The sequence below is a fragment of the Acidobacteriota bacterium genome (assembly GCA_016716435.1).
In the GTDB taxonomy this organism is placed as follows: Bacteria; Acidobacteriota; Blastocatellia; order Pyrinomonadales; family Pyrinomonadaceae; genus OLB17.
This window is the reverse complement of record JADJWI010000007.1, coordinates 1-115343: the sequence shown is the minus strand read 5'-3', so window position 1 is coordinate 115343 and position 115343 is coordinate 1. Positions and strand designations below refer to the sequence as shown.

Below are 115343 nucleotides of genomic sequence, written 5' to 3'. Positions count from 1 at the left end.
CTCCGACATCGGCTCGATGAACGCGATGAATCCGAAGTATGTTCTCTTCAGTTCCTCGATGATCTTTGCTTTATCCATTTCGGTTTCGCGATCTCTACCAGCGATGGTACGCCGGATGGCCTTCCTTTACAGCGACGAAGACGCCGCGGCATGTATCGCAGACCTTGCCGCTGGCGATCAGCTCGGCCTCGACGGTTGCCCGGTCATCGGTCGATTCTACGACACGGGCACGAAGCGTTATCGGCCCATCGACCGGCGTCGGCCGCAGAAGCTTGACATGAAACTCCGCCGTAACGGTACACGGCGCCACGTCCTCGCCGGTCTTTTTCATCAGGTGAACTGCCGCCGCCCAATTTGAATGGCAGTCAAGAAGGGCGCCGATTATGCCGCCGTTCAGCACACCCGGAAACGCCTGATGGTGCGGCTCGGCGTACCACTCGGCAACCAACTCGTCGCCCTCCTCAAAACTCCTGATGTGGAGCCCCTTTTCGTTCGCCGGGCCGCAGCCGAAGCAGATCCCGCCCGGCGAATATGTCTCCTGTATGGATCTTTCACTGTGCATAACTCGGCGGAAGTTTAGCACAGCCACGGCTGCGGAGTAAGGAACGCTTCACTATGGAAGTCGATCGTCGTCGATTGGCGCTTTGCCCTTGAAGGGAAAGATCAGCGAAGCGATTATCGATATCGCGATGGTCGATAGAATGATCCCGAGCGACCACGTTATCGGGAATTTGCCGCCGAAGGCATCATTGAGCCAGACCATCTTTAGCCCGACGAAGATCAGCACGATCGAGAGCCCGTACTTGAGCAGATAGAACTTGGTAACCGCTCCCGCAAGCATAAAATACATCGCCCTTAGGCCGAGTATCGCAAAGATGTTCGAGGTAAAGACGATCATCGGCTCGGAGGTGATCGCAAAGATCGCCGGGACGGAATCGACCGCAAAAATGATGTCCGTCATCTCAAGGAAAAGCAGTGCGATGAAGAGCGGCGTCGCGGCCCAGCGGCCGTTCTCGCGGACAAAGAAGTGCTTGCCGTGGAGCTTCGGCGTGACCGGCATTACCCGTTTGAAAAGCTTGATCACCAGGTTCTTTTCCGGGTCGATCTCCTTCTCGGGCCCAAACATCATCTTCACTCCGGTGAGGATAAGAAAACCGCCGAAGATGTAGATGATCCAGTGGAACTGCATCAGCCACGAACCGGCACCGATGAAGATCGCCCGGAACACAAGCGCTCCGATGATGCCATAGAAAAGTACACGGTGCTGATACTTCAGCGGGACGGCAAAAAACGCAAAGACGATGACGAAAACGAAGATGTTATCGACCGAAAGCGATTTCTCGATGATGTACCCGGTAAGAAATTCGAGCGAGACGTTCCAAGCGGCAAGGTCCGGAACGAAGCCCGGGATCGCCATCAGCCGCTCGTCCTGTGGAAACTTCCAGAGAGTGTAGCGATAGAGAAGAAAATTAAAGAAAAGTGCCAGCGAGATCCAGACAACACTCCAAGCCGACGCCTCTTTGAAAGAGACCTCATGCTCCTTTCGGTGAAAAACACCGAGGTCGAGAGCAAGCATCAAAAGAACAAAACCGGTGAATGCAAGATAAAACCACCAGTACTCAGCGATAGGAAATAGACTCATACGTGATCCACAATAACCAGATTCGAATATACATCCGCAAAGAAAAAACCTCACGCGGACATCAAACGTGTGACGTCGCGCAAGGTCTTGATACTTTGCCTTCGGGCCGGAGCATTTCTGCTCGTATTGACGACCTGAAGGACCACTTGAGGGCAATCTACTCCCCTTGCAAAATTGTCAGGTTGAACAGTATCGAAACATGACTTACTTGTCAAGATTCGCCGAGCTTGAATTAACGCCGCAGCCTCGTGTAGATTCAATCGAAGCCTCACGCACCAACTGGCGGCTCGCGAAAGCCTATGCTCACCCTCATTGCTGTCGTTTTCATCGCCTGGCTTGTGTTCGGTTATTTCGGCTACGGCCGCTGGATCGCCCGGCAGTTCGTGCTCGATGATGCCCGCGTAACGCCGGCCAACCGGCTTGAGGACGGGCAGGACTTCGTGCCTATTTCGCCGTTCTACCTTTTCGGCCAGCATTTTTCCGCCATCGCCGCCGCTGGCCCGATAGCCGGTCCGATCATCGCCGGGATGGCGTTCGGCTGGCTGCCGTGTCTGATCTGGATCGCGTTCGGCGTTGTGCTGATCGGTGCCGTTCACGATTTTTCGGCACTAACTTCCTCAGTTCGACACGGCGCCGGTAGCATTGCGGAGATCACTCGCGACAATCTTGGCGGAGCCGCAGGCCGGGCGATGATGTTGTTTATCTGGCTCGCACTCGTTTACGTTATCGTCGCTTTCACGGACATCACGGCCGGCACATTCGTCTCCGGAGACGAAGCGCTTGCGGGCTCTACCGCGTTCAATCCCGGCGGAGCCGTTGCATTCGCTTCGGTCGCTTATCTTTGCCTCTCGATCCTTCTCGGCTTGGTCGAACGCTATCTCAAGCCGCCGCTCTGGCTCGCGACCATTATCTTCGTCCCGGCAACGTTCGGCGTTGCCTATCTCGGGACGATGTTTTCGAACGTCTTCGCCTTTGGCCATCAGACGTGGGGGATGATCATTCTACTTTATTGCATCGCCGCGTCGCTTGTGCCGGTCTGGGCGTTGCTCCAGCCGCGTGGTTATCTCGGCGGGTTTGTACTTTACTCGGCGATCGCACTCGGCATCATTGGCATCTTTTTCGGCGGTTACACGATCCAGCAACCGGCATTCAAGTCGTTCGACGTCGGCGGCATGACCGGAATGCTCTTCCCGTTTCTCTTTGTCACCATCGCCTGCGGTGCCTGCTCGGGCTTCCACGGCCTGGTCTGCTCGGGGACGACCTCAAAACAGCTCGATAAGGAATCGCACGCCCGGCCGATCGGTTACGGGGCAATGCTCGCCGAGGGCTTCGTTGCTTTCATGGCACTGGTCGTTGTGATGATCGCCGGGAATGAACTGCTCTACGGGCCGGACGGCAAGGCATTCGCCGCCGGGAAGATCTACGGCAACGGCATTGGCGAGTTCCTGTCGCTGCTGATCGGCAAGGAGAATCTGCCTTTCGCCATCACATTCGGGGCGATGGCGTTCTCGACCTTCGTCTTCGATACGCTCGATGTCGGTATGCGGCTTGGGCGATATTTGGTGCAGGAATTGATCGGCATTCCCGGCCGGCTCGGTGCCGTTATCGGCACGCTCGCGACGGTCGCGCTTCCCTTCGTTCTTCTTTTCTACGCAAAGCCGGGCTCGTGGGTGGAGTTTTGGACGCTTTTCGGAGCGTCGAACCAGCTCCTGGCGGCTCTAACCCTGCTCTCGATAACCGCGTGGCTCTACAAAGCACGCAAGCGGATCGCGTTCACCTTGCTGCCGATGCTTTTTGTGCTCGCTATAACGCTATGGGCACTCGCCATGCTCGTCATCGGAAACTTCCAGGCCTCGACCGGTTTCGACATCAAGCTAATAAACGGCATCGCGTCGCTTGTCCTTATCGGGCTTGCGATCTTTCTTGTGATAACAGCGTTCGTGAAACTCAGAAGCGAGGGCCGTACGCCGCCCGACCTCGAACCCGAGGCCGCAGTTTGACATTTTCACAACTGCGGTTTCGCGTTAAAAGATGATATGCTCCCGCACGCTACGGAGGACGCATGACCAGCATCACAGAGATCGCACCAGATATATTTCGCATCAACACCTTCATTCCCGAGGCGAACCTCGGTTTCAGCCAGTTCCTTGTCCGCGATGAGGAACCGCTTCTCTTTCACACCGGAATGCGGGCTTTGTTCCCGCTTGTCCGTGAAGCGGTCGCTTCGCTGATCGATCCGGCAAAGCTTCGATGGATCGGATTCAGCCATTTTGAGGCCGATGAATGCGGTTCGCTCAACGAATGGCAGGCGATCGCACCGCAGGCGACGGCCGTCTGCAGCATGGTCGGGAAAATGGTCAGCGTGGATGATTTCTCGCATGTGAACCCGGCGAAGGGGATGATCGACGGCGAAGAATTCTCTACGGGCTCGCACACGTTCCGGTTCATTTCGACGCCGCACGTTCCTCACAATTGGGAGGCCGGGTTGCTTTTTGAGACGACGTCCGGCGTACTCTTCGCTTCGGATGTTCTGCACCAGAACGGCGACGTTCCGGCTCTGACCTCGGACAGCGTTATCGACCGCGTCAGGCAGTCGATGCTCGAGATGCAGGCTAGCCCGCTTGCCGATTACTTGCCCTACACGCCTAAAACCGAAGCAACACTTAAACGTGTCGCGGACCTAAAGCCGCGGACGATCGCTTCGATGCACGGTTCGATCTACTCGGGCGACGGCGAGCAGGCGATACTTGAATATTCGGAGGTTCTGAAAGAGGTTTTCGGGCCCCAGGACTAGCGGCGTTCGACCGGAACTTCATCGAGCGTTCTGGTTGTGTGCTCGGTAACGCTGGCGGGGCGGTTAAACTCCTCGAGCGGGTTAGTGGACTTAGGCGGAAGCTGAACAAGCGGCTGCGGGTCGTCGAGCGTATGAGCCTTGATCCGTGGTTCCGAACCGATCTTTCGGTCGATCACCTTCGCGAGCTGACGCCCGACCATAAAGAGAACGGCGAAGAGAGTTGCGAGATAGGCGAGTACGAACGCGAAAACGGCTTCGGTTTTATCGACCTTATCCAACAGGATCGCCGTAAAGCCGACAAGCACTCCAAAACCGACGACCGCGATGGCGATCAGCGCTGATAGGAGTCCGCTAAAGATCGATTTCTCTTCGTCCTTCTCTTTCTCTTTGCGCAATTGAGCCCCGCAGCCATTACAGAAATTCAGGCTGTTGTCGATCTTTTTCCCGCACCGTTCGCAGTACATAGTTTACGTTTTGAGCGGCCCGATCTTTTCCTCAAGCCAGTTGGTCAGGTCGTCCACCGATTCGATGTGCACCGGCTTCCCGGTCCAGGCACGGGCGGCGAAGATGATCAGCATGATCGTCGTAACGATCGTGAAGACAAAACTGCCGATGGCGGCAAGATCAGTTACATTCTCGATAAAACCGAGAATGGTCGTAACGATCAACATACCGACATGCGCCGCCAGGCCCTGTGCGGCATGGAACCGAACCTTCGTCTCTTCTTTCGGGATCACTAAAAGCAAGATCAGCCCGGCGATCAGTCCGACCGAAAACGGCACATAAGGCAAACCGATAAGCCATTTTTCGGGAAGCCCGGTTCGCTCTTCCTTCCGGCTTGATGCACGATTGAGGTCCATCGCCGGAGCCGAATAAACGGCCGCGGGTGCGGCGCCGCCCTGAAATGAATAGGCGTTGAACTCGGCCTCACCAAATCGGCGCGTCTCATCCTCCGTAACGCTAGCCGGAGCTGTCGGAAATTCGGCCGTCTTGTACGGGCTTTGCGGAGCCGTGTAGCCGCCGACGTCTGCGGTCGCAGCAGCTTTTGCCTTTTCCGGAAAGTCCGGATCGAGCGGATTTGTATCAAATTTTTTAGGCATCCTCGCCTCTACTTTACGATAACTTCCGTCCCTTTGTTCAGATTATCTGCGGACCGCAACCGAACTGCCGCGGCCAAAATGCAAAGACACGGGAGAACCCTTAAGCTTCCCCGTGCCCTTATAAAACCCGCCGTACCGGATCAGCCGATGAACATATCCTCTTCGACATAAACCCGGTCGATGCGTTTTGGGGCCGGTGCGAAAAGCACCTCAAGCGCCTTGCGGACGCCCGCCATTACGGCCGCTAACTCCCTTGCCGGCTCAACTATCTTTGCCTGCACGAAATCGGTCGTATCGGTGACCTGCCGCTGCGTCCGGTCGATGGTCTGGCTGACCAATTCCACCTTGTCGCGAGCGACGATCGCCGTTGAGCCAACGAGTTGCTTAAGGTCGGAAACCTCATCCTTGATGAGTTCAGTTGACTCGGCGAGGTATTTAGTAGCCGTCGAAAGATTTTCCGAAACCTCGGTCAGGTGGACGGACATTACCTTCCCCTGGTCGCTCATTGTGTTGACCTTCGCGATGAGCGGTTCGACCCGTTCCTCGATCCGGTTAACGGTGGCGATCACCTTTCGAACGATCAAGGCGATGGCGATCGTTGAGACCGCCATCACAATAAAACAGACCGCTATGATGATCGAGGCGACCATCATCCAAAATTGCGGTTCATTTACATTCATAGAACCTGTTTAGCTTTTCTCTCCGTCCTTTACCGGATAGCTCGGACGGCCTTCTGCGATCGCCTTTGCTTCGGTCTTCCGCTTTTCGGCGATGTAGGCTTCTTTGCCTGCTTCAACCGCCGCGGAGAACGGATTTGCCGTACGGGCCGCTGCCGCGCGTGCCTTTTCGGCTACATCCTCAGCCTTTTCCTGTGCTGTATGGAGAAATTCGCCCGCTTTCTCGCGCGAAACCTCGTAATACTCCTCGGCGGTTTCCTGAAGGTGGTGCGCCGCCTCGCGGCCCTTGTCGAGGCCCTTACGGGTCACATCGGCGATGTCTCCGCGGAGTTCAACACCCGTCTTCGGAGCAAAAAGCAGAGCAATTATCGCCCCGATGCCGCCGCCAATAAGCAAATAAGTCAATTTTGTGCTGACGTTCGCCTCTTCCCTATCGTATTCGTTTCTCATATGTAACTCCTTATCGCTGTAAACGCGATCAATAAATAGCCTTTGATATCAGGGACTTTTAAGTATAACAAAAACATAAAGTTAGCACAACGGAATTTTTTGCGGCCGGCAGGAATATTTGCAGTTTTTACGTGCTATCGGCGTAATCGGAATGCACCCGGTTTTGCCATTTGATACACTTTTCGTTTCGGTTTTATATGGAACTCGGCTCTATAAGAAATTTCTCGATAATCGCCCACATCGACCACGGCAAATCGACCTTGGCCGACCGCATTTTGCAGTTGACCGGTGCGGTTTCCGAGCGTGATATGGAGGCGCAACTTCTCGACGACATGGACCTCGAGCGGGAGCGCGGCATCACCATCAAGGCCCACGCCGTCCGGCTCGATTACACGGCTCGCGACGGTAAGCAGTATTTGCTCAACCTGATCGACACGCCGGGCCACGTTGACTTCTCGTATGAGGTTTCGCGGTCGCTTTCGGCCTGCGAAGGCGCTCTGCTGGTCGTCGATGCCTCGCAGGGCGTCGAGGCTCAAACGCTGGCGAACACGTACCTCGCGATCCAGAACGATCTTGAGCTTATCCCCGTACTCAACAAGATCGATCTGCCCTCGGCCGAACCCGACCGCATAAAGGAACAGATCGAGAACATTATCGGGCTCGATGCAAGCGAGGCTGTTCTTACCTCAGCAAAAACAGGCGTCGGGGTCGACGAGGTTCTAGAGGCAATAATTGCGAAGATCCCGCCTCCGAAAGGCGACCGAAACGCACCGCTCAAGGCACTGATCTTCGATAGCTGGTACGACAGCTATCGAGGCGTTATCGTGCTTTTTCGCATAATTGACGGGACGATAAAGAAGGGGACGAAGATCAAGTTTTTCAATACCGGCCGCGAGTATTTGGTCGAGATGGTCGGTGTAAACCGGCCGAAAGCGACGCCGATCGGCGAGCTCGGACCCGGCGAGGTTGGCTTCCTTACGGCATCGATCAAAACGGTCGCGGACGTACAGATCGGCGATACGATAACCGAATCCGCACGCCCGGTCGATACGCCGTTTCCGGGGTTTCAGGAAGTAAAGCCGATGGTCTTTGCCGGGCTTTACCCGACGGATTCCGTCCAGTACGAAGACCTCCGCGATGCAATGGAGAAGCTCCGGCTCAACGACGCCTCGTTCTTCTTCGAGCCCGAATCTTCGACCGCACTCGGCTTTGGCTTTCGGTGCGGATTTCTCGGCCTGCTGCACATGGAGATCATCCAGGAGCGGCTCGAGCGTGAGTTCAACCTCGATCTGATCACTACGGCTCCGGGCGTACGCTACCGCGTGACGACGACCGACGGCGCGGTCGCCGAGATCGATTCGCCCGCGAAGATGCCCGAAACGGGCCGCATTTCGAAGATCGAAGAACCGTTCATCGAGGCGACGATCCTGACGAACGACGAATTTCTCGGCGGCATTCTCCCGCTGCTCGACGAAAAACGCGGCATCCAGATCAAGTTTGAATACGTAACGTCCAACCGCGTGATGCTCGTTTATGAGCTTCCGCTCAATGAGATCGTGCTTGATTTTTACGACCGTTTGAAGTCAGTCTCAAAGGGCTACGCGTCGCTCGATTACCATCTGTCCGGCTATCAGGAATCGAAGCTGGTGAAGCTCGACATTCTGGTCTCGGGCGAACCGGTCGATGCCCTTTCCGTAATTCTTCACACGGAAACCGCCGCCGCGAAAGGCCGCCTGCTGGCGTCGAAGATGAAGGAACTAATCCCGAGGCAGATGTTTGAGGTCGCGATCCAAGCCGCCATCGGCAACAAGGTGATCGCCCGCGAGACCGTAAAAGCCATGGGCAAAAACGTCATCGCCAAATGCTACGGCGGCGACATCTCGCGCAAACGCAAGCTGCTCGAAAAGCAAAAAGAAGGCAAAAAGCGAATGAAAAAAGTCGGCCGAGTTGAGATCCCGCAAGAGGCCTTCCTAGCAGTTCTAAAGGTCAACGAGAGCTGAGCGGCAGCGTGCGAGCTTTCGAGATCATTCCAATGATCGGGCGTTTCTTACAAAGACTAAAACATTTACGCCGCTGGCAGTGGCTTGTGCTGGCGGCGTTCGTTTTTGCCGCAGCGTTCACGACTTTCTACGCCTATCGCACTTATCAACGTGCGGCCTTCTGGAGCGAACATCGCGACGATCCGATCAGCGGCTGGATGCGGGTCGGATTTGTCGCAAACTCGTATGACGTCCCGCTTCCCGTCCTCAACCGCGCGATCGGCCTTCCGCCTGAGGCTCTCGACCCGCGGCCGCTCAGCAAGATCGCCAGTGATGAGGGCCGCCCATTCGACGAGCTCAAGGCCGACCTTGAAAAGGCGATCGGGGATTTTCGCTCGAAAACCCCACCTCCACCTGGAGATGGCCGGTGACCGACCAACTCCTCGCATGGTTCGTGTTGTATGGACTTCCGGTGTGCTTCATTATTCTTGGAGCGTCGTCCTTCGGCATACCAATGCCGGTCAAATTGCTGATGCTCGTTGTCGGTGCACTTGTCCAACAAGGCGAACTGGAATTCTGGCAAGCAATGCTCGTCGGGAGCTCCGGTGCCATTGCGGGCGATCAGATCGGCTATTTCGTTGGACATTTCGGCGGGCGAACCGTGATCGAAAAGATAACACTGCGGTTCGGAGGCGAAAAGATCCTGGCCAGGGCCGAGCGGTTTCAGGACCGGTGGGGAATCAGCGCGATATTTTTCAGCCGCTGGCTGATCACACCGATAGGGCCCTGGCTCAATCTGATAAGCGGCTCCACCCGTTATTCGTGGATCTGGTTCACCACTGTCGGAGCATTGGGCGAAACACTTTGGGTGTTCCTTTATGTCCTTTTGGGGATGTATTTCGCCGACCGTATTCAGGCAACCGCCGACTTTCTCACAAGCCTCGGATGGGTGATCTTCGGCCTATTCGCTTTGTCCGTTCTTGGGTGGAAGGTGTTTCAGTTTTTCCGCAATGGAAAAGGCCATCTGACTGAAACGTCTGCATGATCGCTCCGCAGAATGGCATTTATTTTGCTTTCGAAGTTTTTTGACGGCTACGCCTCGGGGTCCCATTCGGTGCCGGGGACGCGGCCGAGGAGTTGCAGGGTTCGGCCTTCGCCTTCGTAGAATGCCCGGATAAGCCAGCCGAGCCCGTCGCCGGAACGTTTGGCCCATTGCTGATCGTAAAAATAGTACTCGTCGTCCTTTGCCCGGATCTCGCCCTTGCCGTAGGTTTTCTCGGCCCATTTCCTGAGGTCAAAGGCCTTATCGAACGAGATATACATTGAGTAAACGACCGCCTCCGCCGGAATATCAGAGATCTTTAGCCGCTTTACGGTTGCCTCGTATTCGTCCCCGTTTTCCCCTTTCTTTTTGACCGTTTCTTCCGTATGGATCGCCTCAAGCTGCTCGGGCGTCAGCCCATGGACCCGTACGCGGAGGCCCGTGACGCTGCCTTTGGCAAAGGGGATCACCAACTCGAGATAGCTGTAGCGATAGTCCGACTCCGCCTTCGCGAGATCGATCGCTTTAGCGAAGTCTTTAAGCGGCATGCCCAAATAGACCTTGCCAAGTTCGGCCGGGATAAAGGCCTTTTGGGACGCATAGGTGTATGCGGGCTTCGACTGGCCAATGGCGGCACCAGCGGCCGCGAGCAGACCGATAGTTGCGAGGATATAGTTTATCTTTTTCATTGAGCGATCATGGGGTAAAGATCGAAATTCGATTCTCCAAAATACTACCCCAAGATCGCCAACCTGCAAAGAAAGCTGATCGCCCGGTTACTCCGTTTCGCGACGATAGCAGGTTTCGCCCTGACCGTCCGAAAGACACATCTGCTCCTTGCCGTATTCGTCCTCCGAAATGCGAAATTCAAATGACTTCCGCGTCGGTGTTTTTGTCTGTTGGCGGTTGCCGCTTGCCGCACACGAGTTGGTGTTTTTCCAGAGGTCCTTTGTCGGCGCGAGTTCGATCTGGTTGCCGGTTACTGTATATCGGCCGGAAATCTGGTTAAAGAGCGTCGTTGTACAGTTGTACATCGTCGTCTCCATATAGCCGATGAATTCGTAGGTTCCGTTAGGGTTGAATTTGTAGGTGAAAAGGCTGCCGCGGCCGGGCTTGGTCGAGCCCGTAACCCGATCCTTGTATTGAACCGAGCCGACACTGCCGTTCTTCCAATAACCCGCGACCGCCGACCGCTGCCCGAACGCCGACTGTACGCAAACCAAGACCACTGCCAAAACAATTGCGCGAACAAAAATTGAGAACATAAATGCACTCCTATAAAGACAAGATCGGACGAAACTTCGTCACCCAGTTTCTCAACGCGGAAACGGCAACATTTTCTTATCAATTACCGACTCATATTCGCCTTATCAATAAAGCTGTGCTTAAATACGTTTCCTAAACCGTTCTCGGAAAAGGAGAAATTGCGATGAGTTCAGATCAGGGAAAGAGTTTTCTTTCGAGTGTAGATCATTATTTTGACAAGGCCGCGGCACTGACCCACCATCCAAAGGGTCTGCTCGAGCAGATCAGAACTTGTAACAGCGTCTATTCATTCAAGTTCCCCATTCGCACTGCGGACGGCTATCAGGTGATCGAGGCGTGGCGGGCACAGCATAGCCACCATAAGCTTCCGGTCAAGGGCGGCATTCGCTATTCGGATGACGCAAATGAAGAAGAAGTGGTGGCGCTCGCGACGCTGATGACCTATAAATGCGCCATCGTTGATGTGCCATTCGGGGGGGCGAAAGGTGCTGTCAAGATCAATGCAAAAAACTTCGACGCCGATCAGCTCCAGCGGATAACGCGCCGCTACACGGCCGAGCTCATCAAAAAGAACTTCATCGGCCCGGCACTCGATGTGCCGGCTCCTGACTACGGAACGGGTGCCCGCGAAATGGCTTGGATCGCGGACACTTATCAGGCCTTTCACCCGGAACAGATCGACGCGCTTGGCTGCGTCACCGGAAAATCGGTCGGGCAGGGCGGCATCCGCGGCCGCACGGAAGCGACCGGACTAGGCGTCTATTACGGAACGCGTGAGATCTGTGATAGCGCCGAGCAAATGAAAGAACTCGGGCTCACCCGCGGGATCGAGGGAAAGAAAGTGGTCGTTCAAGGCCTTGGAAATGTCGGCTACCACGCGGCCAAGTTCTTCACCGAGGGCGGTGCGATCCTTGTCGGAGTCGCCGAATACGACGGAGCTATCCACAAACCGGACGGAATCGATCTTGCGAAGTTGATCGCCCATCGGAAAGAGACCGGTTCGATAGTGAATTTTCCGGGTGCAGCCAACCTGCCCACACGCGAAGCCGGGCTTGAGGTCGAATGCGACATTCTGATCCCGGCCGCTCTCGAGAACCAGATAACCTCGGCAAACGCCGGCAATATCAAGGCTAAGATCATCGTTGAGGCGGCGAACGGCCCGATCACATCTGATGCCGAACCGATCCTTCATCAAAAGGGTATCCTCGTCGTCCCGGACGTTTACATCAATGCCGGCGGCGTTACGGTCTCTTATTTTGAATGGCTGAAGAATCTCTCGCGTGTCCGGTTCGGCAGGATCGAAAAGCGATTTGAGCAGGGAGCCTTTGACCGAATTCTTTCATTGGTCGAAAAAGAAACCGGCCACACACTGAGCGTTGAGGAAAAAAGCATGGCTTCCCGCGGCGCCGATGAGGCCGACCTCGTCTATTCGGGACTTGAGGAGACGATGATCACGGCTTATCACCAGCTTCGCGAAACGGCCATCCAGTACGAAATAACCGATCTTCGCACCGCCGCATTTGTAAACGCCATTGATAAGATCGCCGTCAGCTACGCCGAACTCGGCATATTCCCTTAAAAGCATTAAGCGGAGGTCGCTGCGATAAGTGCGGCGACCTTCGCCTCGACCTCATCGCGGATCTCGTCAAGATGATCTTCCGTATTTGCCTCAAACCGCAAAACAAGCATCGGCTGCGTATTTGAGGCTCGAACAAGGCCCCATCCGTGCTCAAACAAAATTCTTGCCCCGTCAATTGTAATTACTTCGTGGGTACGAGCGAACGCATCCGAGACCCGTTCGACGACCTTGAACTTCGTTTCGTCAGGGCAATCAACCCTGAGTTCGGGCGTTGAATGTGTTTCGGGTAGATCGGCCAGCAAACTCGAGAACGGTTCGGAGGTTTTCGAAAGTATCTCGAGCACCCGAGCACCCGCATAAGTTGCGTCATCGAAACCAAAATAGCGATCGGCGAAGAAAATGTGGCCGCTCATCTCGCCGGCAAGGGCGGCTTCCGTCTCTTTCATTTTTGCCTTGATCAGCGAATGGCCGGCCTTCCACATTATCTTGCGACCGCCGTGCTTTTCAATGTCGTCGTAGAGCCTTTGTGAGCACTTTACCTCGCCGATGATCGTCGCACCGGGCCGTTCGCGAAGCACCGCCCGAGCAAAGAGGACCATCAACTCGTCGCCCCAGATGATCCGGCCCTTTTCATCAACAACGCCGATGCGGTCGCCGTCGCCGTCAAAAGCGATGCCAAGATCCGCCTCAAATTCCGTAACTGCGTGGATAAGGTGCTCCAGATTTTCCTCGACCGTTGGGTCCGGATGATGGTTCGGGAACGTCGAATCCGGCTTTGTGAAAAGCTCGATCAGATCGACACCGAGCACCTGATAGACGGGCACCGCGGTCACGCCGCCCATACCGTTTCCGGCATCGACAACGACCTTGAGCCGCCGATCGCCCATCTTTACGTTTGAGACGACGTCAAGGCAATATGCATTGAGGACATTGCGTTCTTCAACGGTTCCAACGCCTTCGGCAAAGTCCGCAGCTAACGCGATGTCCCGTATCTCGCGGATCTGCTCGCCAAAGAGCGTTCCCTTGCCAAGGCAGATCTTGAAGCCATTGTGGTCGGCCGGATTGTGCGAGCCCGTGATCATCACGCCGCCGTCAACATCCGCTGTGTAAACGGTGTGGTAGAGCACCGGCGTCGGCACCATGCCGATACTGACGACGTCGCAACCCGAGGCGTTCAGCGCTCGGTACATTATCTCCGCAAAAATGGGCGAACTCTCGCGGGCGTCGTAACCGACGGCGATCCGCTTTGCCCCGTTTGCGGCAAAAAAGGTTCCGAGTGCCCGTGAGATGGTGGCGACGGTCTCTTCATTCAGTTGCGGGCCGACCCGGCCGCGGATGTCGTATTCACGAAAGATGTTTAGGTCCATTGCTCTTGAAATATAAGCGCGGACTTCCCGTCCGCTTCCAATCTAATACTAGATGAAATGCCCTGCCGATGCTCGTTTTGCTATACTGGAGTTTACCTAAGGGCAACAAATACGTCACCTACGGCATCATCATATCTTGAGATTTGAGACTGTAATTATGAAAAGGTTCGCGATCTCCTTTTTTGCGTTTTCGTTAATCGCTGTGTTTCTGGCCGCAACGTCCATGGCCCAGAACCCTTCGCCGACCCCGCCGCCCGATGATCCGGACGCGGTAAAGATCTTCGAGGTTCGTCTGCCGGTAACGGTAACGCGGAAGAAGAACGAGCTGGTTTCGGGTCTCACCAAGGGCGACTTTATCGTGCTTGAGGACGGTGTTGAGCAAGAGGTCACGTTTTTCAGCGATGAACGGACCAATCCGCCGGTCTTCGTCGGCGTTTTGATGGACACGTCGCCTTCGACCGCCGGTAAGCTCACGTTTTCAAAGGAAGCGGCAAAGAATTTCCTCTATACGGTCACACGGCTCCGCAAGGATCAAGCGGCGTTCATGACCTTTGATAACGAGATAACGCTGCATCAGGACTTTACCGATAAGCTCGACCTCCTTGATCGTTCGGTCGAGAAGATCAAGAAAACGGGCTCGCAGACCGCTCTTTACGATGCTGTTTGGGAATTTTCCGATCAAAAGCTCCGCAGTGCTCCCGGACGCCGCGTCATTGTCATCATCTCGGACGGCGACGACACCTTCAGCCGAGCCGTTCTCGCCGATGCGATCGACATTGCCCAGCGAACCGAGACGACCATTTTTGCCATCTCTACAAAGGCAGGTTTTCTTGGAACAGTTCCGGGCGTTGAGGCCGGACAGATCAAAGACGCGGGAGACAAGAACCTCGTCGAGCTTTGCGAGAAAACGGGCGGGCAGGCGTTCTTCACGGGAAATATGCTGGAGCTCGAGCGGGCATTTAAGCGTATTTCGGAAGAACTTCGTGGTCAGTATATCCTGACCTATCGCCCGGCAAATCAGAACTACGACGGCCGCGAGCGCAATATTGAGGTCCGTTTCCGTGACCGGGCAAAGACGAAGGACTATAAGATACGTACCAAGTCTAGCTATCGTGCCATCCGCGACAACCTGAGGTGATATTTAATGAGCAGTTTTTCATTCAAGTCTTTTCGATCGAACCTGATCTTCGGCACGTTGTTCGTGCTGCTCTTCGGGTGTGTTCTTCTCGGGCAGGCATCGGCGCAGGTAGTGCCATCGCCAACCCCGCCGCCGATCGAGGACGAGGATGAACCGCTCCGCATCAACGTTGAGACGGTCAATGTGCTTTTCACCGCACAGGACCGCAACCGCCGGCTTGTTCTCACGCTCCGGCCGGAAGACATTCAGATATTTGAGAACGGCCAGTTGCAGGACATTGCCGGCTTTTCAAAGCAGATAGATCTTCCGCTCAGCCTCGCGATTCTTATTGACGTCAGCATCTCGCAGGAGCGGACGCTCCCTGAACTGAAGCTTGCCGCTACGTCGTTTCTCGATTCGGTGATCCGCCCGGTTAAGGACGAAGTTGCCGTGATCAGCTTTACCGGCGAATCAACGCTCGAGCAAGGAATGACGAGCAATATGACCCGCGTCCGAAGGGCTATCGAGAATATTCGTTTTACGCCTCCGGCGGGCTATATCGGCGGCCGCGTTGCGGCTCGAATTCCCGGCACGCCGCCGATATCCGGCCGCAACCAACAGGTGCAGGGGTCGACGGCGATCTGGGATTCCGTATGGGTCACATCTGAAGAGATCCTTGGGCCCGCTCCCGAGCGGACACGCCGGGCGATCATCCTTCTTTCGGATGGTGTGAATACATTCGGGCAGAAGAAGCTTGACGATGCCGTTCAGGCTGCTCAGCGTTCGGAAGCGGTCATCTACTCGATCGGGATCGGCGATAATTTCTACGACGGCGTGGATAAGGGCTCGCTCCGCCGTGTTTCCGAGCGGACCGGCGGCCGTGCGTATTTCCCCCGCGATGAGCGCGAGCTTCGCGAAGCGTTTGCACAGATCCAGGAAGAGATGCGGTCGCAGTATCTGGTCGCCTATGAGCCGACGGACACTCGGCTTGATGGCTCCTACCGCACTATCGAGGTCAAGATCGTCAACCCTGAGCTTCAAAAGCAGAAGGTCGAACTGACCCACCGAAAGGGCTACTTCGCAAAGAAAGAAAAGCAGTAGTAGCTTACGAAGCTAAAAAGAGCCTCGTATTGACCTGAACGTCGACACGAGGCTTTCGGTTTTAAGAGATGTTAGCCGGATCAATCTTTCCAACCCCATGGGGCCGGCGGTGCCTCAATGGGCTTTGTCAGGTCGAACTTTACGCTAAACAGCCGGTCCGTGCCGACCCGCCGAAGATTGTAAGTATAGGATTCGCCCGGTACCAGATCGATCCACCAAACATTCGTCGCGGCCGCGGCGATGACCTTTACCGTCTCGTCGTCGGCCGGAAACATCTGCCGCGTCGTCATCCCGACGTTCGTCGTCCACCCGCCGTACATCGTCACCTCGTCAGGTTTTCCGTCCTTGTGGCGATGGTCGTGCTTGAGCAGGATGCGGCCTTTATTTCGCGTGAGCACCCATGTTCGTGAAAGGTCGTCGCCGACAACGAACGGAATGCGGATGCGGTCCTTTTGGCAGGAGCGGACGTGCATCACCATCGCTTTGTCCTTGAACATCTCGCTGCCGGTCGTGTCGGTCACGACAGTTCCGGCGTATGCTTTCCCGCAAAGTTGTTCAAGGTTTTTCCAAAAGACCTCATTCGGTTGCTCGGTTTGCGCGGCCGCAGTGCCGGTGACTATCGCGACGGCGATAAGTGCGGTAATGAGTAGTTTCATCCTATTTCCTTTATCAAGAGTAAGGAGAGCGATCGTGAGCTTTAGTAGTCGAGTAGTACGACCTTTGTGACCTTGCCGTTCTTCAAGCGGATAAGCCAGATCACAGTGTATTCGCTTTCGTCCAGATTGCGGAAGACCGCTTTTTTCGTGATCGCATTGGCAAGGCCGGGGATCGTGTTCGAGTGCCCGGCGATGACGACACGTTTCGTCTTGCCCGCAAGGATCTTTTCGATCAGCTCGTTCGGCTTCCGCGGGTCGTAAAGCTCGACCTGCTTTTCTCGTTTCGCTGCGAGCGGCGAGACCGTGTCGCGTGTCCGCTTGTAGTCGGTCGAGTAGAATGCGCCCGGACGGTATTTGCCGATCACGCGTGTGAAGCGCTGCGCACGCTCAAGACCGGCTGCGTTAAGCGGCGGATCGTTCGGGTCCGCGTTTTCCGAAATGTCTTTTTCCGCGTGGCGGACCAGGATAATGAGCTTGCTTTGTGCCGGCACGGCGGCGGACGCTGCGGTAACAAGGATCGCCGCCGCAACGAAGAGTAATATTGCTTTCATGATAAGAAATGCCGGACGGCCATTGGACACCGCCCGGCTTTTGGAATCATTACCTACCGCGCTTAGCGTGTCAACACAAGCACAATATCGCTGATCTCCTCGGTGACATCGACAAGTAGGGACTGCGGGCTGGATCCCTTGCGGCGTGCCGTTAGCACGTGCGTCCCGATCTGCACACCTTCGAAGCGGAAATAGCCGAACGGATTCGTCATCGCAACACGTGTCTCGCCGGTCTTAATGTCGACAAGCTCCACATTCGTCATTCCGGCCGAACGCATATCATCGTAAACGACACGGCCAATAACATCGACCGGCGAAGAACTTGGCCCTAGCGTTGCTATCGTGACCGTACCGGTGTTTGAGGTCGCCCCGGCAGCGTCCTTTACGGTGTAGGTGATGGAGAACGTTGTAGTAAAACCCGCGCCGGGCGTGAACGTAAGCACGCCGCCAGCAATGACAAAATCCCCTTCAGGCACGGACAGCGTAGCTTCCTCCGCCGAGGAAGTGATCACGAGATCGACTCGCGAACTATTGATCGCGGACGTTCCGGCGATGTCGTTGGCAAGAATGTTAACTGAAACGGGTGTCATTCCAGACGCAAAGAGAATGTCGTCAATGGCGGTCGGCGGCGTTGAACCCGGGATCAGGGCATTGCATTGGCTCGATGCCACGCCCTGGCCCGTGCCTATCGTCGAACGCGAAGCATTCGAAACCTGTATGTTGTCAAGGATCACGCGCGAATTGCCTCCGCTGCCGGTTCCGACAAATCGGATCCGGAAGACGCCCGTGACGTTCAAGGCGATACTTGCGTTCTGAACTGCCGCATTAGAATAATCGAAGCTGTAGATCTCGGTAGGGTTGTTGAGCGAGTTCGCGGTGTTATCGGCTGCGCTGTAAAGTTCTACCCTCAGGTTCCGAGTACCGTTCGCCGCACTCAGCCGATGGTCGAACGAGAGTACCGAGGCGGCTCCAACAGCTATGAATGGAATCTGATAGATGGCCGGGTTGGCCGGGTTGCTCAGTTGCGAACTTCGGGCCGAAATGTTCGTAATTGCATTGGTCGTCGAGGTCGAAAAGGACGCCGAGGCGTAGCAGTCATTTGTCCGGAGAGGTACGGAAGCGTCCTCGAAATCCTGTATCACCTGAGCCGATCCCGAAATGGTAAGGAAGCAAAATAGTAAGGCCGAAAAGATTTTCATGGTATTGAGGAAACGCGGGACACGAACGGAAAGCTCACCGTTCGAGCTTATGACGTCAAATACACTATCGGAACAATATCCGAGAGCGTTTGGCGAGTAAGGTTCAAAGTGGGATGTAACGTGGAAAGGTCGTAGGAAGACTCCTCAAAGAATGTATCAGAAATGAAAACACCGGTCAATGAACTTTCACCCGGCAACAAAAAGCGGACGCCCGAAGACGTCCGCGACCGATCTTGGTGGAGTCGAGGGGGATCGAACCCCTGACCTCATGAATGCCATTCATGCGCTCTCCCAGCTGAGCTACGACCCCAAATTTCTGCCCCGAAAGGTAAATTCTGAATCTACCGAAATTGCCGCGGTGCGTCAAGGGCAGCAATAGTTAGTGGCGAGTGGAAAGTGACGAGTGACGAGTCGGAAGATGTGGGTGGCGATGAACGGAATATTCGCGATGACCGATTCAACACAGTGACGAGTGACCAGTGATCAGGGTCGCGTCGGAAGATGTGGGTGGTCAATAACCAGTGACAAGAAAAGAGTGAAAAGAGACGAGACAAAAGTTGTAAGAAGTAAATGGTAAAAGTAACGTCACTATTCACCATTCACCATTCACCATTCCCTATCCACTCGTCACTCGTCACTAAAACTACTTTCCCTTGAACTCCGGCTTTCGTTTCTCGAGAAACGCCGAGACGCCTTCCTGCTTGTCCTCGGTCGAGAAAACGATGGCGAAAAGGTCGACCTCTCGCCGCAGCCCTTCGTCAAGGTTCGAGCGCGAGGCAAACTTGACCGCTTCTTTGCAAAGCTGCAATGCGATCGGCGCCTTTGCCGCGATCTTTTCGGCGAGTTCCATCGTCTTCGCCTCGAGTTCCGCGAGCGGAAAAACGTGATTGACCAGCCCAAAGCGATGAGCTGTTTCGGCGTCGATCATATCGCCCGTAAGTACGATCTCCATCGCACGGCCCTCGCCGATAAGGCGGGTGAGCCGCTGAGTCCCGCCGCCGCCGGGCATAATGCCTAGGTTGATCTCTGGCTGCGAAAACTTTGCATTTTCGCTCGCTACGCGAAGGTCGCAGGCGAGAGCGAGTTCATTTCCGCCGCCGAGGCAAAAACCATTGATCATCGCGATAACCGGTTTCGGGAAAAGATCTATCTGGTTGAAAAGCGTGCGTTCGTAAAAGACGGCTCGCTGCGTTACCGGCGTCTTGCCCTCAAATTCGCTGATGTCCGCACCGGCGATAAACGACTTTTCGCCGGCTCCGGTTATCACGACCACGCGGACGTTTTCATCCCGGCGAAACTCATCAAGAGCGGCAATGCCCTCCGCGTGAACCTCGCTTGAAAGCGAATTCAGCTTTTCCGGCCGGTTGATTGTCAGCACGGCAACGTGGCCGCGGTGCTCTACTTTTATCGAATTATAGTTGCTCATAAAATATTAACGACAGGCACTTCTCCGCCTGCCGAACCTTTGCTTCCGATCGATTCTTAACCTATTCCCCGACGCCTTCCGCAACGTTGTCGTCCGCGATCCATGCAACGAAGAGCCGCAACCAGCTTTCCTGGTGTTCTGTGATCGAGACGCCAACGCGGTTCGACCCATAGCTCGCCGGAGTGACCCTTACGACCTTCGCTTTTACCTCGACCGGAACTCCGTCCGGCCTGTGCGAGCGGAGATACAAGCTGTCGCCGTTCTCGATATCCTGATTGAGTTGAAAAAGAGCTCCGAGCGTTGAAATGTCATCCGTTTCCGTCGGCTCGCTCCACGCAGCTCCGTCCTCCGTACGCCCCGAAACAACGACCGGCAAGCGAAGTGCCATCCGAAGTGCAAATCGCCTGTCTTCAAACTTGGGCTGACTGGTTGGTAACATGTGTCTTAGGGCAAAGTGAACGGATGTATTCGGCCTTTGCCGAAGCCGCCGGACGGAATAAGAACCCCGATTCTCGGGATTGATCAAAGGTACGTTGCGGCCCTTACGTTCGACTAACCAAATACTCGATAGTTATACTATAAAGGTCGAACCTATATCAAATAATTATTGAACTTGGCACGACACATAAAACAAATGGAACCAAACAGGATTCACAAGAAGGTCGTCATTCTCGGCTCCGGACCCGCAGGGCTTACGGCGGCGATCTACGCCTCACGCGCTCAACTTGACCCACTTGTCATCGATGGGCCCCAGCCCGGCGGCCAATTGACGATAACCACTGACGTGGAAAACTACCCCGGATTTGCCGACGGCATCATGGGCCCGGCGCTGATGGACGAATTTCGCAAACAGGCCGAGCGCTTCGGGACTGAGATCATCAACGTCTGGATCGACAGCGTCGACTTCTCAAAGCGGCCGTTCACTCTTTCCGGAAAGGCCAGTCAGGAGGCCGAGGAAATAACGACCGTCATCGAGGCTGAATCGCTGATCATCGCGACCGGAGCCTCGGCAAAGTGGCTCGGTATCCCGGGCGAAGATCCGGTGCCAAATGGCTTTGGCGGCAACGGCGTCTCGGCCTGCGCGACCTGCGATGGGTTCTTTTTCCGCGGAAAGCCGATCGTCGTGGTCGGCGGCGGCGATACCGCGATGGAAGAGGCGATGTTCCTGACAAGGTTTGCTTCGAACGTTACGGTCATTCACCGCCGCGACGAGTTCCGGGCTTCGAAGATAATGGCCGAGCGTGTACTCAACCACGAGAAGATCAACGTTCTCTGGAATACCGAGGTCAAAGAGATCTTTGGCACCAAGGAAACGGGAGTCGAGAAGATCAAGCTCTTCCACAGCGAGACCAACGAAACCTACGACTTTGCGACGCAGGGCGTCTTTATCGCCATCGGCCATAAACCGAATACTGATCTTTTTAAGGGCGTGCTCGAGATGGACGAGACCGGATATCTCAAGACCGAGGGCCGGACGATGAAAACAAATATCCCGGGCGTATTTGCTTGCGGCGACGCCCAGGATTCTTACTATCGGCAAGCGATCACCGCCGCCGGAACCGGCTGCATGGCCGCCATCGATGCCGAACGCTTTCTTGCCGACCACGAAAGCGAGGCCGGAGCGGCCGCGAGCTAGGCTTTTTCAAACTACGGTCTGTTCAAAACACCGCCGGGGATGGTTTCAACCTTCTGCGGCGTTCTTTCTACTCTCCCGGGATTAAAGCCCATTGCCTCGGCCTTTCGTAGAATCTGCTGAAAGGTCGCATCGTCCATTTCGGGTTCGCGGGCGAGTATCCAAAAATAATCTCGTTTCGGTTCGCCGATGACGGCATACGAATAATCGGGAGCCAGGTCGATGACCCAGTAATTCGCCCAAACGAAAGGCAAGAATGAAAGATAGCCGGGCGCGAATCTCACCTTGAGCTTCGAGTTCGTTTTTTTGTCGGCAATCTTCGCCTCGCCCTTCGCGGCCTCCATGGTGCCGTCGCTCTTCAGGCACTCATTTAGCACCTCAAGCCGGCCGTTCTGCTTTCGCGAGTAGGTCGCCGTCGTATTGCCTACACACTGCTTCTGAAATTTGTTCGGATACTTCGCGATCTCATACCATTTGCCCAAATATCGGTCGAGCTCAACCGTAGGAACGGCCTCGACCTTCGGCTGAACACCCTGGGCAAAAGCAGCCGCTGTCGCCGCAATGACCAAAAGAAAACCCATAAATAAATGCTTCATCATTATCTCCTTGCACAGCGGTTCGTATTGCCGAACCGCTTCCCACTTGTCGGTTTCGAAGTTAGAATACCAGTAGATGCGTCGCGGTTGTAAAGAATTGTGAACAATGCCCGAACGCGATGTTAAATTGAGCGATAGGAATGTTGAAATAAAGCTTTATGCCGATATACGAATACCGCTGCCGCGAATGTGGGCAGCACATTGAAAAACGACAAAGTGTTACCGAAGAGCCGTTGAAAACGTGCGAGGCATGTGGCGGCTCGCTTGAGAAGCAATGGTCGCTCTCGGGGTTTCAGTTCAAGGGCGAAGGCTGGTACGTTACCGATTATTCTAAGAAGTCGGGCGGCCCGGAAAAGCCGGCGGGCGAGAAAAGTTCAGCTTCGGAATCAACCTCCGGGACCGAAACTGCATCAAAGCCAAAAAGCGAAAGCGTGGCCACGACCGGCCCGACAAAGGATTGACTCGATGAAATTCGCCAAAAGATCTCTGCTTATCACGGCACTTGCGGCTTTGCTCGCAAGCCTGGCCGTCGGCCAATCGCGTCATAGCGTACGCGGCGGAGATCTGGAGGGCGTGATCGTCAACGTAACCGCTTGGCGAACGGATGACAAAAAGGAACCGATAACGGCCGAGGGCTTTTACCTTTACGAAAACGGCGTTGAACAGCGGATCCGTAACTTTTCTTACGACCCCTCGCCGGCAAGGATCGTCCTCCTGGTCGATAACTCGCAAACTGTTCCTGCCGAGATCGAAAAGCTGCAGAAGGCAGTAATGGAATTCGCCTACGAGATCTTCGATGGCGACCAGCTTTTCGTTGTCGGCTATGACGAAAAGCCGGAGATCATTCAGGAATGGACCGATAGTGCTGAGAAGCTTGAGGCCTCGGTCAAGACGTTTCGCAAGCAGGGCAACCCGAATCTCTTCGACGCAATGAGCGCGACCGTCCGCGAGGTCCTGCTTCCGCTGATGCCGGGCTCGCGGAAGACCGTCGTGGTCGTAATCGGCGACGGGCTCGACCGAGGAAGCAAGATCTCGTTTGAGGAAATGTTCGCCGAGGTCCAGTCGCAGAACATTACGGTTTACGCACTTCAGGTGCCCGACCGGACGGGCGGAGCCTACCGCGGCGGCAAACCGAAAGCCGGAGCGGTCATTAGCCAGCTTACTGAGGGTACCGGCGGGCTCGCTTTCCCGCTTGACGAAGCCCAGCAGGCCGCCAAATTCATCTGCGATGAGCTCCGTAAAAATCGCTATCTTCTCTCATACATTCCCGTAAACACCACCTCTTTCGATAATCGCCGCCTGCTTGTGCTCGCAAATGAGGGCATTGCCATCCGAGCCAAGAACGCCCAGCCGCCGACCCTCAAATAGATTTGCGTGAGCGGCAGCTTCTTCGTATATTGTGTTACAATCTGGCTAGTCAAAGTTTGACCTTTGCCGTCCGACCGTGAGCGATTCTAACGACAAAACGGGCCCGCCGCCCGATGATTTTTCAGAGACCGTGCCTAACATAAAGGTGCCGGGCGGGAGTGGTGCGTCCGGTGGTGGCGGGGAAGATTGGAACAAGACGAACTACAACTATCCCAAACAGCCAACGGCCGACGAATGGGGAAAGACCGTCGCAAACATCAAGCCGATCGACATCGATAACGATGACTATGGCAAGACGATGTATCCCGGCGCCCGCAAGGCTCAGGAGGTCGATTGGGGCGCTACACAGGCGAACGTTCGTGTACCCGACACAGACTTTGGCGGCGGAAAAGGTTCTGACGAAGGCTACGGCAAAACGACGCCGTACTTCCAGCTTCCCGACGATCTAAGGCAAAAATACGAGCAGGTCCCGCCAACCCCCGGCGAGGTGGCCGCCGAAGAGCAGGCAGCTGCAAAAGCTCAGGGCGGCGTTCCCGGATGGGTTTGGGCTGCCGCAGGCCTGCTTGCGATGTTCATGTTTGCCGTTGTTGTCCTGACCGGGGTACTTCTTTGGAACTACGCGGGCACCAACTACGATGCGGTTGTCCGCAATCCGCCGATCGGCTCGGACATCTTCGTTGACGGCGTGCTTTGGGGCGTCGAACAACCCGACGGGTCACGCCTGCTTCAAAACCTGAGGTCTGGTGGTGACCGAACGATAACCATCGTTCATCCCGCATTTGAATGCGAACCCGGAACCGTTAATTCGAGCAAGCGAGAGGTTGTCGCTCGTTGCCGCCAGGCGGCTGTTAAGCCCGGTGAAGATTGCTCGCGCATCGGGCTCGGCGAAGAGGACAAGGCCGAACGGTGTTACAACGCTGCATTGGATGCCTTGCCCGATCCGTTTACGGCAGATCAGCTCAAGGACGCGTTAAATATACTTATAATCAACTTTGACAGTGGTAAGTTCGACATTCCGGCAAAGCGGATGGAGGCACTTAAGAAAGGTGCCGGATTTATTCAAAAGCTACCGCCTACGGTGGTGCTTGAGGTCGGCGGCCACACCGATAGCGTCGGCAGCGACGCCTCGAACCAAACACTCTCGGAGAACCGTGCAAAGGCCGTGAAAGATGCCCTCGTCACTTTCGGCGTCCGCCCCGAAGCTTTGCAAACAAAGGGTTACGGCCCCTCACGCCCGAAAACGACCAACGACACCGACCTCGGCAAGTTCTACAACCGCCGGATCGAATACTCGGTCGTCCGGCAATAGCTCAAACCGCCACCGGTGCCGCGATCTTGCCGTGCGACTGGTAGCCGGCGAGTTTCAGATTCTCGTACTTAAAGTTAAGCAAACCTTCGAGGCCCTTAAGCCCTTCAGCATTTACTATCTCAAGCTTCGGAAGCGCAAGCGGTTCACGCGAAAGCAGTTCCTCGACCTGTTCGAGGTGGTTTGAATAAATGTGCAGATCGCCGAAGGTGTGGATAAACTCGCCGACCTCAAGCCCGCAGACGTGGGCGACGAGGTGCGTCATCAATGCGTAGCTTGAGATATTGAACGGCACGCCCAAGAAGGCATCGGCCGAACGCTGGTATAGCTGGCAATGCAGCGTTTTCCCGCCGTCGATCTTGAACTGGAACAGTGTGTGACACGGCGGCAAAGCGACGTCATCGCATGTTTCCGGGTTCCAGCCCGTCACGATCAGCCGCCGCGAGTTCGGGTTCGATTCGATCTCGCGGACCAGCCTCGCGATCTGATCCACGCCGTTCTGTCGGGGATAATCTCCGCCAAATGATCGCCACAAATATCCATACACCGGCCCGAGGTCGCCCTCTTCCCTGCCAAACCTCGCTGTCTGTTCCGCGGTCGCCCATTCCTGCCAGATATCAATGCCGCGGGCCCGTAGATCGGCCTCATCGGTCGAACCGCTCAGGAACCAGAAAAGCTCCTCCGCCACCCAACGAAACGGCACCCGCTTGGTCGTCACGATCGGAAATCCCGTACGCAGATCGAACCGAGTTTGATAACCAAACGCCGAGATGGTACCGACGCCGGTCCGGTCTTCGTGCTTCGTCCCGTGCGCTAAAACGTGCCTCAACAAATCGTGATATTGTTGCATTTAGTGAATAGTAAATCGTAAATAGTAAATAGTAAAAAGCATCCCGGTCGTCCTGCGATTTACTATTCACGATTCACGATTTACCATTTACTCACGATGCTTGAAGTAAGTTTCAACAGCCCGCAGTGCGGATGGATGTCGATCGGGTTTTCTGATGGCGTGAACGAATTTCACACGACAACCGCCCATGCACCGCACGAGACGGCCCTGCCCGATCTGATGCGGATCCTGACGGCCCTTGCTTCCAGTGGCGGAAACCCGACCGGTAGGGAGGGTGCCGATTCAAGCGAGCACATTTTGAAATGGAATCGCGACCCCGAAGAATTCGATTTTCATTTCGTTCGAAACGGCGATGAACTGACCATCGAGATCTATCAATACCCGACCGACGAGCGCGACTCGGCCGAGCGCGAGCTGGTCTATTCGCACACCGGCCCGCTTCGGGATGCGATCAACGCCTTTGCCGAAACATTCGACCAACTCTACGAAGACCGCGACACCGACGAATTCGAGTTCAACTGGCGACAGCCGTTTCCCGACACCGAATTTTCTAGATTTAAGGATGTAGTTGGTGCAAGAGGATAACGATAAAAGCTTAGCTAAGGAATTGTCGGATGGAATCAGCGTTCTTGCGACTACCGAGATTGCCACACCGGAGGAAGCAATCCTGGAACTCGTTTCGCGAGGGCATTCACGCCTGCGTGCCGAAAAGCTATATCTTTTCATTGAAACCGCCTTTGGCAGAGTTTTGATCCAACGTCTCGCCAACGTCATTTTCGGGGATACGTATATTGTCGAGTCTGCAGAGGGAAAAGAGATAGAATCTAGATTTGCAGATGATGAGTATTACGAGCATGCAATTAATTTGGCGTACAATTTCGTCGAAAACTCAAAGCAAGAAAGGGCAAGAGAAATTGTTTATGCAATAGGGGCTCGTAGCGCGGAACTTTCGGCATTCACTAAGGCGCGGGAAAGCGGAGAGGATCTCGAGGGTAGTGTGTTTGCTCCGATTCGGTGGGAATCTGGATTACCCGCGTCAGCTTGGGAAAGTTTTAGTTAATGAAAGAAAAATTACTAGACCTTCTGGCCTGCCCGACTTGTGGCGGCGACATTTTGCTGGCGTATGCCAGCACCTATGAAGGCAAAGAAATAATCGAAGGCGTTCTGACCTGCAAGAAATGCGACCGCGAGTATAAGGTCGTCCGCGGCGTGCCGCGCTTTGCGGACCTTGGAAAGATCGAGGCGGACAAAGCGGAAACGGCCGAAAATTTCGGCTGGCAGTGGACGCATTTTACGCAGGAAGACCCGAAGTATAACGAGCAGTTCCTCGGTTGGCTGCAGCCGGTAAAGCCCGAATTTTTCGAGGGCAAGATAGTGCTCGAGGGCGGCTGCGGCAAGGGGCGGCATACAAAGCTCGCCGCACAGTGGGGAGCGAAGGAGGTCGTCGGCATCGACCTCGGCGACGGCGTGGAATCGGCTTTCGCCCTGACCCGCGACCTGCCGAACGCCCACATCATTCAGTGCGACATCTTTAAGCTGCCGCTCAAGCGGGCATTCGATTACGCCTTCAGCGTCGGCGTTTTGCACCACACACCGGACCCGAAGAAGGCATTCCTTTCGCTTGCTTCGAGGGTGCAGAAAGGCGGGCATATCTCGGCTTGGGTCTATGGTGCCGAGAACAATGAGTGGATAACGAAGTACGTCAACCCCATCCGCGAGAGCTTTACCTCAAAGATGAGCCAGCCCGTGCTTTATCAGCTTTCAAAGCTCCCGACGCTCTCGCTCTTTATGGCGACCAAGCTCGTCTATCGCCCCGCAAATATCGCAGCGAAACCGGTCGCCAAAAAGCTCTTTTATAACGACTATCTAAACCACCTCGGCACCTTCGGCTGGCGCGAGCAGCACAACATCGTCTTCGACCACTTGGTCGCCCCAACGGCGTTCTACATCTCGAAAGAGGAATTTGAGGACTGGTGGAAGGACATCAAGGCAGAGGACGTAGAAATAATCTGGCACAACAGCAATAGCTGGTGCGGCTTCGGGCGATTATGAACCTGATTACCTGAGGGAAATCTAACAGGATCAACAGGATGATCAGGATACGACTGAGGGCCCAGGGCCAAAACATCCCATTTATCGTGTACATCATGTTAAAAGATGCCTCATCTGTGAGGGCGCCAACGGTTTTATGAAGTTCGACAACGGCATTGACAGGAAATACCGCAGATCGGTCGAGGAAGCTCTCGGAGTGATAGTCGAGCGCGGAACGGACGAGCAAAAGGTGATCGTCCGCCACATTCTCGGCTCGGAGATGACGGTTCGGGTGAAGCCGGTCGCAGAGATCAATGCCTCGGGCATCACCGGACTGATCGACCCCGGTGAGACAAACGATAAGATAGCTGACGGCCGCATCGGGCTTCGCGAGGCCTTTGGCGAGGTATATATCGCCATCGCCGAAGAGACGATCGATACGGGCGGCCAACGCGGCTGCGAGGGGACGTTCGTCCACGAGGGCCGCCATGCATACGACTTTGCCCGGACGATCGAAAGCTTCTCCAAGGCTGACGTCAACCCGCTCTCCGTCTTTGACCCGACGCTTTATGAGCTCGAGCTTGAGGCTCACCGGACCTCGGGCGAGTATATGCTCTGCATCGACAAGGACGAATACCTCCACGAAGGCATGCACCTGATGATCCTTGGCCGCAAGGACACGGCAGGCCCTTGTTTCCTTGACCTTGAGGGCATCCACCGCCGCCTCAGCGAAAGCTACGGCCTCTCGCCCGAAGGCAACCAAGGCCCGCGCGCCAGCGAACTATTGGGCCTCAGGCAGAAACCCGACTGGTAAGGAGGGTGCCCTGAAAACGACCGAACATGGACGGGCACGCACGCTACTGCTCGCGTCTCCTCCATTTGTGGCATAATTCTTTTTATGAGCACCGCACTTCCGCAGGAAATGCAGCAGCATACCTACGCGATAATGGATCGTGTAGAGGATAGCCATTGGTGGTTCGTCGGGCGGCGGGCGATCTTAGAGAGTTTTTTGAGAACCATCGTTGCGAATCGCTTGAGCACTCTCGTTACGCTCGATGCGGACAAGAGTGTCCGCGCTCCACTCAGAATTCTTGATGTTGGCTGCGGGACCGGTGCAAATCTGGAGATGCTCTCGCAATTCGGCTCGGCCGAGGGTGTTGATGTCTCGGACGAAGCTCTCGAATTCTGCCGCCGCAAGGGCTTGGCCGTTCAAAAAGGCCTTGCTGAGAAGCTACCCTATGCGGACGAGACCTTTGATATCACGACGGCCCTGGACGTCGTTGAACACCTCGACGACGATATCGCGGGCCTCAAAGAGATGCATCGCGTTACGAAAACGGGCGGCTATTCGCTGATCTTCGTGCCGGCATTTATGTGGCTCTGGGGCGTGCAGGACGACATCTCGCACCACCGTATCCGTTACACCCGTAAGCAGATCGTCGAGCGGCTCGAAAAAGCCGGCTACACGGTCGAGCGGGCGACCTACGCGAACTTTACCTTCTTTGCCCCGATCCTCGGCGGGCGAACGCTGATGAAGCTGACCGGCATCAAGCCTGAATCGGAGAACAATATCAACGTCTCGGCACTCAACGGCCTCTTCGGCAAGATCTTCTCTGCCGAACGGCACATTCTCAAGAACCTCGACTTCCCCTTCGGTGTCTCCATCGTCATCGTCGCCCGCAAGCAATAGTCCTTGTGCTAAAATCTAGGCCGAGGAGGTTTTTAGCAAATGAATTTTTATAGACAAACCATCAAGAATCTCCCGTCCGTTTTCCACGTTCCCGCCGAATTCCGCAACCGCGACGTCGAGGTCATCATACTTCCGCTCGATGAGAACGGTAACGGGAAGAAAGACGACGTCGAACGCGATGAAATGGGATACCCGATCGGCTTTTTTGAGGCAACGGCCGGAGCGATCCCGGACTTTCCAGAAGGCGACCAGCCTCCGATGCAGGAACTTAAACTGACTGAATAGCGGCTCCCAAATTCCAATGAGACACAAAGACTAAGGATGTCGGATTTCTATTGCGAAGAGGTTTTTTCGGGAAAGACGCCGGTCGAGAAGGTGCTTGAGACGGAAAACGTTCTTGCCTATCACCACACGCGGCCGTTCTGGCCGGTGCATATCGTTGTTGTGCCGAAGCGGCACGTCGCCTCTGTTCTCGAGGTCGAAAGCGATCTGCTCATCGAGATCTTCGACGTCATAAAAGAGGTCGCCGCCCGGGTCTCCGAAGAACACGGTGCCGCCCGCGTCCTTACCAACCTCGGCGACTACCAGGACTCAAAACACCTGCATTTTCACATCAACTCCGGCGATCCGAAGTAATTCGCCACGGAGCACACAGAGGGCTCAGAGAGAAATCTTCGGTTTTTCTCGAGAAGAAAAGCCAGAGTGCCCGAACTTGTTTTCGTTAAGACCGCCCCAAAAACTCTCCGTGTACTCTGTGGCTAAAAATAACTCTTTGATTCAAGCACCTTTCCCTGCGGGTGCTCGGCATTCGTCACCGAGAACGTAAAGCCCTTTTGTATCGCAAATGCTCCGACCTCGCCGCGGCGTGAGATGGCGACAAAGCCGACTTGAAACTCCTTTGCCTTGGCGGTGTCGCGTTTAATGATGCGGCGGATGGCCTCGCGGCAGGCTTGCTCGGGCGAGCGGCCCATCCGCATTTGTTCGATGACGGTGTGCGTCCCGCAGATGCGGATCACCTCTTCGCCGACGCCCGAGCTCGTCGCCGCACCGACCTCGTCATCAACAAAAAGCCCGGCTCCAATTATCGGCGAGTCGCCAACCCGGCCGTGCATCTTAAACGCCATTCCGCTGGTCGTGACCATTCCGGCAAGCTTGCCTCTCGCGTCGATCGCGACGGTGCCCATCGTGTCATGGTTCGGCGAGCCGTCGCTCAAAAAATACGGCGCTGCTTGGGAGATCTTCTTGTTCTCGATGTTTATCTCCGGCTTGTAATTCGATTTCTCAAGCCATTTCTTCCATTCCCTTTCGGCCTCGGGCGAAAGCTCGCCGCTCTCTATCGAGAACCCGTTCGCCGCGGCAAACTGCTGTGCCCCCATTCCGGCAAGCAGGACGTGCGGCGTCAGTTCCATCACCTTCCGGGCGACCGAGACCGGATGCTTGATCCGCTCAAGATACGCGACGCTGCCGCAGTCGCCGTTGCCGTTCATGACGCAGGCATCGAGCGTCACGGTTCCGTCGCGGTCTGGGTTCGCGCCAAGCCCGACGCAGCAGCTCTGCTCGAGCTCCGCCGCACGGCCTGCTGCCTCGACCGAATCGAGCGCCGATCTCCGCTCCGCCAATAGCGGCCAAGCCGCCGCATTCGCCCGAACGCCGCTGTCCCATGTAGAAACCACCGCCGGCAGCTTCACTTTCATGCCTGAACGGAGACCGGCCGTCTGAGCCTCGGCAGGCGACAAATGAGCAGCAGCGGCAACCGCGGCCGGTATCCCAATAAAGGTTCTTCGATTCATATTTTCGTACGATCGGTGTGCGAACGGTGCTAGTTCTTGTGCCAACCGTTTGTGCGTGCTGTATTTTCCCGCGTGAAAGTTCTAGATTATTAGGTTTATCGGATTTATTGAAATGGTTTCAGAAGCTACTGAAAAACTTAACGACGCGCCGGAGCTCTCGCTTTTTCTGCCCGTGCTTGATGAGGAGGACAACCTCCGCCCGATGCACGCCAAGATCGCGGCGGCGCTCGACGCTCTCGGCAAAACGGCGGAGGTGATCTTCGTCGATGACGGCTCGACCGATAATAGCCTCGCGATATTGAAAGAGATCGCCGCCGAGGACGACCGTGTTCGCGTCATCTCGCTTCGCCGGAATTATGGCCAGACCGCCGCGATGTCCGCCGGCATCGACGCCGCAAAAGGCGACATCCTTATTCCGATGGACGCCGATCTGCAGAACGACCCGGCCGATATCAAACGCCTGCTCGACAAGCTCGACGAAGGCTACGACGTCGTTTCCGGCTGGCGAAAGGACAGGCAGGACAAGCTCATCTCGCGAAAGATCCCGTCGCAGATCGCCAATCGTATTATTTCCTGGATCGGCGATGTACATCTGCATGACTACGGCTGCTCGCTCAAGGCATATCGCCGCGACGTGATACAGGACGTAAAGCTCTACGGCGAGATGCACCGCTTTATCCCGATCTACGCAAGTTGGGCCGGGGCACGCGTGACCGAGATCCCGGTCGATCACCACGCACGTACCGCCGGCAAATCGAAATACGGCATCTCGCGGACGATCAAGGTCATCTTCGACCTGATAACCATCAAGTTCATGGCTGAGTATCACACCAAGCCGCTGTATGTATTTGGCGGCTTCGGCATGCTGGCGTTCTTTATTTCAATGATCGCCGGCGTCTGGGCGATCGTGCTGAAGCTCTTTTACAGCACATCGTTCATCCTAACGCCGTTGCCCATTATCGCCATCGTGATGCTCGCCATCTCGGTGCAATTTTTCCTGATGGGCCTCCTCGCCGAACTCCTCGTCCGCACCTACCACGAATCACAGGACAAGGCGATCTATGCAGTGAGGGAGAAGATAGGATTCACTGAGTGAGCTGCGAGCAGTAAGCAGTGAACAGCGACGGTCGAGTTCCTGATGTTGTTCTAACTGCTAACTGCTACCCGCTCACTGCTCACTTTTTTATGTGCGGTATCACCGGTTGGATAAACCTAAAACGATCTGATTCGAACGACGGTGCCGAGGCGGTGCTGCACTCGATGTGTGAACGGATCGTGCATCGCGGGCCGGATAGCGAAGGCTTGTGGCTTGATGACACGGTCGCGCTCGGTATGCGGCGGCTTTCGATCATCGATCTGCACACCGGCGACCAGCCTGTTTTCAATTGCGACCGCTCGGTCGTCGTGATGATGAACGGCGAGCTTTACAACTACCGCGAGGTCCGCTCCGAGCTCGAAGCGAAAGGCCACAAGTTCACGACCAAATCCGACACAGAAATACTGCCGCATCTTTACGAGGAGTATGGCGAGGCGATGCTTGATCACGTAAATGGCATGTACGCCTTCTCGCTCTGGGACGCGAAGCAAAAAAAGCTGATCATCGCCCGTGACCGCTTTGGCGAAAAGCCGCTATATTACGGCGTCTTCGATGACAAGCTGATCTGGGCATCTGAGCTCAAAGCGATACTCGCCCATCCCGCCGTCAAGCCCGAGCTCGACCTGAACGCGTTCCGCCACTACGTCTCGTTCGACTACGTCCCGGCGCCAATGTCGATCTTCAAAGGCATCCATAAACTTCCGGCGGCACACGTCCTCACGGTCGAAAATGGCGAGGTCAAAACCCGCCGCTACTGGGACCTAAATTGGAGTGCGGACACTCCTGTCCGCATGAGCGTCGTTTCGACGCGAACGAGCGCGAATGATTCAGAGTCGTCGATAGATAAAGACAGTTTCGCCGGAGGAACCGGCGATGCGGACAAGAGTGTCCTCACTCCTTCGAAGACGCTTACAGAGAGATCCGACGAACTCCGCGATCTGCTTTCGGACGCCGTTCGAATGCGGCTAGTCTCGGACGTTCCGCTTGGCATCTTGCTCTCCGGCGGGATCGATTCGTCAACCGTCGCGGCCTTTGCGGTTCAGCACGCGACGGAACGCGTCAAGACCTTTTCTATCGGCTTTGAGGAAGACAGCTTTGACGAATCGAAGTATGCGCGGCGGGTCGCGAAGCATCTCGATACCGAGCATTACGAGGACAAACTCTCGGCCGCGACCGCCGGCGACCTGATCGGCGAGATCGGCGGTTGGCTTGATGAGCCGATGTCTGATGCCTCGTTGATCCCGACCTTTCTGCTCGCCCGCTTTGTCCGCAAGCACGTAACGGTCGCACTCGGCGGCGACGGCGGCGACGAGATTTTCGCCGGCTACCCGATGTATTACGCACATCGCGTCGCGGCCCGATATCTCGCCTTGCCCTCGCTTCTCCGCCGCGGTTTCATTGAGCCGCTCATCAACGCACTTCCCGTTTCAACGAAGAATCTCTCGTTCGAATACAAGGCCAAGCGCTTCATCCGGGCGGCTCGTTATGATGACGTTGCGCGGCATCATTCGTGGTTCGGCTCGTTCTCGGTCGATCAGCACGATCAGCTTTTCACCAAAGATGTGCTCGCCCAGACCGACGCCGACATCTACCGCGGTGTGCGTGAACTCGTCGGCGGTTCCGATGCGAAGAATGTCGTTGAGCAGATGCAGTATGCCGACATCAACTACTATCTCGCCGAGGATATTTTGACCAAGGTCGATCGGGCCGCAATGGCCGTTTCGCTCGAAACGCGTGCACCGTTTCTCGACCCCCGCATCGGCCAGTTCGCCGCGTCGATCCCGGTCGAATACAAACTTAAAGGCAAGAGCGGCAAAGTCATACTCAAAGAGGCGATGCGTGACCTGCTGCCGCAGGATATTCTTCACCGCCCGAAAAAAGGCTTCGGCATCCCGATCGCCGAATGGCTCAAAGGCCGCCTCAATCCGCTAATGCACGACATGCTCGCACCCGAAAGGTTAAAGCAACAAGGCCTCTTCAACCCCGACTACGTCCAGCGTCTCATCACCGAACACGAAACGGGCCGAGCCTCGCACCACAAGGAACTCTGGACCCTTCTCGTTTTCCAACTCTGGTCGGACAATTTCCTAAACGTAAGCTAAAATGTGCGAGAGGGGAGAAGAGCCGGTTAGACAGCAAAGGAGCGATTAACAGGCTTTAGTTGACATTGCCGTGTTTGAGGTTTGGATCGAGGCGGAGGGGAAAGTATTTGGAAGAAAGTAATGATGAAGAGCATGTATTCGAGGAATGTTGCCGGCTTTCAGGCCCGTAACAGAGTGAGTGTTTTACCTATAATGGGCCTGTTGCTTTTTGCCGCCACGAATGTAGCGGCCCAAGGTTGGAACGGCATAATCCCTTGTGTTACGACCCGTCTTCAGGCCGAGAAAATCCTGGGGCGAGATCCGGACCCGGACATTATAGGGATATATCATTTAAAGAAATACAGCGTGAACGTCCATTACGACCGACGGGACATAAGCTCTCCGGCGGAAGATATCGTTTCGTCATTTGTCGTATACTTGAACGATACCGTAAAACTCAAATCGTACGTCAAGAAGCTTCGGAATTTTCCTAAAGACTTTCTCAGAACCGAGTTACCATACAGTCTCACCCATGTGTACGGGGCGGCGTCATATATCGACGGTGAAAAAGGTTTCATTATAAAGGTCCAAAAAGACGAGGACGACGAAGAAGTGATTTACGGCTTTGAGTACTTTGGCACCAAAGAGGAATGCGAGAGCTAACAACGGAAGAGCGCGATCTTACCTGCTGGATGTTAGAAAACGGGACGCCCCAGGCATCAGAATTTTTGGAGCAGTTGAAACACGCCCGCGTGTGCTCAGTGTGCCCATGCGGTTGCGCAAGCGTAAATTTCAAGATCGAGGGAATGGAGGAGCCTACTGGCGGGCTCCGTATTTTAGGTGATTTTATCTTTGGTGAAGGCGATAAATCGGCTGGAGCCTTTGTTTTTGAAAAGGAAGGGATTCTTGCAGGAATTGAAGTCTACGGCAGAGCGGGCGACGCACCAAAACAATTGCCCCAGAGTTCTGAACTTCGTCCCTTTGATTGATGTCGAATGGATTACGCTCCTGTTATTCTGTCGGGGTATTTTGGCTAGTACGACCGGCTCGGTTATCATCGAATTCATATGAAAACTCTTTACCCGGAGATCGAGCCTTTTGAATCTGGCATGTTGAAGGTGTCGGATATTCACGAGATCTATTGGGAGCGCGTTGGCAACCCTGATGGCATTCCGGTCGTGTTTCTCCATGGCGGGCCGGGCGGCGGGCTCATCCCGATGTATCGGCGGTTCTTTGACCCCGAGGCTTACCACGTCATTCTTTTTGACCAACGCGGGGCGGGAATGTCCACGCCGCACGCCGAGCTTCGTGAGAACACGACCTGGGACCTGATCAAAGACATCGAAACGCTCCGTGAGAAGTTCGACATCGATAAGTGGTACGTCTTTGGCGGTTCGTGGGGCTCAACGCTCAGCCTCGCCTATGGCATCAGCCATCCCGACCGCTGCCTCGGGCTCATCCTCCGTGGCATTTTTCTTACGCGCAAAAAGGAACTCGATTGGTTCTATCAATACGGTGCTTCGGAGATCTTCCCCGATTTCTGGGAACGCTACAGCGAGGCAATTCCGGAAGACGAACGCGGCGATTTCATGACCGCCTACCACAAGCGGCTGACCAGCGACGACGAACGGACACGGCTCGCAGCCGCCCGTGCCTGGAGCACGTGGGAAGGCGCGACCTCAAAGCTGTTTCCCGATCAGGACCTTGTCGATCATTGGGAGGGCGAGCACGAGGCCCTGAGCCTCGCCCGCATCGAGAGCCACTATTTCGTCAATGGCTCGTTCTTCCCGTCAGACAACTATTTGCTCGAGAATGTAGATAAGATCCGGCACCTGCCGGTTGTGATCGTCCAGGGCCGCTATGACGTGGTCTGCCCGATGACCTCCGCGTGGGAGCTTCACCGGGCACTGCCGGAGGCCGAGTTCATTGTCGTTCCCGACTCGGGGCATTCGGTCTCGGAGAAAGGCATTACAGCCGCGTTAATCGATGCGATGGACCGTTTTCGCACGGCCGGTTTGTGATATAGTTTGGGTATTCGGACCGATTCGGCCCTAGTTGCCGTTCGTGCGTCTAAAAATTCGTAGGTGTGATTATGTTAGCAATTGCTCTCGGGACAACTGAGATCATCCTGATTGTTGCCGTGCTTTTCTTGCTTTTTGGTGCCTCGCGGCTGCCGCAGCTTGCCAAGTCGCTTGGCCAATCGCGAAAAGCCTTTAAGGAGGGCCTCCGTGAGGCTGAAGAGGAAGAAGCCGCCGATAAGTCGCTCCGCTCGGCGGAAGCTCCGCAGATCAACCAGATGAGCGACGACGCCCTTGCCGAGGAGCTTCGCCGCCGTGCCGAAGCGAAATAGCTGGAATTTAGTGTGTGTAGGCCTTCTCGCCGGTTAACACTGTCGCCTTTACCGTAAATCGAAAGGCAAGATCGCCGTCCTCGGCGTCGATAAGCTGAGCAAGTCGCTCCATGACTTGCTCTTTCTTTTCGGCGGACATCTCGCCAAGCCATCGCGGCATTAGAAAATCTAAAACCAGCGGCGAGGCCGCAAAGGCCGTTCCATCCTCGTATTCAAATATCTCGTTCTCTGTATTCAGGCTCACTTTCGCAAGCCCCGCGGCCTCGGCAAACCCATCGAGCGCAGACGTCGACGGCAACTCCGCGATCAGGTCTTCGGTCGCGACCGCATCGGCGGCAAACTCTTCATCGAGCATCACTTCCCACAGAAGCGAAAAGATCTCACCAAAACTCCCTGCCGCAGGCAGCATCACCATAACCTTTCCGCCCGGCCGTGCAACGCGAGCCGCCTCCGCGATCAGCTCTCCGGCCTCTACCGGATCGGTAAGGCTGCCGTCGGCGATGACGACATCGAACGCGTCGTCATCGTACTGCATCTGCGAAACCTCGACGTCGGAACTCAAGGCGACGGCCTTGTCCTTTGCGATCTTGAGCAATTCGTCGTTCTCGCATACGGCGAAGACGGCCGCCTCGTCGCCCGCGGCCTCGCGGACGGCAAAGCAGTGTGTGCCCGTTCCGGCATTCAAATAAAGAACGTTCTCCACCGCCTTGAGCTTCAAATGCTTATCGGCAAGCTCGGTGAATCGCCGCGTATAATCGTCTGTGATGTAAAGATCGCGGAGAAACGCCAGTTCCCGCTCGGTTTTTTCCATATATCAATTTAACCGCGATTCTGACGCTTAGTCCACCGGCCGGCCGGCTCGCGAATTCCCCGCGGCCGTATGGTAAACTTTTGCTTTCCAGGTAGCAGCGCGATCATCACTATGCCAGGCAGGAACGTTACGGAACTCTTTGATCTTACGGGACGAACGGCCATTATCACCGGCGGCTCACGCGGCATCGGCAAAGAGATGGCCGAAGGCCTCGCCGAGGCCGGGGCGAATCTGATGATCTGCGCCCGCCGGCAGGAATGGCTCGATGAAACCGTTGCCGAATTCACCGCTCGCGGCTTCAGCGTTGCCGGAAAGGCATGCGATGTTTCCAAGGCCGAGGACGTACAGGCCGTAGTCGAAGCCACGGTGGAACAGTTTAGCGGCCTCGATATTTTGGTGAACAATGCCGGCATTTCCTGGGGAGCGATGCCGGAAGATATGCCGCTCGAGAAATGGCAAAAGGTGCTCGATGTAAACCTGACCGGCTGTTTTCTTATGGCACAGGCCGCCGGCCGCGAGATGCTGAAAAATAACAGCGGCTCGATCATAAACATCGCCTCGATCGCAGGCCTTACGTCCTCGGCAAACGGGCCTTTCTACGCCGGCTATGCCGCCAGCAAAGCGGGCCTTATAGGCCTGACCCGCGAGCTCGCCGCGAGCTGGGGCCGCCGCGGAATTCGCGTCAATGCCATCGCCCCGGGCTTCTTCCACTCGCGGCTGGCCGATGCCGTTATCGATATTTACGAACGCTCGATACAGGAAAATAATGTGATCCCGCGGATCGGAAAGGAAGGCGAGCTGAAAGGCACCGTCGTCTTTCTCGCTTCCGATGCCTCGAGCTACATCACCGGCCAGACCATCGCGGTCGATGGAGGAATGACGGTCTAGGTTTGGAGTCCCGGCTTTGGCCGGCAAGGCACTTAATGGAACAACTTCTTTCGCCAACGCCCGAACAATCGGCCATCGCCGTGCTGGTCATCGGCTTTCTCTTTGGGCTTTATCATGCCGTTGAGGCCGATCATCTAGCGGCGGTCTCGGCCATCGTCAGCGAACACAAGCGTGTTTGGACAGCCTCGATCATTGGCGGCTTTTGGGGGCTCGGGCACACCATCTCGCTGGTCGCGGTTGGGGCACTTGTCATCTTTGCCAAGCTGCAGATCTCTGAAAGCACCGAGGCATGGCTTGAGGGAATCGTCGGAATAATGCTCGTCTTGCTCGGGCTCAATGCACTACGAAAGATCTTCACCGCCGAAAAGATCCACGCCCACACCCACGAACACGGGGGCCACGCCCACACGCATATACATACGCATAAAGATGAGGCCGCCGAACGCTCGCACCATCGCTTTGCACCGCGAGCAGTCGCGGTCGGGCTCGTCCACGGCCTCGCCGGAAGTGCCGGACTGATGCTGCTCGTCCTGCCGACCATCTCTTCGCCCGCTGTCGCTATGTTCTATCTAGTGATCTTTGGTGTGGGCTCGATCGCGGGAATGATGATAATGAGCCTACTGATGGGCCTACCGCTCCGCTTCACCGCCGGCCGTTTCGACTTCCTCAATCAAGGGATCCGCGTCCTCGCCGGCCTCTTCAGCCTCGCCTGGGGCGCTTTACTGATCAATGAAAAACTAATTCAGGGCTGATCTCACTTGATGAAGTGAAACTCGCCGAACTTTTCCGGTACATGGAAGTTTGGCTTTTCGGTCATTGTCGGCTGCCAGGCGAGGTAGCCGCGGGTTTCGCCCTCGCCGACGCAGCGAAAGATGTTGCCAAGCCAGACATCGCCGGCCTTCGGCTTTCGCCCAAAGGCCTCCCATGGGATCTTCATCGCCATCAGCACGCGGCCGTCCTCTGTCTTTGCCGCGGCTTCCATCCCTGAGTTGTAGTCCCAGTCCGTCACCCGCTCGCCGCTCGTCAGGTCAATAGCAAGATCAAGCCACTCGCCCGTCGGCGCGACCTCAAACTCAAAATACCGACGCGGCCCATTCCTATCCGGAGCAATAAATATCTCGCAGACATCCCGCTCCCAAAGCCCGATCGATTTCCTTTCCAGAACAGGATCAGCTGACGCGATCACCGGTTCGTCCTGCCGTCCGTCAAATGTGACCGAAAGTCCGGAATCGCTCCAGGACAATGAACAGGCAAATACTCGGCCCAACGAGCATCTATCGCCATTCCAATACGTTTCGATGGCTACGGAGTCTGAATCCCTATGAATTGCAGGCTCTTTCGACAACAGCATCGCGGGGTCTTCAAGCTTGTAGGGAACGAGGATCTTCACTTTGGAAAATAGCGGACACCCGGAAGGCCTTCAAAATCCTCATCCTGTGTCCAGAGTGTTGCCTGATGGTATTGGGCGGTCGCGTAAATGATGCTGTCTGCCATCGGGAGTTTGTATCGAGCGGCTTGCAGTGCCAACGACAGGTCAATATCAACCGTTTGGCCGAGCGTCATTGCCTGAATAGCGTTTCTTGCATCGGCTTCATCGCCATCACGCAAGACTCGCTTCACCACCTCATAGACCGAAATGACGGGGACGATCAGGTTCTTCGTGTCCTTGATCGCAGGCAGAAAGACCCGCGAGCGGCTTGACCCAGTCAAGAACTCAAGCCAACCTGAAGAATCTACGACGTTTCGGCCGCTCACAACCGGTCGTCCTCGCGTTCGATCTCAGTATCCGTGAGCTTACCGCGCAATATCCCTTTATACTCTTCGATCGGCCGTATCGGAATTAGTTCGACGGTCCCGCCGACATCGACCACGCGAAACCGAGTCCCGGGCTTGAGGTTCATTCGCTCCCTCACCTTTTGCGGTATGACCACCTGAAACTTTGACGATAGTTTTACGGTATCAGCATCCATAAGAGTATCGTAAAACAGTAACCCGATCGATGCAAGAATTACTTACCCGTGTTCAAGACGGTCTTCACGGCCATTTTCGCGAGTTTCCATGTGCGGTCCCAGTCGATCTTGCCGCCGTCTTCGCGGCCCATTATTTTGTCGACGAAGATCTTGCGGAAGTCGCGGCCCTCGCGTTTGAGCATAAATTCTTTGGCGTAGGGCTTCGCGGTTTCAAAGAAGTTGAACTCGGGGTCGGTGATGATGCCAATACCCTCGAGCGTCATCAAAGCCCGCATTATGTAAGTAAAATTAGACGGCAGGCGGAACGGGTAATCGTACATCACATCCGCCAGGTCGTAGGTCAACTCTTTGAAATTTACATCCTTGAGCTTCAGGTTCAGGTGAAACTCGAACATCTTCTCGACCACCGGACGCACCGCCGCAGCATCGACGCCGGGCTTCAAGAAATTGAGGTCGATAAGATCTTGCGCGATCCCGGCCGGATCTTTGCTGACGACGTGAAAGAATGCATCGATCATCTTTGACTGCAGTTCCGGCGAGATCCGCCCGACCATGCCGAAGTCAAAGAACGCAAGCCGCCCATCTGGCATCACAAGCAGATTGCCCGGATGCGGATCGGCGTGGAAGAACCCGTCCTCCAAAAGCTGTTTGAGATAAGTCCGGATAAGCAGTCGATTGACCTTCTCGGGGGCTATCTGCTGCGCCTGAAGCTGTTCAAGGTCCGTCACCTTCGTGCCGTGGATGTACTCCATCGTCAGCACTTTCGAGGTTGTGGCGTTCCAATAGATCTTCGGGACGTGTACATTGTCCCAATTCCTGAAGTTCTCGCGGAACCGCTCGGCGTTCTGCCCCTCGGCGGCGTAGTCCATCTCTTCGTGGATGGTCTCGTTAAATTCGCGGAGCATCCCGGACCAATCGGCGTTTTCGTTGAGCTGCGGAAACCGCTCGGCAAAATCCGCCACCTTTCGCAGGATCTGCAGGTCGCCCTTGATCGTCGCCTCGAGATTCGGCCTTTGAACTTTTACGGCGACCTCTTCGCCGGTGTGTAGCCGTGCCCGATATACCTGCCCGAGCGATGCGGCCGCGACCGGCTTTAGCTCAAATTCTTTGTAAACGTCATTGATCTTCAGCCCGAGCTCTTTCTCGATCCGGGCGAAGGCGATCTCGTTGTCAAACGGCGGTACGTTGTCCTGCAGTTCGCCGAGCGCAATGACGAACGGCAGCGGCAGAAGGTCCGCCCGCGTGCCCATCGATTGCCCGATCTTGATAAACGTCGGCCCCAGCTCGATCAGCTTCTCCTTGAGCCAAACGGCCTGCTTTTCCTGGTTCACCTCACGGTTCAGCTCGCTCCCTAGAAAGAAGCGGCGAAGCAGCAACATCGTGTTATGAAAGAACCAAAGCCGAATCCCGTAGAGCTTTTCGCCCAGAACGGCCGCCCGAGTAAGCCGCTCGGCCGTCTTCATTCGTTCCCGTGCGTGTTGGAGCTGCGCCTTTCGGTGCATCTCGTATTGATCGAGGTAAAGATAGAGGCCAAGCTTGCCGATGACGCCGGAGACATTTGCGATGCGCAGCCATCCGCGGATGCCCGTATAACTCCGCTCGACCTCCGATTCTTTCTTCGTCAGAAACTTTTCTTCGGCAATTAACTGGTCATTCGAGACAAATTTCGCGATCGGCAGTTCCTCGGTCGCCACCATCGGCCGCGAGCCGTTGCCATTCGTCCCATTTCGGGCCGGAAGTGCCGGCTCGACCACCGCGAGGCCCTGCTCTTTAGTTAAATCTTTCATCCGCCTACTATCTTCGCCGCCCAAGCCTCTTTCGATGCGGTTGACCTACCGGTGTTTGCATTAAAGTATCTCGAGCATATTCTTTACGCCCGGACGGCTGAAATAGTTCCTCGCCCTGTCGGTGTCGCGCTCGATCTGTGCCCGCAACTCATCTATTCCGTTGAACTTACGCTCGTCACGAATGCGGTGCAGGAAACGCACGCGGAGCACGTCGCCGTAAAGGTCGCCCTCGAAATCGAAAATGAAAGATTCGATGGAAGGCTCAACGTCATTTTCGAAGGTCGGCCGGACACCGATATTCGTAATGCTCCGCCGCCATGTGCCATCAACAAGCGTTGCGGTCGCATAAACCCCAAATTTGGGAATTACGCGATTATGCGGCTTGAGATTCGCGGTCGGGAAGCCGATCGTTCGTCCGCGTTGGGCACCGCGTTCGATCACGCCCTCAACGCCGTAAGGCCGGCCGAGCATCCGGCGAGCAAGGTTCACGCGGCCCTCGTTCAAAAGATGCCGTATCTTTGACGAACTGATCCGTTGCCCGCGAAGCCGGACCTCCGGAACTTCCTCGGCGATGAAGCCGAGTTCGCCGCCCATCTTCTTCAGCAGTTCGATATTGCCGCCGCGGCCGCGGCCAAAGGCAAAATCCTGGCCCAAATGGACTTCCCTTGCCTGCAGACGGTCATTGATTATCTCAGTGATGAAATCCTCCGCCGGCTGCCTCGCAAACGCTTCGTCAAACTGAACGACGATCGCCTGCTCAATTCCCAAAACCTCCAGGTTCGCAAGCCGCTGATCAAGCGTCTGCAATAGCGGCGGTGCCGACTCAGGATGCAGCACGGCTCGCGGATGCGGGTCGAATGTGATCGCCGTCGGGACCGCATCGACCGCCACCGCCCGCTCGGCTACCGTCTCCATTATCCGCTGATGCCCAAGGTGGAGCCCGTCAAAAACGCCGAGCGTCAAAACGGTCGGCTTTTGAATATTGGCATTCTCTGTGCCGTGAAAGATCTTCATTCCGCTAGTCTCCGAGATGCTTGCCCGGAACTAGATAGTTTCTCACATAATCGGCGACTGCCGAATCGAGCGGGGTCGTCTCGGCCGTATAGCCGGAGTTGCGGATGCGGGTGAGATCAGCCTGTGTGTGATATTGATAACGGTCGCGAAGATGCTCGGGCATGTCGATGAATTCGACGTTCCGCGGCAGGTCGAGCGCCTTGAAGATGGCATCGGCAAGAGCGTTCCAGGTATTCATCCGCCCCGAGCCGACGTTAAAAAGCCCGCCGCGTGTGTCCGAGGCCCGCACGTTAGTAATGGCTCCTCCGTCAGAGGCCCGCACGTCAGTAAGGGCTCCTGAGTCCCAGAAATGCAGCGTCATCCCGACCGCGTCTTTCACATAAACAAAATCGCGTCCAAATTCGCCATCTTCGTAGTCTGGGTTTGCACTCTTGAAAAGCTGTAGCTTGCCGGTCGAATTTATCTGATCGAACGCCTTGTTCACCAGCGAACGCATGTCGCCCTTGTGATCCTCATTCGGCCCAAAGACGTTGAAATATTTCAGGCCGACGATCTTGTCAAAGAGCCCGTTGCGGGCCGCCCATTGATCAAAGAGGTGTTTGGAATAGCCGTAAACATTCAGCGGCCGCAGCTTGCCCAAATGCTCAAAGCCATCGGCCATCCCGGCCGAGCCGTCGCCATAGGTCGCCGCCGATGAAGCGTAAATGAATCGGATATCGTTCTTCACCGCCCAACGCGCAAGGTCCTGCGTGTAGTGATAATTATTGCGGATCATATAGTCCGCGTCGGTCTCGGTCGTCGAGGAACACGCCCCGAGGTGAAAGACAACATCGGCATCCTTGAACTCGTCGAGGTCGTCCATTAGATCGTAGGCATCGATGTAATCAGCAAACCGGAGCGGCACCAGATTCTTCCACTTGTCCGTCTCGTCCATCACATCGGCGATCAGGATGTCGTCCACACCCATCTCGTTCAACCGCCAAACAACAGCACTCCCAATGAACCCCGCCCCGCCTGTAACAATTATCTTCATAACGAATCAGTAGGTCGTTTCGCCTAGAGGCTATTCTACCTCAATACGTCGTGCGGGCACTTTTAGCCCTAAGTCTCATTCAGCTTCCCTCGGCTGATCGCGTTGGCGATGGCGAGGTAGCGTTTGGGGAAGAGCCGTTGGATCCAGCTTAGGAGTTGTGCATCGGGGCCGACGATGATCCGCGGGCTGCGTTTTTTGATGCCGTTTACGATGATCTCGGCGGCGCGGTCGGGTGTGGTGGTCGAGAGGTTTCGGTTCATCCGTTTCAGCCGGCGTTCGATCTCTTCGGCGGTGTGGGCGGTGTTTGCGGCGATGCGGGCACTGTTCGCGATGTTGGTCCGAACCCCGCCGGGGTGGACCGATGAAACGGCGATGTTCGTCCCTTCCAGCTCGTGCTTCAAGGCTTCCGTAAACCCGCGGACGGCAAACTTGCTCGCACAATAGGCCGTCTGTCCGGGCGGTGCGACCAGCCCGAATAGGCTCGAGATATTCACGATATGTGCCGACTGCTCTTTCTCAAGATGCGGCATAAAGAGCTTCGTCCCGTGGACCACGCCCCAGAAGTTGACGCCCATCAGCCACTCGATCTCATCGAGCGTAACCTCCCGCAGCGTGCCGCCGAGCGCGACGCCCGCGTTGTTGATCACGTGGGTAACGCGGCCGTGCTCGCGCATCACATCATCAACGAAAGTCTGCATCGCCACGCGGTCGGAAACATCCACAATGTGCGTCGTCACCTTTGTCGTGCCGCTGATCGCCGATGCCGTTTCGTCGAGCCCCTCGGGGTTCACGTCGGCCAAAGCCAGCCCCGCAATGCCCTCCGCCGCGAGCCGCTTTGCCAACGCCCGCCCGATCCCCGAACCCGCACCTGTCACCACCGCAACGCTATCTCGTCTGATCGTCATCTGAACTCCATCGTCCCGTCTTCGAGCCGGCCGTAGCGGAGCATCCGCAGGTCCTTGGCGTAATTCTGATGCAGCCGCCAAGGGTGCTTCGATCCCTGGCTCGGTATCTCGCCGAGTGCACGCAGGACGTAGCCGGAGTTGAAATCGAGAGCAGGTTCGCGGGTGATCGTGTCGTCATCGAGCCGCGGCGTGCAGCTTCGGAACCCGTTCGCGTCCATGTGCTTTATCAACCGGCAAACGTATTCGCTCGTCAGGTCGCATTTCAGCGTCCACGAAGCGTTCGTGTAGCCAAAGGCCTGCGCCAGATTCGGCACGTCGTTGTACATCATTCCCTTGTAGGCGATCTTCTCCGACAGCACGACCGGTTCGCCATCGACCGAGAGCTCGAGGCCGTCCATGATCTTCAGCACGAGCCCGGTCGCCGTCACGACAATGTCCGCCTCGATCTCTTCTCCGCTCGTTAGCCGAACACCGGTCTTCATGAATGTCTCGATCTCGCTCGTCACGACCGATGCCCGTCCCTCGCGGATCGCTGCAAAAAGGTCCGAATCCGGCACGAGGCAAAGCCGCTGATCCCAGGGGTTATAGTTCGGCCGGAAATGCTCGAGCTGCTCCTCGCCGAGCTCGGCCCGGATGCCTTTCTCGATCAGCCGCTTCATCGCCGACGGCCGCTTTTTCGCGAGGCCGTAAAAGAACATCTGCCGCAGCACATTCTTCCAACGCGTCGCCGCATAAGCCGCCTTTGCCGGCAGCACGGCACGAAACGCGTTGGCGATGCGATCCTCGGACGGCATCGAAACAACATACGTCGGCGACCGCTGGAGCATCGTTACATGCTCCGCCGTCTCCGCCATCGCCGGCACGAGCGTCACAGCCGTCGCACCGCTTCCGATCACGAGCACACGCTTGCCCGCATAATCGAGCCCCGCCGGCCACTTCTGCGGATGCACCACCGTGCCCTCGTAATCCCCAAAACCCGCCCACTCCGGCGTATAGCCTTCCTCGTATTTGTAATAACCGGTGCACAGATAAAGAAAGCTGCAAGTGAACGTCGCTCTGTCAGAACCGCCTGCGTCAGCGTGCGGCCAGTTTGTTTGCGTGCTTTCGCCTCCGCGTCCCCGCGTCCCCTCTTCTCCTTTTCTCCCGGTCTCCTCTTCTCCTTTTCTCCCATTCTCCGCGTCACCGCGTCGCACCAACTCCACCTCAACCGTCCACTTCGCTTCCTCCGAACTCCACTCCGCACGCCGCACCCGGTGCCCGTAGCGGATCTCTTTCTCAAGGTCATACTCGCGGGCCGTCTCGCGGATGTAGTTCAATATCGAAGGCCCGTCTGCTATCGCTTTCTGCTCTTTCCACGGCTGAAACCGATACCCGAGCGTGTACATATCCGAATCCGACCGCACGCCCGGATAGCGAAATAGGTCCCAAGTCCCGCCGCTCGCCGCCCGCCCCTCAAGTATCGCAAACCGCTTCCCCGGCAGCTCCATCCGCACCTGTGCCCCGGCCCCAATACCCGAAAGCCCCGCACCGATAATTAGGACGTCAAAATGTTCCATAAAAGTAAGAACCGGAAGCGGTAGCGACCAGGCTCCTGCACCAATACGAAGGAATTAGGCAGGTCGAGATTTCGATATCAAAACAAATTCTACTTGGGTTTGTACGTCAACACGATTCTCAAAAAGTCGTCAATTTCAGATTTCGAAGAAACGGTCGCAGAAAAATTTGCGAATGATTTTTCAAACGTGGCGACAATGTAATTTTGCTTGGTGAGAACGATCAAAGCCTTGTCATCACTGAACTGTTCCGTCTTTGTCCATTCTGCGACATCGGAATGCGCATATATCATTGCGAAGTTGCCCGCCATTTCGCCGATATCGTACCCGATCCCCAACCCGCCTTCCTTTCTAATGTAACCTGCGACGGTGTCTATCCCGCATAGTGGCATGTGTTCATAACCGGGCAAGAGCTTGATATGCCCGGGCGGCGGTACCGATTCGTCACTGAGTGTTACCAGGCTATAGACGACGCCTTTCTTATGTCGAACCATCAGTGTCGTGGCCCGTTTCCATTCTTCCTGAACGCCTCGGCAACCCTTACGCGGTGGGCAGGGCAGTTTCTTTATCTCGGTGTACTTCAATGGGCGACGGCACAAGCGTCCCGGAGCCAGCTCTCGAATCACATTTCGAACGTCTTCGGCACGCAGGAGCGCGTTTTTGTCTTCAGGATCATCCGGTACGATACGCAGGGTTTTTACTTTACCGGTTTCCAAAAAAGATGCCTCAACGACGATGCCCGGCTTGATCCGGTAGCGGTCACCTTCGGGCGGCCCGTATTTGCTATCGAGGGTAGTTCGCGACTGTGCCGCGAGCGCGGAAGCAAGGAGAAGAATGAATAGAATCGCTCTCATTGAGATTCATGAGCTTGGCAGGCTACTGAGGTGGTAGTTTCACCTCGCTTCGGAGTTCGTCTTCGAGTTCGTCAAGGTTAATGAACGAATCCTCGCCTTCTGCAACGGCCCTTTGCCGATCGGCTAGATATTCGCGATGCCAGTCCGGCGGTTCGTTCAGGTTTCGCTCGGTCATACTTTTCCAGAGCGCTTCCATCAGCTCTATCTGCTGAGCCGGTGTCATCTTGCTGATCTCAGGGATAGTTTGAACTGTCATAGTCGTATTCTAACACCAGACATTCGAGGCGGATAAAATTTCTTGCGGCTACCAGCCCAAAACATAAGCAAACATTAGCGGGGCGACTATTGAGGCGTCGGATTCTACTATGTATTTCGGTGTTGAGGCTTCGAGTTTGCCCCAGGTTATTTTTTCGTTCGGGACGGCGCCAGAGTAGGAGCCGTAGCTAGTGGTCGAGTCGCTGATCTGGCAGAAGTAGCCCCAGACGGGGACGCCCGTCCGCTGCAGGTCCTGGTGGAGCATTGGGACGACGCAGATCGGGAAATCACCCGCGATTCCGCCGCCGATCTGGAAAAAGCCGACGCGGGACTCATCGGTAGCGTTGGCCGTATACCATTCGGCAAGCATCGTCATATATTCGATGCCGGTGCGGACGGTGTGGACGTTCTCGACATCGCCGGAGATCACATGCCCGGCAAACATATTGCCCATCGTCGAATCTTCCCATCCCGGCACGACCATCGGCAGGTTCTTCTCCGCCGCGGCATACATCCACGAATCCTTCACGTCGATCTGGTAATACTCCTCAAGCGAACCGTTCCGGAGCACCTCGTACATGAATTCGTGCGGGAACATCCGCCGGCCCTCGACATCGGCCCGCGTCCAGACCTCGACCATCGCCTTCTCCAGCCTCCGCATCGCTTCGTGCTCGGGGATGCAGGTGTCCGTCACCCGGTTCATGTGCCGGTCCAGCAACGCCTGCTCGTCCTCGGGCGTCAGGTCGCGGTAGTTCGGCACGCGTTCGTAAAAATCATGGGCGACCAGGTTGAAGAGGTCTTCCTCAAGGTTCGCCCCCGTGCACGAGATGATCTGCACCTTGTCCTGACGGATCATCTCAGCGAGCGACAGCCCCAGCTCCGCCGTGGACATCGCCCCGGCGAGCGTGATCATCATCTTCCCGCCTCCGTCCAGATGCTGTACGTAACCCTCCGCCGCGTCGATCAAAGCCGCCGCATTAAAGTGCCGATAGTGATGCTTGATGAAATCAGTTACTTTCGCGCTCATTTCCAACGATTATAAATGTGTAGCGACCATCCGCGAAACGCCATCGGCCATCACCGGACGGCATTTCGAAGAAGATTTGAACGAAACCGGCCCGCTTGTGATTGCGGTCACATACAACGAACCGGATCGCGTGAAAATAACGGTAGGCGAGTAGAATTACACGCCGGAATCAGGCTTTTGGCGTAAGACGCTTTGAGGGGGGTGAAAGACGACCGGACGATAGCTGCTCGCTGCAGGAGGTATCGTTATGCGGTCAAGAAAATACAATGACCCCTTCAGTCCCGGCGGCCGTCCGGCCTTCGGATTTCTTTTAATAGCAACTTTTTTCTGTCTTTCGATAGTTGTCGGGCAGGCGTCCGCTCAAAGCACGCCCCCGGCTTATGAACTGAGCTATCTCGGCTCCGGTTCGCCGACCGCGATCAACTCACAGCGTGTCGTGGTCGGAACGCGGACGATTGCCGGCAATTACGAACCCGTTGTCAGCCTCAACGGGTCACAATGGGCCCAACTTCCCGTCCCACCCGGCTCAATGAGTACGATCCCGACCGACGTCAATGATCTTGGTGTTATCGTCGGCGTATCATTCAGCCCGCAGTGGAATGCCTCGGCCGTGCGGTGGACACCCGGAACGGGCGGCTATTCACTTCAGGTTCTGCCCCTGATGCCCGGCGACACGGCGGCCTATGCAACCGCGATAAACAACGCCGGGCAGATCGTCGGCTCACGAAGCTCGCTCGGCTACCAGCCGACCGGAACGGGCTGGGTATATAGCGATCAGGCCGGTTTTCGGCGGCTGACGGACTTCGGTTTCTGGATCGTTCCCCGCGATATCAATGACTCCGGCCTTGTGATCGGCGGCCAGGAACGGCTGAACCTCGCAACCGGGCAGGTCGATGTAACCGGCCAAGGGCCCTCAAACTACCAGGCGATCTCAAACATCGCCATTAATTCAAGCGGGATGATGATCGGCTCATCGCCGCTCCGGTCAACTTCGCTCAATATCGTCTCGGTCTTTCGATATACGCCCGGGCCCGGATGGGAGTTCATCGCCGGCTCAACCCGCTACACGGTCGGCTACGACATTAACGACCTAGGCGACATTACTTATGGCGAATTCGGTGCGGGCATTTTCTTCGATGGTCTGGGAACCTTCGCCGTCGGAAGCTTACTTAGCCCCGAGACCATCGGAAATGGCTGGGTCATCACCGGCAACGGCTCGTATGTTAACAACAACCGCGAGATCGCGACCATCGCTCGTAACAATACGACCGGGCAAACCGGTGCTGTACTGCTTTTGCCCATTGGGGCGATCCCGCCGCCGACCGCCCCGGCCGGGCTCGTCGGCGTTGCACATCCTGCAACCCGAATGGAGCCCTATAACTCGATCGAGCTTTCCTGGGTCAATACAAGTACGCTAACGCGCGGATGGGAACTTCAGCGGACCGTTGCCGGCACACCGAACTGGGAGATCCTGCCGCTTGTTCCGCCGGGAACTGCCGCACGCCATTCGGACACGACAGTGGGCGTAAACATCACCTACAACTATCGCGTAAGGGCCGCTGGCCTTGGCGGTACTAGCGAATGGTCCGACACGATAACCGTGATATCTCCGGCAACGCCGCTCGATACGACGCCACCGCAGGTGACGCTGCTCGAACCGGCCGGCGGGTCGACCGTCTCGGGCATCGTGACGACACGTTCATCCGCTACCGACAATGTTGCCGTCGAGTATCAGGAGATCAGCTTTTGGAATCAGTACACGGGCCAGCAGGTCGTCATCGGATCGTCGAATGGCGGAGGCGAGATAGCGTTCACGTGGGACACGACCCAGCTTACTCCTGCGACCTACCGCATTATGGCGATGGCCTATGACACGATGGGCAACGTAACCCGCAGCGAGGCAGACGTAATAGTTGCAGGCTCGACCACCGGCACTATGCGGGTCAGTTCGATAAGGATGTATAGCGAGCGGACTCGGAGCGGTTACTGGGTCTATGGGGACGTCGCCGTTCTTGATAAGGCCGGCAGCCCGGTCGCCGATGCAATGGTCTCAGTTCGGTGGCGTACGCCCAACGGAAGGAACGTTCTGCAGACGGCACCTACCGACGCAAGAGGCATCGCTACTTTTGGGGTGCAGTCCGTTGCGGGGACGTATCGCCTTTATATTTCTGGTGTGTCAAAGACCGGGTATAAGTTTGACCCGGCGAGCAGCCAGCTTTCAGCAAGATACTGGAGGGGATCGCAATGACCCCACATCACTGACCTCAGGGGCCCGGCCAACGCAGTCGGGTCCTTTTCTTTTTTTATACTTGCATGAACGCGACTGACTCGGGGAAGGAATCGCTCGCCAGTTCCGAAGATGGCATATCTTTTACGAATCGGAGCAATCAGCTACTATTGTTCGGAGTTCTCTTACGGAAAGGTTTGATCTTTCCTTTCGGACACGATGCCCACGATCTTCACACATCCCGCGGTTCCACTTGCGATTGGCTTTGGCCTCGGGAAAAACATCATTCCGCCGCGGCTCTTGGCAGCGGGCGTTGCGGCGTCCGTCATACCGGATCTTGATGTGTTGGCCTTTCGGTTAGGCATTACATATTCGAGCGAATGGGGCCATCGCGGCTTTAGCCATTCGCTCGCCTTTGCGGCCGCTCTTGCATTCATCGCCGCCCTTCTTGCCCCGTGGTTAAAAGCGAAGCGAATTACGGCATTTCTATTCGTGCTCGTTTCGGCCGCATCGCACGGCCTGCTTGATATGCTTACGACCGGCGGACTCGGCGTCGCACTTCTCTGGCCGTATGCGACCGAACGGATGTTCTTCCCGTGGCGGGTGATCGTCGTCTCGCCGCTTAGCCTTTGGGAGTTTCTCGGGCTCCGCGGCTGGCGGGTCATCGGCTCCGAACTTCTCTGGGTCTGGCTTCCGGCCGCCATCGCGTTCGTCATTATCGCCATCGCAACCGCCGGCCGAAGGACTACCACGCCCGTAAAAAACTGATTGACATTACCGCGGTAATGCATCTAATATCCACGTATGGAAAAGGTCAGATCGCGGATCACAGCACAAGGGCAAATATCGGTCCCTGCATCGGTGAGAAAGAAGCTAGGCATCGGCCCCGGCTCTATCATTGAATGGGAAGAAAAGGGTGACGACGAGGTAATGCTGCGCCGGTCCGGCCAGTACACATCGGAAGATCTTCACAAGATGTTGTTCAAAAAGCCTCCTCGACCCGTCAGCCTCAAAGACATAAAGGAAGGCATCCGAAGCTACATAAGAAAGAAACATGCGCGCCGTTGACACTAATGTTTTGGTACGCTTGTTCGTCAGGGACAACGCGAAACAAGCCGCCGCGGCCGAGGAGTTTATCGCGCCGGGTGCGTGGGTTCCTCATATCGCGCTAGTCGAGACCGTTTGGGTGCTGGATTCAATTTATCGGAAATCGCGTTCCGAGATTGGCCAGTTCCTCAATGCTCTGCTCGACCATACCTCTCTCGTCATTCAAGATGCCGACGTGGTCGCGGCAGCTCTCGATGCATTTCGAAACAACAAGGGTGTTGGATTTGCGGATTGCATTATTCTCGAAGTCGCACGCAAGGCCGGCCACACGCCGCTCGGCACCTTCGATACTAAGCTTGCAAAGATCGACGGCACCGCGTTGATCTGAAGTCGTTACCGGCCGCTCATCGCTAATGCCCTTCCTTACAAAATACGTTCTCTGGATCGATTGCCTAGGCGCCCTCGCAACCGGTGCTCTCTTGTTTATTCTTAGCGGCTCCATCGCTCCGCTTTACGGCCTGCCGCAATCATGCGTCGTCGGCCACGGCATCGTCCACCTTGTTTACGGAACCTATTCCTTCTCGCTCGCGGTTCGGCGAACGCGGACGATTCTGCTTATAACGCTACTCGTGTTCGCCAACGCCGCCTGGGCCTTTTTGTGTATCATTTTCGCCGCCAAGATGGTTGAAAGTGATCCGGTTTTTGCAGCCGTGCATTTCCTGATCGAAGGCATCTACGTCGGCGGCCTCGCCTACTTCGAATGGAACCAGCGTGAAGCACTTCAAACGGCTTAGGTGCGACATCGCGACCGGCATTGAGGCTCGGCGACAAGACTCCGACAAAGGTTGTATTGAGCATCTGCTTTGAGAACCCGGCCCGGCCGCATTAGAATCAAGTTAACTTCCGATGCCACATCTCGAACATTCTAGGCCAGTTCTGGCGAGTTCAACGAGGTTGAGATAGGCCAAAAGCCCAATGAGTTTCGAAATTGCTCTTGTATTTGGGATCTTGGCCGTCGCCATTATTCTCTTCATGACCGAGCTCGTGAGGATCGATCTCGTCGGCCTCGGAGTGCTTGTCGCGCTCGCTCTTACCGGCCTTGTCACCTCTGATCAGGCGATCGCTGGCTTCAGCAATCCGGCCGTTATCACGGTCTGGGCAATGTACATTCTCTCTGCCGGACTCGCCCGGACGGGCGTCTCGCGGGTGCTCGGCAACCAGCTAATGCGGTTTGCCCGTGGCGGCGAAGGCAAGCTGATCTCAGTATTGATGACCGTAACGGCGCTTCTCTCCTCCTTCATGAACAACATCGGGGTAGCGGCGATGTTTCTGCCGATAACGATGGACATCGCCCATCAAACCAAGCGGCACGCCTCACGGCTTCTGCTCCCGATGGCATACGGCTCGCTGCTCGGGGGCCTGATCCTGCTGATCGGAACGCCGAGCAATCTGCTCGTCCGCGACGCTCTCCGCGAGGCCGGGCTACGGCCGCTCGAGATGTTTGACTTTACCATCGGTGGGCTTGTGATACTCGCCGCAAGTGTTGCATACATGGCGTTTATCGGGCGACGCCTTCTGCCTCAGCGAGACACTCTTGATCCCGGAGCGAATGGAAACTCGGGCCGCGACATCAAAAAACTTTACAGCCTCGAGGAACGCCTTGCCTATCTTGTGATCCCGGACGAAAGCCCACTGATCGGAAAGAGCCTCGGCGAGAGCCGTATCGGGCAAGCGTTGGGGCTGAATGTTCTGAGCATTCGCCGAAAGTCCGGCCAGCGGATCGCTGCCGAGCCGGATGTAGAAATTGCGAGCGGCGACCGGTTGCTGATCCTCGGCCGACTCGACCGGATCGAGGATATCACCGAAAAGCCGGTGTTGACCATTGAGGAAGACCGCCCGACAGCTTCGGCACTTATCACCGATAAGGTCGGTCTTGGCGAGATGGAGATCGCAGAAGAATCTGAACTCGTTGGCAGATCGCTATCGGCGATCAGATTTCATGAACGGTTCGGCCTCAATGTCCTCTCCGTTAACCGCAACGGCGACATAATCCGGACCGATCTCCGCGGACTGAAAATACTTTCAGGTGATCAACTTTTGGTACATGGCCCCGAAGAGGAGTTTGGCGTCACCGATAGCGGCGACGAGATCCGGCAGGCTTCATTAGAAGATGCCGCGAAATACGATCTGGATGATCTGCTGCTTATAATCAGCATTCCTGAGGGCTCAACCCTCGCCGGCCGAACATTGAAGGAAAGCCGGCTCGGCACGGCGTTTGGGCTTGCCGCCTATGCAGTAAAGCATAGCGGCGGAACTTGGGAAATGACGGGCCCCGAGGACACGCTTGAGACAAACGATCTTTTGCTCGTCGGCGGACGCCCGCGAACGATAGAGGTGCTCAAGGGCCTGGACAAGCTTGAGATAGTTCGCAATGTCAATGTTAAGCGGTACAAGCTGGAGATCGGCTCGCTGAAGATGGTAGAAGTGATCCTCTCTCCCTATACAAGTCTTGCCGGGAAAACTCTTGCAGACCTGAAGTTCCGAGATAAGTATGGCGTGTCGGTTTTGGCCATTTGGCGTGGAGAGCGGGCATATAGGACGGAGCTGGCGGAGATACCGCTTAGCTTTGGCGATGGCCTGCTTTGCTATGGCACGAAGGAGCGCTTCGAGATGCTCGCCCGCGACCCCGATTTCGTAGTTCTTCAGGCCGAGATGCAGGAAGAACCGAAGACGCACCTCGCCACCGTTGCCGCACTAATAATGGCCGGAGTGATCGGAGCGGTCATCATCCTCGGAATGCCGATCGCGATCGCCGCCATCACCGGATGCGTGTTGATGGTGGCTTCGAGATGCCTCTCGATGGACGAGGCCTATCAGGCCATCGACTGGAAGGCGGTCTTTCTGATAGCCGCAATGCTCCCGCTCGGCGCCGCAATGGGCGAAACGGGAGCCGCACAACTTCTTGCCGATGGCGTGATCAGCACTGCCGGAAGCTACGGCCCGTTAGCTGTATTGGCGGGATTGATGACGCTTTCAATTGCGATCACCCAAACGATGCCGAGCGCGGTCGTTGCGGTTCTGATGTCGCCCATCGCGATCAACACGGCAGCAGCAATGGAGGTCTCGCCCTATCCTTTTATGATGGGCATCGCATACGCGCTCGCCGCCTCTTTTATCAGTCCCGTTGCCCACCCGGCGAACGTTCTCGTCATGAGCCCCGGCGGCTACCGCTTTAGCGACTACATCATCCACGGGCTGCCGATCTCGGCGATAGTGGTGGTCACAAGTGTCCTGCTGCTGCCCCTGCTTTTTCCGTTCTAGTTCAATTCATGCATCCAACCTATGCCATCCGGCAGCGTCTGCACATCGAGACGCAGAAAGGAACTTCAAAATTCTCCCCACCTGACGTATCATCAAACGAAACAGTGCTGAACAGTTACTCGGTATGCGATCTGTCTCAATGCCGGGATGGTTAATGCGGCGGCAGAGACCGATTCGATATTTTATTTTGCACCTCTCTGCCGGGGAGAGCGGACAGATGGCCGTCGCCGATACTTTAAGAGCACAAAGCATCAATAATGAACAAAAATTTGCTTTCACAATTGCGTGAAAAAGCTCAAGAAGGGATCGCGAAGCGCATTTTTGCAGATGCGGACAATACCGACGCGGAGCTCCGCAAACTGGCCGACATGATCGCCACGAAGTGCGAGGCCGTTCCGGTTTACGGCCCGATAAAGCAACAGGCCCGGGCAGCCGAGAAGGTTGCGAGTGATTATGGTGGTGACTGGTACGGCCTTAAGGACGCCGTCCGAATGACCATCGTCGCCCCAACGCTCAGCAGCCTACGGCAGGTGCAGAGCTTGATCCGTGAGGAGTGCGTTGCGCGGAACGGGCTCAGCTTGCTCAAGGACGTCGAAGTTTTCGCTAACTCCTCACCTTGCGGCTACTCGGGAATGAACTTCGTCATCTCTATGTCCAACGGCCGCCCGGCCGAGATCCAGGCGAACATCCCAGAGGTCATGTACGGCCAGTTGAATGAGAAGAACTTCCGCGGGACCGTCGGCGAGGAGAAGTTCAACGAGATAAAAGGCCGCTATCGGGTCGAAGGCGGGCTCGGACACGGACTCTACGAGATCTACCGCGTCTCGCCCGGCAGCGTCAAGGCAAAACATGCCGCCCTAATCAGCAAACAATACTTCAACCATCTCCGCGGGTTTCCGACCTTCACCGCCACCGAGGAACTACAGCGCGAACTTGCCGCCATCATCAAAGCCAACCCGACCATCTTCCACCGCTAGCGGCCGAGAAACCGTTGCAGGTCGCAATCCCTGGCCCCACAAAAAGTGAGTGTCATCACGCGAAGCAGTCAATTCCCGCATCCGGCTTACGCGAATCTGCGAAATGTTCAGCATGAAGTTGATGATCGTCATCTCGCTCGTGCTCAACATAGCGGTTCTGATACCGGTCTGTTATGGCCTTATTTCCGATGCTGAGTGGGCACGCGAAAGCTATGGCGATGCAACCGCGGCTCGTGGCATTTTGCTCTCGGTCTATATTTCCATCGCATTGGTCTCCCTTGGCTTGCTTGTGCGTACCGAGCAGAAGTTCGTCGCCGCACTTCTGCTCGTGCAGATCGTTTACAAGCTCATTACGCCCTTTGCTGTTGGAACCGTATCCAACCCGGTGGTCGTTAGCAACCTGCTGATCGCACTGTTCCACTCCGTTACGCTTTTCTTCATCTATCGCGAAAATAGTTAACCCCGAGAGCCGCTAGGCACCTCGGGGTCATTGTTTTCGTCTGATGTTACCGCTAGAACGCTTCGCTGAAGCTTACCTCGCCGGCGACTGAGACCTGGTATGCCGAGACGCGGCGTTCGAAGAAGTTTGTCAGTTCCTGAACGTCCTGCAGGTCCATGAATGAGAATGGGTTCTTTGCCTTATAGACCTTCGGGATGCCGAGCATCGCGAGCCGCTGATCGGCGATGAACTCAAGATACTGCTTCATATCGACGACCGAAAGCCCGGCGACGCCGCCCGAGAGGATGTCCTCGGCAAACTGCATTTCGCATTCGACCGCTTCATCGAGCATCAAAGCGATCTGCCGCTCGAGTTCGGCATCAAAAAGGTCCGGCTCCTCGGCCCGCACTTTTTTGACCACTTCAAAGGCAAAGTTCATGTGGGCCGATTCGTCGCGGAAGACCCAGTTCGTCCCAGAGGCGAGCCCGTGTAGCAAACCCTTTGACCGCAGAAAGTAAACATAAGCGAACGCCGCAAAGAAGAAGAGCCCCTCAATGCACGCCGCGAAGCAGATCAGATTGAGCAGAAATCGGCGGCGGTCTTCCTTCGTCTCAAGCGTCTGCAGGTCGTTGATCGAATCGATCCATTTCAAGCAAAACTCGCCCTTTTTGCGGATCGACGGAATGTTCTCGATCGCCGCAAATGCCGCCTCGCGTTCCTTGTGCTCGGGGATATAGGTATCAAGCAGCGTGAGATAAAACTGCACGTGCAGTGCCTCTTCATAAAGCTGCCGCGAGAGGTACATCCGCGCCTCGGGCGCATTGATGTGCTTGTAAAGATTAAGCACCAAATTGTTGGAGACTATCGAATCTCCCGTCGCGAAAAACGCAACAAGCCGATTGATCAGGTGCCGCTCCGCCGGCGTCATCTTGGCACGAAGGTCCGTGACGTCCATCGAGAAGTCGACCTCCTCGACGGTCCAAGTGTTCTTGATCGCATTCCGGTACATTTCATAAAAGTCCGGATACTTCATCGGGCGAAGTGTAAGGTTAAATCCTGGATCTAGTAACATCAGTTTTATTTCCCTTTCAACTTTTTAGGAGTTGATTCTTTTTTCAGTTTCTTAATGCTATCGGCTACGGGTAGGTTCTCTGGCATCGTGCCTCCGATCTCTTCGATCGTCTTACGCACTTTCGCACCGACCTCGAAATGAGTCTGGTTAGCTTTGTTCTTTCCCTTAACATCTTCGCGACGCAATTTTTCTTCTGTCTGAGTTGCACGGAAAAGATTGGCTGCTAGCTCCGTGCTTCCCATTTGGTCGAGAATCTGCTGACTTTTTTTCAAGCCCTTTCGGGCATGAATGTCCTTCGCAAGTAAGCCTCCGTATAGGCCTTGGTAACCGTGGTTTTGGAATATGGCGTAATCTATAGGTTCTACGACGCCGGCGGCTCTTGCCGCTTCGGCAAGCTGCTTATTGTGTAGAGACATTTCCTCGCGAAGGAATAGACGCTTTTCTTCTTCAGTTTTTAGTTGTTCGTAGTCCCGCGTTTGCTGGAGTTCTTGCAAACGGGTTTGAACGGCGAAATAGGTCTGGCCCAAAGCAACGATTTCTTTACTAGAATCCGCATTTTGAACGATCAGGTAACAAGCGTATCGTGAAAGCCTGACATCTTCGATCTCGCGTTCCGCACCGGAACCGATTTTGACCATTGTGAGGATATCCTCAAAATGGTCTGGTATCTTGATCCCACTATTCCTGCAAGCCTCTTTGGCTCTTTCGATTACCGGCACAAAGTGGCGGAATTGAGAGTATTCTAAAATTCGACTTAGTTCTCTGGCGCTCCAAAATTCGCTGTAATCGTCGTCGAAGTGCTTAATTTGCTCGAAGACCGTCGATGCCGGGCGCTGTAGGATCTCGTTTACGAACTCCGTTGGAGTTCCGTCCGCCCGAAAAGCAAAATATTCTTGAGCAACAGCTATTTGCGGCTTAATCGAATCACCATTCTGTGCGATTAGGTAACAGGCATACCTTGTGAGGGCAATATCTTCAATTTCCCTCTTTGAACCACTTCCAAGCTCGACCATTTTGCTGACCTCAGCAAAATGGTTATCTATATCTACTTCTGCATTTACAGCCGCAGCCTTTGCCTTTTCAATTACTTGACTGAAATTTCTCCATTGTGTGTAGCCAAGCAATACCTGCAAATCTCTCGCGCTCCAACATTCAACCCCGTCAAGTAGTTGCATTGCTGATTCGAACTTCTCAAGTAATTGTCTAATCTCTTCAGATTTCATTCGATCACATTCTTGAGCTGCTGGTCCAATCGATTGAGCGAAGGGCCACGTACCTTATCCCGCGAAGTAGTAAATTAAAACCTCTCTATTCTCGTTATCCGTTAACGAAAGCCCCCGTCGGGGCATCTGTCGGTGAGTCAAGTTCGGCCTCAAACAACTCGCGAATCCGATCAATCGTTACCGTTCTGTCAAAATCTTTCAGCTTCGCGTATGCGTCCGCCAGGTGCCGTGTTACGTCAGCGAGTACGATTCCCCAGTTTCCGGGATCGTCCAAAAGATCCGGGGCAAGTGTGATGTGTAAGCCCCCTCCGGACCCCCACGCTCTTATCATCTCCCTAGCGGAGTCGTCTGCCGCTGCCGACGGCGGGATTCTTAGCTCGTGTGGATGGGTCATTGACACGCCTCGCACGCATCAGGGTTTTCTAGCGAACATGCGAGAGCTTCTTCATCCGTATATGCCCGGACATCCGGCTCGCTGTTGTTCGGCACGAGTTCGGCGACCTTGTATTCGGCGGTCACCTGATTGATCTTCGTTGCCGGCCGCGAGCGAAGGTAATACGTCGTCTTTAGTCCTTTTTGCCAGCAGTACATATACATCGACGAAAGCTTGCCGATCGACGGGCTTTCCATGAATAGGTTGAGCGACGCCGATTGGTCGATGAACGCCCCGCGTTCGGCGGCCATGTCGATCAGGACCCGCATCGGCACTTCCCATGCGGTGCGGTAGATCGCCCGGATCTCTTCCGGTATCTCGTCGATCGCCTGTATCGAGCCCTCGCCGAGCTTGATCTTTTGCCGCACCTCGTCGGTCCAGAGCCCGGCTGCCTTCAGCTCTTGAACAAGGTATTTGTTGATCTGGATGAAGTCGCCGGAAAGCGTTTCGCGTTTGAAGAGGTTCGAGACTTGCGGCTCGATGCATTCGTAGCTGCCGGCGATGGCGGCGATCGTCGCCGTCGGTGCAATTGCGATCATCAGGCTGTTGCGAAGCCCGTTCGCTTTGATCTTTTCTCGGAGCGCGTCCCAGCGGGCCGTGTCCTCGGGCACAACTCCCCAGAGGTCAAATTGCAGCACGCCGCGGGCCGCACGCGTTTCCGGGAACGCCGGATGAGCGCCCTTGGCTATCGCGAGTTCACACGACGCATCAAGTGCAGCGAAGTAGATCTCTTCCTGTATCTTAGCCGAGATCCGCCGAGCCTCGTCCGAATCGAAAGCCAGCCGCAGCTTGAAGAAAACATCCTGCAGGCCCATCACGCCGAGGCCGATGTTCCGCCACCGCATGTTCGAATCCTCGGTGCTCGGAATCGCGTAGTAATTGAGGTCGATGACGCGGTCAAGCTGGCGAACCGCAAGCCCAACATTGCGATGCAGCTTCTCAAAATCGAACCCGCTTTCGCCAACGTACCTGGCCACATTGATCGAGCCGAGATTGCAGACCGCCGTCTCGCTGTCGTTCGTCACCTCGATGATCTCCGTGCAGAGATTCGAGAGGTGGACGACGTTTCCGGCCACGGCCGTTTGATTGCATTTATTGTTGCTCGCGTCCTTAAAGGTCATCCAGCCGTTGCCGGTCTGGGCGAGCGTCCGCATCATCTTGCCGTAAAGATCGCGTGCCTTGACCTGCTTTTTGTACAGCCCTTCCTGCTCGGCCTTAAGGTATTCGCGCTCGAACTCTTCGCCGTATATATCCGGAAAATGGGGAACGGCTTTCGGGTCAAAGAGCGACCACGTCTCGTCCGACTCAACGCGGCGCATAAAGATGTCCGGTATCCAGTTGGCGATGTTGAGGTTGTGCGTCCGCCGGGCGTCGTCGCCAGTGTTGTCGCGAAGCTCGAGGAAATCCTCGATGTCTGCATGCCACGTCTCGAGATAAACGCACGCCGCACCCTTTCGCTTACCGCCCTGATTTACCGCCGCCACCGAGGAATCAAGAGTCTTGAGCCAAGGCACGATGCCGTTCGAGTGCCCGTTCGTACCGCGGATCAGCGACCCTTGCGAGCGTACGCGATGATAAGCAATGCCGATGCCGCCCGAAAACTTTGAAAGCATTGCGACGTCCGCATACTTTTTGTAAATGCTTTCGAGGCTATCCTGCGGCGAATCAAGTAGGAAGCACGACGATAGTTGTTCGTGCCGTGTGCCGGAGTTGAAAAGCGTCGGCGTCGAGGGAATGTACTCGAGCGACGAGAAGAGATGGTAAAGCTCGATGGCCAAAGACGGCGTTTCGGCAAGCCCGCACGCGACCCGCATCCAGAAGAACTGCGGCGTTTCGATGACGTCGCGGGTCTCCGGGTTCTTTAGCAAATATCGGTCGTAAAGCGTCCTGAGGCCAAAGAATTCGAAAAGATCGTTGCGCGTTTTATCGATGGCGTCATTCAGCTTGCGGCTGTTTTCACAAACAAAGTTGTACACCCGCTCGTTCATCAGCCCTTCTTTGAAGCCGAAGGCGATGGACTGCGAGAAAGAATAGATCTCCTGGTTATGTACTTCCTTTTCAACGTATTGAATCAAAAGCCGGGCGGCCAGCCGCGAATATTCCGGCTCTTCAAAGATCAGGCTCGCGGCCGTCTGGATCGAAAGCTTGTCGAGTTCCTTTGTGCTCGCACCGTCAAAAAGCCCGCTGATGGTCTTCGTCGCGATCCGCATCACATCTACGTTCGGCAGGTTCGGCGTACAGCGTGAGATCGCCCGGACGATCTTGTTGATATCGACCGGCTCGTAAGCTCCATTGCGCTTGGTCACGCGCATTGTCGTTTGTGCTGCTTCCTCGGTCTGCCTTGCCGTAGCGACGAATGTATCCATCATTTTTTCTTTCTCCTCGTTTGAACTCCTGCAACGGGTTTTCGAGCGTCGCCGCGTCGTCGCCGGGAAATGCAGAGACTCTTTCCCGCGGGGCCCATATATTGTGGGCCCGAAGTGGCCGGCTCGTTTTGGTTGATTTCAGGTGACTGGACAGGACCCCAAGCGTCTTTTTGAGTTATTCAGTCCTGCAGTGGATATAGACTATATTGTGTAGGTAACGTTTTGTCAACACTAAATCTAGTGGTTTTGTGTTAATTTTATAAACGTCTCATTTGCAACATTTACCGCGCCCCGCTTGATGTAACTCTTCAATCCCAACTGACCGAAATGCCGTTCTGCCCCAATACAATATATTGTGGTCGCCTTCTCGGAGCGGGTGATTCACATTTTGTACTGCGTGCGAGCCTCAAGCCCGGACTCAGAACTCTGCAGCACGGCAACTCGGTAACTCGGCAACTCGCCCCTTCCATATCATCCTTTTCTTCCATATCTCACGGATCACCATTCACTTTGGCTTGAAGACCGAGGAAAATGGACAGCGGGGCAAAGTGAACAGTGAGCCGTGAGCGGTGAGCAGTAGGAAGCGGACAGAACTTCGTTCATTCAGGCCAATTAATAATTAGAAATTATTAATTTGTAATTAAACGGAATGCCAAAATCGAGTGTAATAATGAGTAAACCGAAGGCACAAAACACAAGCCCAAAGACCCAAGCCCGGCTGCGAGTTCCAGCTGTCCCAAACGTTCCAGACGTTCCAAACGTTCCAGATGTCTTGTCCTGAAATAGGTTTACAGGTAAAAGGGAACAGATGAAACAAGACGAAGAGATGAGGAGAGAGGCAGTTGAGAGGTACGGGAGAGGCGGTGTGTCGATGCGGGAACTGGCGCGGATATACCGGGTTTCGGTGTCGACTGTACATAGATGGATAAGGGGTCGTGAGGCCGGGGGCGGTTCGGCGACGGGGTCGTCTGCCGGGTCTGGGCATGGGTCGGGGTCGGCGGAGGTGAGGCGGCTGCGGAAGGAGCTTGAGGAGGCCCGGCTCTACAACGAGTTGCTGAATGCGATGATCGACATCGCGGAAGATCGATTTGAGGTACCGATCAGAAAAAAACCTGGGGCCAAGCGGTGAGGAAAGTGGTAGAGAGCGGCAGGGGGAGAAGCCTGGGCGAGGCCTGCCGGCTGCTTGGCTATACGAGACAGGCATATTACAAGGGGAAACGGCGAGTGGAGAAGAGGGCGTTCGAAGCCGAGATCGTGCTGCAGGAGGTAGGAAGGCTGAGAAAGGAGCAAAAGCGGATCGGTGTAAGAAAGCTGCATCACATGATGAGCGGGTTTGCCCGCGAGCACTCGGTAGAGATCGGCCGCGACGCTTTGTACGATCTCTTGCGGGAGCATTCGCTGCTGATCCGAAAGAGAAAGAGGCGAAGTCCGAGGACAACGTTTTCGGGCCTCTGGATGAAGAGCTTCCCGAATCTTGCGAAGGGCTTCGAGCCGACCCGGAGCAATCAATTGTGGGTCAGCGATATCACATATATCAGGGTCCGGGAAGGGTTTGCTTATCTGAGCCTGATCACGGACGCCTATTCGCGAAAGATAGTCGGCTACTGCCTCAGCGAGGACCTGACAGCCAGAGGGCCGGCGGCGGCACTGCGGATGGCCCTCAGGGACAATCCGGAACGCGACGGGCTTATACACCACTCGGACCGGGGGCTGCAATACTACAGCTCGCGGTATATGAAGCTGATCGGGAAACGGATCCGGGTCTCGATGAGCGAAAAGAGCGACCCGCTGGAGAACGCCATTGCCGAACGCGTCAACGGCATTCTCAAACAGGAACTGCTGCGGAAAAGCTTCAAGAGCTTCTCCGATGCAACCCGGCAGGTCGGCCAGGCGGTCAATACCTACAACCACCTGAGGCCGCATCTGTCGATCGATATGCTCACCCCGGCCGAGGCCCATGCCAAGACCGGCGAGCTCAAGAAGCGCTGGAAGAAATACTATCCGGCCAAAACTTTTCACTCTCAGGCCGCGGCCTGAGAGTGAAACTCTAAACCAATATAAGGAGATGCCCGTAAACCCTATTCAGGACCAACACAAAACAGGAAACCTATACCAGGCTTACCTCCAAATTGTGTCAACTTTTTTCAGGACGACACAGTTGTCCCAATCGTTCCAATCGTTCCAGATGTTCGCGGTGTTTTCGCGAACGCGCAATGTCCTGAGAAAAACAGAACACCAAGAAATGCGGAATTCGGAACTCGGAATGCGGAATGTCGTGTCGGAGGCCCGCGCATCAGCAAGGGCTCATCGTCAAATTCGGAATCTGGAATCTGGAATTCTCGAAAGCCGGGACTCAAAACTCCCGGGCGTTTCAAGCATTTCAGGTGTTACAGGCGATTCATTTCTTTCATTCGTTTCAAGCGTTTCAGAAGCGCATGGCCCTTTAAAAAAATGAAACACGTCGACACGAAAATTGACCAAACGGTGGTAGGCGGACAAGGATGCTCAAGCCTCAACGGGCTCATCGCTGATAACAAGGCCGTCGTAGGCGAGTTCGACGTTGTCGGGCAGCGTGCGGGACTCGCGGGCGTGGAGGATGTCGTGGTTGAGGTGGGTAAGGTAAGCCTTCCGCGGCTTGAGTTCGTCGATGTAAGCGAGGGCTTCTTCAAGGTTGAGATGCGTCGTGTGCGGCTTAATGCGGACGCAGTCGAGCACGAGAACATCAAGCCCGCGGAGCCCGTCAAGCGACTCCTGCGGGATGGTCTTCAGGTCGGTCGCATAGGCGAAATCATTGAACCGATAGGCGATCACCGGCAGCTTGCCGTGGATGACCTCAAGCGGCGTCACCTCGACCTTGCCGATGCAGAAAGGCGAGCCGTTGAAGACCATATGCGGTATCAGCTGCGGAAGCCCGCCGCCCAAGTGGGTCGGCTGAAAAATGTATTGAAAGATGCGGCGAAGGTCGGTCCAGGCGATGTCATTGGCAAAGATCGGCATCGGGCCGTAGCGAAAGTTGAGCGGCCGGATGTCATCAAGGCCAAAGACATGATCGACATGGCAATGCGTTATCAGCACGGCATCGAGCCGCCGGATATTTGCCCGCAAGGCCTGTTGGCGAAAGTCGGACGAGGTATCGACGAGGATCGAAACGCCCTCGTGTTCGATCAAAACCGAGACGCGAAGCCGCTTATCCCTCGGGTCTTCGGAAAGACACGTCTCGCAGTCACAGGCGATGGAGGGTACGCCCGTCGAGGTTCCGGTGCCGAGGAAGGTAAGTCGCATTTAGATCTTAACGCTGAGACCGCAAGGTCCGCAGAGGTTTCAAGGATCTCTGCGATCCCTGCGGCCTCTGCGGCTCAACTATTTCTTTCCGAGAATATCCGCGCCGGAAAACTTCTTCGCCGCCTGCGCCTTCAGCTTCTCTTCGGTCGCTCGGACCATCGTCACATATTGCATCCGCAGATCGGCCAAAAGCCCTTCAAGCAGCCGAGCCTCATGCTCGTGCAGATTGCCCTTTGTCTTATCGCGGATCATCGCGAGCACATCGAGCCAATACTTGCCCGTGTCGAGGTCGAGCGACCGCTGACCCGTCGCGGGATGCGGCACGGCACCAAGAGATGCCGCGGCGTTGGTCGCGAGGGTCGAGAGAAAATTGATGAAGCTCGCCGGATCATCCGCACCCGGGATCTCTTCGCCGTCATCCTCGGACTCGTCGATAGCTGCGGCGACCGGCTCCTCTTCAACCGCAGCAACCGCGGGTTCGGGTTTGGGTTCGGGCGTCGGGGTGACGGCTTTAGGCGCTTCCGGCTCGATCTCCACGCCCTCTTTCAGCGATCCGTCCGGGTTAAATTTCCGACGATCTGTAACCTTAAAGGAAACGTCTTCTTGATTTTCTTCGTGTCCGATCATAACTTCTTTACTCCCCATGATTTTATCACCTACGATTTTCTAGCAGAAAGCTCAGAAGCGATATTCCGTCTCGCCGGTCGTAGCTCGGCCTCGCTCGAAGGCCTTTCGGGCGATGCCCTAGACTTCCGGTACGTCCTGAACTTAAATGGTGATATGTCAGAAAAATTCGATGAACTCGTTGGCGTAATGGAGCGGCTTCGTGCACCGGGCGGCTGCCCTTGGGATGCGGAGCAGACCTATGCCTCGCTTTCGCAATACCTGCTTGAAGAAGCGTACGAGACGTTTGACGCGATACAGCACGCCGATGCGACTGGCGATACCGAACACCTCAAAGAAGAACTCGGCGACCTTCTGCTGCAGGTCGTTTTCCACGCAACTATCGGCAAGGAACGCGGCGAATTTACCGTCGAAGATGTGGCCGAAGGCGTCGCGAAGAAGCTCGTGCTTCGGCACCCGCATGTCTTTGGCGATGCGAACCTCGAAACAGCCAGCGACGTTCTTAACAACTGGGACGAGCTAAAAGCCAACGAACGCAAGGCATCCGGCAAGGTTGAAAAAGCAAAGGACTCGATCTTGGAAGATGTGCCCGTGCACTTCCCGGCCCTGCTAGAGGCACTCAAGCTAACGAAAAAAGCAGCGAAGGTCGGTTTCGACTGGCCCGACGCCGACCAGATCTTTGAAAAGGCCGAGGAGGAGATAGGCGAACTGCGGGCGGCGGTGAGTACTAACGACCGTGAAAACATTGAAGAAGAGATCGGCGATCTGCTCTTCGTCATCGTGAACCTTGCCCGACGCCTCGATGTAGAACCTGAGACGGCCCTGAAAAGAACGAACCGAAAGTTTCGGAAACGGTTTCTCTATGTAGAGGAGCAGATCAAGGAGTCAGGAAATGAACTCGACGGTTCGACGCTCGAAGAAATGGATAGGCTCTGGAACGAAGCAAAGGCGAAGTAGGCAATGCGATCACCCAGCAAACATCTCCTGAAGCACCTCAACAACCTCGGTCTTCGAACGGCCGTCGATCTCACCGATGCTTTTCACAAGCCGCAACTTGTCGACGGTCCGAATTTGATCGAGGACGATCTGCCGGTCGGAGTTGAGAAATTCGGTCGCGATGCGGGTCGGCAAAGTAGCCGTCGTAGAGGCGATCGGGGCGATGATCACATGACCGAGACTGCGGTTCATCTCATCGGGCGAGACCACAACGGCGGGACGAGTATTTTTGGGGTCATCCGAGACCTCCTCGTCGAGATTGACAAGATAAACCTCAAATCGTTTCACCACTGCCACTCCTTTCGGTCAAAGGCTCCTGAGGCCTTGATGTCTTCGGAAAGCTCATCGTCGGACTCGGCAAATCTGCTGAAAACCGTGTCCCAATCTCCTCGCGGCCGCTTGGTCTTTCGGATGAGAATACCTTCAGGTGTAGCGTGGAGGTCGACCTCACCGGAGATCCCGGTCTCTTCGAGCATCATTTTCGGAATTCGTATTCCCTGGGAGTTCCCGATCTGAATGATCTGAGCTTTCATAATTACATTGTGATTACAAATTGCGTCAGCGTCAAAGAAAAAATGAGCGTTAGGTCATACAGCTCGCGAAATTACCGCGATCCTATAAGCGCCATGCATATACGGCCGCAGCACCTCGGGAATTACGACCGACCCATCCGCCTGCTGATAGTTTTCGAGAACGGCCAGCCACGTTCGCCCAACTGCAAGCCCGCTGCCATTGAGCGTATGAGCGAATTCCGGCTTCGAACCGCCCGCCCGACGGAACCGCAGACTCATCCTGCGAGCCTGAAAATCGCCGCAGTTCGAGCAGCTCGAGATCTCCCGGTAAGTTCCCTGAGACGGCACCCAAACCTCAATGTCGTAAGTCTTTTGTGCGCCAAACCCCATGTCGCCGGTGGACAGGACGACCGTGCGATACGGCAATTTCAAGAGTTGGAGGATCCGTTCGGCATTCTGAGTAAGCTTTTCATGCTCTTCTGCCGATTCCTCCGGCAGGCAGATCTTGACAAGCTCGACCTTCTCAAACTGATGCTGCCTTATCAGCCCTCGGGTATCGCGGCCGTAGCTACCGGCTTCACTCCGAAAGCATGGCGTATAAGCCGTGAAGTACTTCGGAAGTTCGGAGGCATCGAGTATCTCTTCGGCGTGATAATTCGTCACCGGAACCTCCGCGGTCGGAATAAGGGCGAAACCGCGGTCATCCTTAATGTGAAAAAGATCCTCTTCAAACTTTGGGAGCTGATTCGTCCCAAAAAGCGAGGTTCGGTTGACCAGAAACGGCGGCATCGTTTCCAAATACCCATGCTCGCGGGTATGGACGTCGAGCATGAAGTTCACCAAGGCTCTCGACAGTCGTGCCCCCGCCCCATTCATTATGGCGAAGCGCGAACCGGCGATCTTCGTCGCCCTCTCGAAGTCCAGGATGCCCAAAGCCTCGCCGAGGTCGACATGGTCCCTTATCTCAAAGTCGAAAGTCGGAGGTTCGCCCCACTTCCTTATCTCGACGTTCGCCGCCTCATCCGGACCGACGGGAACGTCCTCGGCCGGGATATTCGGAAGCCCCGCGAGCAGGTCGCGCATAGCAGATTCGGCGGCCTCGCGTTTTTCATCAAGTTCGGCCTGGGTGGCTTTGAACCCGGCGACTTCGGCCTTCATCGCCTCGGCCTCGTCCCGCTTTCCCGATTTCATCAGTTCGCCGATCTCTTTGCTCGCGGCATTTCGCCGCTGGTTGATCGCGTCCGATTCGCTGATCAGCCTTCGCCGTTCAACGTCCAGCTCAGTAAACCGGTCCAAAACATCGATCGGAAAGCTGCGATTCTCAAGGGCGGTTTTTACGTCAGTCAGATTCTCTCTGACGAAATTAAGATCAAGCATACGATATGTCCGAATGGTGCGTTTGTTTCGCGTTGCGAAAATCTTTAAACTTATGGTTTTCAAGGGCGCGACATCATAATTTAGCAGTCTTTTTATGGCTCAAACAATTCGTAAAGCTATTTTCCCGGCGGCCGGCCTCGGCACGCGATTTCTTCCAGCCACGAAAGCGTCACCGAAGGAAATGCTTCCGCTTGTGGATAAACCGCTTATTCAATATGCGGTTGAAGAGGCCGTGGCATCCGGTTGTGAATCGCTTTTGATCATCACAGGCCGTGATAAGAGCGCGATTGAGAACCACTTTGATATCTCCTTCGAGCTTGAGCAGTTGTTGAAAGAAAAGGGCAAGACGGAGTTGTTCGAACAGGTCCGCGCGATTTCGGAGATCGCGAGGATCAGCTACACGAGGCAAAAGCAGGCTCTCGGCTTGGGGCATGCGATCTATCAGGCAAAGGATTTCGTTGGCACCGAGCCCTTTGCCGCCTTGCTCGCCGATGATGTTGTTGATGCAGAGCGGCCGGCGTTGCGTCAGATGATGGACGTTTACGAAAAGTACGAAGCGCCCGTCATCGCGACAATGCAGGTTCCCGGCGAGGCAATTTCAAGGTTTGGTGTAATAGACGCGGAGGAGGTCGAGCCCGGCGTATTTAAGATCAAGGATATGGTCGAAAAGCCGGCCTATGCAGACGCGCCTTCCGATCTGGCGATCATCGGGCGATACATTTTCACTCCGGATATTTTCAATGCGATCGAGCGAACGAAACCCGGTGCAGGCGGGGAGATACAGATAACCGATGCGATGCGCATTTTGCTCAAGGAACGGCCATTTTATGCCGTGAAGCTCGTGGGCGCGCGCCATGATGCGGGTGACAAACTCGGCTTTCTCATTGCAACGGTCGAATACGCCCTAAAGCGAGAGGACCTCGGCGGCCCGTTCCGCGAATATTTGAAAAACTTGGAATTCTAGTTCTTCGTTCGGCGGCTGGCGATCACCACAATCGCAACCTGAAGACCAAACAACGAGACCGCCGCGGCGACAAGTATTAGCATTCCATAGCGCAGATCACCCGAGATTGATGAGACCGCTCCGATTCCCCACGTGACCGCTGTAGCTCCGATCGTTCCACATATGAACAGTGGCGTAGCCTTCCGAGCAGCCTCAGGCCCAAATGAGTTGTAGAACCGAGATACGTTGGTTGGGAAGATCCAAGACGTTCCTATGCCGGTGATCACCGATCCAATGTTCAATGTGCTCAGATCACCGGCGTTCAATACAAACCCGAGGCCAACTAATATAAGAGAAAGTCCGAGAGCGATCGCCTGATTCTCACTTAGATAGCGAAACAAGATCGGTCCAACCGCCCGACCCGCGACGAAGAACAGGAAGTACAGGAGCGTGGGGGAAACGACGGAGGTTACAGGCACACCCGCGATCCTTTCGGAATACGTTGTGATCCATCCGCCCATGCCGCTTTCGAAACCGACATGAACGAAATGAAATGCAGCGATTGCCCACGCAAGCGGCATCGCCCAGATGTGCGAGGTTTCGTTCTCATCCGATACCGGACGGCTCTCTCGCCTAGGAGATGCCCGTATGAGTGAGATAGCGACCGAACTTGTGGCGAGCGGGACGGCAAGACAGAGCGTTGTAAAAAGTAGTCCGTTGGATGCGTCCGAGGTCAGGTCGACGAATGGTTTCGCAGCGATGGCACCTGCTCCCCAATAAAAGTTGAGCAGGCTAAGTGCCGATGCCGTCCGGTGAAGATTCATCTCCAAAACCAATAGGTTAATTGCCGGAAGCGTAATGCCGATCCCGATTCCGTTGAGAACGAATCCCGCAAGAACAACCGAAAGATCGCCTGCGTTCATCATCAAGATGCCCGCCGCCATCGCGGCTGCCCCGAGTGCAGTTGCTTGCTTTAGCTTTGTTCGCCTGCCAAAGTAGCCGGAAATGAGAGTCCCGGCGACCGATCCAGCAAACTGTGCCGGAAAGAATAGTGCGAGCTGGCCATCGGTGAGTGAAAAGGTGCGTTCGAAATATGGGAGCACCTGACCGATCAGAACCGTGCCGATGCCGGAGAGAAAAAATACGATGTGAAGGATCGGACTTGCGAACCGACTCGTTTCGTCTTTTATTTCATCGAGATTTTCTTTGGCCGACATAATTTGAGAGACGCATTCCGACGATCAAATCTGACGCAAATTTGCCAAGGGTTTAACCCGAGCTGCTTTCATCGCGGGAAATAATCCGGCAAAGACCGAGAGAACAATCACTCCGGCGACCGTGAAGAGTGTTTCGATTGCATTTGATTCTACAGTTAACGCTCGCAACGGACTTCCTTCTGCAACCGTGAGAATAAAGGCCGTCGGGTCGGTCATCGCAAAAACCAAATAAAGCAGGGCGATTCCGGGCAGCGAACCGGATAAAGCGATCACGGCGGACTGGAGCAAGACCATCGAGGCAATTGAACTGCTTCGCAGTCCCATGGTTCGCAGAACGGAAATGTCATGGGAGCGTTCGCGGACGAGGACGGCAGTAGTAACCAGCAAACCAAGAATTCCGACTGCGGCGAGCAGCGACACAACTGTAAGAGCAAAACGCTTGGCGGATCGAATTGAGTCGAGTACGGCTAGATTCGACCGCTCCCAGGAGAGAACCTCAAACCCATTCCCGACAAGTGCCGCAACCTTTGCGGCGATGGTCTCAGATGACATTGGTTCGGCAAGGTGAACCTCGATCCCCTGCGGCGTGAACACCTCTTGACCAACGATCGCCGCATATTCTCGGGTCGAAACGGTTATCTGACCGGCATCTTCTTGGTAAAGGCCTGTGGAACTGATGCCGTTTGCACGGATCCGTACTCTTCGAAGTTTTCCGTCCTGTCCCAAAAGCAAGAGTTCTGCTTCTTCGCCGGCTGTGATCTGGAGCTTGCTTGCCAAGAGGTCACCGAACACAACGCCGGAATCCATATTCTCGTGCGTTTTCACCAAAACGAACTGAGACTGGCCATTGGCTGTAATCATCGCATTGGCCGACGAGGCGAAACGAGCATTCTGAACTCCGTTAACCGTCCCCACCAGAGCCTTTACGGTCTCGAGATCAGTGCTACTCACATCGCCAATGGGCGTAACGACGATGTGCGGTACAGACCTCGTCAGGGTCGAAATTAGTGACCTTTCAAATGCATTCGATAGTGTGAGAGCAAAAAGAAATGCGAAGACTCCGATGGCGATGATCAATGCGGCCCCTATCGTTGTAAAGCGCGCCAGACCGCCTCTTTTGAGGCTTAGAAAGCGGAGAGCGAGCTTTAGGACGAGCGGCATCGCCTCATTGTAAGGGCAGATGCTTCAATTGTTAACCGGGCCTGACGTTCGCAATGAACATGGAGTTTCGATAGAATCGCATTTTGGCCCCAAAGTTGAGATCTGAAAGTAATCAATGCCATTGAGCACCATAGAAGAAGCGGCAAATGATATCCGGGAAGGCCGGATGATCATCATTGTTGACGATGAGGACCGTGAAAATGAGGGTGACCTCGTTTGTGCGGCCGAAAAGGTCACGCCGGAAATGATCAACTTCATGGCTACCCATGGCCGCGGACTTATCTGCCTTCCGCTCACAGAAGAAAGGTGCGACGAGTTGAACCTTACGCCGCAGGCAACAGAAAACACGTCGAGCATGGGCACTGCTTTCACTATCTCGATCGAAGCCAGAGAGGGCGTAACGACCGGGATATCTGCCGCAGACCGGGCAAAAACGATCCTGACTGCTGTGGATCCGGCTACTAAGCCTTCAGACCTTGCAAGGCCGGGACATGTCTTCCCGCTAAGAGCTAAACGGGGCGGCGTATTGGTCCGCGTTGGGCAGACCGAAGCAAGCGTTGATATCGCAAGGATCGCAGGGCTTAACCCTTCTGCCGTTATCTGCGAGATAATGAATGACGATGGCACAATGGCCCGTATGCCTGAACTTGAGCGTTTTGCAGCTCTGCACGGTCTTAAGATCATTTCGGTCGCCGACCTTGTACGCTACAGAATGGAACGTGAACCGCTCGTCCGTCGTGTTGTCGAGGCCCTTGTGCCGACAACCTATGGTGAGTTCTCTGCTGTGATCTTTGAGAATCTGGTCAATGGGGAAACGCATGTTGGCCTGACCATGGGTGACATTTCGGATACAACTGAGCCTATATTGGTTCGCGTCCAAACGGAAAATGTGACCTTCGCCATGTTCGGATGCACATTAGGCGAAGCTGCACCGGCTATCAACAGTTCGTTAAAAAAGATCGCCGAAATCGGTCGGGGGGCGATCATTTATCTTCGCCAACGCGATAACCACCTGGACTTGGTCAATCAACTCCGCACGTATGCCGTGATGCAGGAAAAAGGTGTTGATTTCCAAAGTGCAAAACGCGAAACTGGTTATGGAAAGATTCACGATTATGGGATCGGTGCCCAAATATTGAAAGATCTTGGGATCAAGAAAATTCGGCTTTTGTCCGACCATCCCCCAAGGATCAATGCTCTTGAGGCCTTTGGCCTCGAGATAGTTGAGACAGTTGGCCTACAATAGGCCTGCTCTGTCTATTGGCTTTTAGAATGCCTGAGGAATTAGATACTCCGCACGACGCGGCTCTGCCGTCTGCACCCGACCCGCCCGCGAAGCGTACCTTTCTCGCCGGGAAATGGCTCCGGATCATAATGATCGGCGGCGGGGTATTCGTTCTGCTGATCGCCTTGATCGGCTTACTTCTATTCCGTGGTGGCGCGGCAGACACATACGTAAAGAACCAGTTTCGCGAAAAGATGGAGTATATGGGCATCGTTTTCGATGCCGATGTTTTCAGGCTTAATGCTTCCCCCCTTGAGCTGGAACTCAAAAACGCCACGTTCAACGACCGCGTGTCCGGAGAGAAGCTTTTCTTCATCCGAGATGCTCGTATAGGACTGACGATCCTCGATCTCTTTGCCTGGCAAGCTTCCCGGGAGATCTCTGTAGACTCTACCGAGATCTATGGGGCCGAGGTCTGGGTACGGTTCGATGAAAACGGACGGTCAAATTTCGCGAATATCGTTTCGGATGAGCGTGAATCGAGCCTGAGCTTCAAATACGATTCGATCAGCTTTTTGCTATTGGACTCCGTCGTTCACTTCAACGACGCATCACGAAAAATCGAGGCAGATGCCAGGAACCTTACGCTTAGCGTTAGGCCGACCGAAGAGCCACTTTTGGAGCGTCCTTCGCGATTTCTTTTCGAGCTGGAATCGACAGACTCTTTTCTCACGTACGACGGCAGCAGGTTAGAAGATGTTCGGATTCGGGCGACTGGGATCGCAGACCCTGAATCCGCGGATATTTCCGAGCTCCGTATCGATACCCCGATCGGTTACTCGATACTAAGCGGCCGGCTAATGGACTGGCAAAATTTTACCTACGACCTCAACATCGAATCATCGGTTGATTTGGCGCAAACCTCGACCATCTTTCCCCTTGGCACGACTCTTCGAGGCGTTGGCAATTTCAAGGGGCGAGTGGGCGGAACCGGGACTAACTACCGTGTCGAAGGCAATATCACCTCAGAAGCTTTGTCGGCGGACGGAGTTTACCTTCGCGCGGTCGATGTCGCGGCCACCGTTGCAGGCACAAATTCACAATACGAAGCGAATGGACAGGCCGTCGCTGAGCTTTTCACATTCGAGGATTTTCGCATCGAGTTTCCTCGTATTGCGGGCAACGTCCGGGGCACCGGCACGGATTTCCTTTGGGTTGGCGAACTTCAGGCAGCTGCTGCAAAATCGGGGTCCTTAACCCTCGGCGGGCTTTTTCTATCTGACGCTGTTGCTGAACTTCGGAACGGACGCCTGGATGCCTCGGCGGGAAATGGGCGAGCTCAAATGTTCTCGGTAGCGGATAATCGATTCACTGATTTCCGCTCCCAGGGCCTCCAGGTCTCAGTCGATGGCGGGACCACTTCACTCTCGGCTGCCGCCACGCAGGCAAATACGCTTCAGACCGATGATTACCGGATCGACGGCGTAAATGGGCGAAATATTCGAGTTCGGAATGCGGGCGAAACGACAACAGTCGATATCGATGGGCTTCAGGCTCGCGAGGCGAGCATTGGCGATGCTCGTTTGCGGAACCTGAAGGCACGCGATTTTGAGCTCAAGGACGTTCCGGACTCGACGGACCTAGCCCTCCGGGACCTAACGGCCGACCGGTTGGACTCGGGCAAAAACCGGGTCGAGGGCATCAAGGCGGACACCGTTTCCGTTAGAGGCGTCGGGCCGAACACAGTAGTTTATTCCGACCGCCTGAGGCTCGCTCGTGTTGATGCTGACGGCGTCGTTCTCGGTAGCCTCAATATCGCCGGGGTTCGGCTGACGATACGGGAGGGTAGGGTCGAGGCCCGGTCCGAAGATATCGACGCCGGAACGGTGACCCTGACTGAGAGTGAGTCCTTTCCTGAGGGCGGAACGATAGAAAATGTGGTCGCTGCACGACCGGTCTATGTTCTGGAGCCGTCAGGGAGATATCGGGCGACTGCGGATATGAGCATCGGCGGCGGGACGCTGGGCAGTATCAACCTCGGCTCAGCTCGCTCAAGTGTAGTTATCACGAACGAGCGTGCGGAGCTCAATGACCTCGTCGCTCAGGTGATGGATGGTGAGGTCGCGGGCCAGGCAACTATTGCTCTCAATTCGAGGGCCGACTCCAACTTCAGCGCTAATTTCACCTCGCTAGACATTTCGAAGTTGATCGCACTTCAGTCGGGCCGGATCGTTCCTATCGAAGGCCAAGCGACTGGACACGTAGATGTTTCGACGAGGGGAACCGACTTCCGAACTGCATCGGGTGATATCAACGCTGACATCGACGCTTCCGCAGGCGACGAAGCAAACGGGCGCATCCCATTAAAAGGATCCTTGAGGGTCAGAGCAGACCAAGGGCTTCTCAACGTCGAGGACGCTAAGCTCAACACCGGAAAAACTGAGCTCGCGGCAACCGGACGCTTCGATCTGCTTGGCTCGGATTCCGATCTTGCACTCACCCTTCGCTCGTCCGATGCATCCGAAACTGAGCGGATGCTCCGCATACTCGACGTCTCTCCCGGATTGACCGAACAACTGGATCTATATCGGGTGGTCTTAAGAGACGACCTGGCTTTCGACGGCAAAATCACCGGAAGCCTCGCCGAGCCTGAGTTCAAGGGAAACGTTGCGTTCGAATCGATCGCTCTGAGAGAACAAGAGCTGGGCCGCCTCTCCGCCAACATCGATGTCTCGGCGTTAGGGGTGTTCATTTCGGATGGCAAACTTCTCGAGGTCGAAGGCGGACAATTGGATTTCGAGGTTCAGATCCCAGCGGCCGGGCTGAACAATACATCAGTGACCGCTCAGCTCAATAACATCAGTGCGGGAAGGCTCCTGACCGCAATTCCAATAGATCTGCCTGAATCGCTACGAGCATTACGAGGGAACACCTCCGGTAAAGTTGAACTTCGCGGGCTTCCAAACCAATCCCAAGGTACGGTAGATATCGTTACGGTCAACGGCACTTTGAACGGCCAGCCTTTTGAAGAGTTGCGGGCAGATGCGAGGTTCGAGGGGACATCGATCATCGTCGACTCCGCTTCGATAGTCGCAGATGGCGGACGGGCGACCTTTAATGGTTTATACGACCGCACCACCTCTGAATTTAATGGTGAGTTGCTCGGCGAGAAAATCCCTGTGCCGCTTCTGACCGCTCTATTGCCGGTGAGCGAATCGCTCCCGGACGCAACGGGCACGATCGATTTTTCTGCAAGCGGGTCCGGAAATATAGAGCAGACCTCATCGATCCAGATCAAGTTCGAAGGCCGCGGCTCGAACATTGTTGTCAACGATAATGCTTTCGGTGAAGTACGATTCGAAGGCACAACCTCAGATCAAACGCTCAATGCTAGCCTGACGGCCGAATTGGCCGGCCGTCCGCAAGTTTTCCTTGCAAAACTTGACCTCAGCCAACGCGAATTGCCGGTTCGGGTCGAGCATACTCTCGATCAAAGCCCGCTTGGGCCCTTTTTTGCTCTTATCCCTCAGCTTAAGGGCTATTCGATCGGTGGCACCGGTACTGGAAAGGTCGAGTTCGGCGGGCCCTTAGCGTCGATAGACGACCGCGGGGATCGAACCTTTTCGACTGCCAACCTTTCGGGTGTCGCGAGTTTTTCACAATTGACCTTGCAGATACAGGAGTCGCCACTGACGGCACTCGAGCCCGTTCTCGTAAGGTTCTCGCCGTCTGAGATAACGTTTGAAAGCCTCAAGCTCGCTGGCGGAGGTTCAAATTTGGTGGTGTCTGGGACAAAGGCGTTAACCGACAACGGCTTGAACAATTTGGCGATCGATGGAAGGCTTAATCTCACTCTGCTTAACGCGTTTCCGGACATCGCCGCGGCCGACACGTTCTTTGGCGGAACTGCGGACGTTTCGGTCCGGCTTGCTGGGGTAAATCGTACAGCAAGGATAAATGGTACGGCGCAGCTCTCCAACGCGGCCGTAGCAACCTTCATCGGCCCGAGCAGACTTTCCGCGGATCGGATAACCGGAACCGTCAGATTCACAGCCGATCAGGCTCAATTCGATAACCTATCAGGCTATTTGGGAGGCGGTTCCTTTTCGGCCGGCGGCGGCTTGCTGTTCGGCGACAATTTGGCCATCCAGTCTTACCGGGTGTCGCTTACGGGTTCAAACGTTACAGTTCCGCTACCCGAAAATTTTGTGACCACCGGCGACGCTCGGCTCGATTTTACCGGGACGCGTGTGGGAACGGAGCTTCTCAGCGTGATCTCAGGTAACATCCTCGCTCGGCGAAGTGTCTACAGCCGGGACATAGAACTCGCTAGTGTTATCGGGGCTCGGCGTGAGGGTTCGCTCGGTGGCGGCGGAACGACGTCGGGCTTGGCTCCGCGCTTCAACCTGAACATCACCGGAAGAGATGCACTGATCGTTCGTAATAATATCGCCGATCTCACGGCCTCTGTCTCTCTTCAGCTCACCGGCACCACAAATAATCCAAGGATTGCGGGCAGGATAACGTCAACGAGCGGAACTATCCTGTTTCGTAACGACCGATATGTGATCCAACGCGGAGTTCTTGAATTCCCGCCCGACACCAACATTGACCCGGTGATCTTTCTCCAGGCTGAATCTGAGATAAATGGCTACCAGGTTTTCGTCAATCTGTCCGGCCCATTGACGGATACACAGGCCCTAACGGCCTCTGTTCGCTCGAACCCTGCCTTACCCGAACAGGATGTGATCTCGCTCATCACTACTGGAAGCCTCTCAAATACTTCGACTGGCATTCCGACACTCGCCTCGACCGGACTTAATACAGCGGCCGAAGTTTTGGCAGATTCGATCATTAACACTCCGGCCCGGCGGGCCACAGACCGTCTTTTCGGCTTGAATGTGTTCGAGATCGATCCGATCATTTCGGGTGAACGGCTTGACCCGTCCGCACGCCTGACCGTCGGTCGCCAGATCAATAATAACCTCCGTGTGACATATGCGACGAACCTCTCTCAGGATCAGAATCAGGTTATAGCGTTCGAGTACCGTGTTTCCGATCGGCTTTCCTTCGTCGCCCAGTACGAACAGCGTTCATTGAGTAACGTGACCCAAAACCGTGACAACGTGAGCTTTGAGGTTAGGTTCAGGAGGAGGTTTTGAACGGCCTGCTTTCGTCACCACTTTCCAGCCTTCAAATGATTGCCCGTCTTAAACGCCGGACTGGCTTAGGCGTGTTCGCGGTGTTGCTTCTTTTTGTGATTTTTTACGCTGAGGTTTCCGCGCAAGTTGAGCTCGACGGCCGGAGAATACAGAACGTCAAGATCGTTTTCGACGAACCTGCAGGCAACGATACCGATGTAGAACGATATAGACTTCTGGCGACGGCCGCTCTTGGAGAGACGTACTCGGCCATTCGGGTTCGCGATGCGATCGCGGCGATTTTCGACACCCGCATGGCAGAAACGATCACGGCCGAAACCCGAACGCTTGAGTCTGACCGAATTGATGTAATTTTCAGAATAAAACGGAGAACCGTTGCTCGGCGGGTCAACGTATCGATTACGGAAGGAACGAAGACAGGTGTTACGGAACAAGAACTGCTCTTGAGGTTAAACCTATTAGATCCCGGCATGACGGTCAGCGAACGCATCCTGCAAACAAATGCTGAAGTGCTGGTCGAGTATTTGCGCGACAGGGGGTTTTATCGGGCTGAAACAACATACGAGCAGATCCCGCTTCAGACGAACAATGAGGTCGCAATACTATTTAGGGTTTCGACCGGCCAAAAGGCCACGATCGAAAGTCTGAGCATCGACGTACAGGGTGCAGACAATGAGGCTCTTTTCCGCGGCCTTCGATTAAACGCCGGGGCCGAATATTCGCGAGCGAAGCTCGTCGCGGACGTTGAACGGCTCCGAACCAACCTACGCGACCAAGGATTTCTTGCTCCGCTGATCAATGAACCTCGATTGATCTACGATAGCGAAACCAACAAGGTTTCTGTCGAACTTCGCGGCTCAGCAGGACCGGAGGTCAAGGTCGTTGTAGTTGCCGAGGGATCCGGAGTTGGCGAAGGAACACAGAGACGACTTCTACCCGTAAAGCGGGAAGGAACCCTCGATTTTGCAGCGATCATTGAAGGAGAAAGAAGGCTAGAGAACCACTTTCAGGAACGCGGATATTTCTTCGCCAACGTGACGTCCGTGTGTTCGGTCGATCCGCCTCTTGTGGTCCCAACGGACGGCATGCCTTCGGAGTCAGCGTTCGTCTGCTCCTCGTTGAACAGTGCGGAACTTGCCGGTCAAAAGGTCAATATCAAATACTTGGTCGATCTCAATCGGCGACTCAAACTCGTAGAGATCCGGCTTCGGGGCACCGAACTTTTCGATATTGAAGAGATTAGGAGCGTTCTCGAATCTCAGGAGGCGAACATCCTCGGCTGGATTCCGATCTTCGGGTACGGTCGCGGGTACACGAGCCAACGACTTCTTGAAAGTGACGCAGCATTGATCCGGTCTCTTCTGCTCGAACTCGGCTACCGAAACGCAGAGGTTCGTGTTAATCAAGGTGTTTCGCTTGACGGTGAGAACCTGATCATCACCTTTGTGATAGACGAGGGTGTGCCGACGATCATTACCGAGGTGGAGATACGAGGGAATGCAGCGATATCCGATGATGAACTCTTGCGCCAGTTGCCCGAGTACGCCGGTCGAAATATCTCGATCGCTCGGGTGCGTAACGGCCAGCGGGCTCTTGCTACCCTCTACTCCGATCGTGGCTACTTCGACGCGAGTGTCAATTTCTCGTTTGATGAACTTCCGCCGGACCCCGACACCGGCTCGCCACGGTATAAGCTTATCTACAACATACAAAATGAAGGCAGGCCGGTAATTGCGAACCGCTTGCTAGTTGCCGGCAATGAACGAACCAAGACGAAAGCCATTGAACGCGCTGTGGCGGTTGAGCCCGGGGCTTTGCTAAGATCGGCAGATCTATACGCAAGCGAGCAAGCTCTTTACTCATCAGATGCATTCGATAGGGTGTCTATCACGACCCGCCCTGCCGGAGATGCTCCTGACGGTAAAAGACTTGCAGATGTTGTGATCGAGGTTCAAGAACAAAAGCCGCGGCTTTTGCAGTATGGTGCCGGATATTCAACCGACATTGGATGGAGCGGGTTTGCGGACATTCGCCACTTCAATTTGCTCGGAAACCTTTGGCAGGGTGGCACGAGCGTCCGGTGGAGTCAGCGGCGGCAGCTTTTTCAGATCGATTTCGTCAATCCGCGATTTCTGCCGGATCGAGAACGCAGGTTTGCTCCACTGACCATCTCAGCACAATATCAACGAGATTCGACGGTGACCCGGTTTTTCCGATCGGCCTTTGACCGAGGAACGTTCGGCATTGTCCAGAGACTTGATGAGGATGGAAATCCGATCGACGAATTTGGCCAGCCGGCCGGAAGCCCGACGCTCGATCGACTGACCCTTACAGCTGAAACATTTCGCACACTTAGCCTGAAAGATCGGTCCTTGTTTTTCTTAAAATATCGGTTCGAGAACGTAAGGCTGACTAATATCAATAGCCTGCTCATTGGCGACCTTTTGAAGCCCGATGACAGGATCCGCATTTCCGGTTTCGGGGCTACGTTCGTTCGCGATACGAGGAAGCGATGCGGTATCGAGTATTCGATTCTCGAGATCATTCAGCGAGGAGAACCGGGTGATCCGTGCAGATACAACGCGAGCGACCCCACCAACGGCGACTACTTCACGGCCGAGTACAACGTCTCGCTGCCAGCACTTGGAGCAAACATCGGATTCCATAAGTTCCAAGCCTCTTACAACTATTATTACACCTTCCCGAAGCTGAAAAACACCACCATCGCTGCCCGCGGTATCATCGGGGTTGCGAGTGTCTTCTCTAAACGCGCACGATTCTCATCGGACGAGTTTCCGGATCTGGAAGGCATACTCCCGATCAGTGAACGCTTCTTCGCCGGCGGTTCGACAACACTGCGTGGGTTCGATTTTGAGTCAGCAGGGCCGAGGGTGGTAGTGGTACCGCAGGGCGAGTTCCGGAACAGGGACGGCGAGTCCGTTTTTCTGGATCCCTTCACTGTTCCATTCGGAGGAAACGCACTTGCTATAGTTAATATCGAGGCTAGGTTGCCGCTCTCGAACACCGCGCGATTGGTGCCGTTTTACGACGGGGGGAACGTATTTCGGCGGCCAAGCGACATTTTCAAGCCTCCGTCGATCCCGGAAAGCGATACTTTCCGGCGCAATCTTCTGGCTCTATGGTCACATACGGTCGGTCTGGGATTCAGGCTCAAAACGCCAATTGGGGGTGAGTTTGCGATCGACTACGGCTATCTTTTGAACCCTCCGTCATTCATAATCCCACAGGGAAACAACCCACCGGCATTTTACCGACTCCCGCAGGGGCAGTTGCATTTTCGCTTCTCACAAGCCTTCTAAGCACGTCATTGTATAGGATCAGTTAAGATGACATGAGTCTCGGCTTTCCCGTGGCGTCTTTTCACTCTACGTGCCCGATCTCCTATTTTGACCGAGCCACCGCGGCCAGGCTCGGCGGCTTGGAGTCTGTCGTGTATCGACTCGACGTCAACGAACATATCTGCCCCCATTCGTCGCAAACGGTTCCGTTCTTTCGCTCGGTACATTTCGCGGTCTGCGACCTCTATAAGTTCGTCGAACGTCTGGCCGGACGATGGGTAACTCGCCGCCCCGATACTGATCCCTACGTTTGCCGCGCCGCCTTCGTCGATCAATTCGAAGGCCGCGACTTCTTCTTCGATCCTGCGGGACAGGTTTCGAACGAATTCCGGGTCGGTCTCCGAAACAATGGCCACGAACTCGTCGCCGCCGTATCGGGCTAGAAAATCGTAGTCCCTGAGCTGTTCGCGGATCACGTTGCCGATTCCTCGGAGCATTGCATCTCCAAATTTGTGACCGAATGTGTCATTCACTTTCTTGAAGCCGTCCAGGTCCAATATGAGCAGTTGAAAGCTGGTGCCGCTCCGTCCGGCCCGCTGGACCTCTCTTGCGAACTCTCCGATGAGGGCTCGCGAGTTCGGAAGTCCCGTCAACGCATCGGTCAGAGCATGCAACTGTGTTTCGGCGTGCACGAGTGCCTTCTCGATGGCGTCCGCGGCCAGCTTCGATGCTGTCTCGAAAATACGCAAGTGCTCGTCCTCAAAGCTTTCGATCTTGGAGGCATATAGCGAAACAACACCGATGAGTCGGTCGCCGGCGACCAAAGGAACGGCCGCCATGGTTCTGAACGAAGCTGCAATGTCAGCACCGGTGAAAGCAAAATCGAGCGCTGGGTCGACATTGCTAACTGACTTTCGCGAACGCAGGGCGAATCCCGTCGCCCCTTCTCCGGAAACAAGCCTGCGACCCGAAATCTCGGATGCGTGTAGCCCGTTTACATGGACAGCCTTCGCAGTTTCGTCATTGGACTCTTTGAGATATATCGCACAGGTGTCGTAAGGGATAAACCCTGCGAGTTTCGCTGCAAGTAGTTCCAACGTCTCCGATAATTTAAGAGCGCCGCTGAAGTCGCGTGCAAGGGAAAACAAAGTGAACGCCTCGTGATTGGCTCTTTTGATCTGGTCGATAAATGTGGGGTTCACCGACCCGTCGATACTTAGGTCGGCGATCTCTTTTCGCGATTCGATGGCGTGAGGGCTTAGACCGCTCGCTTCGATCTCGGCATCAAAAATGTCAAGATTTCGAAGAAATATCTCGGTCAACATTGGATCGAACTTGCTTCCTGCAAGCGTACGAATGGTCTTTATCGCTGTTTGCCGCGACAAGGCCTTTCGATATGGCCGATCCCCTTGCAGTGTGTCGAACATGTCCGCGATCGCGATTATCCTAGCTGTTACAGGTATCTTTCGCCCCCTAAGTCCTTCAGGATAGCCGCTCCCATCCCAAGCCTCGTGATGATACTTGACCGTCGGGACGACCGGGTAGGGAAAGCCCACGGTTTCGAGAATGGACGCGCCGACGGAACAATGTATCTTTGTCTTTTCGGCTTCGGCGGGCGTAAGCCCATCAGGCTTATTCAAAATATGATCGGGAACCGCAAGCTTCCCGATGTCATGCAGTAAGGCTCCCATTTTCAATGCGTTTATATCATTTTCGGCAAGGCCCAGAATTCTTCCGAGCCCAACAGCGTAGATCTGCGTCCTTCGTACATGACCAAGTCCGACCTGATCTCGCGCGTCGATCGCCGTCGCCAAGGCCTCGACCGTAGCAAGATGTAACCTACTTGCCTCCTTTATCTCTGCAGTTTTCGCTTCAAGGCTCCGCACGTGCATCCGATGGCCGATCTTCACCGCCACAGCGATCGGTACCGCTAGCCAGGCCAATTCGAGTCCGAAGTGATTGACCGCGAGAACGAGAAGAAGTGTCGAAACCACTGCGAGGATCGTCCGCCGGGCGACGAGACTCGGCCTATCGCGGTTGAGACCAACGCTACCTGCAGGAACTGATTCATTGCGTAGCCCAGTTGTTAGAACGGTTGCAAGAAAGAAAACCGCTGCCATCACCAGAATCGAAAGGATCATTTCGACCGGGACCATGCCGTTACCAAGAGCTGCTGCTTCGGGATTATTTCGAAAGTTCGTCGCTGCCAGCGTGTAAGAGCGTGCTGAAACAGCTACCACAAGAGCCTCTGCTGCGAGATCATGAACGTTCGGAGCTGCGTTATCTTGGGCCTCTGCTAACTCAGAAAGCGAGGCCGCGAGCATAACCAGCACAGCTCCGGGGACTCCGAGCCAGACCACGGACCAGAAGGTAATGATCAACTTCGGGTCCAATGCGATGCTCGTCGCCGGGATCGTCAACTTGAACCGGCCGATCATTGCAGCGATCAGGCATGACGCAACCAGCAACGTGAAGTCAGGAAAGCTGAATGAAAGTGCCTCCGTAATAGCAAAAACGATCGCAAGAACCCCTGCGGCCAAAATGACCAACTCTATCTTTGAATCTCCCAATCCAATTCTTAAGGCTCTCGTCGGCATACGAAGCGACCGCAAACTCCCGCTTCAACATATTCAAATTATGTGCCGTCCTTTCCGGTTCCGCCCGAGCCCGCAGAAAAAGGGTTTCGATGAGGTAAAGAGATAGATATACTATTAAAAGGATCAGATTGACCGATTAAGATGACCCGCTTCGATCAAATTGGCATTGTGATAAGTTCGATATCTTCCCGAGAATTTAATCTCGGGATGGTAACGCGTTTGACGTGTCTCATTCTGTTTGTTTCGATGACGGGCTTTGGCCAACGCGATGAGCCTATTCGGGTACAGACTGAACTTGTGGGCTTTGAAGTAAAAGCGACGGATAAAGACGGCAGGCCGGTGAGCGGACTTACGGCAGACCGTTTCCGCGTTTTCGAGAACGGAACAGAGCGAAAGATCGACTTTTTTCAGCCGATGTCCCGTCCGATCGGGAATCGACCGCTAGCGGTCGTTTTTGCCCTTGATGTATCCGGCAGTATGACGGAAGCGGAACTTGAACGCCTTCGATCTTCACTTAGCGAGTTCGTTCGCAGGCTCGAAGGCCCGGAGGCTTACTTTTCAGTGATCACGTTCGCGATGAATGTGAAGACCGTAGTGCCGTTCACAAACCGACGACAACGACTAGACGAAAGACTCGGGCGGCTTCGGCATGATCGGGAGGGGCTTTCGACACACGCCTACGATGCAATCGATGCTGCAGTCAGGTCTATCGTGAGAAACGGTCCGAAAATAGCTCCTGGTCAGATCCCGCAGCGGGCGGTGATCGTCATCACGGATGGGTTTCCTGTTGGAGATGTCGTCTCATCGAAAACAGTAATCGAACGTGCGAACAAAGCCGGAGTGAGTGTACACTCCGTGATCCTTCCGTCTTTTTCGCGAGTCGGTCGAAACAGGACACCCATCATCACACCTTTCGAAGCGAGTGGGCTCACGGAGGCGACGGGAGGTATAAGCATTGTGGCCACAGAAAAGAACCTCGATCCAATACTTTCGCGGCTAGCAGCGGCGATCGACGAATCGTACGTAATAGCCCTCTATCCGACCCGGGATCCGGGCTTAGGGACCGGGTTTCAAACAGTCACGATAGAATCGACGGATGGATACGAGATAAAGCAGAACCGATCTGGCTACCTGATCCGGGAGTAACAGGCATAACTTCGCAAAAGGGTTTGTCAGCGTCAGTCGTACGAATCGTAGCCCTCGTCCTCATCGTCAAGCTCGTCGTCCTCTGAATCAGTCTTGAGGTCGAGTTCAATAGGATCAAGACCGACGACGAGAAGGTCGGAACCGCATTCTTCGCAATTCACCTTGTCGCCCTGCTCGGCGTCAGCTTCAACATAAACTTCTTCGTCACACTCTGGGCAGATCGCAGTTGGCATTTTCGTTTTACTCCGGATGTTAGTTAAGCTATGTACTTGCTTTCAGTTCGTACTACCGACGTCTCAAATTTACCCTCTCGCAGCTCAACTAAGCAAGAATGGTTGACGAGATTTTGAGGAAGTCGCATAGAAGTGTAACCCCAAATGCAACTGCCATTTCAGCTTCGTAACTCGGCCAGATTTGACGTTGCCGGCTTCGGAACAAACGCCGTCGATTTTTTGATCACAGTTCCGAACTATCCCGAGTTCGGATCCAAAGTTGAACTTGATCATTACCGTCGTTTCCCCGGCGGCGAGGTCGCGACGACGCTCTCAGGCTTGCAGCGACTTGGATTAACGACCGCATACGCGGGGCGGTTCGGCGATGATGATGCCGGAGACTTTGGGATCGAAAGCCTCCGGATAGAAGGCGTTGACATTTCCGAGTGCGAACGGATTCCAAATGCCTCGACTCAGATCGCCTTCATAATTATCGATGCGGACAGCGGTGAGCGTACCGTTCTCTGGAAGCGTGACGAACGGTTGAAATTCAGTGAAGCGGACGCCCCTACCGACCTTGCTCAGCAGGCAAAGATCTTGCATCTAACCCCACATGATGGAAAAGCGTGCGTCGATATGGCGAAGGCGGCACAGAGCTCCGGGACGATAGTTTCCGTCGACATGGACAACATTTTCGAAGCGACAGATGAGCTACTTAGGCTAACCGACATACTTGTCGTTTCGTCTGATCTGCCTAGAAAGCTTTTCGGTATCTCGAACACCCAGGATGCGTTGCGAAAGCTGCACGAGAGAAGTGGTGCCGCCTTGGTCGGCATTACTTTAGGCTCGGCCGGTTCCACACTGCTTTGCGGAGATCAGTTTGTTGAGACCGCGGGCTTTCCGGTGCCGGGGATCTGTCGGGACACGACCGGAGCCGGTGATGCTTTCCGTTCCGGGCTTCTTTACGGAGTTCTTACGGGTCAGGACATTGAAACTTGTGCCCGAATGGCGAATGCGGTTGCAGCACTTAACTGCCGCGAGGTGGGCGCCCGCACCGCTTTGCCGGTTCTTGCAGAGCTCGAGGAACTGTTACGTTGAGAAAAGTGTAGACGAATCCATCACCATTATTTTATAATACCGGTAACGCTTCGGCGTTCCTTCCTAATCATCCTCCCTTCGCAATCCATTCAAGACCCTTCTTTAAGGCTAATTTTCTAGCCCATATGGAATCAAAATTCACACTGCTGATTCAGCTGAATAGTGTTTTTCTAATAACGATCCTCTCGCTTTTTTTGCGGCGGTCGCTGCAGCTCACGGCGCTCAAATATTGGGCCGTGGCTTGGCTCTGTCAATCGTTTGCCCTTATCTCGCTTCGACTGGCTTTTGATTTCGATGAGTTCGGATCAATGCTCTTCACCTACTACTTCCTGGGCGAGTATATATTTGGGTTCCTGTTGATCTCGGGTTGCAAGACTTTGGAGAGCGACTTCGAACTCTCGGCAAAGCACGAGGCTGCTATCGTGCCGTTTGTTGCCATCGCCATCATCCTCCCGTTGCTATCCCCGGAGTTTAACGAAGTGCTTCCGATCCATGCGATCATTCTGGTCGGATTCTATGTCTTTAGTTTCGTAATGCTCAGTCGGCTTGAAGCGCGCACCTTTGGGTGGAAGGTGATGCGGGTTTCTCTCGTACTTCTAGCGATTCAAGCGGTTGGCTATTTCGCTGTTTCCCTCGCCGGATCCGGATTCCCGCTAAAAAGCGAGTTACTCATTTACGCGCCTATGGTAACGATGGTCCTCCAGACGGCTCTTGGATTCGGAATGGTCATCATTTTGCTGGAAAAAGTGCTGCGGCGGGCCGAGGACGCAAATGTTGAGCTTGAGAAAACGAAACGAACGCTTGAAGAACTTGTACACACAGACCCACTCACCGCTGCACTAACGCGTCATGCGTTTTACGGTTTCGTTCGCCAAGGAAATTCGGAAGGAGCAACGGTCGCCGGCTGTGTTGGCTTTTTTGATATTGACGGCCTCAAAGCAATAAACGATTGTTATGGCCACGCGGCCGGCGATTCGACCATCCGGATGGTAGTGGGGTCAATACGGTCTCTAATGCGAGCCGAGGATCTTATCTATCGGTGGGGTGGCGATGAGTTTTTCGTCATCATGGTAAGCATGAACGACGAAATGGCGGAGCTTCGGATGAACCGTTTAGAGAATCTCCTTCGAGGAGTGACAATTGATGGTATTGATCAGCCGATCGACATTAAAGTCTCATGGGGGTTCACTAATTTTGATTCGATCGATCGCCTCGAGCAGGCAATTGCCGCCGCGGATCAAAATATGTTTCAGCGTAAGCGGCAACGAAAAGAACGAAATTCGTTAGACAGGATCCCAAATCCAGATGGCGATCAAGTGTACGAACTTGACCTGAATATGTAAGGCACCACCTATTAAGATTCGCTACCGGCGGTTACGCTCCGCAGCAACTAGAGTTTTGAGCCAAAGAAAGCGATCGCGTGTGCCCAGGCGTTCTGTGCCGCAGTTTCGTCGAATACCTCCGGCCGCGTATCATTGAAGAAAGCATGATCGGCGTCGTATTTGAACGACTCCAACGGAAGTTCATACTTCTCCGCTGCCTTCTCAAGTTCCAGGACCTTTTCGGGCGTGATCCATCCGTCTCGCGTTCCTGAGACAAAGACAGTTGGGACTTTCAACTTTCTTAGAACTGCTTCCTCGGGAATATCACCGTAAAACGGGACAGCCGCCGCAAAGCCTTCAACTTCACACGCAGCACGAAGGGCAAATGTCCCGCCCATGCAAAATCCGGTGATGCCGAAACGCGAGATGTCATATTCCTTGCGAGCGGTCAATATCGTCTGCCGGATAGTATCGAGGCCATCCTCGATCGCCAATTCGTGCATCATCTTCGAAGCACTTTCAGGGTCGGTGGCTACCCGGCCGCGATAAAGGTCGGGAGCGATCGCAGTAAAGCCCTCCGCTGCATAACGGCCAGCAATATCTTTGATGTGCTCGTTAAGTCCCCACCATTCATGAATGACCACTACGGCCTTACCATTTCCGTTTTGAGGAACTACGACATAGGCCGATGTATCTCCATTCGATGTAGAAAATTCTAAAGTCTCAGTCTTCATAAAAAAGCCCTCCGATCAGTTTGTTTATTCAGAGTATAAACGAACTGAACGGAGGGTGTAAGTTTTCTTTCTACAGTTGAACCTAAGTCAGCAGCTTCGATTAGAAGAATCTGAACGTGTATCCGACACGGATCCCACGTCCGATCTCGGGCATCAGGTCTTTAACGAGGTTGACGTGATTTCGGTAGAGCTTGTCCGTCAAATTGTAAGCATTGAACGAAAAAATATGGGCGCTGTGATGTCGTGCGATCGTGTACGACCCCGCTATATTGAGGAGGCCGTAACCGGCGGTGCGTGTTTCTAACGGAAACAACTTGGTCTGAGCCGAGGCAAATACTACCTCGGGCCGCAAGCTCAACCCCTCATATCGAACGTCGAGGCCGAGCCTCGCCCTTGCCGGTGGGATTCGGGGGACGTTGAGATTCTCATCCACCAGTTTTGCACGCACAAAATCAAAGCTTGCAAAGCCGCCCAGCCAATCGTTGAAAGTGGCCTCCGCCGAGATCTCGGCACCAAAATACTCCGCGTCCTCTTGTTCAAATCGAGCAACGGGAAGCCCGTCCTCGATGTCAACGTCACCGTCGCCGTCTTCATCCTGAAATGCAAGGAAAACAAAGTCATTGATCCGGTAGTAGTACACATCACTGAAGAATCGGAAGCGTTGCGAGGTGTGGCGAAGAGAGAAATCTAAGCCATTCGCTGTTTCCTTTCGGAGGTTCTCGTTACCGATCTCGAACGTCACTGTGCCGATATGAGGACCGTTGTTGTAGAGTTCCTCGAGGGCCGGGGCTCGTGTCGAGAATGTGTAATTAAATACGAACGCGCCGCCGGCCCAAAGCCCGACGTTCATCCCCGCGGCACCTGAGAATCCGGTGAAATTACGGTCACGGTACTGAGGATCCTCGGCACGATAGCGGTTGTTCTCGACGCGTCCGCCAAACTGGAACTTGACGCGGTCGAAGTTAAGCTCTTGTAGTCCAAAAACGGAGAACGAATTCTGCCGTATCTTGCCGTCAATGAGTTGCTCGGCACCAACGACCTCGTAATCGCGGTTGAAGCCTTCAAACCCGAACCGACCGGTCAGCCGCTGATACTGTTGTTGCTCGAACACCGAGCGATAATTGAACACCTTGTTCGAAAACGTTGTTCCGACCTCGTCGATCCCGTCCTCGCTCTCGATTTCCTTGTGCCTGTAATCGGTGTAATCGACGGCGTAGTTGACTCCGCGGAGAAACGAATTATTCAGATCGCGGAAACCACCGTTAAATCGGACATTGTAACGACGCATTCTAAGGTCGATATCCTCGTCGACATCCGGAAGTTCACCCTCTTTCGGTTTCTCGCCGCCACCCTCAAAAAGGGCTGCGAAGGGAATCCCGAAGCGGCGTACATCGGCACTGAATTTCCCGGCAAGAAATGCTTTCTCGCCATAATATCCTGTTCCAAACGAACCCGTCGTGGACCGCGAAGCCGAGTTTGGGACTTGTCCGAGCGGGGTTTGATAGTCACCTGTACGCTGTGCGCCAAAATTGCCGCGAAACAGCCAGCGATTCAAGCCATATTCGACACCGCCTCCGATAGCACCCTGCTTATCGGCGGTTCCTCCGACACCCTTTACATAACCCCGCACTCCGTCAGTGTAGTCGTCATCCGTATGGTCGATCACGTTTACGACGCCGCCGATCGCGTTGCTCCCGTAAAGGAGAGTACCCGGGCCCTTAACGATCTCGATCCGCTCCGCCGCCATCGGATCCAAAGGTTCACCGTGATCGCCTGATTGCGAGCCGACCGAACCGTTGCGAATGCCGTTCTCCAAAACAAGCACGCGATCGCCGTCGAAGCCCCGAAGCACTGGGCGTGCCGAGCCGGGGCCAAAGCTGCGTTTCGCAACACCAGGTTCACCTTCAAGGACTTCGCCGATCGAAGTGGACGCCTTTTCGAGTACTCGGCCCGGCCCGATCGAAGTCACTGATTGAAATGAATCAAAAACGGTCTGCTCCGCCCCGGAGGCGGTCACAGTCACCTCTTCCCGCAGCGATGATATTTGGAGTTGGAAGTTGACGGTTAAAGAAGCTCCGGTCCCAACCGTGATCTGGCGTGAAGTATCTGAAAAACCCTCTAGGTGAACGAGGATCGAATAACGACCCGGAGGTACGTCCTTCAATGAGAAATTGCCGTCGGTATCTGTTCGGACACTTTGTCGGGTCTGCACGATCTGAACGTTCGCATCATGGAGCGGGATCGCATTCCCGTACGTCACCTTACCGGTGATAGTTGCGTTCTGAGCAATAGCCGCAACGGCAAGCAAAAGAACAACAAAAAATATACTGAAAATTCTCATTTGTACCTCGTAAATCAAATGTCGGATCTTGGGCGTAAGGTGCCTTACGACCAAAAGCTCAACGATAGCTGAAGAACCGCTGCCCTTGTTGTCTTTTAAACGAACGGTCGAAATTCGCACATAAAATGCACTATTGGAGTGATAGCAAGAAAAACAAAGGAGACGTTTAAAGACTAGATTCGCAATAGCTGGGCCCGAAGTGCCTTGGATTGAAGTCGGCTGGAGGTCAATTCTTGGCCGTTGATAAGGTGGACAATGTATGTCCCGCCAGCAACCGGCGAGATCCTTTCCACCATTTTTATATTCGCGAGCGAACCGCGCGACAGCCTGACAAAGAGTTCGGGGTCGAGACGAGCTTCAAGGTCCTTTAACCGGTAGTTGATCGTGTATTTCGTTCGATCTGCCGTTGTGAGGTAAAGCAATTCCCCGTCTGCAACGATCGATGCGATATCATCGACCGGAACGAGGTAGATGTCATCACGCATGCGGACAGGAATTCGTTTAAGAAAGCCCGTGCCTGAGGTGTGCTCGATCGTTTCCGTCGCAGCTTCAAGTCGCTTTCTCTCAACGTCCCGCCAGTCGGCATTCTCAAGTCGTTGGAATGCCCGAGCTATTGTCTCGCGGAGCCGGGAAAGCTCAACCGGCTTCAGAAGGTAATCGATAGCATTTAACTCAAAAGCCTGGACAGCATAGTCGTCAAATGCCGTAACGAAAGCAACCAGAGGCATCTTGTCTTCTGAGATCTTCTTCACGACCTCAAGACCGCTGAGCTCCGGCATCTGCAGATCTAGCAACGCGAGGTCCGGCGACAGCTTCCCAATTAAGTCGACCGCATCAAGCCCATTCTCAGCCTCACCGACGATCTCAACTTCATCGATCTTGGAAACGAGCTTCTTCAGATATTCGCGCGCCGGACGCTCGTCATCGGCGATCACTACCCTAAGAGAAGTCATATGGCGGAAACCTCGTTCTCGTTCTCGATCTCGGAACGCTTATGAACGATCGGAATCGAGATCACTGCTCGCGTCTCCACGTCGCGATACCGATAAAGCTCGAGTCGCGCCTCGTCGTGATAATAGTTGCGAAGACGGTCTTCTACATTACGTAGGCCGACACCTCGAGATTCGGGACGAGCAAGGAGCGAGCTCCCATCGCCCGTATCCGCGACCGTAATACACAGAAACGCCTGACCGTCCTCGTTCTCAAGCAGCGCACTAATTTTAACTTCTCCACCGGATCGTTTCGTTGAGATCCCATGTTTGATCGCGTTCTCAACCAAAGGCTGTAGGATCAGTGAGGGGATCTCGATCGACCGCAACTCGTCATCGACGTCTATCGTCACGGTGAGGCGCTCCTCAAATCTTGCCCGCTCGATCTCCAAATAGCTCTCTATGAGCCTAAGTTCCGCACCAAAAGACGTGAATTCGTCAGTGGTATTCAGAACCCGCCGCAGCAGTTTTGTTAGCTGAAGTAGGGTTTGCAACGCTTTGTCGGGCGATTCCTGGATCAAGTAGCCAATGGTTGTGAGCGCGTTGAATAAGAAATGCGGATTGATCTGGGCACGGAGGGCCGTAAGTTGGGCCTCGGCGGCAAGGCGCGAAAATTGCTGTTCTCGAAACTCTCGCTCGCATCGTTCATGGGTGACGCGAAGGGCGTCGATGCGTCTCGCGGCTCGATTCGCCACCATCTCAAGCATTGTGATCTCTTCCGAGAGCAACCTCCTGCCGCCGGCAAATTCCCCGAGACGTATTAAATAAAAGGGAGCCTCCGCGGTCCGGATCACGGTCTCAATATATTCGCCCGCATCGTTTACCGAACTCAAGCGTGGCTCGTCTTTTACGTATTCGATCTCTCGCCAGTCATACGATCCGGCCGAAAACTCCTTCCCCAAAATTGACGAGACCAACGCTGGAACGAGTTCCGTTGATTCGCATTCATCGATCTCTTTCGCAAGTTCGTTCAAGAAGCTTTCGTAATCGGGGCGCTTCAACAAAACCGTATCGACCAACCATCCCGCAAAACGGCTTATCGACGGATAGAGAAGTGCTGTGCCGACCCAAAACACAAGTATGATCGCCGTCGAGGGTATGTTTGGAGAAAGACGAGCTACGGCTTCGGTCGCCTGGCCAGCAACTGCAACATAGAGCCCGAACGCAACAAACGCGAGTAAAATTAGCGAAACCGCACGCTTGAGAAAGATATCTGCAAAAGCAAATCTATAATTCTGGTAAAGGATCGCTAGTACGAGCGGCAGGGACGATTGGTGGGCTATCAATTCTACCGGCCATGAAGAACCGCTTCCCCGGTGCGAAACAAGGTGAAGAGAAGATACGGCGAATACAAGAAGTGCCGTCACCCAAACTGTCTTTCGCTCCACGGTTTGCCGGAGGTTTGTGAGAAGCAGCCCGATCACAAGCGACACGGCACCAAAGGTTAAGAGGATCAGGCCCGCAGATGACGGAACCGCCAAACCCGCAGCGTATGCCCAGATGTGAACGACAGTAGCAAGCGTGCTGATAAGGTAAGCGATCCACGTCAATACCGGCCGTTGATCGGTCTCGAGTTGAACAGAATGAACTACGACTGAAGGCAAAAAGCCCAACGCCGAGTAAGCGAAAACGGTGATCAAAGGATGAAGGGTCGAATTGTGGCCAAGGGCGGTGACTGCGAGTTCACCGGCGTTCCAAACCAACCCGAGCGCAGATGTAAGAAAGAGCAATACCCGGACCTGCTTGCCGCCCGAGCTCTCACGATGTCGAAGAATCATCCATCCGAGAAGAGCATACAAAGCAACCCCGACGGAAAATCCGAGCCAGTTGACCAGAAGAGAAGGATTTATTTGTTCAACGACCAACATCTCAGACTACAGCACTGATCGACGTCTATTTGTAAAATTCTAGCAAATTGCCGAAATTGAACCATGGGAGGTTGAACTTGACCAATGATCGGGATTAAACTCCCCCTCAGTTCTTCCCGCAGAGCTTTTCCCGCCTCCCTCATTTGAATATATGAAAACTCTGCTCTTAATGCGACATGCAAAGTCCAGTTGGATCGATACCTCGATGGCTGATTTCGATAGGCCCTTGAACGAACGTGGGCGAAGGGCCGCACCGTTCATGGGTGAGATTATTGCGACGGAGGGCCTTCTCCCTGATTTCTTGGTAAGTTCGCCAGCAAAACGGACAACTGAGACAGCGAATCTGGTTCAGGCCGCTACCCGACATACTTTTGATGTCCATTTTGACGCAAGGATATACGAAGCGAGCGCCGAGGAACTTCTTCAGGTCGTCTCCGAGATTCCCGATCGGTCAACCCGAGCACTCTTGGTCGGTCATAATCCGGCATGTGAACAAATTCTTCGGATGCTGACAGGGGCCGTCGAGCCGATGCCAACCGCTGCTTTGGCCGTGATCGAACTCGAGATCGCTTCATGGAATGAGATCGCTCCGGCTTCGGGGAAACTGCGTAGGCTGGTTCGACCCAGAGAAGATATGCGTAGGACCTAAGGCTCGGATTACGTCAAAACACTCGGAACCCGCAAGATCCAATAATTAACATAGTGGTAACATTCTGGTAACATCGCGGCAAGCTGCGGTTCATAAACTGGCGTTGAACTCTTGAACGCCAATTACTTGAAACACCGCGATTTATGCAGCCAACGATATTGATCATCGAAGACGACGCTGATATAGCCGAAAGCCTTCACTACAACTTCAAGCGCGAAGGCTTTCGGTCAATGATCGCAGAATCGGCCGAGAAGGGCCTACGTCTGGCCCTTGACGAAAAATCTACACCTTCATTGATCATTTTGGATCTCATGCTTCCGGGTATGAGCGGAATGGAACTGTGCAGACGCTTGAGAAAAGAACAATCGACAGAAAGCACGCCGATAATAATGTTGACGGCGAAAGCTGCCGAGTCCGACAAGATCGCAGGGCTAGACACCGGTGCCGACGACTACATCGTTAAACCATTTTCCGTCAAGGAAGTGATCGCCCGAGTTCGAGCCGTGCTCCGTCGGGCCGAAAAAGAGACAACGCTTAAGTACGAAGACGAGCGGCTTGAGGTCGACTTCGACGATATGCGGGTCACGGCTGATGGCGAAGACGTTAAGCTTACGCGGAAGGAATTTGCTCTTTTAGAGCATCTAATTAAGAACAGCGGACGGGTTGCGACGCGGCAGCAACTCTTGGACAATGTCTGGGGCTATAGTTACTTTGGCGATACGAGAACGCTTGATGTTCACATCCGCCGCCTTAGACAGAAAATGGATGGCTGCGGCATCGCGATCGAGACTGTCGTCGGCGTTGGATATCGGTTTGTCGGATGCAAATAGAGCCGACACAAAGATTCGGCGTAAGCCGACCCGCTTCGTTAACACCCTTGCTGGATACACTTCAAGCGGTACTTGACGCTAACCGCGACTCGGTTCTCCTCGCGGATTCGAGCATGCGCGTTGTAGCTACCAACCCGTCTGCCCAGAAATCATTTGGCCGCGGCGGTTATCCTCTCGCAGGCCGCCGTCTCAGCGAGATCATTCGTGACATCGACCTCCACGAAGCATTTCGACGCGCCGTCGTCAGCAATGCGTCCGAAGAAGTTCGGATCGAACTCGTAGGGACTGAGCGACGGATCTACAACGTATTTGTTGCACCGATCACTCTTGACGGAAAACAATATGCGATCGGCACCTTTTACGACATAACTCAGATCGAAAGACTCGAAAGAGTGCGTCAGGAGTTTCTTTCAAATATTTCCCATGAACTGCGCACGCCGCTGACATCGATCCTGGCCTTCGTAGAAACTCTCGAAGACGGTGCTATTGATGATGTCGAAAACAGTCGGCGTTTTCTAACGACCATTCGTCGCAATGCTGAGCGAATGCACGCTTTGATCGCTGACATCCTGGAGCTTTCGTTCATTGAGTCCGGCAACATCTCGATCGACGTAAAACAAGTGCGCATTTCAAATGTGGTAGATGAGGTCTTTGCTGACCTTGCGACAAAAGCGACCGAGCGCGAAATTGGGCTCATAAGTGACATTGCGAGTGAAGCACGAGTGTTTGCAGATCCGATGCGGTTGGAGCAGATGTTGACCAACCTGATAGACAACGCTATCAAGTTCAATCGGAACGCCGGAACCGTCACCGTATCGCTGTCCTCAACAGACAAGGCCGATCTGATCTCGGTTGTTGATACAGGCGAAGGCCTTCTTGAGGGTCACGCTCAGCGGATATTTGAGAGATTTTACCGTGTTGATCGCGGAAGGACCCGGGACGTCGGGGGCACGGGGCTCGGACTTTCGATCGTCAAGCATCTTGCCCGGCTTCACGGCGGTGAGATCTCAGTTCGATCGGAGCTTGGTACAGGAACCGTGTTTACGATCGAACTTCCCCGACACTCGCTCCCTTCGGAAGAATCTTCTTTCGTCTCCTAACGGAAGTGTGCTATCCTTTTCCTGTTCCCTTTTGGATTTTCCTCACGACCGGACCAATTAGGTTCAATCAGTCCTTTCGAATTCCGTGGTGTTTTACGGAGGTGAGGAGCTTATGGATCTTTCAGTCGGAGAAAAGGTCGCCTACCCAAATCAAGGAGTCTGCATCGTCGAAGCAATTCGGCGAACAGCTCTCGGAAATACGGTTGTAAATTGCTACACCCTTCGCTTGATAAGTGATAATTCGACCATTCTGGTACCTTTAGACAATGCCGAGAACATTGGCATTCGTCCGGTCATCTCACCGCAACAATGCAAAAAACTGATTCGTTCCCTATCTGCCGACTTTGAGATCGTCTCGTGTGACTGGAAGTCACGATCGAAGGAATTTGCAGAAAAGCTTCGAAGCGGGGATTTGTTCTCGGTCGCGGACGTTCTAAAGAAACTCACGTTCCTGAGTTACGAGAAAAAACTCTCTTTCCGCGAACAGACGCTTTTGGACAAATCTCGAAGCCTGATACTGTCCGAGATACTTGTTGCCGAACCAATGGATGAAGAAGTTGCGGTTGAAAAGGTCGATAAATTGGTCGCCAAAGCCTGCGAAAAGCATCAAACCGTTCAGCCACGCGTAATGAACGGCAACAATTCGCACTAAGCCTTCGAATACTCGGCCCTTACAACGGTCTTGATGTTCCCTCGCACATTAAAATCGCCCACGAGTCTGACCTCAAGCGGGTCACATGCCTCTACGAAATCCTCCACGATCACATTCACCACATGTTCGTGAAAGATCTTTACCTCACGAAATGAATTTATGTAAAGTTTTAGGCTTTTTAGCTCAATGCACCGCTCATTTGGGACGTAGCTGAGTTTGATCGTCGCGAAGTCCGGAAAGTCGGAAAACGGGCAGATCGCTGTGAACTCGGGTATTTCAAAGTCGATCCAAATTTTTCGGCCCTTAAACTCGTAACCGAAGGTATCAAGTTGCACCAGGCCCATTTCGTCCCGCGGTGTGGACTGGATCTCAAGGTTCTGCAGATTCTCTGGTGGTAAGGTCATGCTGTTTTCCATTTTCGTCTTCGTCCGCCCAATTTCCGGGCCGAGGCTAGATCGTTAATTCCCAATTCCTCTAGGTCGCCGAGCAAGTTAATGAATATTTCGGCTGTTGCCCGCGCATCGTCTGACGCACGGTGATGGTTTTCGAGCGCGATAGCAAAATGCCGGGCAACGGTCATAAGTTTATGATTCTCGATGTCCGGCAAAAGGTGGCGCGACAATTGCACCGTGCAAAGCTGCGAATTGCCCAACCTGTAGTCGACATATACTTGCCCGATCTCGCAATTCAAGAAACTGACATCAAAGTGTGCGTTATGAGCAACTAGCACTGAATCACCGATGAACGTCAGCAATTCGTCCGAGATATCACGGAAGGCCGGCGCGTCGGCCACCATTGAATCGTCAATGCCGGTAAGCGAAGTTATGAACGGCGGAATCGGCGTCTCCGGGTTGACGAGCGAATGATACTCACCGCAGATCTTTCCACCTGAGACCCGATACGCGCCGACCTCGGTAACCTTGCACGGCGGAGCCTTCGCTCCCGTAGTCTCAAGATCGATTACGACGAAATCGGCAGTACGGAGATCGATATCTCCGTCATCATTTGTCGTGAGTACAACATCGTCATTGACGATCGCAAGTCGAGCGTCCTTTTCCGCTAATCCTTCCGCCAGAGTGCGGGCGAGGGCCGCCTCCCTGACATTGATCTTCATCACCGCCCCGACAACAGAGATCGCTGACGCACGTCCACCTCGGAGCTTCAGGAATTCGATCGTGTCACTGATCAGTAATGCGTCGCAGATCAGATTTGGGAACGGAGCCATACGACTTTATTCTAGCCGTGTCATCCAGAACCGCAAATCATCGGGACAAATCTGGCCTTTCTAATTGGGCAGAATTGATAGCTTTTGGCATAATGCAGGTTCGGTGCGCCAGTTAATTCACCGCCCAAAACAATGAACTCCGAACAGATTCTGCAGCATTTTCGTGACACTGACGCTTTACTGGAGGGGCATTTCGTCCTCTCGAGTGGACTCCATAGCCCGATCTACCTGCAATGCGCTCTTGCCCTGCAATATCCCGCAGACACAACCCGGTTTGCGGCCGAGATAGCGAAAAAGTATCTTGACCGCGGGATAGAGACGGTTGCTTCGCCTGCGATCGGCGGACTTGTCGTCGGCTATGCTGTCGCCGCCGCTCTTAACGTTAGGTTCATCTGGACCGAGCGGCAAAATCAGGTAATGACCGTCCGCCGAGGGTTCACGATCAAGCCGGGCGAAAAGATCTTGGTAGTCGAAGATGTGATGACGACCGGCGGCACGACCAAGGAGTGTATTGAATCGCTCACCTCCCGTGGAGGCGACGTGATCGGAGCCGTAACGATCATCGATCGTTCGAACGGACGGGCCGACGTTGGAGTCGAGAGGACGTCGCTTGTTACGATCGACGTTCCCTCCTTTGCACCTCAATATTGCCCAATGTGTGCCGAAGGAATGGAAACCGTGATGCCGGGAAGCCGCAAGTCGCACGACAAGCAATAATGCGACAGGTTTGCTTTCTTACCACAGACGACCTGACCGGCTATACGAGCGATGATGAATTGGCGGTTGAGCCACTTCGCTCGCTTGGATGGCAGGTTTCGTACGAATCTTGGAAAGATCCCACAGTCGATTGGGGACGGTTTGAGGCGGTCGTTATCAGGACGCCTTGGGACTATCAAAAGGACGCGGAAGGCTTTTTGGAGGTTCTTCGCACTATCGCGAACTCGGGAGCCCGTCTTGAGAATCCGTACGATATAGTCGAATGGAACCTGAATAAAAGGTATCTTGCGGAGATTTTAGCGGCCGGTGTTCCTGTAATCCCGACGACATTCGCTACGGGCGGTCTGGACGCGTCCGAGTTTAACGACTTCAAAGAAATCGCCGGCACGGATGAAATAGTAGTTAAGCCGACAATAAGTGCTACGGCTCAAGATACGTTTCGAGTGCGGAGTTTTGATCATGATGTTGCCCGGGTGTTCAAAGATCGAGAGTTCATGATCCAGCCTTTCATTCCCTCGATCACGGAAGAGGGCGAGTATTCGCTGTTCTTTTTTGAAGGGGCCTTTAGCCATGCGATCTTGAAGACACCGAAGACGGGAGATTTTCGAGTACAGGAAGAACACGGTGGCAATATTAATGCGACAGAGCCTGCGGGCGAACTCATGGAACTTGGCTTTCAAGCCTTGAGTTTCATACGGAAGCGCCTTCTTTATGCGCGTATCGACGCCGCAAGAGGGCTTAGCGGACGGTTTGAGATAATGGAGGTCGAACTGATCGAGCCGGCTTTGTATTTCAGAATGGATAATGGTTCTGCCGCCAGATTCGCCGAAGCGTTCAATTCGAGGATGAATGAACTATAAACTCCTGATCCAGTATGACGGAACTGATTTCCACGGCTGGCAGCGGCAGGAGCATGACCGGACCATCCAGGGCGAGCTGGAGCGTGTTCTCGGTGTTTTGGAAGGTGGTGCGGTTCACTTGGCCGGTTCTGGGAGAACAGACGCAGGCGTCCACGCCGAGGGACAGGTTGCAAACGTTGTCTTGTCGCGAAGCTTTACTCCAGAGAAACTTCAGGCAGCGATAAATGGCAATCTTTGGCGAGACATACGGATCATGAACGTTGAGAACGCACCTGATGATTTTCACGCTCGCTTCTCAGCAAAGGAAAAGACCTACGTTTATCGAATCGTAAATGCTCCGATCATGTCGCCATTCTGGCGGCGTTATGCTCTGCACGAGTCGCAGCCACTAAACATCGCCGCGATGCAGGCAGCCGCTCGCGTACTTATCGGCGAACACGACTGGACCGCATTTTCGGCGGCCCAGTCTGATTCCGATAATCGCGTTCGAAACGTAATCGACTGCGGTTTCGACACCTTCTGGGATAAACGGGCGGGTGCAATGATTATCGAGTTCCACATTTCGGCCAATGGATTCCTGCGTTACATGGTGCGTTCGATCGTTGGGACGCTTCTGGAGGTCGGGCTGGGAACGCGTGATTCTGATACAATTCAAACGGCTTTGGTGAGCGGGGAACGAAAACTTGCCGGTAAAACCGCCCCGGCCCACGGCCTAAGCTTGCTTAAGGTCGACTACGATTAGATCAGCCGATGCATATTTTCCATGTTATTTTGCCCAAATCCTGGGAAGAACAGCGGTCCGGAGATACGATCATCGCTGAAAGTCTTGCCGGAGAAGGGTTTATTCACTGTAGTTTGCCTGAACAGTTGGATGGCGTTTTGGATCGGTATTTCGATGGGGTTTCAAAGGTCGTCGTCTTAACAATTGACAGCGAACGACTTAGTTCGGATCTTGTATTCGAACCCTCGACCAATGGCGAGGGGTTTCCTCATATTTACGGTCCGATCAATATCGACTCGATCGTTCATTTCGAGGAACGGATCATCGGTCCGGACCGGTAACAAGCCTTTGTGAGCTGATGTTCGAAGCATTTTCCGGGGTAATAAAGAAAAATACTAAAGAGTCGGAGCTTCTTTCGGCGATTGATGCCGAGCGCCTTCCGCGGCACATTGCGATCATTATGGACGGCAATGGGCGTTGGGCACGTCGGCGAGGCAAACCACGTATATTTGGGCATCGAGCGGGAGCCGAATCCGTCCGGGCGATCGTTGACACCTGTGCTCGTCTCGCTATTCCTTCGGTAACCCTTTACGCGTTCTCAACCGAGAACTGGAAACGGCCAAAGGCCGAGGTCTCGGGGCTGATGTCGATGCTAAAGCGCTATCTAAGAAGCGAACTCAAGGATGTTCACAAGAACAACATACGCTTTCAAGCCATTGGCAACATTTCCGGCCTGGCCGAAGATGTCCGGACAGAGATCGACGCCGCTGTCAAAAAAACCAGCGAGAACACCGGAATGATATTGAATGTCGCGTTGAATTATGGCGGCAGGGCTGAATTGGTCAGGGCGTTCAAGCTTGCTGCGGAAGATGTGGCAAGAACGGGCCGCAGTCTCGATTCAATAAATGACGCTGATATCGAAAAATATCTCTACACTGCTGGGCTTCCCGATGTTGACCTCCTGATACGCACGAGCGGAGAAATGCGCATATCGAATTTCCTGCTTTGGCAGATCGCGTACGCCGAGATCTACGTAACGGAAACTCTTTTCCCTGATTTTCGGCGGCCGCACATTTTCGAGGCGATCATCGAGTATCAGAAGCGAGACCGTAGATTCGGCGACGTTCAGTCTGCGTAATGTATATTTTCTGGCATGACAGGGGTGAAACGCCGGACTTGCCCAACTAGCTTATTCTTGAATGCGAACTCGACTTCTTACCGCTGCCATCGCCTTGCCGATCCTTATTGCCTCGGTGGTTCTCCCCTTTTGGTTTCCCGAAACGGTTTGGCTTTTTGTCGTGATTGCCGTCCTCGCCCTCGCCGCGGGACTCTTTGAGTTTTTCACTCTAACAAAAAAGCTCGAACTCAAAGCGGATGCCGGAATGGCGTATTTGGCCGCGGCCGCATTGGTAGTGGCTTTCGTTTTCGACGCCCCTTCAAAGGCCCCTGAGTTGCTTTTGTTAACGCTCGCCCTCGCGTTGATCGTCGTGATCATCGCTGAGACGTTCCGCTTTCAGAAGGATTTTTCGAAGCTTCTTACCGGTCTGGGGGTAACCGTTTTCGGGGTAGTTTACGTCGCGTTTCTCGGTGGCTTTCTTATCGCTACGCGGGTCGGCTTTGAGAACATTCCTGGGCTTTCCTCAAAGCTCTTGTTATTTTTCTTCGCGGTCATATTTGGCTCGGATGCCGGGGCGTATTTTGCCGGACGGGCTCTTGGCAAGCATAAACTCGCCCCTCTGATTTCGCCCGGGAAAACGATCGAAGGCCTGATTGGCGGCCTCGTCGCAGCCGGGGCCATCTCGGCACTCTGCACCTGGTTGTTTTTTCCGGAGTTGCCTGTCGCGATCGCTGTTGGTCTCGCGGTTGTAATGGCTGCGGTCGGCGTTCTCGGCGACCTGGCCGAAAGCGCCATGAAACGCGGTTCGGGGACCAAGGATGCCGCAAACATACTCCCGGGCCACGGCGGACTGCTCGACCGGCTCGACAGTTTGCTTTTGAACGCTCCTATCTTGTATTATTTCGCTCGTCTTTATTTTTAACATTTGATGAACGCTTTTCGGCTGAACAACGACAATAATACATAGGCGAGGACGCACATCCCGTAGCGTTCCGCCTTTCGTTTGTCGCAGACCGAAAGGCTTTTTTATTTATATATGTTGGATGTTTTAGGAAACTTAGAAAGGACGCACACCTGCGGGGAACTCCGCGAGGCAAATGTTGGCGACCAGGTCGTGTTAATGGGCTGGGTCGCCAAGAAACGCGACTTTGGCGTTTTCACCTTTATCGACCTTCGCGATCGCGAGGGGGTTACGCAGGTCGTCGTAAGTTCGGAGACAGCAGCGGAAGCTCACGGGAAAGCCAAGTCAATTCGCGGTGAGTTCGTACTCGCGGTCAAAGGCGAGGTCGTCAAGCGCGATGAGGGTGCAAAGAATGCCAAGCTTTCGACCGGTGCCATCGAGGTCAAGGTCGGAGAATTGTTGGTCCTTAATGACGCTGCCGTTCCCCCCTTTCAGCTCGAAGTTGCAGGAAGCGAGAACTTGGCCGCCGAGGAAACGCGGCTAAAATATCGTTATCTTGACCTTCGCCGTCCGCAGCTACAGCGAAATATTCGGATGCGTGCGAAAGCCGTTAGGGCGATCCGCGAGTATTTTGACGACCGCGGATTCATCGAAATCGAGACGCCGATACTTTTGAAAAGTACGCCGGAAGGAGCACGCGATTTTGTCGTTCCTTCGCGAATACATACTGGTAAGTTCTTTGCCCTGCCGCAATCGCCACAGATCCTCAAGCAGATCACGATGATCGCGGGCTTTGACAGGTATTACCAGATCGCACGTTGTTTTCGTGATGAGGACCTTCGTGCGGACCGGCAACCGGAATTTACTCAGCTTGATATGGAAATGTCATTCGTCAACCGGGAGGCCGTTTACCGCGAGATGGAAGGGATGTTCAACCATGTGCTCAAGCTGATCGATATAAGCCTTCCGGCCGAGTGGCCGCGGATGACCTATGCCGAAGCGATGCGCCGCTATGGCAGCGACAAACCCGATCTGCGTTTCGGGATGGAGCTACAAGACCTCAGCGAAAATCTGCACGGCACCGATTTTGCTCCGTTCGCCGATACGCTCTCGAAAGGCGGCGAGATCAAGTGCGTCGTAGCAAAGGGTAAAGCCGATTATTCGCGCAAACAGCTAGACGAACTTCACGACTATGTAAAACGCTATGGAGCGGGCGCGATGGCCTGGATCAAGATGGGCGATGAGATCACGTCCTCACTCTTAAAGGTCCTCGGCGAAGGAAAGATAGCCGAACTCGCCGCAGCCGCAGGTGCCGAAAAAGGTGACGCCGTTTTGATCGTTGCCGGCAAAAAGAGCGTGGTCGCCGCTTCGCTCGGCGCACTTCGCAATGAGATCGCTCGTCGCGAAGGATTGATCGACCGGAGCATATACAAGTGTCTTATCGTGACGGAGTTTCCGATGTTCGAGCATGACGATGAGACCGATACATACGTTGCTGCTCACCATCCTTTTACCTCACCGATGGACGAGGATCTGGAGATGTTCAAAACGGCTGTTGATGATCCGTCGCAACATCACCTTCTCGGGCAAGTTCGTGCAAAGGCCTACGACGCCGTGATCAATGGCTACGAGTGTGCCGGCGGATCGATCCGAATTCATCAAAAGGATGTTCAAGCACTGAACTTCAAAGCCCTCGGAATGTCACCTGAATCTGCCCGTACTCAGTTCGGGTTCTTTCTTGACGCTCTTGAATACGGCACACCGCCGCATGGAGGGTTTGCCGCGGGCATTGAACGAACCTGTATGATCTTATGCGGAACCGAGAACATCCGTGACGTAATGGCCTTTCCGAAGACCGCCTCGGCGCAAGATCTCATGATGGATTCGCCCGGTGTAGTTGACCCGCTTCAGTTGGATGAACTTGGGATAAACGTCGTCGAAGGCTAAAGGCTATTTCGCGGTTTTCTTGATCTGGCCGATCAGTCGAAGCGTGTGATTGCGTGCGATCAGCGGCAGACGCTCATCGTTAGCGAGAGCCGTCAGCAATGGCAGCAACTGGACGGGATCTGAGATCTCGTTTCTTCGCAAATAGGACTCAAGACGGCCGATCAGCTTTGGTGACTCGAGCGGTTGGTTTTGGCGGGCGAGGTCAATATCAAACGTCAAGATGAACTGGTTCGCGATCTTTCTGTATTCGTCCGCAAGCGACTTTGCGAGACGGTTATCTGTCCAATTGAACTCGGCCGTCCGCTTCTTGTCTTCACGAACTAAGGTCAGACGAACCGTTCCCATATGCGAGAAATCCTTTTCGTGCTGATACGACTCATTAGACTCGAGAAACTTCAGATCTGCGTACGCCGCATTTAATCGAGCGAGCGTGGCACTTGAGATCTCTATCGCCTCGGTCATCGGCTCCTCAAAATCCGCACGCATGAATTCAATGCTTCCCTTTCCGAGATCATCGTGGCGAATCAGAACACGGCTCAACGTGAAATTCGGCTGAAAGAAAAGATACTCATACTCAGATCCCGAACGCCGTTCCGTACTTGCGACCGCAACGACCGTTTCCCCTTGCGGGCGTTCATTTCGTTTGGTCGGGATTGGTTCGTTTGCTTCTGAAGAGTTTGTGCTTGACTGGGTCTCATCGGCAGCAGTTTTCGGCGTCTTGGTTGTGGCCGCCTTCCCTTTAGAGACATTTCTCTTCTGGCCCGACACTGCTAGAGCGGCAGGCCCAACGAAAATGAATAACAAGGTAATGGTCGCGATTCTACTGAGCATCATTTTTCCGGGCGATTCGCCCGTCCGGCGAAAGTGGGATTATATACCACTTGAAGGAGTCTACGATGCCGCAAGACCCAGATAGGTTCGACCATTATTCGAATCTGACAGATACGACCTTAGAAACACCCGCCTCTTGCATCGTCACTCCGTAGAGAGCACGAGCCGCTTCCATCGTCCGCTTATTGTGGGTAATGATGATGAACTGCGTCTTTTCGGCCATGTCGGCGATCTTATTAACAAAACGCCCGACATTGGCCTCGTCAAGTGGGGCATCGACCTCATCAAGGAGACAGAATGGTGAAGGGCGGTATTTGAATATCGCCATCACCAAAGCTATCGCGGTCATTGCCTTTTCGCCGCCCGAGAGCAAGAGAATGTTCTGCAACCGCTTGCCCGGAGGTTGGGCCGCGACCTCAATCCCTGCCTCAAGCACATCGTCTGATTCGAGAAGCGTCATCTCGCCGCTTCCGCCACCAAATAGCTCGGAAAAGAATTCCTTGAAGTTAGCGTTGATCGCCTCGAACGCTTTAACAAAGCGCTCCCGTGACCTGGTCTTTATTTCACGAAGAGCTTCTTCGGCCGACGCAATGCTCTCGATGATGTCTTGCCTCTGAGATGAAAGGAAAAGCAATCGTTCTTCCGCCTCAGCAAGTTCCTCGACCGCCAGCATATTGATCGCGCCAAATCCATCGAGCCGCTCGCGAAGATCTTCCGAGCGTCCGCGAGCCGTTTCGAGTTCAAAATCCTCTGAGATGGCCTCGCTTGCAATAAGCTCATCGAGCGAGCAATGAAGGTCCTGCGTGCAATTCTCGCGTATGTTCTCAAGTCGAGTCGAGGCTTCGGCCTGCCGGACCTCGATCGCGGCACGTTCATTCATTGCCTCAGCGGCCGCACGATTTCTTTCGGCAAGAAGGCTCGAAGCCAGATCAGCATTTCCACGGGCCGCGGCAACTGCGGCGATCGCGGCTTCGAGTTCGGTGCCTTCGGCTTCGATCTCCGTCGCCATTCCGGCGATCCGTTGCTCTGTATTTTCAAGAGCGGCGGCTACCTCGACCAATCGCTTCTCAGCCTCTTCAAGCTCGCGAGCGGTCGTGCTTGACCGAAGTTCAAGCTCCTTCTGCTCATTTTCAATTCGCTTTAGTGCAGATTGCACGGCACGACGCCGTTCGCTTGAAGTAGCGGCAAGTGTACGCCGGTCGTTGAGCGTCCCGTTCTCGATCTCGGCATTCTGCCGGGCAGTTGTAAGCCGAAGATTTACTCCCTCGATCTTTGATCTCACTTCGGCAAGCAACGTTTCAGCAGTCCGTCGGCTTTCGAGAGCCTCATCGATCCGTTTTCTAATTTCTGCAGATTCGTTCGATGTTTGTTCACTTTCGGCAGCGACGACCTTCTGATGCCGCTCGGCCCGCTCGATCTCATGACGGGCGGTCTTTTCTTCAAGCTCCAGAGCGATCAAATGACGCTCGACCTTTATCACCAGCGACTGTAGGTCAACGGTCTTTTCTTCAACCTCCGCAAGTACTTGCCGGTCGCTCTGAGCCTTGTTTCTTGCCAATTCGGCGTTATCTGCGAGCTCCTTTACCCGCTCGGCAAGAGTGACAAGCTCGCGCTTAAATGCAAGAAGCGAATCGCCTTCCGAGCCTTCCGCTCGTACGCCGCTTATATATAGAGCACCGCCGAAAAGAATGTCGCCATTTCGCGCAACGTGAACACCCTCACCCCCACCAAGCGAGGAAAGATCGTCAACGATACGGGCAGAAGCTTCCCGCGGAAATGCATTGCGCAGCAAGTCTGCAAAAGTCCCCTCGACTCCCATTGCCGCGAGTACATCTGAAGAACTTTCAGTCGCCCGCTTTGAATTCGATCTCTCGAGTCCGGGTGCGATAAGGATCGCCACTCGCCCGGCACCGCTCCGCCGCGACCAATCAGCGATCTTCGCAGCTTCTTCCGCAGAGTTGACGATCACGCTTTGCAGATAAGGTCCAAAAAGACTCTCTATCGCGGTCTCTGCACTTTCCGCAACATTCAGGAAATCAGCCAAAACACCGAGCGGTTCAACACCGATATCATCCCGCTGCGAAAAAAGCTTCTGGATCTCCGGCGAATAAACGGCACGGCGATCCTCAAGCTCCTCAAGCGTCTCGAGCCTGTTCTGGACACGCTGGAGTTCGCCTTCTGCGGCCGCAAATTGTTGCTCGGAACCTGAAAGAGCCTCTCTTGCCGCCACGATAGCGGCGGTCAAAACCTCTTTTTCTTTTTCGAATTGCCCCAGTTTTTCGCGTTCGCCCCCGATCTCGGAAACAAGTCGTTCAACCTCGGCAACGTGTTCTTCATGGGCCTTTTTCGCACGGCCTTCTTCTAATTCCAAACCGCGGGCCCGTTCCTCAAGTCGTTCAAGGTTTTGGTTGAGCTGCCGTTCAACCTCACCGAGCCTTTCGATCGCGGAGGTATGCCGCATAAGCTCGGCACGCTCAACTTCCAGCTCGCTCTCGATGCCGCGGACCTCTTCGACAAGCTCCGAATAGCTCTTTTCAGCCTCGGCCAGAAGCATTCGCGACGCATCGGCCTGTTCGCCTTCGGCAGCTTCTTCTTTTTCGAGTCTTTCCTTTTCAGATGCCGCAAGCTGCATGCGTTCTGCAGCCGCATCCATTTCTCGTTTATGGTTACTTATGCGATTTCGGAGATCCTCGATCTGTTCGGTCTGGTAGCGACGCTCTCGCTGGACCCGATCCCGCTCTAGGGCCGCCTCGGACTGCCCGCGCCTGACCTCCGCAAGAGCTTCCTCCGAATCCCGGGCGAGCTGAGTCGATTGCCTGACCGCATCTTCTTGCGAAGTCACGGCCAACGAGCACTCTTCGACATGATCGACCGCTCCCTTTAGCTGAACCGTTAGGTCCTCGATCGCGGCCGCCAAATGCTTGCCCTCGGCGGCAAAGAGTTGCCTGAGCAGCACTCTGAACTCGTCCTGGAGGGCGACGAAACGTCGCGTCTTTGCGGCCTGTCGGCGGAGCGAGTTAGCTTGTTTTTCTATTTCGGAAACAATGTCGGATATGCGCCCAAGATTGGTCTTGGCACTGTCGAGCCTGGACTCGGCAGCCCTCTGGCGGGTACGGAACTTTGAGATTCCGGCAGCTTCTTCAATAAGGCTCCGACGATCGGCCGGTTTCGCTGAGAGTATTTGACCTATACGGCCTTGCTCGATTATCGCGTAGTGTGCACCGGAGAGGCCGGTTCCGGCAAAGAGGTCCTGAATATCGCGAAGCCTGCAGCTTTTTCCGTTGAGCAGATACTCGCTTTCACCCGAGAGATAAAGTCTTCGCGATACGGAAACAGCCTCACCGGGAGCAAAATCAAGAGCAAACGACCGCGGCCGCCAATGCCGCTTTGTCTTTATCGTTCGTGCGGCTCCGACGCTGGCCGTCGCCCCTGCGGCCGCGACCTGAACCTCTTCAATTTCGACCTCGCCGACATGAAACCCATTTTCCGAGACATTTTCGCTTGCGGCCTCGACGGCTTCGACCTCTACGATCTCTGGAAGTTCGCTTTCGTTTGTAAAACCTTCCAGAGCATCTACATCTACGGCAAGTTCATCGATACTGCTGAGCGCCTCGTCGATCTCTTCCAGCTCATCGTCCTCGGCGTCAAAGGTCATCTCATCACGGACAAGATGGAGAACGACCTCGGCCATTCCGGAAGGTTTTCGGGTCTTTGTACCCTGAAAAACTACGTCCTTCATCTCCGCACCGCGGAGCGATTTCGCGCGCTGTTCTCCGAGCACCCAAGCCATCGCATCGGACACGTTGGACTTGCCGCAACCGTTCGGCCCGACCACTGCGGTTATGCCGTTTCCGGTGAAAACGACCTCAGTATGGTCTGCAAATGACTTGAAACCTGTTATCTCGAGGCGTTGGAGCTTAAACATCCTATAGTGCTTACCTGTCTGGGGTAGCACTATATTTTGGGGTATGACCGCTTTTTAGTCAACCTTTGATCTCGATTACATTACCTCGGTGCTGACATCTCGGAGGCCCTGCTCCTCTGCCCGCTCCTGGTCAAGCTCGGTGAGTACATCAAGGAGAAAATTGGTGTTGCTTGAGACCTGAATAACGACCGGAAAGTCACTTTCCGAGATCGAAAATTCAAATGTGCCGCTGTTTAACTCAACAAGTTCGCGGAATGCCTTGACGCCATTCCTGCCGTTGCACTCCGAGTCGACTATCTGCCCGTCATTAAACGCCACACTGCCTAAATGTAGGTCAGATTTCAGAATCAACAGCCCGGTCATCTTTGCATTCTCAATAACTTGGATCGCGTCAAATATTCCGACGTATCCGAGATTCCCGGCAAAGGTCGTATCGGTTCGGACCTTCTGCGGCGACCTGTCCCGCGTCGTTGCAAAGTCTGGACGACGTGCTTTGCGGATAGCATCAAGCCCGGGAGCCACAGAAACCCTCGGGTCAAGCAGCTTGGCTTCCTGGAGCCGGTCGTATGCATGATCAAATTCTTCGCGGTTTATATATAAGGTAACGAGTGCGAGGCATTGCCTGGCGGCCTCATTGAGGTTCTTTTGCTGGACGCATATATCGCGCATCTTTTCCCGGAGCGGGATGGAACGCGGACTCCGGTCGATCGATTCCCTTAAAAGCTGAAAAGCCTTGTCCGGGGAGGCGTATTTCACAAAAAGATCCGCATCGAGCAGAACGCTCTCGATCGAGACGTCGTTGAAGGGTGTCTTTGTTTCTAACATTTGGCTCATTGTTCAAGGGGGGAAACCGGAGGGTTCAACAATGTTTAGTTTACCATAGCAATTCCGGCTTGTCAGCAATTTTCTGAGCATCGCAAACGCTCCTCAAATGAATCCGAAGGACAATACCAAGCGAAAACCTTTACGATTGGAAAAAGCAACTGAGATCGACCGGTTCACACGATTATGATCACGCAAACTTGCCATTCTTCAACGACTTACACTACTTTCCCGGGCGTCCCAACGGTTCGAAAAGAGGCTGAGGCCTTTCTTCCGACCGAGTTTGGCAATTTCAGCATTGCGGGCTACCGTTCGATCGATTCGGATGAGGAATTCGTCGTCGTATATAAAGGAATTGAGAACTCCGACAAACCCGCACCGGTCCGGATCCATTCGCAGTGCCTTACGGGCGATGTTTTCCACTCCGTAAAGTGCGACTGCGGCCCGCAGCTCGAGCGTGCACTCAAAACTATCGCCGCCGAGGGCCGCGGAGCGGTCGTTTATCAACATCAGGAAGGCCGGGGCATTGGGATCATCAATAAGATCAAGGCGTATGCTCTTCAGGATCAAGGGAGCCGATACTATCGAGGCAAATCTGATGCTTGGGCTTGATGTTGACCTTCGCCAGTACGGGCAATGCGTTGAGATACTTCGCGATCTGGGATTTACAAAGGTAAAGGCCCTGACCAACAACCCGGAGAAGATACAGGCGATGCGCGACGGCGGGCTTGAGATCGTCGAGCGTGTCCCGATCGAATTTGAACCCTCGGAACACACCGAAAAGTACCTTAGCGTTAAGAAGTTCCAAATGGGACACTTCCTTAACCTCGTCACACAGAATATTTAGTACCTCCTGGTGTAGAAACTGCACTTGCCAAAAGTTGAGGCGGCCCTTGAGCCGCCTCTTTTTTTGCATTCACATGTCCGATCTCTAAAATTCGAACCTGATCCCGAGCCTTATCTGCCGCGGCCGATATGCACGCGTCGGGACAAGGAATCCGGTCCTCAATTCTTCGAGCTGTGCCGGTGTCGGGGTTGCCGAGACAGCTTCATAGTTGATGAATTCCGACCCAAAGCTGAAAACGGCGGCATTCAGGATGTTATTGAACTCGATCTGCGGCCTCAGCCTCATCCGCTCCCCGAATCTCCACTGGCGGGAGATATTTAGGTCGAAGATGAACTGTGCCGGGCCGGTGCCGGCATTTCTTGGCAGGTTTCCGCCGCGTCCGATCGGAGCGAGCGTAAACTGGCGAGCCAGATCGACCGGAACCGGATCGTTAACGTCGCGCCAGACAATGTCCCGGATATTTCCGCTGAAATCCGGCCGGTCAGAGTTCACATCGTCGAGGTTCCGGTCGTCAGCGGTCTGTCCGCCGTTCGAGATATTGAAAGGTGCGCTTGAGCCAACCCGCAGTATCGGCGAGAAACGCAATTTACCCATCCACGACGGAGTGTCGAATGTCCCGGAAAGGGCAAAGCGATGCCGGCGGTCGAGCAAACTTCGCGACCACTCGGCCCCAAAGTCACCGGGCGTTTGCGCCGACGAAGTATTCACAATTCCGTCGTCGTTAAGGTAAGAGAGCGTGTAGGCCGCACGGATCGAACCGCCGAATCCCATTCCGAACTGCCGATATCGCCGCCGCAGCTCAAGAATAAGCCCGCGGTACCAACTGGTTCCCATCGAGCCGACCTGTTCCGTTTGCCCGAACTGCGGAAAAGGCCGGAGCGAGTCGGCAATGATCAGTGCACGTCCGTAGGGAGTCGATGACGAGGTCGAGCGATTCTGGGTATTCAGGTTGTAGTAAGTGACGCCGGCGTCCGTTCTAGAATCCGGAGCGGTCAGCCCCGCAAACTCAAATCTGATATTCCCGGTCGTGATGCCGTTGGCAAGATAGTCGGCAAGGTCCGAAAAGCCCTGCGGAATGATCGGCGCGTTCGTATTTATTTCCCGCCATAGCCTGATGGTCTTATTGAGCGTGAAATTTGCCTCGGCGACAAAGCCCTTTCCGATCTCGCGTTCGAAACCGAAGTTAAATTGATAGCTTTCCGGGATCTTGATGTTCTCATCAAGGCTTCGGAAGAAGCTGTTATTGTTCAGCCCGGCCGCGATGTATTGCTGGACGAGCGGACTTTCCGGCGTGAAGGTCTGGGGAAACTGATCGCTGAGTGCGGCAAGATAAACATCACGGGCACCGCCGGAACTCGAGACCCGGTTCGTGTCAAAGATGATCTCGTTCAATCCGCGGCGGTAATCATCGACCGTCCGCAGCAGGACGCGGTTATAGAAGATGCCGGCTCCAAATCTGATAACGCCTTTTCCATTCTTAAAGGGCGACCAGGCAAGTCCGACACGCGGGCCGAAGTTGTTGTTGTCCTCAATAACGGTCTCCCGTTCCCAGCGAAGGCCGAGACTTAGCGTAAGGTTATTCCGGAGCCGCCAGTCGTCCTGCAAAAAGAAGCCGGTGTAAGTATTGACGACGTTCGAATCCGTAAAGAAGTTGTGACGGTAACGCGTAACGCAGCTCCGCGGAAAAGTATTTACACCGCCGCGGATGCGCGGATTGGTCGGGCCGGACGGCTGTGTCGGATCGGTCAAACACTGCGGAACTGTTGTTGCCGAAAGCGGATCGGCAAAGTTGAAGGTGCCGGTCGCATCGCTTAGGTCGATAAAGGTCGAATCGACCCGCTGAACATCAAACCCGAACCGCAGCGAATGATTTCCGGCAACGTAGGTGAAAGTATCCTGAAGCTGCCAGCGGCCCTCATCGCGTGCGGATGTCCCAAGAGTTGAAGAACCTGCGACAAGCGTCGTATTAAATGTAAGCCCGGGTTCGCGGAAGCTGATCAGCACGACCGGATTTACAAATTGGCCGACCGCCTGAAAGTCCGGCTTAAGTGTCGAATATTGAAAGCGGAATTGATTTACGGCCTTGGAACTGACGACCCAATTATAGGTGCCGTTTATTGCCTGTGTCTCGGTCCGCCTTCCGATAAGCGACTCGGCGAGGCGGTTTCCGCCATTGAACTGCCGGAGGTCGTTGGTCTTGCCAAACTGATAGTTGACCGTTATCGAGTGATTGGAGTTAAAGTTATGGTCGCCGCGGGCGGTAAAGCGATGCTGCTTTCGCGGGGTGTCCGAGCCATCAATGTATCTGCCAAGCTGCGAACCAAAATCGGTTATTATTTCGCTCGAATTCGGTGCCGGAAGCGGAAAAGCGGGATTTGCGGTCAGCGGGATGTAGGTATCGGTTATGGTCGAGTCGAAAATATAGTCGTATTCATAAGACGTAAAGAAGCTTGTCTTATTCTTAAAGTAGCCGACCGGGACCGGCCCGCCGAATGTGAAACCGGGAACGTGCTGCTGAAAGTTAAAACGCGGGACGCCGCGGCGGTTATTGCTCCATGTATTTGCGTTGAGGCTTTCATCTGAAAAGAAGTAAAAAAGCCTTCCCGCAAACCGCCGCGAACCGGCACGCGTACGGATATTTACGCGGCCGCCCGAGGCACGTCCATATTCGGCAGAGAATTGATTGGTAACGACCTGAACCTCGGCGATATTTTCGACCGAAGGTTGAAAGCGGATACCGGCGACGCGGTCGTCGTTGTTATCAAGCCCGTCGATGGTGATGTTGTTTGAATAAGCGGCACCGCCGGAGAGGGCAAAGACGCCGCCTTCGATCAATCCGCTGCTCGGGGCCGATTCCGTACGGCCGCCTTTATCAAAAGAGAGGTCGCGGTTTGAAAGCGGCTCCTCAGTAACTCCGCCGAGCGTCAGGACAAGGTCCAATCCGTCGCGGGTAGTATTTGGCAGTTCCTCGATCTCTCTTTGCTCTATCGTTCCGCCGACTATTGTCCGGGTTGTATCAATTACGGGTGCATCCGAGTCATCTACGGTGACGGTCGTCTCGGCCTGGACGTCTGCCGGCGAGAGATCGATATCAAGCTGGAGGTTCTGGCCCGAGATGGTATTTAGCTCGACCCGCTCCTTTGCCCCGAAGCCCGTGGCCGCAAACCTGATGGTATATGGCCCCGGCGGAAGCTCTATCAACCGATAGCGGCCATCGGAATTTGTGGTCGCCGTCCGCTCCTGTCCGGTCGCGGTCTGCCGGGCAGTTACCGTGGCCCCGGCGATCGCCTGGCCATTTGTATCAACCACCCGCCCGGAGATGACAACCTCATCCAGGTCCTGGGCAAACGCCCCCAAACCGAGGGCAAAAAAACACACCACCAACAAGGCAGATCTACGCATAAATACCTAACCTCCACCGAGGCAAAACTCCAAAATTTAATATGAACTGAGGACGCAACCATTTTCAAAGAATCCCCCCCAAATGTAAAGCCCACCCACCTTGCCCTCCCAAATCCCCTCGCCCGCCTTTACAACCCTGGTTTTAAACCCCCCCCCTCCCCCTTTTTTCACCCCCCCCCCCCCCCCCCCCCCCCCCCCCCCCCACCCCCCCCCCTCCCCCCACAACCCCTTTTTTCCCCCCCAACCCCCCGTTGAAATCGAAGAAGCCGTTTCTAAGCTCGCCGAAGAGCCGTTTGACGCGGAAGAGTTTCCGTTTGCGTTTTTAGAGGCTTTCGGGAATAAGGAAACGACGATCCGAAAGCTGAGAAAGGGTGATTCCAACAAGTCCGACGTTCCGCGGAGTTCTTCAGCGCAATCACATTCATATTAAGGTCTGTGCGGAAGGCGTTGCCGCCACGCTGAAGGCTCTTAAGGATAGTCCTGCTACGGGAGAAGCAGAAAGCCAAGTTCGTACTCGCGACGGACGGAAAATGGTTTGAAGCGGAGAATGTCGTAGACGGCGAGACCATTCCATGCGCCTATGCTAATTTCGCCGATCATTTCGGGTTCTTCCTTGCACTTGCGGGCATCAGCACCGTAAAGCAAATTCGCGAAAATGCCTTCGATATCAAGGCGACCGGTCGCCTAAACCGGCTTTATATTGAACTTCTGAAAGAAAATCCTGATTGGGGAACGCCGGAACGACGCGAAGAC

At 54.7% G+C, this 115343-nt stretch carries 109 protein-coding genes, 1 tRNA gene and 1 pseudogene (1 of these 111 running past the window's edge); 57 read left to right on the top strand and 54 right to left on the bottom strand.

All coding sequences use genetic code 11. The annotated features are described in order from the left end of the window. The 3 genes in view from IPM21_11465 to IPM21_11455 are tightly spaced (at most 51 nt apart) and all read right to left on the bottom strand, a layout consistent with a single transcriptional unit that may run on beyond the window. Positions 1–78, bottom strand: partial view of a DinB family protein gene (locus IPM21_11465; protein MBK9164502.1) — the start only. Its footprint begins 453 nt before the window's first position; the window shows 78 of its 531 coding nt (coding positions 1–78); the start codon lies at positions 76–78; its stop codon lies beyond the left edge, outside the window. 16 nt (positions 79–94) lie between these two features. Further along, positions 95–562 carry a PaaI family thioesterase gene (locus IPM21_11460; GenBank protein MBK9164501.1) on the bottom strand — a complete coding sequence of 156 codons (468 nt, stop codon included), beginning with the start codon at positions 560–562 and terminating at the stop codon, positions 95–97. Positions 563–613: 51 nt separating this feature from the next. After that, positions 614–1642 (bottom strand): TerC family protein, encoded by a 1029-nt coding sequence (locus IPM21_11455; protein MBK9164500.1) that lies wholly within the window; start codon positions 1640–1642, stop codon positions 614–616. 299 nt (positions 1643–1941) lie between these two features. Between IPM21_11455 and IPM21_11450 the strand changes: the two genes are divergently transcribed. Both IPM21_11450 and IPM21_11445 read left to right on the top strand, forming a co-directional pair. After that, the gene (locus tag IPM21_11450) at positions 1942–3642 is read left to right on the top strand and encodes a carbon starvation protein A (GenBank protein ID MBK9164499.1); all 1701 of its coding nucleotides are present in this window, start codon (positions 1942–1944) and stop codon (positions 3640–3642) included. A 62-nt stretch (positions 3643–3704) separates the two neighbouring features. Continuing rightward, positions 3705–4436, top strand: coding sequence for an MBL fold metallo-hydrolase (locus IPM21_11445; protein ID MBK9164498.1), 732 nt, complete (start codon positions 3705–3707; stop codon positions 4434–4436). On the opposite strand, the gene IPM21_11440 is transcribed toward IPM21_11445, so the two are convergent. The 4 genes from IPM21_11440 to IPM21_11425 all read right to left on the bottom strand — a co-directional run bounded on the left by IPM21_11440 (position 4433) and on the right by IPM21_11425 (position 6663). After that, positions 4433–4900 carry a zinc ribbon domain-containing protein gene (locus IPM21_11440; GenBank protein ID MBK9164497.1) on the bottom strand — a complete coding sequence of 156 codons (468 nt, stop codon included), beginning with the start codon at positions 4898–4900 and terminating at the stop codon, positions 4433–4435. The genes IPM21_11445 and IPM21_11440 overlap by 4 nt on opposite strands. A gap of 3 nt (positions 4901–4903) precedes the next feature. Next, positions 4904–5536: a hypothetical protein gene (locus tag IPM21_11435; GenBank protein MBK9164496.1), complete on the bottom strand. Its 633-nt coding sequence runs from the start codon at positions 5534–5536 to the stop codon at positions 4904–4906. A gap of 140 nt (positions 5537–5676) precedes the next feature. Next, complete coding sequence (locus IPM21_11430; protein ID MBK9164495.1) at positions 5677–6216, bottom strand: hypothetical protein; 540 nt, start codon at positions 6214–6216, stop codon at positions 5677–5679. A gap of 9 nt (positions 6217–6225) precedes the next feature. Next, the gene (locus IPM21_11425; GenBank protein ID MBK9164494.1) at positions 6226–6663 is read right to left on the bottom strand and encodes a YtxH domain-containing protein; all 438 of its coding nucleotides are present in this window, start codon (positions 6661–6663) and stop codon (positions 6226–6228) included. A 197-nt stretch (positions 6664–6860) separates the two neighbouring features. Here IPM21_11425 and lepA point away from each other — a divergent pair, with 197 nt between their 5' ends. Genes lepA through IPM21_11410 form a run of 3 tightly spaced genes read left to right on the top strand, consistent with a single transcriptional unit; the run spans position 6861 to position 9687 of the window. Then, positions 6861–8663: an elongation factor 4 gene (lepA, locus tag IPM21_11420; protein ID MBK9164493.1), complete on the top strand. Its 1803-nt coding sequence runs from the start codon at positions 6861–6863 to the stop codon at positions 8661–8663. Between the two features lie 32 nt (positions 8664–8695). Continuing rightward, positions 8696–9073 carry a hypothetical protein gene (locus tag IPM21_11415; GenBank protein ID MBK9164492.1) on the top strand — a complete coding sequence of 126 codons (378 nt, stop codon included), beginning with the start codon at positions 8696–8698 and terminating at the stop codon, positions 9071–9073. Further along, complete coding sequence (locus tag IPM21_11410; GenBank protein ID MBK9164491.1) at positions 9070–9687, top strand: DedA family protein; 618 nt, start codon at positions 9070–9072, stop codon at positions 9685–9687. Before IPM21_11415 ends, IPM21_11410 begins: the two co-directional genes overlap by 4 nt. 47 nt (positions 9688–9734) lie before the next feature. On the opposite strand, the gene IPM21_11405 is transcribed toward IPM21_11410, so the two are convergent. Together IPM21_11405 and IPM21_11400 are read right to left on the bottom strand one after the other, a co-directional pair. After that, a complete protein-coding gene (locus IPM21_11405) occupies positions 9735–10373 on the bottom strand; it encodes an HPF/RaiA family ribosome-associated protein (protein ID MBK9164490.1) in 639 nt (212 codons plus the stop codon). An 87-nt stretch (positions 10374–10460) separates the two neighbouring features. Continuing rightward, on the bottom strand, positions 10461–10949 hold the full coding sequence (locus IPM21_11400) for a hypothetical protein (protein MBK9164489.1): 489 nt from the start codon (positions 10947–10949) through the stop codon (positions 10461–10463). A gap of 164 nt (positions 10950–11113) precedes the next feature. Here IPM21_11400 and IPM21_11395 point away from each other — a divergent pair, with 164 nt between their 5' ends. After that, positions 11114–12529: a Glu/Leu/Phe/Val dehydrogenase gene (locus IPM21_11395; GenBank protein MBK9164488.1), complete on the top strand. Its 1416-nt coding sequence runs from the start codon at positions 11114–11116 to the stop codon at positions 12527–12529. 5 nt (positions 12530–12534) lie between these two features. Here the strand turns inward: IPM21_11395 and IPM21_11390 are convergent, their stop codons facing one another. Continuing rightward, positions 12535–13896 carry a phosphomannomutase/phosphoglucomutase gene (locus IPM21_11390; GenBank protein ID MBK9164487.1) on the bottom strand — a complete coding sequence of 454 codons (1362 nt, stop codon included), beginning with the start codon at positions 13894–13896 and terminating at the stop codon, positions 12535–12537. 157 nt (positions 13897–14053) lie between these two features. Between IPM21_11390 and IPM21_11385 the strand changes: the two genes are divergently transcribed. Then, positions 14054–15034, top strand: a complete 981-nt coding sequence (locus IPM21_11385; protein ID MBK9164486.1) for a VWA domain-containing protein — start codon at positions 14054–14056, stop codon at positions 15032–15034. 6 nt (positions 15035–15040) lie between these two features. Beyond that, positions 15041–16114, top strand: coding sequence for a VWA domain-containing protein (locus IPM21_11380; protein MBK9164485.1), 1074 nt, complete (start codon positions 15041–15043; stop codon positions 16112–16114). An 80-nt stretch (positions 16115–16194) separates the two neighbouring features. Here IPM21_11380 and IPM21_11375 read toward each other — a convergent pair whose 3' ends face one another. The 6 genes from IPM21_11375 to IPM21_11350 all read right to left on the bottom strand — a co-directional run bounded on the left by IPM21_11375 (position 16195) and on the right by IPM21_11350 (position 20385). Beyond that, positions 16195–16770 carry a hypothetical protein gene (locus tag IPM21_11375; protein MBK9164484.1) on the bottom strand — a complete coding sequence of 192 codons (576 nt, stop codon included), beginning with the start codon at positions 16768–16770 and terminating at the stop codon, positions 16195–16197. 41 nt (positions 16771–16811) lie between these two features. Then, on the bottom strand, positions 16812–17321 hold the full coding sequence (locus IPM21_11370; protein MBK9164483.1) for a histidine phosphatase family protein: 510 nt from the start codon (positions 17319–17321) through the stop codon (positions 16812–16814). Between the two features lie 62 nt (positions 17322–17383). Continuing rightward, the gene (locus IPM21_11365) at positions 17384–18520 is read right to left on the bottom strand and encodes a carboxypeptidase regulatory-like domain-containing protein (protein MBK9164482.1); all 1137 of its coding nucleotides are present in this window, start codon (positions 18518–18520) and stop codon (positions 17384–17386) included. A 234-nt stretch (positions 18521–18754) separates the two neighbouring features. Beyond that, positions 18755–18830 (bottom strand) — tRNA-Ala (locus IPM21_11360). A 333-nt stretch (positions 18831–19163) separates the two neighbouring features. Then, positions 19164–19946 (bottom strand): enoyl-CoA hydratase/isomerase family protein, encoded by a 783-nt coding sequence (locus tag IPM21_11355; GenBank protein MBK9164481.1) that lies wholly within the window; start codon positions 19944–19946, stop codon positions 19164–19166. Positions 19947–20007: 61 nt separating this feature from the next. Continuing rightward, complete coding sequence (locus IPM21_11350; protein ID MBK9164480.1) at positions 20008–20385, bottom strand: PilZ domain-containing protein; 378 nt, start codon at positions 20383–20385, stop codon at positions 20008–20010. Between the two features lie 195 nt (positions 20386–20580). Here IPM21_11350 and trxB point away from each other — a divergent pair, with 195 nt between their 5' ends. Next, positions 20581–21582, top strand: a complete 1002-nt coding sequence (gene trxB, locus IPM21_11345) for a thioredoxin-disulfide reductase (GenBank protein ID MBK9164479.1) — start codon at positions 20581–20583, stop codon at positions 21580–21582. 11 nt (positions 21583–21593) lie between these two features. Here trxB and IPM21_11340 read toward each other — a convergent pair whose 3' ends face one another. Next, positions 21594–22175 carry a lipocalin family protein gene (locus IPM21_11340; GenBank protein MBK9164478.1) on the bottom strand — a complete coding sequence of 194 codons (582 nt, stop codon included), beginning with the start codon at positions 22173–22175 and terminating at the stop codon, positions 21594–21596. Positions 22176–22333: 158 nt separating this feature from the next. Between IPM21_11340 and IPM21_11335 the strand changes: the two genes are divergently transcribed. The 3 genes from IPM21_11335 (at position 22334) to IPM21_11325 (ending at position 24852) form a co-directional block, all read left to right on the top strand. Further along, a complete protein-coding gene (locus tag IPM21_11335) occupies positions 22334–22636 on the top strand; it encodes a zinc ribbon domain-containing protein (GenBank protein MBK9164477.1) in 303 nt (100 codons plus the stop codon). A 4-nt stretch (positions 22637–22640) separates the two neighbouring features. After that, positions 22641–23543, top strand: coding sequence for a VWA domain-containing protein (locus IPM21_11330; protein ID MBK9164476.1), 903 nt, complete (start codon positions 22641–22643; stop codon positions 23541–23543). A gap of 76 nt (positions 23544–23619) precedes the next feature. Continuing rightward, the gene (locus IPM21_11325) at positions 23620–24852 is read left to right on the top strand and encodes an OmpA family protein (protein MBK9164475.1); all 1233 of its coding nucleotides are present in this window, start codon (positions 23620–23622) and stop codon (positions 24850–24852) included. Between the two features lies 1 nt (position 24853). Here IPM21_11325 and IPM21_11320 read toward each other — a convergent pair whose 3' ends face one another. Beyond that, positions 24854–25699, bottom strand: coding sequence for a thymidylate synthase (locus IPM21_11320; protein MBK9164474.1), 846 nt, complete (start codon positions 25697–25699; stop codon positions 24854–24856). A 96-nt stretch (positions 25700–25795) separates the two neighbouring features. On the opposite strand from IPM21_11320, the gene IPM21_11315 reads away from it, so the two are divergent. The 7 genes from IPM21_11315 (at position 25796) to IPM21_11285 (ending at position 30056) form a co-directional block, all read left to right on the top strand. Then, on the top strand, positions 25796–26284 hold the full coding sequence (locus tag IPM21_11315; GenBank protein ID MBK9164473.1) for a hypothetical protein: 489 nt from the start codon (positions 25796–25798) through the stop codon (positions 26282–26284). Next, positions 26271–26759 carry a hypothetical protein gene (locus IPM21_11310; GenBank protein MBK9164472.1) on the top strand — a complete coding sequence of 163 codons (489 nt, stop codon included), beginning with the start codon at positions 26271–26273 and terminating at the stop codon, positions 26757–26759. The genes IPM21_11315 and IPM21_11310 overlap by 14 nt, the downstream gene beginning before the upstream one ends. Next, positions 26759–27751 (top strand): methyltransferase domain-containing protein, encoded by a 993-nt coding sequence (locus IPM21_11305; protein MBK9164471.1) that lies wholly within the window; start codon positions 26759–26761, stop codon positions 27749–27751. Before IPM21_11310 ends, IPM21_11305 begins: the two co-directional genes overlap by 1 nt. Positions 27752–27887: 136 nt before the next feature. Then, positions 27888–28544 carry a hypothetical protein gene (locus IPM21_11300; protein ID MBK9164470.1) on the top strand — a complete coding sequence of 219 codons (657 nt, stop codon included), beginning with the start codon at positions 27888–27890 and terminating at the stop codon, positions 28542–28544. Positions 28545–28628: 84 nt separating this feature from the next. After that, positions 28629–29420: a class I SAM-dependent methyltransferase gene (locus IPM21_11295; protein ID MBK9164469.1), complete on the top strand. Its 792-nt coding sequence runs from the start codon at positions 28629–28631 to the stop codon at positions 29418–29420. A gap of 39 nt (positions 29421–29459) precedes the next feature. Continuing rightward, positions 29460–29705: a hypothetical protein gene (locus IPM21_11290; protein ID MBK9164468.1), complete on the top strand. Its 246-nt coding sequence runs from the start codon at positions 29460–29462 to the stop codon at positions 29703–29705. A 36-nt stretch (positions 29706–29741) separates the two neighbouring features. After that, positions 29742–30056, top strand: coding sequence for an HIT domain-containing protein (locus tag IPM21_11285; GenBank protein MBK9164467.1), 315 nt, complete (start codon positions 29742–29744; stop codon positions 30054–30056). Positions 30057–30178: 122 nt separating this feature from the next. On the opposite strand, the gene IPM21_11280 is transcribed toward IPM21_11285, so the two are convergent. Next, positions 30179–31210 carry a N(4)-(beta-N-acetylglucosaminyl)-L-asparaginase gene (locus IPM21_11280; GenBank protein ID MBK9164466.1) on the bottom strand — a complete coding sequence of 344 codons (1032 nt, stop codon included), beginning with the start codon at positions 31208–31210 and terminating at the stop codon, positions 30179–30181. Between the two features lie 112 nt (positions 31211–31322). Between IPM21_11280 and IPM21_11275 the strand changes: the two genes are divergently transcribed. The 6 genes from IPM21_11275 to tatA all read left to right on the top strand — a co-directional run bounded on the left by IPM21_11275 (position 31323) and on the right by tatA (position 36737). Continuing rightward, positions 31323–32306 (top strand): glycosyltransferase family 2 protein, encoded by a 984-nt coding sequence (locus IPM21_11275; protein ID MBK9164465.1) that lies wholly within the window; start codon positions 31323–31325, stop codon positions 32304–32306. 89 nt (positions 32307–32395) lie between these two features. Beyond that, the gene (asnB, locus tag IPM21_11270; protein ID MBK9164464.1) at positions 32396–34408 is read left to right on the top strand and encodes an asparagine synthase (glutamine-hydrolyzing); all 2013 of its coding nucleotides are present in this window, start codon (positions 32396–32398) and stop codon (positions 34406–34408) included. A gap of 120 nt (positions 34409–34528) precedes the next feature. Beyond that, positions 34529–35050 (top strand): hypothetical protein, encoded by a 522-nt coding sequence (locus tag IPM21_11265; protein ID MBK9164463.1) that lies wholly within the window; start codon positions 34529–34531, stop codon positions 35048–35050. Then, positions 35038–35376 carry a hypothetical protein gene (locus tag IPM21_11260; GenBank protein MBK9164462.1) on the top strand — a complete coding sequence of 113 codons (339 nt, stop codon included), beginning with the start codon at positions 35038–35040 and terminating at the stop codon, positions 35374–35376. Before IPM21_11265 ends, IPM21_11260 begins: the two co-directional genes overlap by 13 nt. A 78-nt stretch (positions 35377–35454) precedes the next feature. After that, positions 35455–36408 carry a prolyl aminopeptidase gene (gene pip / locus IPM21_11255; protein ID MBK9164461.1) on the top strand — a complete coding sequence of 318 codons (954 nt, stop codon included), beginning with the start codon at positions 35455–35457 and terminating at the stop codon, positions 36406–36408. Positions 36409–36488: 80 nt separating this feature from the next. Then, positions 36489–36737, top strand: coding sequence for a twin-arginine translocase TatA/TatE family subunit (tatA, locus tag IPM21_11250; protein MBK9164460.1), 249 nt, complete (start codon positions 36489–36491; stop codon positions 36735–36737). Between the two features lie 7 nt (positions 36738–36744). Here the strand turns inward: tatA and IPM21_11245 are convergent, their stop codons facing one another. Then, complete coding sequence (locus IPM21_11245; protein MBK9164459.1) at positions 36745–37548, bottom strand: methyltransferase domain-containing protein; 804 nt, start codon at positions 37546–37548, stop codon at positions 36745–36747. Between the two features lie 111 nt (positions 37549–37659). On the opposite strand from IPM21_11245, the gene IPM21_11240 reads away from it, so the two are divergent. Further along, positions 37660–38436 (top strand): glucose 1-dehydrogenase, encoded by a 777-nt coding sequence (locus tag IPM21_11240; GenBank protein ID MBK9164458.1) that lies wholly within the window; start codon positions 37660–37662, stop codon positions 38434–38436. Positions 38437–38471: 35 nt separating this feature from the next. Beyond that, entirely contained in the window at positions 38472–39188 is a 717-nt protein-coding gene (locus IPM21_11235; GenBank protein MBK9164457.1) for a sulfite exporter TauE/SafE family protein, read from the top strand. A gap of 2 nt (positions 39189–39190) precedes the next feature. Here IPM21_11235 and IPM21_11230 read toward each other — a convergent pair whose 3' ends face one another. From IPM21_11230 to IPM21_11180, 11 genes are all read right to left on the bottom strand, one after another. Then, positions 39191–39679 carry a carbohydrate-binding family 9-like protein gene (locus IPM21_11230; GenBank protein MBK9164456.1) on the bottom strand — a complete coding sequence of 163 codons (489 nt, stop codon included), beginning with the start codon at positions 39677–39679 and terminating at the stop codon, positions 39191–39193. 143 nt (positions 39680–39822) lie between these two features. Further along, entirely contained in the window at positions 39823–40191 is a 369-nt protein-coding gene (locus tag IPM21_11225) for a type II toxin-antitoxin system VapC family toxin (protein ID MBK9164455.1), read from the bottom strand. Then, positions 40188–40406 carry an AbrB/MazE/SpoVT family DNA-binding domain-containing protein gene (locus IPM21_11220; GenBank protein MBK9164454.1) on the bottom strand — a complete coding sequence of 73 codons (219 nt, stop codon included), beginning with the start codon at positions 40404–40406 and terminating at the stop codon, positions 40188–40190. Before IPM21_11220 ends, IPM21_11225 begins: the two co-directional genes overlap by 4 nt. A gap of 38 nt (positions 40407–40444) precedes the next feature. Then, positions 40445–42193, bottom strand: a complete 1749-nt coding sequence (locus tag IPM21_11215; protein MBK9164453.1) for an AarF/ABC1/UbiB kinase family protein — start codon at positions 42191–42193, stop codon at positions 40445–40447. Between the two features lie 60 nt (positions 42194–42253). Continuing rightward, positions 42254–43207 carry a bifunctional riboflavin kinase/FAD synthetase gene (locus tag IPM21_11210; GenBank protein ID MBK9164452.1) on the bottom strand — a complete coding sequence of 318 codons (954 nt, stop codon included), beginning with the start codon at positions 43205–43207 and terminating at the stop codon, positions 42254–42256. Positions 43208–43211: 4 nt separating this feature from the next. Further along, positions 43212–44240 (bottom strand): ADP-glyceromanno-heptose 6-epimerase, encoded by a 1029-nt coding sequence (gene rfaD / locus IPM21_11205; protein ID MBK9164451.1) that lies wholly within the window; start codon positions 44238–44240, stop codon positions 43212–43214. Between the two features lie 68 nt (positions 44241–44308). After that, positions 44309–45145, bottom strand: coding sequence for an SDR family oxidoreductase (locus IPM21_11200; GenBank protein MBK9164450.1), 837 nt, complete (start codon positions 45143–45145; stop codon positions 44309–44311). Then, positions 45142–46347, bottom strand: coding sequence for an NAD(P)/FAD-dependent oxidoreductase (locus tag IPM21_11195; GenBank protein ID MBK9164449.1), 1206 nt, complete (start codon positions 46345–46347; stop codon positions 45142–45144). Before IPM21_11195 ends, IPM21_11200 begins: the two co-directional genes overlap by 4 nt. Positions 46348–46790: 443 nt before the next feature. Then, entirely contained in the window at positions 46791–47552 is a 762-nt protein-coding gene (locus IPM21_11190) for a hypothetical protein (GenBank protein MBK9164448.1), read from the bottom strand. Between the two features lie 22 nt (positions 47553–47574). Further along, positions 47575–47808 carry an addiction module protein gene (locus IPM21_11185; GenBank protein MBK9164447.1) on the bottom strand — a complete coding sequence of 78 codons (234 nt, stop codon included), beginning with the start codon at positions 47806–47808 and terminating at the stop codon, positions 47575–47577. A 48-nt stretch (positions 47809–47856) separates the two neighbouring features. Continuing rightward, positions 47857–48834: a deoxyhypusine synthase family protein gene (locus IPM21_11180; protein MBK9164446.1), complete on the bottom strand. Its 978-nt coding sequence runs from the start codon at positions 48832–48834 to the stop codon at positions 47857–47859. A 247-nt stretch (positions 48835–49081) separates the two neighbouring features. Between IPM21_11180 and IPM21_11175 the strand changes: the two genes are divergently transcribed. The 8 genes from IPM21_11175 to IPM21_11140 all read left to right on the top strand — a co-directional run bounded on the left by IPM21_11175 (position 49082) and on the right by IPM21_11140 (position 56866). Then, on the top strand, positions 49082–51082 hold the full coding sequence (locus IPM21_11175; GenBank protein MBK9164445.1) for a hypothetical protein: 2001 nt from the start codon (positions 49082–49084) through the stop codon (positions 51080–51082). Between the two features lie 198 nt (positions 51083–51280). Further along, a complete protein-coding gene (locus IPM21_11170; protein ID MBK9164444.1) occupies positions 51281–51829 on the top strand; it encodes a metal-dependent hydrolase in 549 nt (182 codons plus the stop codon). A gap of 36 nt (positions 51830–51865) precedes the next feature. Further along, positions 51866–52129, top strand: coding sequence for an AbrB/MazE/SpoVT family DNA-binding domain-containing protein (locus IPM21_11165; protein ID MBK9164443.1), 264 nt, complete (start codon positions 51866–51868; stop codon positions 52127–52129). Next, complete coding sequence (locus tag IPM21_11160) at positions 52116–52496, top strand: type II toxin-antitoxin system VapC family toxin (protein ID MBK9164442.1); 381 nt, start codon at positions 52116–52118, stop codon at positions 52494–52496. The genes IPM21_11165 and IPM21_11160 overlap by 14 nt, the downstream gene beginning before the upstream one ends. A gap of 25 nt (positions 52497–52521) precedes the next feature. After that, a complete protein-coding gene (locus IPM21_11155) occupies positions 52522–52902 on the top strand; it encodes a hypothetical protein (GenBank protein MBK9164441.1) in 381 nt (126 codons plus the stop codon). Between the two features lie 181 nt (positions 52903–53083). Further along, a complete protein-coding gene (locus IPM21_11150) occupies positions 53084–55429 on the top strand; it encodes an SLC13 family permease (GenBank protein MBK9164440.1) in 2346 nt (781 codons plus the stop codon). A 257-nt stretch (positions 55430–55686) separates the two neighbouring features. Beyond that, positions 55687–56406 carry a hypothetical protein gene (locus IPM21_11145; GenBank protein MBK9164439.1) on the top strand — a complete coding sequence of 240 codons (720 nt, stop codon included), beginning with the start codon at positions 55687–55689 and terminating at the stop codon, positions 56404–56406. A 112-nt stretch (positions 56407–56518) separates the two neighbouring features. Continuing rightward, on the top strand, positions 56519–56866 hold the full coding sequence (locus tag IPM21_11140; protein MBK9164438.1) for a hypothetical protein: 348 nt from the start codon (positions 56519–56521) through the stop codon (positions 56864–56866). Between the two features lie 52 nt (positions 56867–56918). Here the strand turns inward: IPM21_11140 and IPM21_11135 are convergent, their stop codons facing one another. From IPM21_11135 to IPM21_11120, 4 genes are all read right to left on the bottom strand, one after another. Next, entirely contained in the window at positions 56919–57917 is a 999-nt protein-coding gene (locus tag IPM21_11135) for a ribonucleotide-diphosphate reductase subunit beta (protein MBK9164437.1), read from the bottom strand. Positions 57918–57922: 5 nt separating this feature from the next. Continuing rightward, positions 57923–58930 carry a DNA damage-inducible protein D gene (gene dinD, locus IPM21_11130; GenBank protein MBK9164436.1) on the bottom strand — a complete coding sequence of 336 codons (1008 nt, stop codon included), beginning with the start codon at positions 58928–58930 and terminating at the stop codon, positions 57923–57925. A 304-nt stretch (positions 58931–59234) separates the two neighbouring features. Then, on the bottom strand, positions 59235–59534 hold the full coding sequence (locus IPM21_11125; GenBank protein ID MBK9164435.1) for a DUF5076 domain-containing protein: 300 nt from the start codon (positions 59532–59534) through the stop codon (positions 59235–59237). Beyond that, a complete protein-coding gene (locus IPM21_11120; GenBank protein MBK9164434.1) occupies positions 59531–61942 on the bottom strand; it encodes a ribonucleoside-diphosphate reductase subunit alpha in 2412 nt (803 codons plus the stop codon). Before IPM21_11120 ends, IPM21_11125 begins: the two co-directional genes overlap by 4 nt. 805 nt (positions 61943–62747) lie before the next feature. Between IPM21_11120 and IPM21_11115 the strand changes: the two genes are divergently transcribed. Next, the gene (locus IPM21_11115; GenBank protein ID MBK9164433.1) at positions 62748–63068 is read left to right on the top strand and encodes a helix-turn-helix domain-containing protein; all 321 of its coding nucleotides are present in this window, start codon (positions 62748–62750) and stop codon (positions 63066–63068) included. Then, on the top strand, positions 63065–63976 hold the full coding sequence (locus IPM21_11110; GenBank protein ID MBK9164432.1) for an IS3 family transposase: 912 nt from the start codon (positions 63065–63067) through the stop codon (positions 63974–63976). Before IPM21_11115 ends, IPM21_11110 begins: the two co-directional genes overlap by 4 nt. Positions 63977–64444: 468 nt before the next feature. On the opposite strand, the gene IPM21_11105 is transcribed toward IPM21_11110, so the two are convergent. Continuing rightward, positions 64445–65221: an MBL fold metallo-hydrolase gene (locus IPM21_11105; GenBank protein ID MBK9164431.1), complete on the bottom strand. Its 777-nt coding sequence runs from the start codon at positions 65219–65221 to the stop codon at positions 64445–64447. Between the two features lie 78 nt (positions 65222–65299). Beyond that, entirely contained in the window at positions 65300–65848 is a 549-nt protein-coding gene (locus IPM21_11100) for a DUF1844 domain-containing protein (protein ID MBK9164430.1), read from the bottom strand. A gap of 153 nt (positions 65849–66001) precedes the next feature. Here IPM21_11100 and mazG point away from each other — a divergent pair, with 153 nt between their 5' ends. Continuing rightward, positions 66002–66802, top strand: a complete 801-nt coding sequence (gene mazG, locus IPM21_11095) for a nucleoside triphosphate pyrophosphohydrolase (protein MBK9164429.1) — start codon at positions 66002–66004, stop codon at positions 66800–66802. A gap of 9 nt (positions 66803–66811) precedes the next feature. Here mazG and IPM21_11090 read toward each other — a convergent pair whose 3' ends face one another. From IPM21_11090 to serS, 3 genes are read right to left on the bottom strand one after another with little or no spacing between them, the layout of a single operon-like run. Further along, a complete protein-coding gene (locus tag IPM21_11090; GenBank protein ID MBK9164428.1) occupies positions 66812–67138 on the bottom strand; it encodes a type II toxin-antitoxin system PemK/MazF family toxin in 327 nt (108 codons plus the stop codon). Further along, positions 67126–67374: an AbrB/MazE/SpoVT family DNA-binding domain-containing protein gene (locus tag IPM21_11085; GenBank protein MBK9164427.1), complete on the bottom strand. Its 249-nt coding sequence runs from the start codon at positions 67372–67374 to the stop codon at positions 67126–67128. The genes IPM21_11090 and IPM21_11085 overlap by 13 nt, the downstream gene beginning before the upstream one ends. Positions 67375–67428: 54 nt before the next feature. Further along, positions 67429–68730, bottom strand: coding sequence for a serine--tRNA ligase (gene serS / locus IPM21_11080; GenBank protein ID MBK9164426.1), 1302 nt, complete (start codon positions 68728–68730; stop codon positions 67429–67431). A gap of 94 nt (positions 68731–68824) precedes the next feature. Between serS and galU the strand changes: the two genes are divergently transcribed. Next, on the top strand, positions 68825–69694 hold the full coding sequence (gene galU / locus IPM21_11075; protein ID MBK9164425.1) for a UTP--glucose-1-phosphate uridylyltransferase GalU: 870 nt from the start codon (positions 68825–68827) through the stop codon (positions 69692–69694). Here galU and IPM21_11070 read toward each other — a convergent pair. Beyond that, positions 69691–70890: an MFS transporter gene (locus tag IPM21_11070; protein MBK9164424.1), complete on the bottom strand. Its 1200-nt coding sequence runs from the start codon at positions 70888–70890 to the stop codon at positions 69691–69693. The two genes, galU and IPM21_11070, sit on opposite strands and share 4 nt — an antisense overlap. A gap of 24 nt (positions 70891–70914) precedes the next feature. Further along, positions 70915–72051 carry an ABC transporter permease gene (locus IPM21_11065; GenBank protein ID MBK9164423.1) on the bottom strand — a complete coding sequence of 379 codons (1137 nt, stop codon included), beginning with the start codon at positions 72049–72051 and terminating at the stop codon, positions 70915–70917. A 115-nt stretch (positions 72052–72166) separates the two neighbouring features. On the opposite strand from IPM21_11065, the gene ribB reads away from it, so the two are divergent. From ribB to IPM21_11050, 3 genes are all read left to right on the top strand, one after another. After that, positions 72167–73297 (top strand): 3,4-dihydroxy-2-butanone-4-phosphate synthase, encoded by a 1131-nt coding sequence (gene ribB / locus IPM21_11060; protein MBK9164422.1) that lies wholly within the window; start codon positions 72167–72169, stop codon positions 73295–73297. 26 nt (positions 73298–73323) lie between these two features. Then, on the top strand, positions 73324–78438 hold the full coding sequence (locus tag IPM21_11055; GenBank protein ID MBK9164421.1) for a translocation/assembly module TamB domain-containing protein: 5115 nt from the start codon (positions 73324–73326) through the stop codon (positions 78436–78438). An 80-nt stretch (positions 78439–78518) separates the two neighbouring features. Then, positions 78519–81758, top strand: coding sequence for a BamA/TamA family outer membrane protein (locus IPM21_11050; protein MBK9164420.1), 3240 nt, complete (start codon positions 78519–78521; stop codon positions 81756–81758). A gap of 5 nt (positions 81759–81763) precedes the next feature. Here the strand turns inward: IPM21_11050 and IPM21_11045 are convergent, their stop codons facing one another. Continuing rightward, positions 81764–84307: a diguanylate cyclase gene (locus tag IPM21_11045; protein ID MBK9164419.1), complete on the bottom strand. Its 2544-nt coding sequence runs from the start codon at positions 84305–84307 to the stop codon at positions 81764–81766. A gap of 234 nt (positions 84308–84541) precedes the next feature. On the opposite strand from IPM21_11045, the gene IPM21_11040 reads away from it, so the two are divergent. Then, on the top strand, positions 84542–85480 hold the full coding sequence (locus IPM21_11040; protein MBK9164418.1) for a VWA domain-containing protein: 939 nt from the start codon (positions 84542–84544) through the stop codon (positions 85478–85480). A 32-nt stretch (positions 85481–85512) separates the two neighbouring features. Here the strand turns inward: IPM21_11040 and IPM21_11035 are convergent, their stop codons facing one another. After that, a complete protein-coding gene (locus tag IPM21_11035; GenBank protein MBK9164417.1) occupies positions 85513–85713 on the bottom strand; it encodes a hypothetical protein in 201 nt (66 codons plus the stop codon). Between the two features lie 144 nt (positions 85714–85857). Here IPM21_11035 and IPM21_11030 point away from each other — a divergent pair, with 144 nt between their 5' ends. Next, entirely contained in the window at positions 85858–86790 is a 933-nt protein-coding gene (locus tag IPM21_11030) for a carbohydrate kinase family protein (protein ID MBK9164416.1), read from the top strand. 125 nt (positions 86791–86915) lie between these two features. Further along, positions 86916–88133 (top strand): diguanylate cyclase, encoded by a 1218-nt coding sequence (locus tag IPM21_11025; protein MBK9164415.1) that lies wholly within the window; start codon positions 86916–86918, stop codon positions 88131–88133. 47 nt (positions 88134–88180) lie between these two features. Here the strand turns inward: IPM21_11025 and IPM21_11020 are convergent, their stop codons facing one another. The 4 genes from IPM21_11020 to IPM21_11005 form a co-directional block, all read right to left on the bottom strand. After that, complete coding sequence (locus IPM21_11020; GenBank protein MBK9164414.1) at positions 88181–88846, bottom strand: dienelactone hydrolase family protein; 666 nt, start codon at positions 88844–88846, stop codon at positions 88181–88183. Positions 88847–88946: 100 nt separating this feature from the next. Continuing rightward, positions 88947–91187 (bottom strand): TonB-dependent receptor, encoded by a 2241-nt coding sequence (locus IPM21_11015; protein MBK9164413.1) that lies wholly within the window; start codon positions 91185–91187, stop codon positions 88947–88949. Between the two features lie 173 nt (positions 91188–91360). After that, entirely contained in the window at positions 91361–92140 is a 780-nt protein-coding gene (locus IPM21_11010) for a response regulator transcription factor (protein MBK9164412.1), read from the bottom strand. Further along, positions 92137–93954 carry a histidine kinase gene (locus tag IPM21_11005; GenBank protein MBK9164411.1) on the bottom strand — a complete coding sequence of 606 codons (1818 nt, stop codon included), beginning with the start codon at positions 93952–93954 and terminating at the stop codon, positions 92137–92139. Before IPM21_11005 ends, IPM21_11010 begins: the two co-directional genes overlap by 4 nt. A gap of 259 nt (positions 93955–94213) precedes the next feature. Here IPM21_11005 and IPM21_11000 point away from each other — a divergent pair, with 259 nt between their 5' ends. The 4 genes from IPM21_11000 to IPM21_10985 all read left to right on the top strand — a co-directional run bounded on the left by IPM21_11000 (position 94214) and on the right by IPM21_10985 (position 97275). Continuing rightward, on the top strand, positions 94214–94693 hold the full coding sequence (locus IPM21_11000) for a histidine phosphatase family protein (GenBank protein MBK9164410.1): 480 nt from the start codon (positions 94214–94216) through the stop codon (positions 94691–94693). 143 nt (positions 94694–94836) lie between these two features. Further along, entirely contained in the window at positions 94837–95523 is a 687-nt protein-coding gene (locus tag IPM21_10995; protein MBK9164409.1) for a response regulator transcription factor, read from the top strand. A 47-nt stretch (positions 95524–95570) separates the two neighbouring features. Further along, positions 95571–96623: a PAS domain-containing protein gene (locus IPM21_10990; GenBank protein MBK9164408.1), complete on the top strand. Its 1053-nt coding sequence runs from the start codon at positions 95571–95573 to the stop codon at positions 96621–96623. A gap of 112 nt (positions 96624–96735) precedes the next feature. Beyond that, on the top strand, positions 96736–97275 hold the full coding sequence (locus IPM21_10985; protein MBK9164407.1) for a CarD family transcriptional regulator: 540 nt from the start codon (positions 96736–96738) through the stop codon (positions 97273–97275). Here IPM21_10985 and queF read toward each other — a convergent pair. After that, positions 97272–97679: an NADPH-dependent 7-cyano-7-deazaguanine reductase QueF gene (gene queF / locus IPM21_10980; protein MBK9164406.1), complete on the bottom strand. Its 408-nt coding sequence runs from the start codon at positions 97677–97679 to the stop codon at positions 97272–97274. The genes IPM21_10985 and queF overlap by 4 nt on opposite strands. Next, entirely contained in the window at positions 97676–98500 is an 825-nt protein-coding gene (locus IPM21_10975) for a 3'-5' exoribonuclease (protein MBK9164405.1), read from the bottom strand. Before IPM21_10975 ends, queF begins: the two co-directional genes overlap by 4 nt. A 132-nt stretch (positions 98501–98632) precedes the next feature. On the opposite strand from IPM21_10975, the gene IPM21_10970 reads away from it, so the two are divergent. The 7 genes from IPM21_10970 to aspS all read left to right on the top strand — a co-directional run bounded on the left by IPM21_10970 (position 98633) and on the right by aspS (position 104763). Continuing rightward, complete coding sequence (locus IPM21_10970) at positions 98633–99217, top strand: orotate phosphoribosyltransferase (protein MBK9164404.1); 585 nt, start codon at positions 98633–98635, stop codon at positions 99215–99217. Then, on the top strand, positions 99217–100077 hold the full coding sequence (locus tag IPM21_10965) for a hypothetical protein (protein ID MBK9164403.1): 861 nt from the start codon (positions 99217–99219) through the stop codon (positions 100075–100077). Before IPM21_10970 ends, IPM21_10965 begins: the two co-directional genes overlap by 1 nt. After that, a complete protein-coding gene (gene truA, locus IPM21_10960; GenBank protein MBK9164402.1) occupies positions 100067–100819 on the top strand; it encodes a tRNA pseudouridine(38-40) synthase TruA in 753 nt (250 codons plus the stop codon). Before IPM21_10965 ends, truA begins: the two co-directional genes overlap by 11 nt. An 8-nt stretch (positions 100820–100827) precedes the next feature. Continuing rightward, a complete protein-coding gene (locus tag IPM21_10955) occupies positions 100828–101139 on the top strand; it encodes a DUF952 domain-containing protein (GenBank protein MBK9164401.1) in 312 nt (103 codons plus the stop codon). Between the two features lie 17 nt (positions 101140–101156). Next, positions 101157–101936 (top strand): isoprenyl transferase, encoded by a 780-nt coding sequence (locus IPM21_10950; GenBank protein MBK9164400.1) that lies wholly within the window; start codon positions 101157–101159, stop codon positions 101934–101936. 61 nt (positions 101937–101997) lie between these two features. Next, the gene (locus IPM21_10945; GenBank protein MBK9164399.1) at positions 101998–102837 is read left to right on the top strand and encodes a phosphatidate cytidylyltransferase; all 840 of its coding nucleotides are present in this window, start codon (positions 101998–102000) and stop codon (positions 102835–102837) included. 114 nt (positions 102838–102951) lie between these two features. Next, positions 102952–104763: an aspartate--tRNA ligase gene (aspS, locus tag IPM21_10940; GenBank protein MBK9164398.1), complete on the top strand. Its 1812-nt coding sequence runs from the start codon at positions 102952–102954 to the stop codon at positions 104761–104763. 3 nt (positions 104764–104766) lie between these two features. Here the strand turns inward: aspS and IPM21_10935 are convergent, their stop codons facing one another. From IPM21_10935 to IPM21_10925, 3 genes are all read right to left on the bottom strand, one after another. Next, positions 104767–105597: a hypothetical protein gene (locus tag IPM21_10935; protein ID MBK9164397.1), complete on the bottom strand. Its 831-nt coding sequence runs from the start codon at positions 105595–105597 to the stop codon at positions 104767–104769. A gap of 91 nt (positions 105598–105688) precedes the next feature. Continuing rightward, the gene (gene smc / locus IPM21_10930) at positions 105689–109519 is read right to left on the bottom strand and encodes a chromosome segregation protein SMC (GenBank protein ID MBK9164396.1); all 3831 of its coding nucleotides are present in this window, start codon (positions 109517–109519) and stop codon (positions 105689–105691) included. A 75-nt stretch (positions 109520–109594) separates the two neighbouring features. Next, a complete protein-coding gene (locus IPM21_10925) occupies positions 109595–110344 on the bottom strand; it encodes a DUF4388 domain-containing protein (protein MBK9164395.1) in 750 nt (249 codons plus the stop codon). Between the two features lie 183 nt (positions 110345–110527). On the opposite strand from IPM21_10925, the pseudogene ribA reads away from it, so the two are divergent. Beyond that, positions 110528–111188: pseudogene (gene ribA, locus IPM21_10920) on the top strand (GTP cyclohydrolase II). An 84-nt stretch (positions 111189–111272) separates the two neighbouring features. On the opposite strand, the gene IPM21_10915 reads toward ribA, so the two are convergent. Continuing rightward, positions 111273–114590 (bottom strand): TonB-dependent receptor, encoded by a 3318-nt coding sequence (locus IPM21_10915; GenBank protein MBK9164394.1) that lies wholly within the window; start codon positions 114588–114590, stop codon positions 111273–111275. Positions 114591–115343: the final 753 nt, after the last annotated feature.

Bases quoted from the DNA above. Each gene is read 5' to 3' on its own strand.
- IPM21_11460 (MBK9164501.1), bottom strand. From the start codon at position 562: ATGCACAGTGAAAGATCCATACAGGAGACATATTCGCCGGGCGGGATC.
- IPM21_11455 (MBK9164500.1), bottom strand. From the start codon at position 1,642: ATGAGTCTATTTCCTATCGCTGAGTACTGGTGGTTTTATCTTGCATTC.
- IPM21_11450 (MBK9164499.1), top strand. From the start codon at position 1,942: ATGCTCACCCTCATTGCTGTCGTTTTCATCGCCTGGCTTGTGTTCGGT.
- IPM21_11445 (MBK9164498.1), top strand. From the start codon at position 3,705: ATGACCAGCATCACAGAGATCGCACCAGATATATTTCGCATCAACACC.
- IPM21_11440 (MBK9164497.1), bottom strand. From the start codon at position 4,900: ATGTACTGCGAACGGTGCGGGAAAAAGATCGACAACAGCCTGAATTTC.
- IPM21_11435 (MBK9164496.1), bottom strand. From the start codon at position 5,536: ATGCCTAAAAAATTTGATACAAATCCGCTCGATCCGGACTTTCCGGAA.
- IPM21_11430 (MBK9164495.1), bottom strand. From the start codon at position 6,216: ATGAATGTAAATGAACCGCAATTTTGGATGATGGTCGCCTCGATCATC.
- IPM21_11425 (MBK9164494.1), bottom strand. From the start codon at position 6,663: ATGAGAAACGAATACGATAGGGAAGAGGCGAACGTCAGCACAAAATTG.
- lepA (MBK9164493.1), top strand. From the start codon at position 6,861: ATGGAACTCGGCTCTATAAGAAATTTCTCGATAATCGCCCACATCGAC.
- IPM21_11415 (MBK9164492.1), top strand. From the start codon at position 8,696: ATGATCGGGCGTTTCTTACAAAGACTAAAACATTTACGCCGCTGGCAG.
- IPM21_11405 (MBK9164490.1), bottom strand. From the start codon at position 10,373: ATGAAAAAGATAAACTATATCCTCGCAACTATCGGTCTGCTCGCGGCC.
- IPM21_11400 (MBK9164489.1), bottom strand. From the start codon at position 10,949: ATGTTCTCAATTTTTGTTCGCGCAATTGTTTTGGCAGTGGTCTTGGTT.
- IPM21_11395 (MBK9164488.1), top strand. From the start codon at position 11,114: ATGAGTTCAGATCAGGGAAAGAGTTTTCTTTCGAGTGTAGATCATTAT.
- IPM21_11390 (MBK9164487.1), bottom strand. From the start codon at position 13,896: ATGGACCTAAACATCTTTCGTGAATACGACATCCGCGGCCGGGTCGGC.
- IPM21_11385 (MBK9164486.1), top strand. From the start codon at position 14,054: ATGAAAAGGTTCGCGATCTCCTTTTTTGCGTTTTCGTTAATCGCTGTG.
- IPM21_11380 (MBK9164485.1), top strand. From the start codon at position 15,041: ATGAGCAGTTTTTCATTCAAGTCTTTTCGATCGAACCTGATCTTCGGC.
- IPM21_11375 (MBK9164484.1), bottom strand. From the start codon at position 16,770: ATGAAACTACTCATTACCGCACTTATCGCCGTCGCGATAGTCACCGGC.
- IPM21_11370 (MBK9164483.1), bottom strand. From the start codon at position 17,321: ATGAAAGCAATATTACTCTTCGTTGCGGCGGCGATCCTTGTTACCGCA.
- IPM21_11365 (MBK9164482.1), bottom strand. From the start codon at position 18,520: ATGAAAATCTTTTCGGCCTTACTATTTTGCTTCCTTACCATTTCGGGA.
- IPM21_11355 (MBK9164481.1), bottom strand. From the start codon at position 19,946: ATGAGCAACTATAATTCGATAAAAGTAGAGCACCGCGGCCACGTTGCC.
- IPM21_11350 (MBK9164480.1), bottom strand. From the start codon at position 20,385: ATGTTACCAACCAGTCAGCCCAAGTTTGAAGACAGGCGATTTGCACTT.
- trxB (MBK9164479.1), top strand. From the start codon at position 20,581: ATGGAACCAAACAGGATTCACAAGAAGGTCGTCATTCTCGGCTCCGGA.
- IPM21_11340 (MBK9164478.1), bottom strand. From the start codon at position 22,175: ATGAAGCATTTATTTATGGGTTTTCTTTTGGTCATTGCGGCGACAGCG.
- IPM21_11335 (MBK9164477.1), top strand. From the start codon at position 22,334: ATGCCGATATACGAATACCGCTGCCGCGAATGTGGGCAGCACATTGAA.
- IPM21_11330 (MBK9164476.1), top strand. From the start codon at position 22,641: ATGAAATTCGCCAAAAGATCTCTGCTTATCACGGCACTTGCGGCTTTG.
- IPM21_11320 (MBK9164474.1), bottom strand. From the start codon at position 25,699: ATGCAACAATATCACGATTTGTTGAGGCACGTTTTAGCGCACGGGACG.
- IPM21_11315 (MBK9164473.1), top strand. From the start codon at position 25,796: ATGCTTGAAGTAAGTTTCAACAGCCCGCAGTGCGGATGGATGTCGATC.
- IPM21_11305 (MBK9164471.1), top strand. From the start codon at position 26,759: ATGAAAGAAAAATTACTAGACCTTCTGGCCTGCCCGACTTGTGGCGGC.
- IPM21_11300 (MBK9164470.1), top strand. From the start codon at position 27,888: ATGAAGTTCGACAACGGCATTGACAGGAAATACCGCAGATCGGTCGAG.
- IPM21_11295 (MBK9164469.1), top strand. From the start codon at position 28,629: ATGAGCACCGCACTTCCGCAGGAAATGCAGCAGCATACCTACGCGATA.
- IPM21_11290 (MBK9164468.1), top strand. From the start codon at position 29,460: ATGAATTTTTATAGACAAACCATCAAGAATCTCCCGTCCGTTTTCCAC.
- IPM21_11285 (MBK9164467.1), top strand. From the start codon at position 29,742: ATGTCGGATTTCTATTGCGAAGAGGTTTTTTCGGGAAAGACGCCGGTC.
- IPM21_11280 (MBK9164466.1), bottom strand. From the start codon at position 31,210: ATGAATCGAAGAACCTTTATTGGGATACCGGCCGCGGTTGCCGCTGCT.
- IPM21_11275 (MBK9164465.1), top strand. From the start codon at position 31,323: ATGGTTTCAGAAGCTACTGAAAAACTTAACGACGCGCCGGAGCTCTCG.
- asnB (MBK9164464.1), top strand. From the start codon at position 32,396: ATGTGCGGTATCACCGGTTGGATAAACCTAAAACGATCTGATTCGAAC.
- IPM21_11265 (MBK9164463.1), top strand. From the start codon at position 34,529: ATGATGAAGAGCATGTATTCGAGGAATGTTGCCGGCTTTCAGGCCCGT.
- IPM21_11260 (MBK9164462.1), top strand. From the start codon at position 35,038: ATGCGAGAGCTAACAACGGAAGAGCGCGATCTTACCTGCTGGATGTTA.
- pip (MBK9164461.1), top strand. From the start codon at position 35,455: ATGAAAACTCTTTACCCGGAGATCGAGCCTTTTGAATCTGGCATGTTG.
- IPM21_11245 (MBK9164459.1), bottom strand. From the start codon at position 37,548: ATGGAAAAAACCGAGCGGGAACTGGCGTTTCTCCGCGATCTTTACATC.
- IPM21_11240 (MBK9164458.1), top strand. From the start codon at position 37,660: ATGCCAGGCAGGAACGTTACGGAACTCTTTGATCTTACGGGACGAACG.
- IPM21_11235 (MBK9164457.1), top strand. From the start codon at position 38,472: ATGGAACAACTTCTTTCGCCAACGCCCGAACAATCGGCCATCGCCGTG.
- IPM21_11220 (MBK9164454.1), bottom strand. From the start codon at position 40,406: ATGGATGCTGATACCGTAAAACTATCGTCAAAGTTTCAGGTGGTCATA.
- IPM21_11215 (MBK9164453.1), bottom strand. From the start codon at position 42,193: ATGAAAGATTTAACTAAAGAGCAGGGCCTCGCGGTGGTCGAGCCGGCA.
- IPM21_11210 (MBK9164452.1), bottom strand. From the start codon at position 43,207: ATGAAGATCTTTCACGGCACAGAGAATGCCAATATTCAAAAGCCGACC.
- rfaD (MBK9164451.1), bottom strand. From the start codon at position 44,240: ATGAAGATAATTGTTACAGGCGGGGCGGGGTTCATTGGGAGTGCTGTT.
- IPM21_11200 (MBK9164450.1), bottom strand. From the start codon at position 45,145: ATGACGATCAGACGAGATAGCGTTGCGGTGGTGACAGGTGCGGGTTCG.
- IPM21_11190 (MBK9164448.1), bottom strand. From the start codon at position 47,552: ATGAGAGCGATTCTATTCATTCTTCTCCTTGCTTCCGCGCTCGCGGCA.
- IPM21_11185 (MBK9164447.1), bottom strand. From the start codon at position 47,808: ATGACAGTTCAAACTATCCCTGAGATCAGCAAGATGACACCGGCTCAG.
- IPM21_11180 (MBK9164446.1), bottom strand. From the start codon at position 48,834: ATGAGCGCGAAAGTAACTGATTTCATCAAGCATCACTATCGGCACTTT.
- IPM21_11175 (MBK9164445.1), top strand. From the start codon at position 49,082: ATGCGGTCAAGAAAATACAATGACCCCTTCAGTCCCGGCGGCCGTCCG.
- IPM21_11170 (MBK9164444.1), top strand. From the start codon at position 51,281: ATGCCCACGATCTTCACACATCCCGCGGTTCCACTTGCGATTGGCTTT.
- IPM21_11165 (MBK9164443.1), top strand. From the start codon at position 51,866: ATGGAAAAGGTCAGATCGCGGATCACAGCACAAGGGCAAATATCGGTC.
- IPM21_11160 (MBK9164442.1), top strand. From the start codon at position 52,116: ATGCGCGCCGTTGACACTAATGTTTTGGTACGCTTGTTCGTCAGGGAC.
- IPM21_11155 (MBK9164441.1), top strand. From the start codon at position 52,522: ATGCCCTTCCTTACAAAATACGTTCTCTGGATCGATTGCCTAGGCGCC.
- IPM21_11150 (MBK9164440.1), top strand. From the start codon at position 53,084: ATGAGTTTCGAAATTGCTCTTGTATTTGGGATCTTGGCCGTCGCCATT.
- IPM21_11145 (MBK9164439.1), top strand. From the start codon at position 55,687: ATGAACAAAAATTTGCTTTCACAATTGCGTGAAAAAGCTCAAGAAGGG.
- IPM21_11140 (MBK9164438.1), top strand. From the start codon at position 56,519: ATGAAGTTGATGATCGTCATCTCGCTCGTGCTCAACATAGCGGTTCTG.
- IPM21_11135 (MBK9164437.1), bottom strand. From the start codon at position 57,917: ATGTTACTAGATCCAGGATTTAACCTTACACTTCGCCCGATGAAGTAT.
- dinD (MBK9164436.1), bottom strand. From the start codon at position 58,930: ATGGTCGAGCTTGGAAGTGGTTCAAAGAGGGAAATTGAAGATATTGCC.
- IPM21_11125 (MBK9164435.1), bottom strand. From the start codon at position 59,534: ATGACCCATCCACACGAGCTAAGAATCCCGCCGTCGGCAGCGGCAGAC.
- IPM21_11120 (MBK9164434.1), bottom strand. From the start codon at position 61,942: ATGATGGATACATTCGTCGCTACGGCAAGGCAGACCGAGGAAGCAGCA.
- IPM21_11115 (MBK9164433.1), top strand. From the start codon at position 62,748: ATGAAACAAGACGAAGAGATGAGGAGAGAGGCAGTTGAGAGGTACGGG.
- IPM21_11105 (MBK9164431.1), bottom strand. From the start codon at position 65,221: ATGCGACTTACCTTCCTCGGCACCGGAACCTCGACGGGCGTACCCTCC.
- IPM21_11100 (MBK9164430.1), bottom strand. From the start codon at position 65,848: ATGATCGGACACGAAGAAAATCAAGAAGACGTTTCCTTTAAGGTTACA.
- mazG (MBK9164429.1), top strand. From the start codon at position 66,002: ATGTCAGAAAAATTCGATGAACTCGTTGGCGTAATGGAGCGGCTTCGT.
- IPM21_11085 (MBK9164427.1), bottom strand. From the start codon at position 67,374: ATGAAAGCTCAGATCATTCAGATCGGGAACTCCCAGGGAATACGAATT.
- serS (MBK9164426.1), bottom strand. From the start codon at position 68,730: ATGCTTGATCTTAATTTCGTCAGAGAGAATCTGACTGACGTAAAAACC.
- galU (MBK9164425.1), top strand. From the start codon at position 68,825: ATGGCTCAAACAATTCGTAAAGCTATTTTCCCGGCGGCCGGCCTCGGC.
- IPM21_11070 (MBK9164424.1), bottom strand. From the start codon at position 70,890: ATGTCGGCCAAAGAAAATCTCGATGAAATAAAAGACGAAACGAGTCGG.
- IPM21_11065 (MBK9164423.1), bottom strand. From the start codon at position 72,051: ATGCCGCTCGTCCTAAAGCTCGCTCTCCGCTTTCTAAGCCTCAAAAGA.
- ribB (MBK9164422.1), top strand. From the start codon at position 72,167: ATGCCATTGAGCACCATAGAAGAAGCGGCAAATGATATCCGGGAAGGC.
- IPM21_11055 (MBK9164421.1), top strand. From the start codon at position 73,324: ATGCCTGAGGAATTAGATACTCCGCACGACGCGGCTCTGCCGTCTGCA.
- IPM21_11040 (MBK9164418.1), top strand. From the start codon at position 84,542: ATGGTAACGCGTTTGACGTGTCTCATTCTGTTTGTTTCGATGACGGGC.
- IPM21_11035 (MBK9164417.1), bottom strand. From the start codon at position 85,713: ATGCCAACTGCGATCTGCCCAGAGTGTGACGAAGAAGTTTATGTTGAA.
- IPM21_11030 (MBK9164416.1), top strand. From the start codon at position 85,858: ATGCAACTGCCATTTCAGCTTCGTAACTCGGCCAGATTTGACGTTGCC.
- IPM21_11025 (MBK9164415.1), top strand. From the start codon at position 86,916: ATGGAATCAAAATTCACACTGCTGATTCAGCTGAATAGTGTTTTTCTA.
- IPM21_11020 (MBK9164414.1), bottom strand. From the start codon at position 88,846: ATGAAGACTGAGACTTTAGAATTTTCTACATCGAATGGAGATACATCG.
- IPM21_11015 (MBK9164413.1), bottom strand. From the start codon at position 91,187: ATGAGAATTTTCAGTATATTTTTTGTTGTTCTTTTGCTTGCCGTTGCG.
- IPM21_11010 (MBK9164412.1), bottom strand. From the start codon at position 92,140: ATGACTTCTCTTAGGGTAGTGATCGCCGATGACGAGCGTCCGGCGCGC.
- IPM21_11005 (MBK9164411.1), bottom strand. From the start codon at position 93,954: ATGATTCTTCGACATCGTGAGAGCTCGGGCGGCAAGCAGGTCCGGGTA.
- IPM21_11000 (MBK9164410.1), top strand. From the start codon at position 94,214: ATGCGACATGCAAAGTCCAGTTGGATCGATACCTCGATGGCTGATTTC.
- IPM21_10995 (MBK9164409.1), top strand. From the start codon at position 94,837: ATGCAGCCAACGATATTGATCATCGAAGACGACGCTGATATAGCCGAA.
- IPM21_10985 (MBK9164407.1), top strand. From the start codon at position 96,736: ATGGATCTTTCAGTCGGAGAAAAGGTCGCCTACCCAAATCAAGGAGTC.
- queF (MBK9164406.1), bottom strand. From the start codon at position 97,679: ATGACCTTACCACCAGAGAATCTGCAGAACCTTGAGATCCAGTCCACA.
- IPM21_10975 (MBK9164405.1), bottom strand. From the start codon at position 98,500: ATGGCTCCGTTCCCAAATCTGATCTGCGACGCATTACTGATCAGTGAC.
- IPM21_10970 (MBK9164404.1), top strand. From the start codon at position 98,633: ATGAACTCCGAACAGATTCTGCAGCATTTTCGTGACACTGACGCTTTA.
- IPM21_10965 (MBK9164403.1), top strand. From the start codon at position 99,217: ATGCGACAGGTTTGCTTTCTTACCACAGACGACCTGACCGGCTATACG.
- truA (MBK9164402.1), top strand. From the start codon at position 100,067: ATGAACTATAAACTCCTGATCCAGTATGACGGAACTGATTTCCACGGC.
- IPM21_10955 (MBK9164401.1), top strand. From the start codon at position 100,828: ATGCATATTTTCCATGTTATTTTGCCCAAATCCTGGGAAGAACAGCGG.
- IPM21_10950 (MBK9164400.1), top strand. From the start codon at position 101,157: ATGTTCGAAGCATTTTCCGGGGTAATAAAGAAAAATACTAAAGAGTCG.
- IPM21_10945 (MBK9164399.1), top strand. From the start codon at position 101,998: ATGCGAACTCGACTTCTTACCGCTGCCATCGCCTTGCCGATCCTTATT.
- aspS (MBK9164398.1), top strand. From the start codon at position 102,952: ATGTTGGATGTTTTAGGAAACTTAGAAAGGACGCACACCTGCGGGGAA.
- IPM21_10935 (MBK9164397.1), bottom strand. From the start codon at position 105,597: ATGATGCTCAGTAGAATCGCGACCATTACCTTGTTATTCATTTTCGTT.
- smc (MBK9164396.1), bottom strand. From the start codon at position 109,519: ATGTTTAAGCTCCAACGCCTCGAGATAACAGGTTTCAAGTCATTTGCA.
- IPM21_10925 (MBK9164395.1), bottom strand. From the start codon at position 110,344: ATGTTAGAAACAAAGACACCCTTCAACGACGTCTCGATCGAGAGCGTT.
- IPM21_10915 (MBK9164394.1), bottom strand. From the start codon at position 114,590: ATGCGTAGATCTGCCTTGTTGGTGGTGTGTTTTTTTGCCCTCGGTTTG.